At 71.6% G+C, this 115,343-nt stretch carries 93 protein-coding genes, 3 tRNA genes and 5 pseudogenes (2 of these 101 running past the window's edge); 53 read left to right on the top strand and 48 right to left on the bottom strand.

The window, feature by feature from the left end; genetic code table 11:
* Both ACZ7EC_RS19865 and ACZ7EC_RS19860 read left to right on the top strand, forming a co-directional pair.
* Nucleotides 1-640, top strand: the 3' portion of a protein-coding gene (locus tag ACZ7EC_RS19865; protein ID WP_471064171.1) for a hypothetical protein. Its footprint begins 23 nt before the window's first position; the window shows 640 of its 663 coding nt (coding positions 24-663); the start codon falls outside the window, past its left edge; it ends in the stop codon at nt 638-640.
* Between the two features lie 200 nt (nt 641-840).
* Complete coding sequence (locus ACZ7EC_RS19860) at nt 841-1,125, top strand: hypothetical protein (RefSeq protein ID WP_471064169.1); 285 nt, start codon at nt 841-843, stop codon at nt 1,123-1,125.
* A gap of 8 nt (nt 1,126-1,133) precedes the next feature.
* On the opposite strand, the gene ACZ7EC_RS19855 is transcribed toward ACZ7EC_RS19860, so the two are convergent.
* The 4 genes and pseudogenes from ACZ7EC_RS19855 to ACZ7EC_RS19840 all read right to left on the bottom strand — a co-directional run bounded on the left by ACZ7EC_RS19855 (nt 1,134) and on the right by ACZ7EC_RS19840 (nt 4,933).
* Nucleotides 1,134-1,646, bottom strand: coding sequence for a YbaK/EbsC family protein (locus ACZ7EC_RS19855; protein WP_471064167.1), 513 nt, complete (start codon nt 1,644-1,646; stop codon nt 1,134-1,136).
* A gap of 161 nt (nt 1,647-1,807) precedes the next feature.
* A pseudogene (locus tag ACZ7EC_RS19850) lies at nt 1,808-1,900 on the bottom strand (transcriptional regulator); the annotation flags it as partial.
* Between the two features lie 112 nt (nt 1,901-2,012).
* Nucleotides 2,013-4,226, bottom strand: coding sequence for an MMPL family transporter (locus ACZ7EC_RS19845; protein WP_471064165.1), 2,214 nt, complete (start codon nt 4,224-4,226; stop codon nt 2,013-2,015).
* Between the two features lie 113 nt (nt 4,227-4,339).
* A complete protein-coding gene (locus ACZ7EC_RS19840) occupies nt 4,340-4,933 on the bottom strand; it encodes a TetR/AcrR family transcriptional regulator (RefSeq protein ID WP_471064163.1) in 594 nt (197 codons plus the stop codon).
* A 205-nt stretch (nt 4,934-5,138) separates the two neighbouring features.
* Between ACZ7EC_RS19840 and ACZ7EC_RS19835 the strand changes: the two genes are divergently transcribed.
* A complete protein-coding gene (locus ACZ7EC_RS19835) occupies nt 5,139-8,426 on the top strand; it encodes a S41 family peptidase (protein WP_471064161.1) in 3,288 nt (1,095 codons plus the stop codon).
* 82 nt (nt 8,427-8,508) lie between these two features.
* Here the strand turns inward: ACZ7EC_RS19835 and ACZ7EC_RS19830 are convergent, their stop codons facing one another.
* The 4 genes from ACZ7EC_RS19830 to ACZ7EC_RS19815 form a co-directional block, all read right to left on the bottom strand.
* Entirely contained in the window at nt 8,509-8,694 is a 186-nt protein-coding gene (locus ACZ7EC_RS19830) for a hypothetical protein (protein ID WP_397985516.1), read from the bottom strand.
* Nucleotides 8,695-8,787: 93 nt separating this feature from the next.
* Nucleotides 8,788-9,672, bottom strand: coding sequence for an SDR family oxidoreductase (locus ACZ7EC_RS19825; RefSeq protein ID WP_471064160.1), 885 nt, complete (start codon nt 9,670-9,672; stop codon nt 8,788-8,790).
* A complete protein-coding gene (locus ACZ7EC_RS19820) occupies nt 9,669-10,619 on the bottom strand; it encodes an alpha/beta fold hydrolase (protein ID WP_471064159.1) in 951 nt (316 codons plus the stop codon). Before ACZ7EC_RS19820 ends, ACZ7EC_RS19825 begins: the two co-directional genes overlap by 4 nt.
* Nucleotides 10,616-12,139, bottom strand: coding sequence for a flavin-containing monooxygenase (locus tag ACZ7EC_RS19815; protein WP_471064157.1), 1,524 nt, complete (start codon nt 12,137-12,139; stop codon nt 10,616-10,618). Before ACZ7EC_RS19815 ends, ACZ7EC_RS19820 begins: the two co-directional genes overlap by 4 nt.
* Nucleotides 12,140-12,285: 146 nt before the next feature.
* Between ACZ7EC_RS19815 and ACZ7EC_RS19810 the strand changes: the two genes are divergently transcribed.
* A complete protein-coding gene (locus ACZ7EC_RS19810) occupies nt 12,286-12,963 on the top strand; it encodes a MerR family transcriptional regulator (RefSeq protein WP_471064155.1) in 678 nt (225 codons plus the stop codon).
* 57 nt (nt 12,964-13,020) lie between these two features.
* Here the strand turns inward: ACZ7EC_RS19810 and ACZ7EC_RS19805 are convergent, their stop codons facing one another.
* Entirely contained in the window at nt 13,021-13,815 is a 795-nt protein-coding gene (locus ACZ7EC_RS19805; RefSeq protein WP_471064272.1) for an exodeoxyribonuclease III, read from the bottom strand.
* Between the two features lie 85 nt (nt 13,816-13,900).
* Here ACZ7EC_RS19805 and ACZ7EC_RS19800 point away from each other — a divergent pair, with 85 nt between their 5' ends.
* Nucleotides 13,901-14,377 (top strand): GNAT family N-acetyltransferase, encoded by a 477-nt coding sequence (locus ACZ7EC_RS19800; protein WP_471064153.1) that lies wholly within the window; start codon nt 13,901-13,903, stop codon nt 14,375-14,377.
* 157 nt (nt 14,378-14,534) lie between these two features.
* Here the strand turns inward: ACZ7EC_RS19800 and ACZ7EC_RS19795 are convergent.
* From ACZ7EC_RS19795 to galU, 7 genes are all read right to left on the bottom strand, one after another.
* Nucleotides 14,535-14,608 (bottom strand) — tRNA-Ala (locus tag ACZ7EC_RS19795).
* Between the two features lie 91 nt (nt 14,609-14,699).
* Nucleotides 14,700-15,860, bottom strand: coding sequence for a divisome protein SepX/GlpR (gene sepX / locus ACZ7EC_RS19790; protein ID WP_471064152.1), 1,161 nt, complete (start codon nt 15,858-15,860; stop codon nt 14,700-14,702).
* A 121-nt stretch (nt 15,861-15,981) separates the two neighbouring features.
* A complete protein-coding gene (locus ACZ7EC_RS19785; RefSeq protein ID WP_471064150.1) occupies nt 15,982-16,590 on the bottom strand; it encodes a GNAT family N-acetyltransferase in 609 nt (202 codons plus the stop codon).
* 20 nt (nt 16,591-16,610) lie between these two features.
* The gene (locus tag ACZ7EC_RS19780; protein WP_471064149.1) at nt 16,611-17,111 is read right to left on the bottom strand and encodes a MogA/MoaB family molybdenum cofactor biosynthesis protein; all 501 of its coding nucleotides are present in this window, start codon (nt 17,109-17,111) and stop codon (nt 16,611-16,613) included.
* Nucleotides 17,108-17,620 (bottom strand): cyclic pyranopterin monophosphate synthase MoaC, encoded by a 513-nt coding sequence (moaC, locus tag ACZ7EC_RS19775; RefSeq protein WP_471064147.1) that lies wholly within the window; start codon nt 17,618-17,620, stop codon nt 17,108-17,110. Before moaC ends, ACZ7EC_RS19780 begins: the two co-directional genes overlap by 4 nt.
* Before the next feature lie 104 nt (nt 17,621-17,724).
* A complete protein-coding gene (gene glp, locus ACZ7EC_RS19770) occupies nt 17,725-19,047 on the bottom strand; it encodes a molybdotransferase-like divisome protein Glp (protein WP_471064145.1) in 1,323 nt (440 codons plus the stop codon).
* On the bottom strand, nt 19,044-19,955 hold the full coding sequence (galU, locus tag ACZ7EC_RS19765; RefSeq protein ID WP_471064144.1) for a UTP--glucose-1-phosphate uridylyltransferase GalU: 912 nt from the start codon (nt 19,953-19,955) through the stop codon (nt 19,044-19,046). Before galU ends, glp begins: the two co-directional genes overlap by 4 nt.
* Before the next feature lie 121 nt (nt 19,956-20,076).
* On the opposite strand from galU, the gene ACZ7EC_RS19760 reads away from it, so the two are divergent.
* Nucleotides 20,077-20,691, top strand: coding sequence for a 5-formyltetrahydrofolate cyclo-ligase (locus ACZ7EC_RS19760; RefSeq protein ID WP_471064143.1), 615 nt, complete (start codon nt 20,077-20,079; stop codon nt 20,689-20,691).
* A gap of 94 nt (nt 20,692-20,785) precedes the next feature.
* Here the strand turns inward: ACZ7EC_RS19760 and ACZ7EC_RS19755 are convergent, their stop codons facing one another.
* The gene (locus ACZ7EC_RS19755) at nt 20,786-23,692 is read right to left on the bottom strand and encodes a penicillin acylase family protein (protein WP_471064142.1); all 2,907 of its coding nucleotides are present in this window, start codon (nt 23,690-23,692) and stop codon (nt 20,786-20,788) included.
* A 215-nt stretch (nt 23,693-23,907) separates the two neighbouring features.
* Here ACZ7EC_RS19755 and ACZ7EC_RS19750 point away from each other — a divergent pair, with 215 nt between their 5' ends.
* From ACZ7EC_RS19750 to mscL, 6 genes are all read left to right on the top strand, one after another.
* Entirely contained in the window at nt 23,908-25,530 is a 1,623-nt protein-coding gene (locus ACZ7EC_RS19750; RefSeq protein ID WP_471064140.1) for a potassium/proton antiporter, read from the top strand.
* 345 nt (nt 25,531-25,875) lie between these two features.
* Complete coding sequence (locus ACZ7EC_RS19745; RefSeq protein ID WP_471064138.1) at nt 25,876-27,171, top strand: MFS transporter; 1,296 nt, start codon at nt 25,876-25,878, stop codon at nt 27,169-27,171.
* Between the two features lie 67 nt (nt 27,172-27,238).
* Nucleotides 27,239-27,550 carry an FmdB family zinc ribbon protein gene (locus tag ACZ7EC_RS19740; RefSeq protein ID WP_471064136.1) on the top strand — a complete coding sequence of 104 codons (312 nt, stop codon included), beginning with the start codon at nt 27,239-27,241 and terminating at the stop codon, nt 27,548-27,550.
* A gap of 113 nt (nt 27,551-27,663) precedes the next feature.
* Entirely contained in the window at nt 27,664-28,497 is an 834-nt protein-coding gene (locus ACZ7EC_RS19735; RefSeq protein ID WP_471064135.1) for an S-methyl-5'-thioadenosine phosphorylase, read from the top strand.
* Between the two features lie 234 nt (nt 28,498-28,731).
* A complete protein-coding gene (locus ACZ7EC_RS19730) occupies nt 28,732-29,376 on the top strand; it encodes a hypothetical protein (protein WP_471064133.1) in 645 nt (214 codons plus the stop codon).
* Between the two features lie 138 nt (nt 29,377-29,514).
* Nucleotides 29,515-29,973 (top strand): large conductance mechanosensitive channel protein MscL, encoded by a 459-nt coding sequence (gene mscL / locus ACZ7EC_RS19725; protein ID WP_471064132.1) that lies wholly within the window; start codon nt 29,515-29,517, stop codon nt 29,971-29,973.
* 4 nt (nt 29,974-29,977) lie between these two features.
* On the opposite strand, the gene ACZ7EC_RS19720 is transcribed toward mscL, so the two are convergent.
* A complete protein-coding gene (locus ACZ7EC_RS19720; RefSeq protein ID WP_471064130.1) occupies nt 29,978-30,154 on the bottom strand; it encodes a hypothetical protein in 177 nt (58 codons plus the stop codon).
* Between the two features lie 94 nt (nt 30,155-30,248).
* Between ACZ7EC_RS19720 and ACZ7EC_RS19715 the strand changes: the two genes are divergently transcribed.
* From ACZ7EC_RS19715 to ACZ7EC_RS19700, 4 genes are all read left to right on the top strand, one after another.
* Complete coding sequence (locus ACZ7EC_RS19715; RefSeq protein ID WP_471064129.1) at nt 30,249-31,487, top strand: low temperature requirement protein A; 1,239 nt, start codon at nt 30,249-30,251, stop codon at nt 31,485-31,487.
* Between the two features lie 119 nt (nt 31,488-31,606).
* The gene (locus ACZ7EC_RS19710) at nt 31,607-32,632 is read left to right on the top strand and encodes a P1 family peptidase (protein ID WP_471064127.1); all 1,026 of its coding nucleotides are present in this window, start codon (nt 31,607-31,609) and stop codon (nt 32,630-32,632) included.
* Nucleotides 32,633-32,783: 151 nt separating this feature from the next.
* A complete protein-coding gene (locus tag ACZ7EC_RS19705) occupies nt 32,784-33,998 on the top strand; it encodes a L,D-transpeptidase (RefSeq protein ID WP_471064126.1) in 1,215 nt (404 codons plus the stop codon).
* Nucleotides 33,999-34,155: 157 nt separating this feature from the next.
* Nucleotides 34,156-34,902, top strand: coding sequence for a DUF6227 family protein (locus ACZ7EC_RS19700; protein WP_471064124.1), 747 nt, complete (start codon nt 34,156-34,158; stop codon nt 34,900-34,902).
* A gap of 41 nt (nt 34,903-34,943) precedes the next feature.
* Here the strand turns inward: ACZ7EC_RS19700 and ACZ7EC_RS19695 are convergent, their stop codons facing one another.
* Entirely contained in the window at nt 34,944-35,192 is a 249-nt protein-coding gene (locus tag ACZ7EC_RS19695) for a hypothetical protein (protein WP_471064122.1), read from the bottom strand.
* A 178-nt stretch (nt 35,193-35,370) separates the two neighbouring features.
* On the opposite strand from ACZ7EC_RS19695, the gene ACZ7EC_RS19690 reads away from it, so the two are divergent.
* Nucleotides 35,371-36,369, top strand: a complete 999-nt coding sequence (locus ACZ7EC_RS19690; protein ID WP_471064120.1) for a helix-turn-helix transcriptional regulator — start codon at nt 35,371-35,373, stop codon at nt 36,367-36,369.
* 563 nt (nt 36,370-36,932) lie between these two features.
* Here the strand turns inward: ACZ7EC_RS19690 and ACZ7EC_RS19685 are convergent.
* Both ACZ7EC_RS19685 and ACZ7EC_RS19680 read right to left on the bottom strand, forming a co-directional pair.
* Nucleotides 36,933-37,331, bottom strand: a pseudogene (locus tag ACZ7EC_RS19685) (TetR/AcrR family transcriptional regulator); the annotation flags it as partial.
* Nucleotides 37,332-38,147: 816 nt separating this feature from the next.
* Nucleotides 38,148-39,146, bottom strand: a complete 999-nt coding sequence (locus ACZ7EC_RS19680) for a sigma-70 family RNA polymerase sigma factor (RefSeq protein ID WP_471064119.1) — start codon at nt 39,144-39,146, stop codon at nt 38,148-38,150.
* Between the two features lie 194 nt (nt 39,147-39,340).
* Between ACZ7EC_RS19680 and ACZ7EC_RS19675 the strand changes: the two genes are divergently transcribed.
* Nucleotides 39,341-39,871 (top strand): GNAT family N-acetyltransferase, encoded by a 531-nt coding sequence (locus ACZ7EC_RS19675; protein WP_471064270.1) that lies wholly within the window; start codon nt 39,341-39,343, stop codon nt 39,869-39,871.
* Between the two features lie 24 nt (nt 39,872-39,895).
* Here ACZ7EC_RS19675 and ACZ7EC_RS19670 read toward each other — a convergent pair whose 3' ends face one another.
* A complete protein-coding gene (locus tag ACZ7EC_RS19670) occupies nt 39,896-40,663 on the bottom strand; it encodes a dioxygenase family protein (RefSeq protein WP_471064268.1) in 768 nt (255 codons plus the stop codon).
* A 154-nt stretch (nt 40,664-40,817) separates the two neighbouring features.
* Here ACZ7EC_RS19670 and ACZ7EC_RS19665 point away from each other — a divergent pair, with 154 nt between their 5' ends.
* Complete coding sequence (locus tag ACZ7EC_RS19665; protein ID WP_471064117.1) at nt 40,818-41,327, top strand: MarR family winged helix-turn-helix transcriptional regulator; 510 nt, start codon at nt 40,818-40,820, stop codon at nt 41,325-41,327.
* Between the two features lie 19 nt (nt 41,328-41,346).
* Here the strand turns inward: ACZ7EC_RS19665 and ACZ7EC_RS19660 are convergent, their stop codons facing one another.
* On the bottom strand, nt 41,347-42,882 hold the full coding sequence (locus ACZ7EC_RS19660) for an MFS transporter (RefSeq protein WP_471064115.1): 1,536 nt from the start codon (nt 42,880-42,882) through the stop codon (nt 41,347-41,349).
* Between the two features lie 212 nt (nt 42,883-43,094).
* Nucleotides 43,095-43,754 carry a TetR/AcrR family transcriptional regulator gene (locus ACZ7EC_RS19655; protein ID WP_471064113.1) on the bottom strand — a complete coding sequence of 220 codons (660 nt, stop codon included), beginning with the start codon at nt 43,752-43,754 and terminating at the stop codon, nt 43,095-43,097.
* Nucleotides 43,755-44,076: 322 nt separating this feature from the next.
* On the opposite strand from ACZ7EC_RS19655, the gene ACZ7EC_RS19650 reads away from it, so the two are divergent.
* Nucleotides 44,077-45,396 (top strand): M6 family metalloprotease domain-containing protein, encoded by a 1,320-nt coding sequence (locus ACZ7EC_RS19650; protein ID WP_471064111.1) that lies wholly within the window; start codon nt 44,077-44,079, stop codon nt 45,394-45,396.
* 137 nt (nt 45,397-45,533) lie between these two features.
* Nucleotides 45,534-46,694, top strand: coding sequence for an alpha-hydroxy-acid oxidizing protein (locus ACZ7EC_RS19645; RefSeq protein ID WP_471064109.1), 1,161 nt, complete (start codon nt 45,534-45,536; stop codon nt 46,692-46,694).
* 76 nt (nt 46,695-46,770) lie between these two features.
* Here ACZ7EC_RS19645 and ACZ7EC_RS19640 read toward each other — a convergent pair whose 3' ends face one another.
* From ACZ7EC_RS19640 to ACZ7EC_RS19615, 6 genes are all read right to left on the bottom strand, one after another.
* Complete coding sequence (locus ACZ7EC_RS19640) at nt 46,771-48,033, bottom strand: MFS transporter (RefSeq protein ID WP_471064107.1); 1,263 nt, start codon at nt 48,031-48,033, stop codon at nt 46,771-46,773.
* Between the two features lie 108 nt (nt 48,034-48,141).
* Nucleotides 48,142-50,307 (bottom strand): AMP-binding protein, encoded by a 2,166-nt coding sequence (locus ACZ7EC_RS19635; protein ID WP_471064106.1) that lies wholly within the window; start codon nt 50,305-50,307, stop codon nt 48,142-48,144.
* Entirely contained in the window at nt 50,304-53,642 is a 3,339-nt protein-coding gene (locus ACZ7EC_RS19630; RefSeq protein WP_471064104.1) for an FAD/NAD(P)-binding protein, read from the bottom strand. The genes ACZ7EC_RS19635 and ACZ7EC_RS19630 overlap by 4 nt, the downstream gene beginning before the upstream one ends.
* Nucleotides 53,639-54,100, bottom strand: coding sequence for a cobalamin B12-binding domain-containing protein (locus tag ACZ7EC_RS19625; RefSeq protein WP_471064102.1), 462 nt, complete (start codon nt 54,098-54,100; stop codon nt 53,639-53,641). Before ACZ7EC_RS19625 ends, ACZ7EC_RS19630 begins: the two co-directional genes overlap by 4 nt.
* A 161-nt stretch (nt 54,101-54,261) precedes the next feature.
* On the bottom strand, nt 54,262-55,170 hold the full coding sequence (locus tag ACZ7EC_RS19620) for an EamA family transporter (protein ID WP_471064100.1): 909 nt from the start codon (nt 55,168-55,170) through the stop codon (nt 54,262-54,264).
* 44 nt (nt 55,171-55,214) lie between these two features.
* Nucleotides 55,215-56,300 carry a LysR family transcriptional regulator gene (locus ACZ7EC_RS19615; RefSeq protein ID WP_471064098.1) on the bottom strand — a complete coding sequence of 362 codons (1,086 nt, stop codon included), beginning with the start codon at nt 56,298-56,300 and terminating at the stop codon, nt 55,215-55,217.
* 132 nt (nt 56,301-56,432) lie between these two features.
* Here ACZ7EC_RS19615 and ACZ7EC_RS19610 point away from each other — a divergent pair, with 132 nt between their 5' ends.
* The 3 genes from ACZ7EC_RS19610 (at nt 56,433) to ACZ7EC_RS19600 (ending at nt 57,972) form a co-directional block, all read left to right on the top strand.
* Complete coding sequence (locus ACZ7EC_RS19610) at nt 56,433-57,062, top strand: TetR/AcrR family transcriptional regulator (protein ID WP_471064096.1); 630 nt, start codon at nt 56,433-56,435, stop codon at nt 57,060-57,062.
* 379 nt (nt 57,063-57,441) lie between these two features.
* A tRNA-Arg gene (locus tag ACZ7EC_RS19605) sits at nt 57,442-57,514 on the top strand.
* Between the two features lie 113 nt (nt 57,515-57,627).
* On the top strand, nt 57,628-57,972 hold the full coding sequence (locus tag ACZ7EC_RS19600; RefSeq protein WP_471064094.1) for a hypothetical protein: 345 nt from the start codon (nt 57,628-57,630) through the stop codon (nt 57,970-57,972).
* 96 nt (nt 57,973-58,068) lie between these two features.
* On the opposite strand, the gene ACZ7EC_RS19595 is transcribed toward ACZ7EC_RS19600, so the two are convergent.
* Together ACZ7EC_RS19595 and ACZ7EC_RS19590 are read right to left on the bottom strand one after the other, a co-directional pair.
* Nucleotides 58,069-59,307, bottom strand: a complete 1,239-nt coding sequence (locus ACZ7EC_RS19595) for a tyrosine-type recombinase/integrase (protein ID WP_266598972.1) — start codon at nt 59,305-59,307, stop codon at nt 58,069-58,071.
* Nucleotides 59,308-59,589 (bottom strand): annotated as a pseudogene (locus ACZ7EC_RS19590) (helix-turn-helix domain-containing protein).
* 466 nt (nt 59,590-60,055) lie between these two features.
* On the opposite strand from ACZ7EC_RS19590, the gene ACZ7EC_RS19585 reads away from it, so the two are divergent.
* The 5 genes and pseudogenes from ACZ7EC_RS19585 (at nt 60,056) to ACZ7EC_RS19565 (ending at nt 65,236) form a co-directional block, all read left to right on the top strand.
* Nucleotides 60,056-60,292 (top strand): helix-turn-helix transcriptional regulator, encoded by a 237-nt coding sequence (locus tag ACZ7EC_RS19585; protein ID WP_359377164.1) that lies wholly within the window; start codon nt 60,056-60,058, stop codon nt 60,290-60,292.
* Between the two features lie 136 nt (nt 60,293-60,428).
* Nucleotides 60,429-61,682, top strand: a complete 1,254-nt coding sequence (locus tag ACZ7EC_RS19580; RefSeq protein WP_359377167.1) for a DUF3631 domain-containing protein — start codon at nt 60,429-60,431, stop codon at nt 61,680-61,682.
* A 220-nt stretch (nt 61,683-61,902) separates the two neighbouring features.
* The gene (locus ACZ7EC_RS19575) at nt 61,903-62,760 is read left to right on the top strand and encodes a DUF2637 domain-containing protein (RefSeq protein WP_471064091.1); all 858 of its coding nucleotides are present in this window, start codon (nt 61,903-61,905) and stop codon (nt 62,758-62,760) included.
* 120 nt (nt 62,761-62,880) lie between these two features.
* Nucleotides 62,881-63,530 (top strand): annotated as a pseudogene (locus ACZ7EC_RS19570) (MobC family plasmid mobilization relaxosome protein).
* On the top strand, nt 63,527-65,236 hold the full coding sequence (locus ACZ7EC_RS19565) for a relaxase/mobilization nuclease domain-containing protein (protein WP_471064090.1): 1,710 nt from the start codon (nt 63,527-63,529) through the stop codon (nt 65,234-65,236). The pseudogene ACZ7EC_RS19570 and the gene ACZ7EC_RS19565 overlap by 4 nt, the downstream one beginning before the upstream one ends.
* Before the next feature lie 67 nt (nt 65,237-65,303).
* Here ACZ7EC_RS19565 and ACZ7EC_RS19560 read toward each other — a convergent pair whose 3' ends face one another.
* Both ACZ7EC_RS19560 and ACZ7EC_RS19555 read right to left on the bottom strand, forming a co-directional pair.
* Entirely contained in the window at nt 65,304-65,858 is a 555-nt protein-coding gene (locus ACZ7EC_RS19560; protein ID WP_471064088.1) for a flavoprotein, read from the bottom strand.
* A complete protein-coding gene (locus ACZ7EC_RS19555; RefSeq protein ID WP_471064087.1) occupies nt 65,855-67,126 on the bottom strand; it encodes a helix-turn-helix domain-containing protein in 1,272 nt (423 codons plus the stop codon). Before ACZ7EC_RS19555 ends, ACZ7EC_RS19560 begins: the two co-directional genes overlap by 4 nt.
* Nucleotides 67,127-67,301: 175 nt before the next feature.
* On the opposite strand from ACZ7EC_RS19555, the gene ACZ7EC_RS19550 reads away from it, so the two are divergent.
* The 7 genes from ACZ7EC_RS19550 to ACZ7EC_RS19520 all read left to right on the top strand — a co-directional run bounded on the left by ACZ7EC_RS19550 (nt 67,302) and on the right by ACZ7EC_RS19520 (nt 73,615).
* On the top strand, nt 67,302-67,739 hold the full coding sequence (locus tag ACZ7EC_RS19550) for an ATP-binding protein (RefSeq protein ID WP_471064085.1): 438 nt from the start codon (nt 67,302-67,304) through the stop codon (nt 67,737-67,739).
* A 2-nt stretch (nt 67,740-67,741) separates the two neighbouring features.
* A complete protein-coding gene (locus tag ACZ7EC_RS19545) occupies nt 67,742-69,061 on the top strand; it encodes a UDP-N-acetylglucosamine 1-carboxyvinyltransferase (RefSeq protein ID WP_471064084.1) in 1,320 nt (439 codons plus the stop codon).
* Nucleotides 69,058-70,293: a bifunctional UDP-sugar hydrolase/5'-nucleotidase gene (locus tag ACZ7EC_RS19540; RefSeq protein WP_471064082.1), complete on the top strand. Its 1,236-nt coding sequence runs from the start codon at nt 69,058-69,060 to the stop codon at nt 70,291-70,293. Before ACZ7EC_RS19545 ends, ACZ7EC_RS19540 begins: the two co-directional genes overlap by 4 nt.
* On the top strand, nt 70,293-70,832 hold the full coding sequence (gene dcd, locus ACZ7EC_RS19535) for a dCTP deaminase (RefSeq protein WP_471064080.1): 540 nt from the start codon (nt 70,293-70,295) through the stop codon (nt 70,830-70,832). The genes ACZ7EC_RS19540 and dcd overlap by 1 nt, the downstream gene beginning before the upstream one ends.
* On the top strand, nt 70,829-71,365 hold the full coding sequence (locus ACZ7EC_RS19530; RefSeq protein ID WP_471064078.1) for a dCTP deaminase: 537 nt from the start codon (nt 70,829-70,831) through the stop codon (nt 71,363-71,365). Before dcd ends, ACZ7EC_RS19530 begins: the two co-directional genes overlap by 4 nt.
* Before the next feature lie 23 nt (nt 71,366-71,388).
* Nucleotides 71,389-72,477 (top strand): glycosyltransferase family 4 protein, encoded by a 1,089-nt coding sequence (locus ACZ7EC_RS19525; protein ID WP_471064266.1) that lies wholly within the window; start codon nt 71,389-71,391, stop codon nt 72,475-72,477.
* Nucleotides 72,478-72,571: 94 nt separating this feature from the next.
* Entirely contained in the window at nt 72,572-73,615 is a 1,044-nt protein-coding gene (locus ACZ7EC_RS19520; protein WP_471064076.1) for a serine hydrolase domain-containing protein, read from the top strand.
* 520 nt (nt 73,616-74,135) lie between these two features.
* On the opposite strand, the gene ACZ7EC_RS19515 is transcribed toward ACZ7EC_RS19520, so the two are convergent.
* Entirely contained in the window at nt 74,136-76,010 is a 1,875-nt protein-coding gene (locus ACZ7EC_RS19515; protein WP_471064074.1) for an ATP-dependent nuclease, read from the bottom strand.
* A gap of 597 nt (nt 76,011-76,607) precedes the next feature.
* On the opposite strand from ACZ7EC_RS19515, the gene ACZ7EC_RS19510 reads away from it, so the two are divergent.
* From ACZ7EC_RS19510 to ACZ7EC_RS19495, 4 genes are all read left to right on the top strand, one after another.
* Nucleotides 76,608-81,173 (top strand): AAA domain-containing protein, encoded by a 4,566-nt coding sequence (locus tag ACZ7EC_RS19510; protein WP_471064072.1) that lies wholly within the window; start codon nt 76,608-76,610, stop codon nt 81,171-81,173.
* The gene (locus tag ACZ7EC_RS19505) at nt 81,170-82,012 is read left to right on the top strand and encodes a hypothetical protein (RefSeq protein ID WP_471064071.1); all 843 of its coding nucleotides are present in this window, start codon (nt 81,170-81,172) and stop codon (nt 82,010-82,012) included. Before ACZ7EC_RS19510 ends, ACZ7EC_RS19505 begins: the two co-directional genes overlap by 4 nt.
* 81 nt (nt 82,013-82,093) lie before the next feature.
* Nucleotides 82,094-83,437, top strand: a complete 1,344-nt coding sequence (locus ACZ7EC_RS19500; protein WP_471064069.1) for a hypothetical protein — start codon at nt 82,094-82,096, stop codon at nt 83,435-83,437.
* Nucleotides 83,438-83,678: 241 nt separating this feature from the next.
* Nucleotides 83,679-83,769 (top strand) — tRNA-OTHER (locus ACZ7EC_RS19495).
* Between the two features lie 233 nt (nt 83,770-84,002).
* Here ACZ7EC_RS19495 and ACZ7EC_RS19490 read toward each other — a convergent pair.
* Together ACZ7EC_RS19490 and ACZ7EC_RS19485 are read right to left on the bottom strand one after the other, a co-directional pair.
* Nucleotides 84,003-84,344 (bottom strand): hypothetical protein, encoded by a 342-nt coding sequence (locus ACZ7EC_RS19490; RefSeq protein WP_471064067.1) that lies wholly within the window; start codon nt 84,342-84,344, stop codon nt 84,003-84,005.
* A 65-nt stretch (nt 84,345-84,409) separates the two neighbouring features.
* Nucleotides 84,410-84,697: pseudogene (locus ACZ7EC_RS19485) on the bottom strand (IS5/IS1182 family transposase); the annotation flags it as partial.
* A gap of 130 nt (nt 84,698-84,827) precedes the next feature.
* Here ACZ7EC_RS19485 and ACZ7EC_RS19480 point away from each other — a divergent pair.
* On the top strand, nt 84,828-85,091 hold the full coding sequence (locus ACZ7EC_RS19480; protein WP_471064065.1) for a hypothetical protein: 264 nt from the start codon (nt 84,828-84,830) through the stop codon (nt 85,089-85,091).
* Between the two features lie 9 nt (nt 85,092-85,100).
* Here ACZ7EC_RS19480 and ACZ7EC_RS19475 read toward each other — a convergent pair whose 3' ends face one another.
* Complete coding sequence (locus ACZ7EC_RS19475) at nt 85,101-85,673, bottom strand: GNAT family N-acetyltransferase (protein ID WP_471064063.1); 573 nt, start codon at nt 85,671-85,673, stop codon at nt 85,101-85,103.
* 32 nt (nt 85,674-85,705) lie between these two features.
* A complete protein-coding gene (locus tag ACZ7EC_RS19470; protein WP_471064061.1) occupies nt 85,706-86,335 on the bottom strand; it encodes a hypothetical protein in 630 nt (209 codons plus the stop codon).
* Nucleotides 86,336-86,591: 256 nt separating this feature from the next.
* Here ACZ7EC_RS19470 and ACZ7EC_RS19465 point away from each other — a divergent pair, with 256 nt between their 5' ends.
* The gene (locus ACZ7EC_RS19465) at nt 86,592-89,132 is read left to right on the top strand and encodes an amino acid permease (protein ID WP_471064059.1); all 2,541 of its coding nucleotides are present in this window, start codon (nt 86,592-86,594) and stop codon (nt 89,130-89,132) included.
* On the opposite strand, the gene ACZ7EC_RS19460 is transcribed toward ACZ7EC_RS19465, so the two are convergent.
* Nucleotides 89,086-90,300, bottom strand: a complete 1,215-nt coding sequence (locus ACZ7EC_RS19460; protein ID WP_471064057.1) for an MFS transporter — start codon at nt 90,298-90,300, stop codon at nt 89,086-89,088. The genes ACZ7EC_RS19465 and ACZ7EC_RS19460 overlap by 47 nt on opposite strands.
* A 91-nt stretch (nt 90,301-90,391) precedes the next feature.
* Between ACZ7EC_RS19460 and ACZ7EC_RS19455 the strand changes: the two genes are divergently transcribed.
* The 3 genes from ACZ7EC_RS19455 to ACZ7EC_RS19445 all read left to right on the top strand — a co-directional run bounded on the left by ACZ7EC_RS19455 (nt 90,392) and on the right by ACZ7EC_RS19445 (nt 92,905).
* Nucleotides 90,392-91,441, top strand: a complete 1,050-nt coding sequence (locus tag ACZ7EC_RS19455) for an ArsR/SmtB family transcription factor (RefSeq protein WP_471064055.1) — start codon at nt 90,392-90,394, stop codon at nt 91,439-91,441.
* 34 nt (nt 91,442-91,475) lie between these two features.
* Complete coding sequence (locus ACZ7EC_RS19450; protein ID WP_471064053.1) at nt 91,476-91,964, top strand: glutathione peroxidase; 489 nt, start codon at nt 91,476-91,478, stop codon at nt 91,962-91,964.
* A 77-nt stretch (nt 91,965-92,041) separates the two neighbouring features.
* Entirely contained in the window at nt 92,042-92,905 is an 864-nt protein-coding gene (locus tag ACZ7EC_RS19445; RefSeq protein WP_471064051.1) for a MerR family transcriptional regulator, read from the top strand.
* A gap of 204 nt (nt 92,906-93,109) precedes the next feature.
* On the opposite strand, the gene ACZ7EC_RS19440 is transcribed toward ACZ7EC_RS19445, so the two are convergent.
* From ACZ7EC_RS19440 to ACZ7EC_RS19430, 3 genes are all read right to left on the bottom strand, one after another.
* The gene (locus ACZ7EC_RS19440; protein ID WP_471064048.1) at nt 93,110-93,301 is read right to left on the bottom strand and encodes a DUF397 domain-containing protein; all 192 of its coding nucleotides are present in this window, start codon (nt 93,299-93,301) and stop codon (nt 93,110-93,112) included.
* Between the two features lie 187 nt (nt 93,302-93,488).
* A complete protein-coding gene (locus ACZ7EC_RS19435) occupies nt 93,489-94,346 on the bottom strand; it encodes a helix-turn-helix domain-containing protein (RefSeq protein WP_471064046.1) in 858 nt (285 codons plus the stop codon).
* A 275-nt stretch (nt 94,347-94,621) separates the two neighbouring features.
* The gene (locus ACZ7EC_RS19430) at nt 94,622-95,377 is read right to left on the bottom strand and encodes a GOLPH3/VPS74 family protein (protein ID WP_471064044.1); all 756 of its coding nucleotides are present in this window, start codon (nt 95,375-95,377) and stop codon (nt 94,622-94,624) included.
* A 384-nt stretch (nt 95,378-95,761) separates the two neighbouring features.
* On the opposite strand from ACZ7EC_RS19430, the gene ACZ7EC_RS19425 reads away from it, so the two are divergent.
* Together ACZ7EC_RS19425 and ACZ7EC_RS19420 are read left to right on the top strand one after the other, a co-directional pair.
* Nucleotides 95,762-98,365 carry a D-alanyl-D-alanine carboxypeptidase gene (locus ACZ7EC_RS19425; RefSeq protein WP_471064042.1) on the top strand — a complete coding sequence of 868 codons (2,604 nt, stop codon included), beginning with the start codon at nt 95,762-95,764 and terminating at the stop codon, nt 98,363-98,365.
* 197 nt (nt 98,366-98,562) lie between these two features.
* A complete protein-coding gene (locus ACZ7EC_RS19420) occupies nt 98,563-100,521 on the top strand; it encodes an MFS transporter (RefSeq protein ID WP_471064041.1) in 1,959 nt (652 codons plus the stop codon).
* Between the two features lie 20 nt (nt 100,522-100,541).
* Here ACZ7EC_RS19420 and ACZ7EC_RS19415 read toward each other — a convergent pair whose 3' ends face one another.
* Nucleotides 100,542-101,654, bottom strand: a complete 1,113-nt coding sequence (locus tag ACZ7EC_RS19415) for an ADP-ribosylglycohydrolase family protein (protein WP_471064039.1) — start codon at nt 101,652-101,654, stop codon at nt 100,542-100,544.
* A gap of 233 nt (nt 101,655-101,887) precedes the next feature.
* Here ACZ7EC_RS19415 and ACZ7EC_RS19410 point away from each other — a divergent pair, with 233 nt between their 5' ends.
* Nucleotides 101,888-102,076 carry a DUF397 domain-containing protein gene (locus ACZ7EC_RS19410; RefSeq protein ID WP_471064037.1) on the top strand — a complete coding sequence of 63 codons (189 nt, stop codon included), beginning with the start codon at nt 101,888-101,890 and terminating at the stop codon, nt 102,074-102,076.
* On the opposite strand, the gene ACZ7EC_RS19405 is transcribed toward ACZ7EC_RS19410, so the two are convergent.
* On the bottom strand, nt 102,064-105,381 hold the full coding sequence (locus ACZ7EC_RS19405; RefSeq protein WP_471064035.1) for a tetratricopeptide repeat protein: 3,318 nt from the start codon (nt 105,379-105,381) through the stop codon (nt 102,064-102,066). The genes ACZ7EC_RS19410 and ACZ7EC_RS19405 overlap by 13 nt on opposite strands.
* A gap of 91 nt (nt 105,382-105,472) precedes the next feature.
* Here ACZ7EC_RS19405 and ACZ7EC_RS19400 point away from each other — a divergent pair, with 91 nt between their 5' ends.
* Nucleotides 105,473-106,003 (top strand): DUF2165 domain-containing protein, encoded by a 531-nt coding sequence (locus ACZ7EC_RS19400; RefSeq protein ID WP_471064033.1) that lies wholly within the window; start codon nt 105,473-105,475, stop codon nt 106,001-106,003.
* Here ACZ7EC_RS19400 and ACZ7EC_RS19395 read toward each other — a convergent pair.
* Both ACZ7EC_RS19395 and ACZ7EC_RS19390 read right to left on the bottom strand, forming a co-directional pair.
* Nucleotides 105,996-106,559: a L,D-transpeptidase gene (locus ACZ7EC_RS19395; protein ID WP_471064031.1), complete on the bottom strand. Its 564-nt coding sequence runs from the start codon at nt 106,557-106,559 to the stop codon at nt 105,996-105,998. The genes ACZ7EC_RS19400 and ACZ7EC_RS19395 overlap by 8 nt on opposite strands.
* 89 nt (nt 106,560-106,648) lie before the next feature.
* The gene (locus ACZ7EC_RS19390) at nt 106,649-109,237 is read right to left on the bottom strand and encodes a bifunctional FO biosynthesis protein CofGH (RefSeq protein WP_471064030.1); all 2,589 of its coding nucleotides are present in this window, start codon (nt 109,235-109,237) and stop codon (nt 106,649-106,651) included.
* A gap of 142 nt (nt 109,238-109,379) precedes the next feature.
* On the opposite strand from ACZ7EC_RS19390, the gene ACZ7EC_RS19385 reads away from it, so the two are divergent.
* The 4 genes from ACZ7EC_RS19385 to ACZ7EC_RS19370 all read left to right on the top strand — a co-directional run bounded on the left by ACZ7EC_RS19385 (nt 109,380) and on the right by ACZ7EC_RS19370 (nt 115,000).
* Complete coding sequence (locus ACZ7EC_RS19385) at nt 109,380-110,897, top strand: CehA/McbA family metallohydrolase (RefSeq protein WP_471064028.1); 1,518 nt, start codon at nt 109,380-109,382, stop codon at nt 110,895-110,897.
* A 93-nt stretch (nt 110,898-110,990) separates the two neighbouring features.
* A complete protein-coding gene (locus ACZ7EC_RS19380) occupies nt 110,991-111,392 on the top strand; it encodes a nitroreductase/quinone reductase family protein (RefSeq protein ID WP_471064026.1) in 402 nt (133 codons plus the stop codon).
* A gap of 233 nt (nt 111,393-111,625) precedes the next feature.
* Nucleotides 111,626-114,589 (top strand): SARP-family global regulator AfsR, encoded by a 2,964-nt coding sequence (gene afsR / locus ACZ7EC_RS19375; RefSeq protein ID WP_471064024.1) that lies wholly within the window; start codon nt 111,626-111,628, stop codon nt 114,587-114,589.
* A gap of 204 nt (nt 114,590-114,793) precedes the next feature.
* Complete coding sequence (locus tag ACZ7EC_RS19370; protein WP_471064022.1) at nt 114,794-115,000, top strand: hypothetical protein; 207 nt, start codon at nt 114,794-114,796, stop codon at nt 114,998-115,000.
* A gap of 335 nt (nt 115,001-115,335) precedes the next feature.
* Here ACZ7EC_RS19370 and afsK read toward each other — a convergent pair whose 3' ends face one another.
* Nucleotides 115,336-115,343, bottom strand: the end of a protein-coding gene (gene afsK / locus ACZ7EC_RS19365; protein WP_471064020.1) for a protein serine/threonine kinase AfsK. The gene runs 2,365 nt beyond the window's last position; the window shows 8 of its 2,373 coding nt (coding positions 2,366-2,373); its start codon lies beyond the right edge, outside the window; its stop codon occupies nt 115,336-115,338.

Raw genomic sequence — 115,343 nt, 5'->3', positions numbered from 1 at the left:
CGCCATCACGTCCAGCACGGCATTGCTGCTTTGTTTCGCAGCAGTCGGGACAGCAACCGCGGATCAGGAACCGCCGATTCCGAGTGCCGGCGACACCGAGCAGGCAGCGGCTACAGACTCCATTTCTGCGGACGCCACCACCGATATCAATGACCGCACCGGTTGGGACGACGAGGAAGTCACAGCTGTAGTGCAGCCGCAATACTGCGCCGGTCCGCAGACATGGATCGACATTACGTCAAAGACGAATTACCACATCGCATCCTGGTGGAATGGCACCAAATACAAAGACGGCCCAGGTGGATCCATGACTGTCAGCGTAACCAAGTCCGGAACCATCTCGGCCGAAGTTTCGGGTAGTACGGAAGTATCCGCGAGTTCGGTCGTCGTGGCGGCCAAGGCTTCCGTCAGCGCCAAGATCGGCGGCAGCGTCAGCGTCACCACCGGACATACCTATGCGCACAACATCGCCAAGAACAAGTACGGACATCTACAGTACGGATCTTGGGGCTACAAGGTGTCCTGGGCGGAGTACCGGCGCAAGGGGGACGGATGCCACGGTGCGACTCTGGTCGACAGCGGTACGGCGACACTGCCTACATCGGAGACCGGCTGGAAGTACTGGGAGACCGCGTCATGAGGCCCCGGCCCCTGTGGCTCCTCGGCTGCGCCCTGGCTCCGGCACTCGTTCTCACCGCCTGCACCTCGCACAACGGCCCCGCTCCGAGCCGGAGCCCTTCGTCCCCGGCCGCCCACCGGAGTGGCGGAGCGCCGGCCGAGGAAAAGCTCACGGCGCAGGCGCAGTCCGCGCTCGACGCGGCGAGTGACAAGGGTGGTTCCATGATCGAGTCAGGCGTCGAGCGCGTCTCGGACGGGGTGCACACGCGGCCCGGCCTGACCCACGGCGCGGCCTACAAGCTGACCGTGGTGTGCGCTGGGAAGGGGGTCGCGGAGCTCGTCGTGACGCCGTCCGGCGCGGGCGGGAAGAAGGCGGTTCCCTGTGACGGGACCGTGGTCTTCGAGCGTTTGACGGCCGAAGGCCCGGTCAAGGTCGACGTCCAGGGGAAACCCGGCGCGGCGGGCATGGTCGCCTGGCGGATCAACAAGGTCGGTTCGCAGCCCTGACCGGGGCGTCATGCAGTCTGCTCACGCACGTCCACGAGCGTGGCTTGTGCGTGAGCGACGAGTTCCTCCGGTTCGATCGGGAAGACGGCGTACGGCGTCCCGGCGGCGGCCCACACCACGTCGTGCGCGAGCAGCGACCGGTCGGCGAGCACCCGTGTCCGGGTACGGTGCCCGAAGGGCGGCACGCCCCCGATGGCGTAGCCGGTGACCTCCCGCACCGCCTGCGCGTCGGCCCGCCCGACCTTTCCCGCCCCGAGCACCGCGCGGACCCGCTCCACGTCCACCCGCGACGCCCCGCCCATGAGCACGAGCACGGGCACCCCGTCGGCGGCGAACACCAGCGACTTGCAGATCTGGCCGAGTTCACAGCCGACGGCCGCGGCGGCCTCCACGGCGGTCCGGGTCCCCTCGGGAAACCTCCGGGCCCGCCCGAGCACCTCCTCCAGGCCAAGCTCCCTCAGCGCTTGCGCGAAACGCGGGTGCGCTCCTGATCCGTCGGCGTCGGTGGCGGTCTTCGTCATACGGGGCACGCCGCGATCGCTCATAGTCTCCCCAGCGCTTGCTCGATGAGGCCCGTGACTCCCTCGGCGGGAGCGCCTGCGTCCGCATCATCCCATGGCGCAGCTCAAGGATCCGGAGGTCTCGGGGGCTTTCGACCGGTCGTCCGTTGTAGGCGCCGTCGAACATGGTCGGCCTTGTCCAGGAACTCCGGGCGTGGAATGCGCTGGCCCCGCTCGATCTTCCGGATCAGGTCCTCGCCGTAGCCGTACAACGCACGCGACAGCCAGGACCGCACGGGACACCCCCCGGACAAGCAAAAGCCGGTGAGGGTGCAGCCCCGTCCCCACGGGCACCCTCACCGGCCGTTCACAGGCGGAAGCCGTACGTCAGACGCGTACCAGCTCCCGCTCGTCCTCCGTGCCCCGCGCGGCGGACGGCGTGCGCAGGCCCTCGCCCTCGACGTCCACATTGGGCAGGATCCGGTCCAGCCACTTCGGGATCCACCAGGCGCGCTTGCCCAGCAGGGCCAGGACGGCCGGGACGATCGCCATGCGGACGATGAACGCGTCGAAGAAGACGGCGATGGCAAGACCGAAGCCGATCATCTTGACCATGGACTCGCTGGAGCCGATGAAGCCGGAGAAGACGGCGATCATGATGACGGCGGCGGCGGTGACCACGCGGGCGCCGTGCTTGAAGCCCGTCACCACGGCCTGGGTCGGCTTCTCGCCGTGGACGTACGCCTCGCGCATCCGGGTGACGAGGAAGACCTCGTAGTCCATCGCGAGACCGAACACCACGCCCACCATGAAGATCGGCATCATCGACATGACCGGGCCGGTCTGCTGGACGTTCATCAGGCCGGACAGCCAGCCCCACTGGAAGACCGCGACGACCGCGCCGAGTGCCGCGAGCACGCTGAGCAGGAAGCCGAGGGCCGCCTTCAGCGGGACGAGGACCGAGCGGAAGACCACGATCAGGAGCAGGAAGGCCAGGCCCACGACCAGGGCGAGGTAGGGCAGCAGCGCGTCGTTCAGGCGCTGGGAGACGTCGATGTTCATCGCCGTCGAGCCGGTCACCAGAAGCTTGGCGTCCGTCTTCGCGGTGATGTCCGCGCCCTTGCCGCGGATCGTGTGCACCAGATCCTCGGTGGACTTCGAGGAGGGCTTGGACTTGGGCACGACGGTGATGATCGCCGTGTCGCCCGCCTTGTTGGGCGTGGCCGGGGTGACCGCGACGACGTCCTTCAGGCCCTTGATCTCGTTGCCGACCTCGGTGAAGGCCGTCTTGGGGCGGACGCTGTCCTTGGCGTCGACGACGACCATCAGCGGGCCGTTGAAGCCGGCGCCGAAGCCCTCGGACAGCAGGTCGTAGGCGCGGCGCTGGGTGGTGGAGGTGGGCTGCGAGCCGTCGTCGGGCAGGCCCAGTTCCAGGGAGGAGACCGGGACCGCGGCGGCGCCGAGGCCGATCACACCGAGCAGGAGGACCGCGACGGGGCGTCGTACGACGAAACTGGCCCAGCGGGTGCCCATGTTGGGGCGGCCCGGCTTCCCGGCCGGACGGCCGCCGCCGAGCAGCTTGCTTTTCTCACCGGCCGGCTTGACCTTGCGGCCGGCGTAGCCGAGCAGCGCGGGGATCATCGTGAGCGCGATCAGTACGGCGATGGCGACCGTGCCCGCCGCCGCGACGCCCATCTTGGTCAGCATCGGGATGTTGACGACGGAGAGGCCGACCAGCGCGATGACGACGGTCAGGCCCGCGAAGACCACCGCGGAGCCCGCCGTGCCGACGGCGCGGCCCGCCGCCTCCTCGCGCTCGCGGCCCTCGGCGAGTTCGGCGCGGTAGCGGGAGACGATGAACAGGGCGTAGTCGATGCCGACCGCGAGGCCGATCATCATCGCCAGGGTGGAGGTGGTGGAGCCCAGGTCGAGGGCGGTGGCGAGCGCGGTGATGGAGGAGACGCCGATGCCCACGCCGATGAGCGCGGTCAGCAGCGGCAGCCCGGCCGCGAGCAGGGAGCCGAAGGTGATGACGAGGACGACGGCGGCGATGCCGATGCCGATCAGCTCACCGGCGCCCTCCTCGGGCATGGCGGTGAGCGCGTCGCCGCCGACCTCGACGGTCAGCCCGGCGTCCCGCGCCTGCTGCGCGGCCTCCTTCAGCGCGTCGCGCGAGGAGTCCTTCAGCTCCATGCCGGAGACCTTGTACTTCACCGAGGCGTAGGCGATGGAGCCGTCCCGGCTGACCGTGTGCCCGGTGTAGGGGTCGGCGACGGAGGCGACCTCGGAGCCGTGGCCCAACTCGCGCACGGTCTTGTCGACGGCGGCCTTGTTGGCCTGGTCGGTCATCTTCTCGCCGGCCGGCGCCTTGAAGACGACTCGTGCGGTGGCGCCGTCGGCGCTCATGCCGGGGAAGCGCTGCTCCAGCAGGTCGAAGGCCTTCTGCGCCTCGGTGCCGGGGATCGAGAAGGAGGAGTTGCCGGCGGGCGGCGCGGAGGCGGCGCCCACTCCGGCGAGGGTGAGCAGCGCCACCCATATCAGGGCGACGAAGTGCCGTCGCCGGAAGGCGAGCCGGCCGATGCGGTACAGGAATGTGGCCACGGAGGCGTACTCCCGGTCAGGTCGTGGGGTTCATCAGGGCAGGGGTGATCAGCCCGACGACGTGAGCGGTGACGTCAGATGGTGGGCTTGATAGGGAGGTTGTACGAGGAGGGTCAGACGCCGAGGGCGGGGAGGACCACGGCGTCGATGTACGAGGTGAGGAATTCCTGGGTGGGCGGCTGGTCCTCCAGGAGCGTCCTGGTGGCGAAGCCGCCGACCATCATGTGCACCATGAAGTCGATCGCCGGGCAGTCCGGGCGGACCTCGCCCCGGTCGATGGCCCGCTGGAGCATCTGCCGGCCGTTGACGATCTCCGCCTCGACGATCTGCGCGCGGAACGCCTCGCGCAGGTCCTCGTTGTGGTGCATCGCCATGGCGATGCCCCGCATCAGGGCGGAGTTCTGCTCCATGGTGCAGTCGTCCTCCATCGCCACGAGGGCGTGCAGGTCGCCGCGGAGCGAACCGGTGTCGATGTCCGCGATGTGGCCGCGCTTGTTGTGCCGCAGCGCCTTGACCACCAGCTCGGCCTTGCCGCCCCACTGGCGGTAGAGCGTGGCCTTGCTGGACCGGGTGCGGGCGGCGACGGCGTCCATGGTCAGGGCGTCGTAGCCGACCTCCCGGAGCAGGTCGAGCACGGCCTCGTACAGCTCGGCCTCGCGCTCGGGGGTGATCCGACTGCGACGCGCAGCCGCGACGGCCTCGGTCATGTCGCCCACCCTTCCGCTGGGGAAACTTCTCTGTGTACGTCGTTCTCCGTACGTCACTGAAGATACCCCCTCCCCAGAGCGAAACGAAACCGTTTCGTACGTGGGGTCCGTCACGGATGTCTGGAACGCATAAAGCACGGACGCGCGGGACGGACGAAAGCCGCACAAGTTGCCCGCCCCCAGCGCGCGGAAAAGCATGGGGAGGGTGAGCTATCTGCGCTTCCCCCACCTCAGCGGCGACCTGCTGTGCTTCGTGGCCGAGGACGACCTGTGGCTGGCCCCTCTCGACGCCCCCGGCCGCGCCTGGCGGCTCACGGCGGACCGCACCAAGACCGGGCATCCCCGCTTCTCCCCCGACGGCACCCGGATCGCCTACACGAACTGGCGCAGCCTGGTCCCGGAGATCCATCTCGTGGACGTCACCGGCGGCCCCGCGCGGCAGCTGACGTACTGGGGCAGTACCGACACCCAGGTGTGCGGCTGGTCCCCGGACGGCGACATCCTGGCGGTGGCCTCGCACCAGCAGCCGTTCTCCTACTTCACCTGGGCCTACAAGGTGACCACCGACGGCGATCCGGGCGGCCGGCTGCCCTGGGGCCCGGTCACCGAGATCCAGGTCGCCGACCTCGGGGGCGAGCGCAAGACGCTGCTGCTCACCGGCACCCCACCGCACGAACCGGCCTCCTGGAAGCGCTACCGGGGCGGCGCCATGGGCCGCCTGTGGCTGCACGGCGAGCGCCTGCTGCCCGACCTCGGCGGCCATCTGGCCAGCCCCGTGTACGTCGCCGGGCGGATCGCCTTCCTCTCCGACCACGAGGGCGTCGGCAACCTCTACTCCTGCGCCTACGACGGCACCGACCTGCGCCGCCACACCGACCACGACGCCTTCTACGCCCGGCACGCGTCCAGCGACGGCACGCGGGTGGTCTACCAGTGCGCGGGCGACCTGTGGATCGTGGACGACTTCTCCCCGCACGGCATCCCGCGCAAGCTGGACGTCCGCCTCGCCGGGCCCGCCGCGGGCCGGCGCCGCTACCAGGTGCCGGCCGCGCAGAACGTGGACGGCATCTCCGTGGACGAGACCGGCCGGGCCAGCGCGGTCGTGGTGCGCGGCAGCCTGTACTGGCTCACCCACCGCGACGGCCCCGCCCGCACCATCGCGGACACCCCCGGCGTCCGGGTCCGGCTGCCGGAGATGCTGGGCTCCATGGGACAGGTCGCCTATGTGACCGACGCCGAGGGCGAGGACGCGGTGGAGATCGCCCAGCTGCCCCGCGCCACCGGGGACCGCCCGCCCCGCCGGCTCGCCCAGGGCGCCCTCGGCCGGGTCCTGGAGATGGTCTCGGACCCGGACGGCGAGCGCCTGGCCGTCGCCTCCCACGACGGCCGCCTGCTCCTGATCGACGTCCCCGAGGAGCCCGGCGCCGGGGTCCCGGACGCGCCCGGCACCGGGGTCGGCGCCGAGGCCGAGGAGGGCGCGGTCACCGAGCTGATCCGCTCCGCCAACGGGCCCGTGCGCGACCTCGCCTTCTCCCCCGACGGCAGCTGGCTCACCTGGTCCCACCCCGGCATCGGCCGCTCCCTGCGCCAGATCAAGCTGGCCCGGATCAAGGACCGGCTGATCGTGGACGTCACCGACGGCCGCTTCGAGGACGAGACCCCCGTCTTCACCCGCGACGGCCGCTACCTCGCCTTCCTGTCCTGGCGCGGCTTCGACCCGGTGTACGACGTGCACACCGGCGACCTGTCCTTCCCGCTCGGCAGCCGCCCGTACCTGGTGCCGCTGTCCTCGGCGACCCCCTCGCCGTTCGCCCTGAACCCCGAGGGGCGCCCGGCGGCCGGCGGGCTCGACCCGCTGGAGGACGAGGAGGGCGGCGAGGCGGGCGCGGTGACGGTCGAGGTGGAGGGTCTGGCCAGCCGGGTCACCCCGTTCCCGGTGATCGCCTCCAAGTACTCGTCGCTGTACCCGGTCGCGGGCGGCGGCCTGGTCTGGCTGCGCTGGCCGATCTCCGGCGCGCTCGGCGAGACCTTCGTCAACCCGGCCGACACCAGCGGCCGGCCCACGCTGGAGTACTTCAACATCGCCAGGGGGAAGAAGTCCGAACTCGTCGGCCATCTCGACTGGTTCGCGGTGAGCGGGGACGGCACCCGGCTCGTCGTGGTGGACGAGGGCGAGCTGCGCGCGGTGCCCTCCACCGAGATCGGCGACGCCGACAGCACCGTCTGGATCGATCTGCGCCGCATCCTGCACGAGGTGGACCCGCCCGCCGAGTGGCGCCAGGCGTACGACGAGGCGGGCCGGCTCATCCGCGCCTACTTCTGGGATCCGGGCATGAGCGGCATCGACTGGGACGCGGTGCTCGACCAGTACCGCCCGCTGGTCGAACGGGTCGCCTCCCCGGACGAGTTCGCGGATCTGCTGCGCGAGGTCCTCGGCGAACTCGGCACCTCGCACGCCTACGTCACCGCCTCCCGCCGCAACGAGGGCCCGCCGCACTACCAGCGCTGGCAGGGCCTGCTCGGCGCCAACCTGGTGCGCCGGGAGGCCGGCTGGACGGTCCGGCGGATCCTGCCCGGCGACTCCTCGGACTCCAAGGCCCGCTCACCGCTGGCCGGCACCGGCATCCGCGAGGGCGCGGTCCTCACCCATGTCGACGGCCGCCCGGTCGACCCCGTCACGGGCCCCTACCCGCTTCTTGCCGGCTCGGGCGGTACGACGGTGGAGCTGACCTTCGCCCCCGCCGAGGGCACGGGCGGGCCCCGCCGGGTCGCCGTCGTCCCGCTGATCGACGACCGGCCGCTGCGCTACCAGGACTGGGTGGCCAAACGCCGGGACGTGGTGCGGGAGTTGAGCGGCGGCCGATGCGGATACCTGCACATCCCCGACATGGGGGGCTCCGGCTGGGCCCAGTTCAACCGCGATCTGCGCATGGAGGTCTCGCGGCCCGCGCTCCTCGTGGACGTGCGCGGCAACGCGGGCGGCCACATCAGCGAGCTGGTCATCGAGAAGCTGACCCGCACGATCCTGGGCTGGGACCTGACGCGCAACGCCCAGCCGGTGTCGTACACCTCGAACGCGCCCCGCGGACCGGTGGTGGCGCTGGCCGACGAGGCGACCTCCTCCGACGGCGACATGATCACGGCCGCGTTCAAACTCCTGGAGCTGGGCCCGGTGGTGGGGCAGCGGACCTGGGGCGGAGTCGTCGGCATGACCGGCCGGCACCGCCTCGGCGACGGCACCGTCATCACCGTGCCCATGAACGCCGCCTGGTTCGACGCCTACGGCTGGTCCATCGAGAACCACGGCGTCGCCCCGGACCTGGAGATCCTGCGCACCCCCCTGGACTGGGCCGAGGGCCGCCACGCCCAGATGGACGACGCGATCCGACTGGCCCTGGAACTCCTCGAAACCCACCCCGCCGCCGTACCCCCGGACTACTCCGACACCCCCGACCGCTCCCGCCCGAAACTGCCGCCGAGGGCGACGTCGTGAACGGCGGCTCCCGGAAGCGAGCGCGGGGCGCCCTCCGCAGCGGAGGGCGCCCCACCTGCCCGGCCGAAACCGAGCGCCGCGGCTACGCGTCGTAGTCGTGGTCCATCCGGTCCTGCATCTCCGTGTCGTCGATGTTCTGACGACCCCGGTCGGGCTGCTGGCCCTGCTGACCGCGCTGGCCGGCACGCTCACGCGCCTGGCCCGGCTTGTCCTTGCCCATCGGGCGGCCCTGGTTCTGGCCCTGGCGCTGCTGGTCCTTCATACCCATGTGGGTTCACTCCTGTAATGAGTGGGAGCGGGGATCGGCCCCTCGGCGGGGCCAGGACCAGATTCACACGACCCACCACCCTGCGCATGTGGATCAGTTACGGTGGGTGACCCGCGCCGCCTCGTCCGCCGCGCCGCCCGCGCCGACCAGCCCGGACCGCATCCCTTCCAGCCGCGGCCCGAACCGCTTCATCTCCCGTTGCCCCACCGACCCGATGAGCCCCGGCAGATACCCGCGCACGCTCTGCATGCCCCGCAGCCACCACTGCGCGTACACATGCGAGGAGCGCCGCTCGATCCCCGCGACGATCCGGTCCACCGCCGGCCCGAGCGGATACGTCTTGTTGGACGGCCACGGCAGCCGCTGCCGCAACTCCCGCATGACGTCGTCCTGATCGGCCCCGCGCACCATGTCGGTGTCGGTCCACGACAGGTACCCGACGCCGACCCGCACCCCCTGGTAGCCGACCTCGGCCCGCAGGCTGTGCGCGTAGGCCTCCACACCGGACTTGGAGGCGCAGTACGCGGTCATCATAGGCGCCGGGGTGATCGCCGCCAGGGAGGCGATCTGGAGCAGATAGCCCCGGCTCTCCACCAGCACCGGCAGGAACGCGCGGGCGGTCACCGCCGAGCCGATGAGGTTGACCTCGATCACCCGCCGCCAGGCGTCCGGATCGGAGTCGATGAACGGACCGCCCGTCGCCACACCGGCGTTGGCGACCACGATGTCCACCTTGCCGAAGCGTGCCTTCACCTCCCGCGCCACCCGGCTCATCGCCTCGTGGTCGGTGACGTCGGCGTACCAGTGGCCGCTCTCGCCGTGCAGCCGCCCGGAGACCTCCTTCAGGGCCTCCTCCTCCAGGCCGACCAGCGCCACCTTCGCGCCGCGCGCGGAGAGCTTGCGGGCGAGCAACTCGCCGACGCCGCGCGCCGCTCCGGTGACGACCGCGACCTGTCCTTCGAGCCCGACCCTGCTCATGCGCCCTCCTTGATCCGCTGGGGCGCGGGTTCACCGGCCCCCGTGACATACGTGCTGACGAGGTCCCGGATGCGGCCCGTGACCCGCTCGGGCTCCTCGACCGGGGTCATGTGGCCGGCGCCCGGCAGTTCGGTGAGCCCGGCGCACCGCGGGAGTTCGGCGACCAGGGCGTGGGCGTGCACCGGGGGCACGAGGCGGTCGGCCGTGCCGTGTAGGACCGCGGTGGGCATGTCGAGCCGCCGTACGCCGCCGACGAGATCGAGCGCCGCGAGCACACGGGACCAGGCGTGCCGGGCGCCGGTCGGGCAGCCGTGCACGATCCGCGCGCACGCCTCCACCATCTCCGGCGTCGAACGGGCGCCCATCGTGCCGTACTTGAGGATGCGCTTGGCGAGCGGTGTGACCGGTCCGAGCGGGGCGCGCGAGCCGAGGATGCCCGCGCTGAGCCGGGTGCGCAGCGGCCCCTCGCGCAGCGGCAGCACCCGTGCCTCGGCGACCAGCCGCGACCCGCCGGTGCTGGCCAGCAGGACGGCGGCCGCGTGGGCGCGGAACCGGGGCCGTCCGGCCGCCGCCATGACCGCCATGCCGCCCATGGAGTGCCCGGCGACCAGGGCCTGTTCGCCGTCGGCGAGGGTCGCGGCGAGCACCGCCTCCAGGTCGTCCGCGAGCGCGCGGGTGGTGCAGACGGGGCTCGCGGGGCTGCGCCCGTGCCCCCGCTGGTCGTAGACGATCACCCGGTGGTCCCCGGCCAGGTCCCGGATCTGCGCGGCCCAGAAGGCGGTCGAGCAGGTCCAGCCGTGGGAGAGGACGACGGCGGGCGCGCCCTCGGGTCCGTGCACCTCGACGTGCAGCCGGGCGTCGTCGGTGGAGGGGACGGCGAGTACGCGGTCGGGGACGGGCGGGGCGTAGGCACCGGAGGTCATGTGGGTTGCGCGGGGACGGCTCATGCGGCGACCTCGTCGGCCTGCGCGACCGTCGCGTCGGTACGGGACCCGGCCACCGCCCGGATCACCTCGTACTCCCCGAGGTCCACCCGCCGGGTCGCGCGCCGGAACTCGGTGGTCGTACCGGGCCACACGGTGGTGTTGCGCCCGGCTGCGTCGAGGTACCAACTGGTGCAGCCGCCGGTGTTCCACACGGTCCGCTTCATGCGCTCCTGGACCTTGTGGTTCCAGGCCGCGACGGCGCCGGGGCGGGCGTCGAGCGCGGTGCGGCCGCCGAGGACATCGAGCTGGCGCAGGTAGTCGGCCATGTAGTTCAGCTGGGACTCGATCATCAGGATCATGGAGGAGTTGCCGAGGCCGGTGTTGGGCCCGATGACCGTCATGAAGTTCGGGAACCCGGCGGCGGTGGCGCCGCGCAGCGCCTGCATGCCGTCCTTCCACGCCTCGGCGAGGGTGATGCCCTGCGCGCCGACCACGCGCTCGGCGATCGGCATGTCCGTGACGTGGAAGCCCGTACCGAAGACGATCGCGTCGACCTCGGCCTCGGTGCCGTCGGCGGCCACCAGGGTCGAGCCCCGCACCTCACTGAGCCCGCTCGCGACGACGTCCACGTTGGGCCTGGTCAGCGCCGGATAGTAGGTGTTGGACAGCAGGATCCGCTTGCAGCCGATGCGGTAGTCGGGGGTGAGCTTGGCGCGCAGGGCCGGGTCCTTGACCGCGCGGGCCATGTTGCGCCTGGCGAGCTGCTCGACCAGGCCGAGTTCGTCGGGGCGCTTGGTGAACGCCTGCACCTGGAGCTCCCGGATGCCCCACAGCAGGCCGCGCCGCAACTGGGTGGTGAGCGGCAGGGAGCGGTGCAGCCAGCGTTCGGCGGGGCTGATCGCGCGGTCCACGCGGGGCATCACCCAGGGCGGGGTGCGCTGGAAGAGGGTGAGCCGGCCGACCTGCGACTGGATGGCGGGCACGATCTGGATGGCGGAGGCGCCGGTGCCGACCATGGCCACGCGCTTGCCGCGCAGATCGTAGTCGTGGTCCCAGCGGGCGGAGTGGAACACCTTGCCGGGGAAGGAGTCCAGGCCCGGAATGTCGGGCACCTTGGGGTCGGACAGCGGTCCGGTGGCGGAGACGACGACATCGGCGGTCAGCGCTCCGCGCGTGGTCTCGATGCGCCAGCGCAGGTTCTCCGGGTCCCAGCCGAGCAGCTTGACCTCGGCGCCGAAGCGGATCTGCGGGCGCAGTCCGAAGACGTCGGTGACGTGCTCCAGGTAGGCGCGGATGTGCCGCTGCCCGGAGAAGGTGCGCGGCCACTCGGGGTTGGGCGCGAAGGAGAAGGAGTACAGGTGCGAGGGCACGTCGCAGGCGCAGCCCGGATAACTGTTGTCCCGCCAGGTGCCGCCGACGTCCTCGGCGCGCTCCAGGACGACGAAATCGGTGATCCCCTCGCGGCGCAGCCGCACGGCGGCGCCGAGCCCGCCGAAGCCGGACCCGATCACCGCCACCCTCACATGCTCGTGCTCGGCCATCCCGGAGCCTCCACGCATCGTCTTGAAATGCCGTCCGTCAATGCTGCCAGTGAACACTGGCACGATTGGACTGTAGAGCAGCTCCGTACCGAGCGGTAGGGGGCGCGGGAAGGAAAGTTACCGGCGGTACACCATAGGCTTCGGGCGTGGCAGCAGACACCGAACACCCGGAGGCACCCCGTGGGGGCCCGCGCGAGTACCGCACCCAGGAACTGGCGCGCCTGGCCGGCATCACCGTGCGCACCCTGCGCTTCTACCGCGAACGCAAACTGCTGCCGCCGCCCCGCCGCGAGGGCCGTATCGCCTGGTACGACGACCACCACCTGGCCCGGCTGCGCACCATCGGCGCCCTGCTGGAGCGCGGCCACACGCTGACCGGGATCGCGGAGCTGGCCGAGGCCCTGGACCAGGGCCGGGACGTCGCCGACCTGCTCGGCGTCGGCACCCCGACCGAGGAGGAGCCGATCCGCCTCACCCCGGAGGAACTGGCCGCCCGCTTCGAGGGCGAGGTCACCCCGGAGAACCTGGCCGCCGCCATGGAGCTGGGCTACCTGGGCACCGACGGCGACACGATCGTGCACATCAGCCGGCGCCTGCTGGACGTCTCCTCCGCCCTCGTCCGCGAGGGCATCCCGCTCGCCGAGGTCCTCACGGCCGGCGCCCGCGTCCGCGAACACGCCGAGGCCCTGGCCACCCTCTTCTCCGACCTGATCCTGCGCCACGCCCCGGAAGAGGACCTCCACCGCCTGCGCCCCCTCGCCCGCAGCGTGGTGGAGGCGGAGCTGTCCCTGGCCATGGACCGGCAGCTGACCAAGGGGACCTGACCGGCCGGCGCGGGCCTGGTACCGCGCCCTGGTCCGACCTGATCCGAACGGAAGACCCTAGGCGCCGTAGACCACGGTCACCGGCGCGTGGTCGGACCAGCGCTCGGCGTGCGAAGCCGCCCGCTCCACGCGCGCCTTGAGCGCCCGCGCGGCGAGGCCCGGCGTGGCCATCTGGTAGTCGATGCGCCATCCCGAGTCGTTGTCGAACGCCCGCCCCCGGTACGACCACCACGTGTAGGGGCCGTCGACGTCCGGGTGCAGGGCCCGTACGACGTCGACGTAGCCGCCCTCCCCGGCGGCGAGGACCCGGTCGAGCCAGGCGCGCTCCTCGGGCAGGAACCCGGAGTTCCTGGTGTTGCCGCGCCAGTTCTTGAGGTCGGCCTCGCGGTGGGCGATGTTCCAGTCGCCGCACACGACCACCTCGCGCCCCTCGGCGGCGGCGCGTTCACGCAGCGCCCCGAGGTGGTCGAGGAACTCCGCCATGAACCGGACCTTCTCGTCCTGCCGCTCGGTGCCGACCTCGCCGGAGGGGAGGTAGAGGGAGGCGACGGTCACACCGGGCAGGTCGGCCTCGGCATAGCGCCCGCTGCCGTCGAACTCCGCGGACCCGAAGCCGATCCGGACCCGGTCGGGCTCGCGCCGGGTGTACAGGGAGACACCCGCGCGCCCCTTGGCGGCCGCCGGGGCGTGCACGACATGCCAGCCGTCGGGCTCGCGCACCTCCTCCGGCAGCTGGTGCGGCTCGGCGCGCACCTCCTGGAGGCACACGACATCCGCCTCCGTGGCGGCCAGCCACGGCACGAAGCCCTTCTTGGCGGCGGCCCGCAGCCCGTTCACGTTCACCGAGGTCACAGTCAGCACCGAAGCACGATACCGGCACACTGGACGGAGCCCTCACCAGCGAGGGGTACCTCCCGCATGGAAGCGCGATGCCCAGATGAACATTCGCCGCATACGTTTCGACCACCCCGACGCCGTCAAGCTCAACGACGCGGTGCAGGCCGAATACGCCCTCCGTTACGGCGACGACGGCGACGAAACCTTCCTCACCGCCGAGGACTTCCTCCCGCCTCGGGGCGTCTACCTGGTCGCGTACGACGAGTCCGACCGCCCGGTGGCCACCGGCGGCTGGCGCAGCCAGGAGCACAACGAGGAGGGCTACTCGGACGGCGACGCCGAGCTGAAGCGCATGTACGTGATCGAGGAGATGCGCGGCCGGGGCCTGGCCCGCCGGATGCTGGCCGCCCTGGAGGAGGACGCCCGCGCGGCCGGGCGGCGGCGGATGGTCCTGGAGACGGGCACCAAGCAGCCGGAGGCCATCGCCCTGTACACCTCCAGCGGCTACACGCTCTGCCCCAAGTTCGGTTTCTACCGCTTCCACCAGGAGAGCCGCTGCTTCGCGAAGGACCTGTGACCGGGACCGGAGCCATGGGCGCGCGGGGGCCGGAGCGACGGACGCGAAGGCCCCCGCCTCGGCCGCCGGACAGGGCCGGGCGAACCCACCGCGCACCATGCCGTCCTGACACATGTCAAAGCCCCGGTCGGTTTCCCGACCGGGGCTTTGAGCTGCGTGGACCTGAGGGGATTTGAACCCCTGGCCCCCTCGATGCGAACGAGGTGCGCTACCGGACTGCGCCACAGGCCCTTGCAACGAGTGAAACTCTAGCACCCTGATCGGGGTGCTTGGAAATCCGCTCCCGGACTGGTCAGCGGCGGCTTCCCGGATGTGGCGGCCGTCACTCGTTGGCGGCGCGCGGACGGTCCCCGTCCTCGTACTGGTCGAACAGCGGGGTGCGGCCGCGCTCGCGGGAGCGGCGGGCGGAGGCGGCACGCCGCGCGCCGCCGCGGCCGTCGGCCGGCCGGTCCGCCGACGGCGCCGGCTCGCCCTCCCCGGCCGCGGGCGCCTGGCCCGTCTCCTGCTCCGGGACGACCGGGCTGGACCGCGCCGAGCTCCAGGTGTCCGGCCCGCCGAGGTCGACGCCGGAGGTGGCCCGCGGCGCGACCGGCGCGGTCACGTACGTGGGCAGGGGCACCGGAACCGGGTCCCAGCTGTCCCCGTGTCCGGGCCGCCGCTGCCGCTCGCGCTGCTGGTCGACCCACTCGGCGTGGTCGGTCTGCTCCACGAGGGCGCGCCGGTCGGCGGCGAGCGCCAGGAGGCCGGGGTCCGTGTCGGTCCCTGTGGCCCCCTCCGGTTCGTCGGCGGCGCGGGCGGCCTCCGGGGCCGGGCGCCGGCGCGGCTGGCGCTCACGCAGCCGCTGGGCGGCGGCCTCGGCGCGGCGGCGGTCCATCTGGTAGGCGAAGCGGCGGCGTTCCTGGGTGCGCAGATAGGCGATGTACGCGCTGAGGAGCACGGCGGGCCCGGCGGGCGCCCACAGGAAGGCGAGGCCCCCGACGGCGGCGACGATCGCGCCGACGGTGAAGGCGAGGAACAGCAGTACGGTGGTGCGCCGACGGCGCGCGAGCACCTTCGTGCGCCGGGCACGCGCTGCGGCCGCCTGCGCCGAGGGTGACCGGCGGGCCGCCGGTGCGTGCTGCTGCGCCGGGATCGCGGGGGCGTGGCCCCGGTCGGCTTCCGGGCCGCGGGACGCCTCGGGCTCGCTCTCCACCGTGACCTGACGGCGGGTCGGAGGCACGGCGAAGGCCCGGACGTCCACCGAATCGGTGACGGCGTCCGGATCGACGGCGTCCGGCTCCCCCTCCTCGGCGGAGCGCGCCCGCAGGTCCTTGGCGTATCGGCGCTCCATCCCCGCCCGTCCGGAAAGCAGCCGGATGGCGGTGCTGAAGCGTTCCGTCGGACGGGCCTCGTTCAGCTCGTCCTGCCTACGGAGCCACATCGGCACCAAGTAGGCGGCCCAGGCCCCGACAATGACTGCGTAGATGAGGCCGCTGCTGCTCACGACTCACACGGTAGAGGGGTTTGACCGAAGGGATCGGCCAATTGAGCCGGTGTGTCGCACGATCTGGCTGATATTTCCAGCATTTTTTGCGGCCGATACGATCAGAATTTCGAACGCATATTCAATTTCTCGGTCCTTGTGCCGCCGACCGCGCCCGCCGCCACCGTCCCAGCAGCCCGTCCGGCACCTCCTCGGCGGTCAGCGCGAAGACCAGATGGTCGCGCCAGGCGCCGTCGATGTGCAGATAGCGCGGCCGCAGCCCCTCCTCGCGGAAGCCGAGCTTCTCCACCACCCGCCGGCTGGGCCGGTTCTCGGGGCGGATGCACACCTCGATGCGGTGCAGCCCGACCGCGCGGAAACAGTGGTCCACCACCAGCGCGACGGCCGTGGGCATCACCCCGCGGCCGGCCACCGACTCGTCCACCCAGTAACCGATGTGCCCGGAGCACATCGAACCCCAGGTGATCCCGGCGACCGTCAACTGCCCGACCAGGCGCCCCTGGTACTCGATGACGAACGGCAGCATCCGGCCCGCGTGCGCCTCCCGGCGCAGATGCCGGACCATCTGCCGGTACGTCGGCCGGTGCGTGACCGGTCCGCTCGGGGTGGGCGGCGGGATCGTGGCCTCCCAGGGGCGCAGCCAGTCCCGGTTGCGCCGGTTCACCTCGCGCCACTCCCGCTGGTCGCGCAGCTTTATCGGCCGCAGGACGACATCGCCGTCCACCAGCACGACCGGCCAGGTCGATCCGTTCAGCTCGCACCCCCCGCACTGGGTCTGGCGTGGTCGCCGCCGCGGAGCTGGTCGACGGCGTGCGCCAGCAGCGGCTCCAGGACGGCCAGTCCGTCTTTCACCCCGCCCGTGGACCCCGGCAGGTTGACGATCAGGGTCCGGCCGGCGACCCCGGCGAGGCCGCGGGACAGCGCGGCGGTCGGCACCTTGCGCATGCCGAAGGCCCGGATGGCCTCGGCGATGCCCGGCACCTCGTGGTCGATGACGGCGCGGGTCGCCTCGGGGGTGCGGTCGGCCGGGGTGAGGCCGGTGCCGCCGGTGGTGACGATCGCGTCGTACCCGGCGGCGGCGCCCGCGCGCAGGGCGGCCTCGACCGGCTCCCCGTCGGGCACGACCTGCGGGCCGTCCACGGTGAAGCCGAGGCGCGTGAGGCCGTCGGCGATCAGCGGTCCGCCCCGGTCCTCGTAGACACCCGCGGCGGCCCGGTTGGAGGCGGTGATCACCAGGGCGCGATAGCTCATGCCCGGCTCCAGTCGCCCGACTTGCCGCCCGTCTTCTCCAGCACCCGTACGTCCGTGATGACCGCTCCCTTGTCGACCGCCTTGACCATGTCGATCACGGTGAGCGCGGCGACCGCCACCGCGGTGAGGGCCTCCATCTCGACGCCCGTGCGGTCCGTGGTCTTCACGGTGGCCGTGATCTCCACGGCGTCGTCCGCGACCGACAGATCCAGTTTCACACCCGACACCGACAACGGGTGGCAGAGCGGGATCAGGTCCGGGGTGCGCTTGGCGCCCATGATGCCCGCGATCCGCGCGGTGGCCAGCGCGTCTCCCTTGGGCACCCCCTCGCCGCGGAGCAGGTCGACCACGCGGGGCGAGACCAGGACGCGGCCGGCGGCGCGTGCGGTGCGCGCGGTGACGTCCTTGCCGGAGACGTCGACCATGCGGGCCGCGCCGGCCGCGTCGAGGTGCGTGAGGTGGTCCTGGGCAGGGGCTGCGGGGGTCTGCCCCGAAGACGGTTCGGTCATGCTGTGCGGCGCTCCCGGTCCGGGCCCGCGCCGTGCGGTGCGCGGGCCTGCTGTGCGCGACACGGTACCGCCAAGCACTGCCGCACAGCCGCCCAGGAGGTGCCTCAGCCGAGCGGTACGACCTCCACCTCGGAGCCGGGCTCGACGGACTCCATGTCCTCGGGCACCACGATCAGCGCGTCCGCCTGCGCCAGCGCCGCCACCAGGTGCGAGCCGGCGCCGCCCACCGGGGTGACCTCGCCGTCCGCGTACCGGCCCCGCAGGAACTGCCGGCGGCCCTTCGGGGAGCGCAGCGCCTTGTCCGCGGTGAGCGTGGCCCGCACCACCGGCCGGTGCAGATCGGTGAGGCCCATCAGGGCGCGGATCGCGGGGCGGACGAACAGCTCGAAGGAGACGTACGACGACACGGGGTTGCCCGGCAGCGCGAGCAGCGGTGTGTGATCGGGCCCGATGGAGCCGAAGCCCTGGGGCTTGCCCGGCTGCATGGCCAGCTTGCGGAACTCGATGCCGCTGCCCGGCACGTCCTCGTCACCGATGTCCGCCAGCGCCTCCTTGACCACGTCGTACGCCCCGACGCTCACCCCGCCCGTGGTGACCAGCAGATCGGCGCGGATCAGCTGGTCCTCGATGGTCGAGCGCAGGGTCTCGGCGTCGTCGGCGACGGCGCCCACCCGGTAGGCGATGGCGCCCGCGTCCCGCGCGGCGGCGGTGAGGGCGAAGCTGTTGGAGTCGTAGATCCGGCCGCGGCCCAGCTGCTCGCCGGGCTGGACGAGTTCGCTGCCGGTGGAGACGACGACCACGCGCGGGCGCGGGCGCACCTTCACCGTGCCCCGGCCGATCGCGGCGAGCAGCGCGATCTGCGGCGGGCCGAGGATCGTACCGGCCTCCAGCGCGCGATCGCCCGCCTTCACGTCGCTGCCCTCGGCCCGGACGTGCGCGCGCGCCTCGACGGGCCGGTGCACGCGCACCTGGCCCTCGGCGTCCTCGGGGGCGAGGCTGCGGGCCCGCATGCCGCCGGCCGGCCCCTCGCCGAGCCCGCCGTCGGTCCACTCCACCGGGACGACCGCCTCGGCGCCGGGCGGCAGCGGGGCGCCGGTCATGATCCGGGCGGCCTGGCCCGGACCGACCCGCACCGGCTCGGCCGCGCCGGCCGCGACGTCCCCGACGACTTCCAGGGCGGCCGGGAACTCCTCGCTGGCGCCCTCGACATCGGCGACCCGCACCGCGTACCCGTCCATCGAGCTGTTGTCGAAGGGCGGCAGCGACACCGGAACCGTGACGTCCTCGACCAGGACGCAGCCCTGGGCGTCGAGCAGTTGGAGTTCGATGGGCTCCAGGGGCTGGACCGTGGCGAGGATGTCCTCCAGGTGCTGGTCCACCGACCACAGGTCGTCTTCGCCGGTCGGGCGGGGCGCGGCGCTGCTCAACTCTGCTGCATCTCCTCGGCTACGTAACTGCGGAGCCAGGTCCGGAACTCCGGGCCCAGGTCTTCACGTTCGCATGCGAGCCGCACGATGGCACGCAGGTAGTCGCCGCGGTCGCCGGTGTCGTAGCGGCGCCCGCGGAAGACGACGCCGTGCACGGGGCCGCCGAGCTTCTCGTCGGCGGCGAGCTGCTGGAGCGCGTCGGTCAGCTGGATCTCGCCGCCGCGGCCCGGCTCCGTCTTGCGCAGGACGTCGAAGATCTCCGGCGCGAGCACGTAGCGGCCGATGATCGCGTAGTTCGACGGTGCCTCGGCCGGGTCGGGCTTCTCGACCAGGCCGGTGATCCCGACGACGTCGCCCTCGGCGGTGGCGTCCACGGCGGCGCAGCCGTAGAGGTGGATCTGCTCGGGAGCGACCTCCATGAGGGCGATCACGCTGCCGCCGTGCCGCTCCTGGACCTCGATCATGCGCTGGAGCAGGGGGTCGCGGGGGTCGATCAGGTCGTCGCCGAGCAGGACGGCGAAGGGCTCGTGGCCGACGTGCGGGGCGGCGCACAGCACGGCGTGGCCGAGGCCCCTGGGGTCGCCCTGGCGGACGTAGTGCATGGTCGCCAGGTCGCTGGACTCCTGCACCCTGGCCAGGCGGCCCGCGTCGCCCTTCTTCTGGAGGGCGGATTCCAGCTCGTAGTTGCGGTCGAAGTGGTCCTCCAGGGGACGCTTGTTCCGACCGGTGACCATGAGGACGTCGTCGAGCCCCGCGGACACGGCCTCCTCGACCACGTACTGGATCGCGGGCTTGTCGACGACCGGAAGCATCTCCTTGGGAGTCGCCTTGGTCGCCGGCAGGAACCGGGTACCAAGGCCCGCCGCCGGAATGACAGCCTTGCTGATCCTGGGGTGCGCCTGTGTCATGTCCGACACCTTAACCGGCGTCCCTTGGTGTGAACCGGGGCTGCGCTTGGCCGGCCCTTTGACGGCGACCCGGACGGCATCGACGCCGTGAACGGCAGACGGAGAGGGTGCGGTGGGACCCGTGGAACAGGACGGACGCGTGGACGAGCCGGACAAGAGGACGTTGCGGCGGGGCCTCCTCGCGGCGAGGAACGGGCTGCCGGACGACGACGTCCTGGCGGCGGGCCGGGCGCTCGCCGCGCGCGCCCTGGAGCTGCCCGAGCTGGCGGCGGCGCGCACGGTGGCGGCCTATGTCTCCGTCGGTACCGAACCCGGCACCGGCGCGCTCCTGGACGCCCTGTGCGCGCGGGGCACCCGTGTCCTGCTCCCCGCGCTGTTGCCCGACAACGACCTGGACTGGGGAGAGTACGCCGGGCCCGGCTCCCTGACGGAGGTCCGGCACGGCTCCAGGATGGCCCTCCTCGAACCCTCCGGCGCCCGGCTCGGCCCGGACGCCGTGACGGGCGCGGACGTGGTCCTGCTGCCCGGTCTCGCGGTGGACGCGCGCGGGATGCGGCTGGGACGCGGCGGCGGCTCGTACGACCGTGTGCTGGCCCGCCTGGAGCGCGCGGGCGTCCGGCCCCGTCTGGTGGTGCTGCTCTACGACACGGAGGTCGTCGCGCGGGTCCCCGTGGAGGAGCACGACCGGCCGGTGCACGCGGTGGTGACGCCGTCCGGGGTGCGCCGCTTCGCCTAGACGTGCGGATACGCGCGCGTGCCTGGGCGGGCGGATACGCGGAACGGCCCGACACGCGCGCGTGTCGGGCCGTTCTCTTCGGCGGGTGCGGCGGCTACGGCTTGAGGACGAGCGTGTCGCTCGTGCTCGTGTCGACCGCCTTGGACGAATACGCCCAGGGCAGCAGCTCGCCCTTGGCCCACTTGTCCGTCTGGTCCGTGTAGTGCGCGCTGAACGCGTGCCCGGAGGCGCCGGTCAGGTTGATCCACTTGGACTTGTCGAGGTCGGCGAGGTTGACGACCATCCGCATCGACGGCACCCACACCACGTTGTAGCCGCCCGCCGCGTTCCAGCCGGTCGCGTCCACGGCGGCCTCACCGCCGTTGAGCTTCCAGGGGCCGCGGTTGAGCAGGTACTGGAGCGCCTTGGGGCCGTCGGTGCCGAGCGTCTGGTTCTTCAGGAACAGACGGTGCAGCCGGCCCCAGCTCCAGGTGTCGATGTCCTTGCCGAGCTTGGCGGTCAGCTCCCAGCGGGCGTCGATCATGGCGCGCGCGAACAGCTGGTCCATGTTGTTCGCCGCCGGGCGGGTGCCCTGCTTGGGCGTCTTCCACCAGTCGCTGTCCGGCTTGTTCATCAGATTGCGCACGACCTCGAACCAGCGGTCGCCGCCGTCCGGTTGTGCCTGGTCGGCGGCGCGCATGCCGCACTCGCGCACCTTGGTGTCGTCGTCCACCGGCCCGGTGCTGTCGATCTTGTCGACCCACAGGCACTGGCCCTTGACGCGCAGCTCCTTGGGGAGCTTGTTGCCGAAGGCGAGCTTGAGGACGTTGCGCCAGACGGCGTTGAAGTACGCGGCGGCCGCCGAGTCGGAGTCCTGGGTGTAGTCCCAGCCCTCCAGCAGCTTCTGCGCGTCGCGCACGTTCTTGTCGGACAGGTTGATCTTCAGCAGCTTCGGCACCATGAGCTTGGCGATCTCGCTGCTGTCGTCCAGCTGCATCTGCCGCATGTCGTCGGTGGAGATCTTGCCGCCGCCCTTGATCTTGGACTCGATCAGGTCGGTGATGCGCTGGCTGCGGGTGCCGTAACCCCAGTCGGTGGTCAGGGTGTACGGGTACTTGTCCTTGTCGACCACGGCCTGGTTGGCGGTGACGATGTAGCCGCGCTTGGGGTTGTACTCGTACGGCAGCTCGTCCTGCTGGATGTAGCCGGTCCAGCGGTACGCGGGGTCCCAGCCGGGCGCCGGGATGGAGCCGTCGTCCGCGGCCGAGCGCGTCGGGATCTTGCCCGGCAGGGTGTAGCCGATGTTGCCACGGGTGTCGGCGTAGATCAGGTTCTGCGAGGGCACGTCGAACTTGGCGGCCGCGGCGCGGAAGTTTTTCCAGCCGGCCGCCTTGTCGAGCGCGAAGACGGCGTCCATGGAGGTGCCCGGATCGAGCGCGGTCCACTTGAGGGCGATGCCGTAGCCGTCGCCGCGGTCCGGGGCGGCGGCGTTGACCGTGGCCTTCTTGCCGACCTCGACCAGTTCGTCGTCGCGGTCGGACAGGAGCGGCATCCCGTCCTGGGTCTCGCGCACGACGATCGTCTTGGCGGCGCCGCCGGCGACCTTGATGGTCTCCTGGCGGGTCTTGAAGGGCCGCACCTTGCCGCCGTACAGATAGCCGCCGGCGGTGACCTTCTCCAGGTAGAGGTCGCTGACGTCGACCCCGGAGTTGGTCATGCCCCAGGCGATGTCGGCGTTGTGGCCGATGATCACACCGGGCATCCCGGCAAAGGTGTAACCCGTGACGTCGTACTGGCACTTGGCCGAGACGGTCCGGCAGTGCAGGCCCATCTGGTACCAGACGCCCGGCAGGGACGCCTCCAGGTGCGGGTCGTTGGCGAGCAGCGGCTTGCCGGTGATGGTGTGCTGGCCGCCGACCACCCAGGAGTTGGAGCCGATGCCCTGGCCGTTCACGCCGACGGCGGTCGGGAGGTCGTCCAGGGAGCTGTAGAGGCCGCCCAGTTGGCTCGTGAGGCCCGAACCGGAGGTGCCCGAGGTCCCGGAGCCGGTGGCGCCCGTCCCACCCGCAGACGAGCCCGTGGCGCCGCCGGTGGAGCCCGTCGTGCCGGTCGTGCCCGTGCCGCCCGTGGTGCCGGTGCCGCCCGCGGTCCCCGTCGTGCCGGTGCCCGTGCCCGTACCGGTCGCGCCCGTGCCCACGGGCGTGCCCGCGGCGGCGCTCTGCTCGAAGCTCTTGGTCAGCGCGTCGTACTGACCCTCCTGCACGATCGGCTTGTTACGGCTGTACGGGTACTCCGGGTACAGGTCCCTGATCTGCTGCGGGCCGAGCCGGCTCGTCATCAGGGCGCGGTCGATCTCGTCCTGCATGTTGCCGCGCAGGTCCCAGGCCATCGCCTTCAGCCAGGAGACCGAGTCGACCGGGGTCCACTGCTGGGGCTTGTAGTCGTTGGTCAGGTTGAGGGCGGCGTACTCCAGGGAGATGTCCTTGCCGCTCTTGCCCTTCAGGTAGGCGTTGACGCCCTTGGAGTAGGCGTCCAGGTAGCGCTTGGCGGCGGCCGACAGTTTGGTGTCGTACTCCTGCTTGGCGACCCGGTCCCAGCCGAGGGTGCGCAGGAACTCGTCGTTCTTGACCTGGCTCTTGCCGAACATCTCCGACAGGCGCCCCGCCGTCATGTGCCGGCGCACGTCCATCTCGTAGAACCGGTCCTGCGCCTGGACGTAGCCCTGCGCCATGAACAGGTCCTCGTCGGAGGACGCGTAGATCTGCGGGATGCCGTTGCCGTCCCGCTTGACGTCGACCGGCCCCGACAGTCCGTCGAGCGTGATCGACCCCGTGGTCTGCGGGAGGGAGGCGCGCACGGCGCTGACCGACCAGTACCCGCCGTAGGCGATGCCCGCGATGACGGCCAGGACCAGCAGCAGCACGAGCAGTCGGGCTTTGCGCCCCTTCTTCCTGCCTGACTTGGCGGGCGCGGCACCGGTGGTGGCGGTGTCACCCGTTGTGGCGGTGGTGTTCGGGGGCATCGCTGTCCTTGCTGTCCTAACGCGAGCGGCAGGTCGGGCCATGACTTTGAATGAGCGCTGGAGCAACCATAGGCGCAGGACCCTGTGCGCCTTGACGCGGAGTCGGGAACCAGCACGCACGAGCGTTCGATCTTCTCCCTCTAACGTCAAGAAAGCGTCAAGAATTAGGTAAGGTAACGAAGTACTGGATGCGGTGCGCCGCAGCCTCGGATCTTGTGTTCGCGCGTCCGCGCGCCCCGCGCACGGGCCAAGGAAGGGAACCGCCGCTGACTGTTCACCACCTCAACCAGCTTCTGCTCGTCTGCTCCCTCGTCCTGCTGGTCGCCGTGGCGGCCGTGCGGATCTCCTCGCGCAGCGGGCTCCCCAGCCTGCTCGTCTACCTGGGCATCGGCGTCGTCATGGGCCAGGACGGCCTGGGGCACATCCACTTCGACAGCGCCGCCGTGACGCAGGTCATGGGCTACGCGGCCCTGGTCGTGATCCTCGCCGAGGGCGGTCTCGGCACCAAGTGGAAAGAGGTCCGGCCGGTCCTGTCCTCCGCCGCCGTCCTCGCCACCGCGGGCGTCGCGGTCAGCGTCGGGGTCACCGCGGCGGGCGCGCACTACCTGGTCGGGCTGGAGTGGCGGCAGGCGCTCATCATCGGCGCGGTGGTGTCCTCGACGGACGCGGCGGCGGTCTTCTCCGTGCTGCGCAGGATCCCCCTGCCCGCGCGGGTGACGGGCACCCTGGAGGCGGAATCGGGGTTCAACGACGCTCCGGTCGTCATCCTGGTCGTCGCCTTCTCCACGGCGGGACCGGTCGAGCACTGGTACATATTGCTCGGCGAGATAGCCCTGGAGCTGGCGATCGGCGCGGCCGTGGGCCTCGCGGTGGGCCTCGTCGGCTCCTGGGGACTCAAGCACGTCGCGCTGCCCGCCTCCGGCCTCTACCCGATCGCCGTCCTCGCCATCGCCATCTCGTCGTACGCGGCCGGCGCCCTGGGCCACGGCAGCGGATTCCTCGCCGTCTATCTGGCCTCCATGGTGCTCGGCAACGCCAAGCTCCCGCACTGGCCGGCCACCCGCGGCTTCGCCGAGGGGCTCGGCTGGATCGCCCAGATCGGCATGTTCGTGCTGCTCGGCCTCCTGGTGACCCCGCACGAACTGGGCGACGACATCGTGCCCGCCCTGGTCATCGGCCTGGTGCTGACCATGGTGGCCCGTCCGCTCAGCGTGGTGTGCAGCCTGACGCCGTTCCGGGTGCCCTGGCAGGAGCAGACCCTGATGTCCTGGGCGGGGCTGCGCGGCGCCGTCCCCATCATCCTGGCGACGATCCCCATGGTGAACGGCGTCGACGCCAGCCGGCGGATCTTCAACATCGTCTTCGTCCTGGTCGTCGTCTACACCCTCCTCCAGGGGCCGACGCTGCCCTGGCTGGCGCGCACGCTGCGCCTGGGCGAGAAGGGCGAGGCGGCCGACCTCGGCATCGAATCGGCGCCCCTGGAGCGGCTGCGCGGGCACCTGCTCTCCCTGACCATCCCGGAGGAGTCGCGGATGCACGGCGTCGAGATCGCCGAGCTGCGGCTGCCGTCCGGGTCCGCCGTGACGCTCGTCGTGCGCGAGGGCAAGTCGTTCGTGCCGATGCCCAGCACGGTGCTGCGGCGCGGCGACGAACTCCTGGTGGTCGCCACCGACCCGGTCCGCGACGCGGCGGAGGCGCGGCTGCGCGCGGTCGCCCACGGCGGCAAGCTGGCGAGCTGGCTGGGCACGGACGGCACGGAGGGCGGCGCGAAATCCGGTGGCGCGCGGTCCGGGGGTGCGCGGTCCGACGGCGGCGCGCGCTCAGGGAGCTCGCGTTAGGGAGGCCCGGCGTCGAGGAGCCCGGCGCCAGGGGGGCTCGCGCCGGGAGCGGGTCCCCGCGGTTCGTGCGGTTCACACCGGGCGCATGCGCCGCGGAATCCCAGGCGACCGGTCCGGTGGTGCTCGCTTTCACAGCCCGCGCGGGGGTGGCCCCTGTACGATGAAGGGGCACCCTGATCGAACCAACTCTGCCTGACGCAGAGCTGGCGCGACCGTATGGCGGCCGTGACGCCCCCCACCTTGCCGTGGGCGCCGGTATCTACCGCAGTCCGCGCAAGAGGACAGCTCTCGGCGCCCGGACCCCACAGGGGACGCGCGCTACCAGGCGGCAGAAAGGCACGGGCCGTGGGATCCACGGTCAGCGACGAATCGGCGAAGACCTCGACGGCGTCCTCCCGCCAGGGATACGGACCATTGCTGCGCACCCGCGGCGCCTGGACGTTCCTGCTCCCCGGCTTCGCGGCACGGCAGCCGTTCGCGATGCTCACCCTGTCCATCGTGCTGCTGGTGCAGCACACCACCGGCTCGTACGGCGCCGCCGGCGCCGCCGCGGCCGTCACCGGCGTCTCCATGGCGCTGTTCGCGCCCTACAGCGGGCGGCTGGCCGACCGCTACGGCCAGCGCGCGGTACTGCTGCCCGGCGTCCTGGTGCACACCCTGTCCGGTCTGTCCCTGACGGCGCTCGCGCTGGCGCACGCCCCGCTGTGGGCGCTGTTCGTGGCGGCCGTGCCGACCGGTGCCTCGGTGCCGCAGGTCGGTCCCATGGTGCGGGCGCGCTGGGGCGTCAAGCTCCAGGGCACGCCGCTGATGGGCACCGCGGCCGCGTTCGAGTCGGTCACGGACGAGCTGACCTTCGTCTTCGGCCCGCTGCTCGCGACCGCCCTGTGCACCGCCGTCACCCCGGCGGCCGGTCTGCTCACGGAGGCGGGGCTCACCCTCGTGGGTGGTTTGCTGTTCGCCGCGCAGAAAAGCACGCAGCCGCCGGTGACGGCCGGCGGCGGGTCCGCGCGCGCGGAGCACGGCTCCGCGCTCCGGGTCCCCGGTGTGCGGGTGCTGATCGTGACCTTCCTCGGCATCGGCTCGGTCTTCGGCGGCATGCAGGTCTCCCTGGCCGCGTTCACCCAGTCCATCGGCGAACCCGGCCTGAACGGCGTCCTGTACGGCGTTTTCGCCGCCGGCAACATGCTGTCCGGGATCGTCTGCGGCGCGATCGTCTGGAAGACGGCGCCCCAGCGGCGCCTGCTCGTCGGCTATACGGCGCTCGCGCTGGCCGCCTCCGCGCTCTGGACGGCGCACTCGGTGCTGCTGCTCGCCGCGCTCGGCCTGCTGGTCGGCATGTGCATCGCGCCCTCCCTGATCACCGGCTACACGCTGGTCGAGGCCCTGGTCCCGGCCCATGCCCGCACCGAGGCGTTCACCTGGCTGACCGGCGCGGTCGCGCTCGGCCAGGCGGCCGCGGTCACCATCGCCGGACAGCTGGAGGACCGGCTGTGGGACGGCTCCGGATTCCTGGTGCCGATGGGCGGCACGGTGCTCGCCCTGCTGACTCTGGTGGCGCTGCGATCCGCGCTGGTCGCGCGCCGGGAGACGCAGACCGTGGCACGTGGCGTCGGTCACCGCGAGCCGGTGACGGTGGACTGATTCCCCGGAATACGTCACTATGGATCGTCGTTAGCACTCAATGAGTGAGAGTGCCAGGAGGAAGACAGTGCCGACCTACCAGTACCAGTGCACCGAGTGCGGCGAGGGCCTCGAGGCGGTGCAGAAGTTCACCGACGATGCCCTGACCGAGTGCCCCAGCTGCAACGGGCGCCTGAAGAAGGTGTTCTCCGCGGTCGGCATCGTCTTCAAGGGCTCCGGCTTCTACCGCAACGATTCCCGCGGCTCCACGTCGAGCAGCAGCCCGGCGACGAAGTCGTCCGGCTCCTCGACGTCCGACGCGAAGCCGTCCTCGGCCTCGTCCGACTCGAAGCCGTCCTCGGCGTCCACGTCGAGCTCGGCCGGCACGTCCGCCGCCTGAGGCCGTACGCCCCGCTTTTTTGACGCCCGCCCTGCCGTCCTGCGACGGCGGGGCCTCGGGCGTTCTCCGGCAAGGTCTCCTGCGCGGCGTCACGGGCCGCTAATGTCTTGGCCATGGCGAACGCAGAGATCGGCGTAATCGGCGGCTCGGGCTTCTACTCGTTCCTCGACGATGTGACCGAGGTACAAGTGGACACCCCCTACGGGCCGCCCAGCGACTCCCTGTTCCTCGGCGAGATCGCCGGCCGGCGAGTCGCCTTCCTGCCCCGGCACGGCCGCGGCCACCATCTGCCGCCGCACCGCATCAACTACCGCGCCAATCTGTGGGCGCTGCGTTCCGTCGGCGTCCGGCAGGTCCTCGGCCCCTCCGCGGTGGGCGGCCTGCGCACCGAGTACGGCCCCGGCACGCTGCTGGTACCGGACCAGTTCGTGGACCGTACGAAGTCCCGCGCCCAGTCGTACTTCGACGGGCTGCCGCTGCCCGACGGCACCGTGCCGAACGTCGTGCACGTCTCTCTGGCCGACCCCTACTGCCCCACCGGACGGGCGGTCGCGCTGAAGGCAGCCCGCGGCCGGGACTGGGAGCCGGTGGACGGCGGCACGCTGGTCGTGGTCGAGGGGCCGCGCTTCTCCACGCGCGCCGAGTCGCTGTGGCACCAGGCGCAGGGCTGGTCGGTCGTGGGCATGACCGGCCACCCCGAAGCGGCGCTCGCCCGCGAACTGGAGCTCTGCTACACCTCCCTGACCCTGGTCACCGACCTCGACGCGGGCGCCGAGACCGGCGAGGGCGTCTCCCACGAGGAGGTCCTCCAGGTGTTCGCGGCCAATGTGGAACGGCTGCGCGGGGTCCTCTTCGACGCGGTGGCCACGCTGCCGGCCACCGCGGAGCGGGACTGCCTGTGCGTGAACGCGCTCGGCGGAATGGATCCGGGGTTCGAACTGCCGTAGCGGACGGCCGGAAGGCGTGCGGCAGACGGGGTAGCACGAGGCCGACGGGACGGCGGAGGCCGACGGAGCGGCGGGAGGCTGTGGACAAGTCGCCGTGACCGGAGCGGAATTACCCGTTCGGGTGGGCGAGTTGTCCACAACCGGGCGGTGGTCCACCGGTTCCGGCGGGATCCGGCGCGAGGCGTCATCGTGGGCAGCGCAAGCCGACGGCCCTCGTCACAGGCGGTGACCCCGATGCCTCTCCCCCTCCCCTCTTTCCCCTCCCACCCCTCCCGCCCCTCTCCCTCCGCGTCCGCCCCTCGCCCCGCTTTCCCCCCTCCGCTGCGCCTGCCCCTCCCCCCGGGCACGGACGCGCCCGCGACCTGCGAGGTGCCGCCGTTCCCTCCGGTGCGGGTGCGCGGCGGGCGGTACCGGCTGCAGCGGCTCCTACGGCACCGGGGGCGCGCGGTGGCGGCCGGCCTCGCGGTGACCGCGGCCGCGCTGGTGGCGGCGGGTCCGGGGACCTCGGCGCCCGCACACCGCACCGAGGCGGCCCCGCTCCCCGCCCGGTCCGCGCGGGGACACCCGCCGGCGGCTGTCCCACGCCCGCCCCGCCCGGCGGGCGCGGACCTGGTCGCGGCACCGGTGCGGATCGCCGACGCGGCCACGGTCCGGCTGCTGCGCCCCGGCGACCGGGTCGACGTGGTCGCCGCGCAGGACCCGTCGGCCGGGGGCGGCGTCCGGGTGCTCGCGCGCGGAGTGCGGGTGACACGGGTGCCCGAGCCGGCCGACGGCGGGACCGAGAGCGGCGCGCTGGTCGTGCTGGCGGTGCCGCGCGCCCTGGCAGCGGGACTCGTCGGCGCGAGCGCCACGGCGCGGCTGGCGGTGACGCTGTGCTGAACCGTGCCGGACTTTTTACCGGCGGCGCGCTGTCAAGTCCCTCCTTCGGGGGACGTGATGGGACACTATGGCCGCACGGTGCCGTAGGTTGCGGAGCGTTTTGTTCCACGACTTGTGCATACGAGGAGCGTCCCCGAGGTGAGCGCGAAGAAGGAACCGAGCGTCCTGCAAGGCTTCAAGGCCTTCCTGATGCGCGGCAACGTCATCGACCTGGCAGTGGCGGTCGTCATCGGCGCCGCCTTCACGAACATCGTCAACGCGCTGGTGAAGGGGATCATCAATCCGCTGGTCGGCGCGATCGGTACGCAGAACCTCGACAACTACAGCACCTGCCTGAGCTCCCGGTGCCACGGGACGCACGGCATCCAGCTGATGTGGGGTTCCGTCCTCGGCGCCGCGCTGTCCTTCCTGATCACCGCCACGGTGGTGTACTTCCTGATGGTCCTGCCGATGTCCAGGTACCTGGCCCGGCAGGCGGCCCGCAAGGCGGCGCGGGAGGGCACGAAGGAGGTCGTCGAGGTGTCCGAGCTGGAGGTGCTCAAGGAGATCCGCGACGCCCTGGTCGCCCAGCGCGGCACCGGACACGACGACCACTAGCGCGTCAGAGGTGGTGGGGCGGCTTCTCGTCGAGGAAGCGCTTCAGGTCGGCGGCGCTGTCGCCGTCCGGCCGCTCGCCCCAGCCGCGGTCGGTGTCGTCCGAGGTCTGCTGGTCCAGCGGATCGTCGAAGACCAGGCGGGGCTTCGGGTCGCGCGGCTCGGGTGCGGGGGCGTCGCTCATGCGTCCAGGGTACGGCCCCCATCCTGGTGGAACCCCGGCCGCCGGTGAGCCCCCGCCGGAGCCTCCCGCCCGGTTGTCTGCTGTGCTGAGAGGCATGACGCCCAGTTCCGTCCCGGCGCCCGCTGCTCCGGGCGCACCCCATCCCTCCCGCCCCGTGCGACGCCTCACCGCGCGCGGGCGCGGCGAGGCCCACCGGGTCTCCTCCCCGCTGGAGCTCCTTTTCGACCTGTGTTTCGTCGTGGCGGTCTCCCAGGCGGGCGTGCAACTGGTGCACGCCGTCTCCGCGGGCCACCCCGGCACCGGGGTCCTCAACTACGCGATGGTGTTCTTCGCCATCTGGTGGGCCTGGATGAACTTCTCCTGGTTCGCCTCGGCGTACGACAACGACGACGTGCTCTACCGGGTCGTCACCCTGGTGCAGATCGCCGGTGTCCTGGTGCTGGCCGCCGGTGTCTCCCGCGCCTTCGAGCAGCACGACTTCCTGCTGGTCTGGCTCGGCTATGTGATCATGCGCGTCGCCATGGCCACCCAGTGGCTGAGAGCCGCGCGCACCGCCGAGGGCTCGGAACGCAGAGCCGCGCTGCGCTACGCGGGCGGGGTGCTGCTGTGCCAGGTCGGCTGGGCCGGTCTCGTGGCGCTGCCGCAGGCGGCGCGGCCCTGGGTGTTCCTGGTGATGGCGATCGCGGAGATGTGCGTGCCGCTGTTCGCCGAGCGGGACTACGAGACCTCGTGGCATCCGCACCACATCGCCGAGCGGTACGGACTGTTCACGATCATCGTGCTCGGCGAGACGATCGCCTCGGCCACGGTCGCCGTGAAGTCGGCCGTGGACGAGCACTCCGCACTGGGCGAGCTGCTGCCCATCGCGGCGGGCGGCCTCCTGATCGTCTTCTCCGCCTGGTGGATCTACTTCGTGGTGCCCATCCACGGCCATCTGCGTTCCAACGGACAGGCGTTCCAGTGGGGGTACGGCCACTATCTGATCTTCTCCTCGGCGGCGGCGATCGGCGCGGGTCTGGAGGTGGCCGTGGAGGAGGCGGTCGGCTCGGCGCACATCTCCACGGCGGCCGCCTCGGCGGCGGTGACCCTGCCGACGGCGCTGTATCTGCTGTCCGTCTGGGTCCTGCACGCACGGCACTTCAAGGTCGGCATCGCCCAGCAGCTGGTGCTGCCGCTCGCCGCCCTGCTGGTGCTGTGCTGCACCTTCCTGGGCGGCTGGTCGGTGCTCGCGGCGGGCCTGGTGTGCGCGGCGGCGGTGGCGACCGGGGTGGCCCTGACGGCCCGCATGGTCCGCAGGGAGCGCACGGCGAGCGCCGCGGCACCGGCCGACTGAGCTTCCGGCGGCTCGCTCGGCTTCCGGCGGGTCGGCTGAGCCCTCCGGCGCCCGGCTGGACCTCCGACGGGTCGGCTGATCCCTCCGGCGGCGGAAGGGGCTCCGGCAGACTGGCGGCCATGACAGTTGACGCGCTGACAGATGTCGCCGGGATCCGGGTCGGACACGCCACCCTGACCGGGGAGGGCCGGCTCACCGGGACCACCGTCGTGCTGGCACCCGAGGGCGGGGCCGTGGCCGCGGTGGACGTGCGCGGGGGCGGGCCCGGCACCAAGGAGACCGACGCGCTCGATCCCCGCAATGTGGTCCAGCGGGTCGACGCGATCGTGCTCACCGGGGGCAGCGCCTACGGGCTCGACGCGGCGTCCGGGGTGATGGCCTGGCTGGAGGAGCGGGGGCGGGGTGTGCGGGTGGGGCCCGACCCGGCGCATGTCGTGCCGGTGGTGCCCGCGGCGTGCGTCTTCGACCTGGGCCGCGGCGGCGACTTCCGGGCCCGCCCGGACGCCGCGACGGGCCGCGCCGCGGTGGAGGCGGCGGCCGCGACCGCCGGGGGCGCCCCGGTGCCGCAGGGCTGCGTGGGTGCCGGCACCGGCGCGGCGACCGGCCGGCTCAAAGGCGGCGTGGGCTCCGCGAGCACGGTCCTCGCCTCGGGGATCACGGTGGCCGCCCTGGTCGTCGCGAACGCGGCGGGTTCGGTGCTGGATCCGCGGACGGGGGTGCTGTACGGGGAGTTGTACGACGGCCCGGTGGACCAGCCGGACAGGCGGGTGCACGAGGCCGCGCTGCGCCGCCTGGAGGAGACCGACGCGGGCCGTACACCGCCGCCGCTGAACACGACGCTGGCGGTCGTCGCCACCGACGCCGGCCTGACCAAGGCCCAGGCGCAGAAGCTGGCCGGCACCGCGCACGACGGCATCGCCCGCGCCGTCCGCCCGGTCCATCTGCTGCACGACGGCGACACGGTCTTCAGCCTGGCCACCGGCGCCCGTCCGCTCGCCGCCGGCCCGCTCGCCCTCAACGAGCTGCTGGCGGCGGGCGCGGACATGGTGATGCGGGCGATCGTCCGGGCGGTACGCGCGGCCGAGCCGGTCGACGGACCGGGCGGATCCTGGCCGTCGTACGGGGAGTTGTACGGGCGGCCGTGAGGGGAGCGGCGTCCGGGCCGGGTGCCGATTGTCGCGGTTCTGTCACGTCATGGCCTTACCAGGGCTTGGGGGGAACCTGGGGGACTGTTTGCGCACTCTTTCTCGGCGCAGCGGAACGGACCGCGCACCTCACACGAACCTGGAGCAGCCCGTGACAAGGCCGGACATTGCAGCGCGGCGCACACTGGTGGCCTGTGCCGCCCTGATGGTCGGCGCCCTCACCCTGACCGCCTGCGGCGGCGACGCCAACGCCTCGAACAAGGGCGGCGGCAAGGACACCACGAAGACCTCGACGGCGAAGATAGCGATCTCGGCGAAGGACGGCGCGACGGACGCGTCCGTCAACGCGACCGGGGTGAAGGTCAGCGACGGCACGCTGACCGAGGTGAAGATGACCGTGTCGGGTTCGGGGCAGTCCGTGCCGGGCGCGATATCCGCGGACGGTCACAGCTGGAAGCCCGAGCAGCGGCTCGAACTCGGCACGAAGTACCAGATAGCCGCGCGGGCGAAGGACTCCGCGGGCCGCCCGGCGGCGGCCAACGCCATCTTCAGCACGGTCGGTTCGGCCAACAGCTTCATCGGCACCTACACCCCGGACAACGGCAGCACGGTCGGTGTGGGCATGCCGGTGTCGTTCACCTTCAACAAGTCGATCAGCGACAAGAAGGCCGTGCAGTCGCACATCACGGTCGACTCCAGCAGTGGCCAGCAGGTGGTCGGGCACTGGTTCGGCGACCGCCGCCTGGACTTCCGGCCGAAGGACTACTGGAAGGCCGGCTCCAAGGTCACGATGAAGATCGACCTGGACCACGTGCAGGGCGCCCAGGGCCTGTACGGCGTGCAGAAGAAGACCGTCACCTTCAGCGTCGGCCGCTCGCAGGTCTCCACGGTCGACGCCGGCGCGCAGACGATGACCGTGGTGCGCGACGGCCGGACGCTCAAGACGGTGCCGATCTCCGCGGGCAGCGCGCAGCACACCACGTACAACGGGCAGATGGTGATCTCCGAGAAGTTCACCCAGACCCGGATGAACGGCTCGACGGTCGGCTTCGGCGGGGAATACGACATCCCGGACGTGCCGCACGCGATGCGCCTGACGTCCTCGGGCACCTTCATCCACGGCAACTACTGGTACAGCCGCGGCAACCCGCCCTTCGGCCGGCAGGGCACCAGCCACGGCTGTGTGGGTCTCGCCGATGTGCAGGGCGCGCAGGGCGACACCCCGGCGAAGTGGTTCTTCGACAACTCCCTCGTCGGCGACGTGGTGATCGTGAAGAACTCCCCCGACTCCACCGTGGCCCCGGACAACGGCCTCAATGGCTGGAACCTGTCCTGGAGTGCGTGGACCGCCGGAAGTGCCGTCTGAGCGACGAGTTTTGACGGGTTCTGTGGCCGCGCGGGAACATCTCGCGCGGCCCGCGCGTTTTTCCGGTGTTCGTTTTCCCCATTCCCGGACACGACGTCCGATCGAGGGGCTACGGTATGCACCCACAAGGTGACATGCAGCAACGCCGGGAGATGCCTTGAGCGTTCCGTACGAGACGGCAGCGCCCGAACCAGCCGAGTCGCCCGAGTCGCCCGAGGACCACCTCGCGCGACTCCTCGGCCGCGCCCTGAACTCCTTCGAGCTGCCCGACGAGGTGATCCGGCTGCTCGACTGCGCGCTGGCGTACGACAGTTCGCTGCACTCCGCGCACCACAGCGCCGGGCTGCACCGGGAGACGTACCGGCACACCTGGCTGCTCGACGACGGCTCGGCGGTCACGCTGTGGGAGCTGGCGTACAACACCATTCCGGGCGGCGCCCCGGAACACGAGGTGTACACGGACGAGGAGGAGCTGCGCACGGCCACCTCCCGGCTCGGCTTACCCCCGGACACGCCCGAGCTGGAGCTGACCCCGCCGACCCGGCTGTGGGCGGTGCCCACCCCCCGGCATGTGTTCGCCTGCGGCGACTCCGCCGACCACGCCCGCCGGCTGCTGCGCCGCGCGGAGAACGCGGACCGTCCCGACGGCCGCACGGCCGCACTGCTGGCCACGGCGACGGCGCACGAGATCACCCAGGCCTTCGGCCGTCCGGGCCGGGCGGGCCGCTCGGGGCTGAGCTATGCGCTGTACGAGCACGCGTTCCTGCTGCCGGACGACAGCGAGGTCTCCCTGTGGGAGGTCGAGCACACGGCGACGCCGGACGGCCGCCATATGTGCGAGGTGTACCTGTCGGAGGACGCGGCCCGTTCCGCGATGGAGCGGCGCGCGACGCGACAGGGCTGACGGCGGGACCACCGCCAACCCGGCACGCCCGACCGGGTCGGTCAGCGGTGGCCGAGCTGTCTCATCAGCCCGGCGAAGGCGTCCTGTTCGGCCGGTGTCAGTTCCACCGACTCCCGCGGCGGGCCGGTCCGCTGGGCCGGGAGGAACGGCAGGCGGGTGGCGGCGAGTTCGCGGAGCGCCTGTGCGCGGAACCGGCGCAGCAGTCGCAGCACACCGATCGCCCAGACCACGCCGGCCAGGGTGAGGAAGACCGCGGCGACCAGCTGGAGAGTCGACAGATGCTCGGGCATATTCACCAGTACACACCACGGCGGGGCGCTTCGGACCCGGACCGTGACGTATCTCGCAGGTGCCGTGAACAACACACACCGCACCAACCGGACCAATGGGACGAACGGCGGTGGCGCGGTGAACACCCCCGCCCCAGTAGGTCAGATGTTGGCCTAGTGCTGCGGCATCCTCGAACGCATGACGACCGCCACCCCGGCACGGCTGCTCCAGTTGCTCTCCCTCCTCCAGACGCCCCGCGAGTGGCCCGGCGGTGAGCTGGCCGAGCGGCTCGGAGTGTCCCGCCGTACGGTGCGGCGGGACATCGACCGGCTGCGCGAGCTGGGGTATCCGGTGGAGGCGACGCGGGGCGCGGACGGCGGGTACCGGCTGGTCGCGGGCAAGGCGATGCCGCCGCTGGTGCTGGACGACGAGGAGGCCGTCGCCATCGCGGTCGGGCTGCGGGCCGGCGCGGGGCACGGGGTGGCGGGGGTGGACGAGGCATCGGTACGGGCCCTCGCCAAGCTGGAGCAGGTCCTGCCGACCCGGCTGCGGCACCGGGTGTCCACCCTCCAGGCCGCGACCAGCCCGCTGCCCGTGGGAGACGGCGCGAGCATCCCGGCACGGACGCTGACCCTGCTGGCCGCCGCGGTGGCGGGGCGGGAGCGGCTGCGGTTCGCCTACCGCGACAAGGAGGGCGGCGCCTCCCGCCGGCTGACCGAGCCGCACCGGCTGGTGTCGACGGGGCGGCGCTGGTACCTGGTCGCGTACGACCTCGACCGCGCGGACTGGCGCACGTTCCGGGTGGACCGGGTGAGCGAGCCGTTCGCCACCGGAGTCCGTTTCGAACAGCGGGAGTTGCCGGCGGGCGGCGCGGCGGAGTATCTGCGGCAGTCGATCCGGCAGTGGCAGGAGGCCTACGCGTTCGAGGTGCGGTTCGCCGCGCCGGCGGCTCGGGTCGCCGAGCGGCTCCCGGCGGCGCTCGGCGCGCTCGCGGACGACGGCGAGGGCGGCTGCGTCCTGACGGGCAGCACCGGCGATCCGGTGGAGTGGCTGACGGTCCGGCTGGCGCTGGCGGGGTACGAGTTCACCGTCCGGGGGCCGGATGAACTGGTCGCCTGCGTAAGGGAATTGGGTGGACGGCTCAGCCGGGCCGGGGGCGCGGAGGCCGCTCGACGGGAGGGGGCTCAGCCGCGGTGAGGGGCCTCGGTACGCGCCGTCCAGTCGAAGCCGCCCAGCGCCCTGAGGTTGCGCAGGGCGAGGGCCGCGGGACCGTCCGGGCCCGCGGGCGGGGAGGTGGTGGCGGCCCAGGACTGTACGGCGACGCGTACGGCAGTGCCGGCGACGGCGGCGGCGAAGCGCAGGTCGGGGGTGATCACGGGAACGCCGGGCGGGGTGAGCGGATCGGGGGCGGCTTCCCCTGCGAGGGGGTCGCGGGCGGCGCCTACGGCTGCTCCCCGTATCCCGGCGAGCGGATCACCGGCACCTCCAGTCCCCCCGGCATCCGAGGCACGGGCGACCCCCGGCCCCCCGGCGCGGGCGGTATCGGGGGCGTCGGGCCGCGATGTTCCGGCCGCAGTCGCCGCATCGGCCCCGGCGGTCCCCGGCTCCCCCGCGGACGGATCACCCGGAAGCGCCACGGCCGCTCCCTCCGGGCCCTCACCCGTCCCCTCCAGGGCCTGCCCCGCCCCCTCCGGGGCCTCGCCCGTCCCCTGCGCCACTCCGCTCGCTCCCTCCGCGCACGCCACTCCCCATCCGGGCGTCGCCAGCCGGCTCGCCAGGATCTCCGCCAGCGCCTCCTCCGAGGTCTGGCCCACCTCGGCCCAGACCTTGCGCAGGGCGGGACTGGTGTCGGTCAGGCGGATCAGGGTGCGGACCCATTCCCAGGAGGCCGCCGAGACCCCGGCGCCCGGGGTGAGGGTGTGCTCGACGGCGTGTTCCAGGGCCTGCGGGACGGTGAACCGGGCCGGGGCGGTGCGCACGGCCTCCGCCCAGCGCTGGGCACCGGCGGCGTAGAGGGGCGCGACCGCCTCCTCCTTGGTGGCGAAGTAGCGGTAGAAGGTGCGCGGGGCGATGCCCGCCCGCTGGGCGATGTCCTCGGCGCGGGTGGCCCGCAGTCCCTGGCGGACGAACAGGGCCGCCGCGGCGCGGGCGATCTCCATCCGCGTCTCGGCCTTGCGGCGCTCGGTGAGAGAGGGCGCCGGCGCGGCGCCGGGCGGTGACTGCGGGGTGGCGCCGGGGGTGGAACGGGGGGTGGGACCGGGGGTGGTGCTCATCTCGGCAGGCTATGCCGGTGTGGCAGAATCTGCCATCCGGCGGCTCACCCCGTGGTTCAGGTACGGGGTGGGCCGTCTCTCGTCTTCCACGCCTCCGCCGTGCCGCTTCCAGCATCGCACCGCGGCGGCAGCGGCGCGGCCGGGAAACGGGCGAACGGCGGGCCTTCGCCGTCACACCCCTGCGCCAGTCGGACACCACCTCCTGCCGGATGGCGCGGAAATGCCGTTGCGAACCGGTGGGCGAGGTACCCGCGGGGGACGACGCGGCGGATGACGCGGCGGATGACAGGGAGTGGCCGACCGGCCGGTGGTGGCAGAAAAGGAGCCGGGCTCCGGCGCCCGGGGGGGGTGGGCGCCGAAGCCCGGCTCGGGGAAGTCCCGGCGCCGGGGGGATGTGCGCGGGGACCTGGCTCGCGTGGATCGGCCGCGTGTGCGTGGGGTCGGCCGGGTGCGGGTCGGTGTGTGTCCGGTGTGGCGAGGTGGTTCGGCTGGTCCTGCGGGTGACGCGGGATGGGGAGTGCGGCGTTCGCGGGGCCCCGCCGGCGGGCCCGGAGAGGTTGTTCCCTCGGGCCCGGCGGTTGAAGCGGCCATAGGGCGCCGTGTTTGCGCCGTCTTTCGCCACCCGGCGTACGCGGACCCCGCCCCCGTGTTCCGCCGACGCCGAGCCCTCGCACCCCCGTCCGCCCCCGGTCCGCGCGGGGCTTACGCCGCCGCGTCGAACCCGGTGTCCCGCGCCAGCTTCTTCAGCTCCAGCAGGGCGTGCTTCTCGATCTGCCGGATGCGCTCGCGGGTCAGACCGTGCTCCTTGCCGACCTCGGTCAGGGTGCGCTCGCGGCCGTCCTCGATGCCGTACCGCATCTTGATGATGGAGGCCGTGCGCTGGTCCAGGCGGCCGATCAGGTCGTCCAGTTCCTCGCTGCGCAGCAGGGTCATCACGGACTGCTCGGGGCTGACCGCGGAGGTGTCCTCCAGCAGGTCGCCGAACTGGGTCTCGCCCTGGTCGTCCACCGACATGTTCAGCGAGACCGGGTCGCGGGCCCAGTCGAGGACGTCGGTGACGCGCTCCGGCGTGGAGCCCAGCTCCGCCGCGATCTCCGCGGGCTCCGGCTCGCGGCCGTGCTCCCGGTTGAACTCGCGCTGCACCCGGCGGATGCGGCCCAGCTCCTCCACCAGGTGGACGGGGAGCCGGATGGTGCGCGACTGGTCGGCGATGGAGCGGGTGATGGCCTGGCGGATCCACCACGTGGCGTACGTGGAGAACTTGAAGCCCTTGCGGTAGTCGAACTTCTCGACGGCGCGCACCAGGCCCGCGTTGCCCTCCTGGATCAGGTCGAGCAGGGGCAGGCCGCTGCGCGGATAGCGCCGGGCCACCGCGACGACCAGGCGGAGGTTGGAGCGGATGAAGACGTCCTTGGCCCGCTCACCCGCGGCGAACAGGGCCTCCAGCTCCTCACGGGTGGCGTCCGAGGCGGTCTCCTCGAACCCGTCGAGAACCTGTCGCGCGAACACACCCGCCTCGATGGTCTGGGACAGCTCGACCTCCTTCGCGGCGTCGAGCAGCGGCGTGCGCGCTATCTCGTCGAGGTACATGCCGACCAGGTCGCGGTCCGCGATCTCGCCGCCATGTGCGCGAACACTGGCCGCCGAGCCGTCCGACTCCCCGGAGGCGGACTTACGACGGGCGACGGCACGGGTTGCCATGCGTGCTCCCTTGCGTTGGTGGGCTGGCGGGTGGTCCTGCTGAACGCTCGGTACTCCGGAGGGTGGTCCTGGGGACCCTCCTCTGAGTGCCCTGCATCCGAAGGAAACAACGACTGGAATCAGGACAGAATTCCCAACCCACCCCTCAAATTTTCTGATCATGCAGTACCCTGTTCCGCCGCATGGGAGGCGAGATGGTGCCCGAACCCGCAGAGGTGCAGGTCAGACCAGGAGTCGAGGGGGATCTCGATGCACTCACGGAGATCTACAACCACTATGTGCGCGGGACGGCCATCACGTTCGACACCGTCCCTCTCACCCCGCGTGAGCGTCTGCCCTGGCTGCTCTCCCACCCGGAAGACGGCCCGCACCGCCTGATGGTTGCCGCGCGGACCGATCCGGACACCGGCGCCGAGCGGGTCCTCGGGTACGCCACCTCCGGCCCGCACCGGCCGAAGCCCGCGTACGCGACCTCCGTGGAGACCTCGGTGTACGTCGCCCACGACGCCGGCCGGCGCGGCCTCGGCACGCTGCTCTACGACGCCCTCTTCCGGGCCCTGTCCGGCGAGGACCTGCACCGCGCCTACGCCGGGATCACCCAGCCGAACGAGGCGTCGGTACGCCTGCACACGCGCTTCGGCTTCCGGCACCTGGGCACGTTCGGCGAGGTGGGCCGCAAGTTCGGCCGCTACTGGGACGTGGCCTGGTACGCGAAGGAGCTCTAGCCCCTGGGAACCGGCCCCTCGGGGCTACCCGAACTGCACCGACCGCTTCGCCAGTCCCATCCAGAACCCGTCGATCACCGACTTGTGCTCGTCCAGCCCGCCGCCCGCCTCCGCCGCGCCCATGGTGACGAACAGCGGGGCGAAGTGCTCGGTGCGCGGGTGGGCGTAGCGGCCGGCCGGGGCCTTGTCCTGGAAGTCGAGGAGGGCGTCCCAGTCGCGGCCCGCCAGGGCACGCCGGCCCCAGTCGTCGAACTCGGCGGACCAGCTCGGCACGCCCCCGCCGGGGTGCCGCAGGGCGGCGAGGTTGTGGGTGAAGAAGCCGGAGCCGATGATCAGCACGCCCTCGTCGCGCAGCGGGGCGAGCCTGCGGCCGATTTCCATCAGCCGCACCGGGTCGAGGGTGGGCAGGGAGACCTGGAGGACGGGGATGCCGGCGTCCGGGTACATCTCGACGAGCGGGACGTAGGCGCCGTGGTCGAGCCCCCGGTCCGGGATGTCCTGGACGGGGGTGCCGGGGGCGCGCAGCAGCTTGCGGACCGAGGCGGCCAGCTCCGGCGCGCCGGGGGCGTCGTACCGGACCCGGTAGTAGTGCTCGGGGAAGCCCCAGAAGTCGTGGACCAGCGGGACGGTCTCGGTCGCGGCGAGGGCGAGCGGGGCCTCCTCCCAGTGGGCGGAGACCATGAGGACGGCCTTCGGGCGGGGCAGCGCCGAGGCCCAGGCGGCGAGCTGGCCGGGCCATACCGGGTCGTCGGCTAGCGGTGGGGCGCCGTGGCTGAGGTAGAGGGCGGGCATGCGCTTCCCGGCGGTGTGCTCCGCGGCGGCGACGGACATGACGGCGGCTCCCTCTCGTCCTGGCGAGACCAGATGCTTTAACTCTCAAGCTTTATGGAAACACCGTACGCCTAACTAGTTCAAGTTTCAAAAAGACCTTTCGTAAAGTGGGTACATGAACACGGCACCGGACTCCGCCGCACCGCCCCGCTGGCTCACCCCCGAGGAACAGCGCGTCTGGCGCGCCTACCTGCACGCCACCACCCTGCTGGAGGATCACCTCGACCGGCAGCTGCAGCGCGACGCGGGCATGCCGCACATCTACTACGGCCTGCTCGTCACCCTCGCCGAGGCCCCGAAGCGGCGGCTGCGGATGACCGAGCTGGCGATGAAGGCGAAGATCACCCGCTCCCGCCTCTCGCACGCCATCGCCCGGCTGGAGAAGAACGGCTGGGTGCGCCGGGAGAACTGCCCCTCGGACAAGCGCGGCCAGTTCGCGGTGCTCACCGACGAGGGCGCGGCCGTGCTGGGCCGTACCGCGCCGGGCCATGTGACCGCCGTACGCCAGGCCCTGTTCGACCGGCTCAGCCCGGAACAGCAGAAGGCCCTCGGCGAGATCATGCAGATCGTCGCCGAGGGCCTGCAACCGGACGAGGAAGGCGCGGACCTCCCCTGGCTCCGCTAACTCACCGGGTCACCGCGCCTCAGTGGGCCACCACCGGCACCGGCACCTCGTCCTCGGCGCCCGTGCCGGAGGCCACCGGGACGGAGCCCGGACGGCCGGCGTTGACGAAGGTGAAGGCGATCAGCGCGGCGGCGGCCAGGATGCCGACGGCGAAGGCGATCGCGGTGCTGTAGCCGTGCACCATGCTCTGGAGCGCCACCAGCTGCTGCTGCGGCCTGGTGGTGGCTCCGGCGATGTGGTCCTTGAGGTACGACGTCTTCGCGGACGCGGCGATGGTGTTCAGCAGCGCCGTGCCGATCGCGCCGCCCACCTGCTGCGAGGTGTTGACCATCGCGGAGGCGACACCGGCGTCCCGCGGCTCGACGCCCTGGGTGGCCAGGGACATGGCCGGCATGAACGCCGTACCCATGCCGAGGCCCAGCAGCAGCATCGCGGGCAGCAGCAGGGTGGTGTACGACGAACCGATCTCCAGCCGGGTCAGCAGCAGCATGCCCAGACCCGCGACCAGGAAGCCGGGGCCCATCAGCAGACGGGCGCGGACCCGCGTCATCAGCCGGGCGCCGATCTGGGTGGAGCCGGTGATCATGCCCGCGACCATCGGCAGGAACGCGAAGCCGGTCTTGACCGGGGAGTACCCCTGCACGATCTGGAGGTAGTAGGTCAGGAAGAGGAACAGGCCGAACATGCCGATGATGGCGAGGCCGAGGGAGAGGTAGATGCCGCCCCGGTTGCGGTCGCGGACCACGCGCAGCGGCAGCAGCGGGGCCTTGACCCGCGACTCGACCAGCACGAACGCCAGCAGCAGCACCGCGGACGCCACGAACATCGAGACGGTCACGGCGTCGCCCCAGCCGTCGGACTCGGCGCGCGTGAAGCCGTAGACCAGCGCGACCAGGCCGAGGGTGGAGAGCAGCACGCCGGGGATGTCGAGCGGGGCGCGGTTGCGGCCGCCCTCCGGCTCGCGGATGACCAGGGTGGCGCCGAGCGCGGCGACGACGGCGAACGGCACGTTCACGAAGAACGTCCAGCGCCAGTCCAGGTACTCGGTGAGGAAGCCGCCGAGGATCAGGCCGACCGCGCCGCCGCCGCCCGCGATGGCGCCGTAGATGCCGAACGCCTTGGCGCGCTCCCTGGCGTCCGTGAACATCACGGCCAGCAGGGACAGCGCGGCGGGCGCGAGCAGCGCGCCGAAGACGCCCTGGAGGGCGCGGGCGCCGAACATCATCGGGCCCGAGACGGCGAGACCGCCGAGCGCGGAGGCCAGCGCGAAGCCGGTCAGACCGGTGAGGAAGGCGCGCCGGCGGCCCCACTTGTCGGCGATCCGGCCGCCGAACAGCAGCAGGCCGCCGAAGGCGAGGGCGTAGGCCGTGACGACCCACTGCCGGTTGCCGTCGGATATGCCGAGGTCCTTCTGGGCCGAGGGCAGGGCGATGTTCACGATCGTCGAGTCGAGGACGACCATCAGCTGGGCGAGCGCGATGAAGACGAGCGCTTTCCAGCGGTTGGCGTCGCCGGATGGCGCGGCGACGCGGGGAGCCTTGAGGGCTTCGGACATGGAGGTACCCACTTCGGGACTTCGGGAGTTCACGAGTGCGGAGCTTCGTGACCAGGTGACGGAAAAATGACGAGAAATCGACGGTGAACGCAACGCGTCGGGAAAAAGGCGACGCGTCAGGAAATCGGACGACAAGAACGACAGGAACGAGAAGAACGAGAACGACGAGGAACGACGGAGGCGGCTGGCGGGGCGGGCGGGAGCGGTGCGGACTATGCGGCCGTACCGCACTGACGGAGGTCCCCGACAGTGACGGCGGTGCCCGGCAGCACGGAGCGCGCGGGGGCCCGCAGGCCGTCGAGGAGAAGCTGGAGGTGGCGGTGGACGAACCGGTCGCCCTGCGGACAGCCGGTGCCGGCCGGGGGCCGGCTCAACTGGGCAACGGCGATCATCAGGTCGCCGACCCCGACGTCGGAGCGCAGCTGACCGGCCGTCACGGCCCGGCCCATGACCTCGGCCACGAGGCTCTCGACGCGCTCGCGGGCGGCCTCCAGGTCGGGGTGGTGGCGGTCGAAGGTGCTGGTGACCATCGGGCACAGCGCGCTGATCCGCTCGTCGGCGCAGGCGTGCACGAAGTGTTCCAGCGCGGCGAAGGCGTCTCCGGTCTCCGCGAGGGCCCCTTCGGCCGCCTCGGCCGTCCGGTCCATCACGGAGCAGACGACCTCGCGGACGAGGGCCTCGCGGTCGGGGAAGTTGCGGTACAGCGTGGCATTGCCGACGCCGGCCCGGCGGGCGATCTCGTCCAGCGGCACATCCGGTCCGTGCTCGGTGAACATCTCGCGGGCGGCGGTGACGATCCGCTCCCGGTTGCGCAGGGCGTCGGCGCGGGGCCGGGTCACCTTGCGCGGTGCGGGGTGGGTCGCGGTCGTCACGGTGTGCCTTTCGGTCGGTGTGGTGCGTGCTCTGCGGGTGCGCTCTGACGATCCGGGGAGTCGGTCCCCGTTTCAGGCGAACACTCCTCCAAACGGGGAAAGGGTCCCCACTTATTTCCCGTGCGGGGAAAGAGCCGCTGTGAGCTGAGCCACATCCGCCGGGGGGCCGGATTCACCCTCCCGCGCGCGCACTTCCCACGATCGGTACCGCCCTTCCCACGATCGGTCTCACCCAGCGCGCGCCCGCCGGGGCCCCGGCACAGGGTGAGCGCAAGGGCGCAGCCGGAGACCGGGCGGCTGCCGTGGAGCGAAGGGTCCGTGCATGCAGCCGCAGCCGCAGTCGCCCCGCCGCATATCCCCCGACCAGGACCCCAGCGGCATACCCGGCCGCCGCATACCCTCGCGCCGGCTGGCCGCTCTCGCCGCGGTGACCGCGCTGACCCTCGCGATCAGCACCTCCGCCGGGACCGCCCGCCTCACGGCGCCCTCCACCGCCGGGCCGGCCGGCCTGGCCCGCTCCGCCGCCCTCTCCCCCTGCATGATCCACGGTGGGCCCGACGTCCAGATGACCGAGGGCGTGCCCACCCCGCACGGCTACGCCCGCTCCACCGGCACCGTGCACGCCCTGACCCTGATGGTCGACTTCTCCGACGCGCCCGGACAGGGCAGCGCGATGGACCGCTTCCACGAGTTCTTCCCGCGCACGCAGGACTGGTTCCGCACCTCCTCGTACGGCCGCCTGGACTACCGGGCCGAGACACCGGTGACCGACTGGCTGCGGATGCCCAAGCCGTTCAAGGCGTACGGCGTGGAGCGCGGCGCGCCCTTCGACCCCGGCTACCGGCAACTGGTCCAGGACATCGTGGCCGCGGCCGACCCGAAGGTCGACTTCCGCACGTACGACCTGCTGAACATCCTGGTCACCCCGAACGCCGGCCCCTCCGCGCTGGACACGGTGCTGTCGGTGACCTTCGCGGGGAACGCGGACGCGCCGGTGGCCGACGGGGTGCCGGTCGCCAACGCCTCGTTCATCTACTCCCGCCAGGACGACGGCTCCGGCTCCTTCCCGCGCACCGGCTACCGCGTCCTGCCACACGAGAACGGCCACACCTTCGGCCTGCCCGACCTGTACACCCAGGACGGCGGGGGCGCGGTCGGGCACTGGGACATCATGAGCGAGGACTGGGGCGCCAACAACGACATGCTCGCCTGGGACAAGTGGAAGCTGGGCTGGCTGGACGGCTCCCAGGTGGGCTGCGCGGCGCGGCCGGGCAGCGTGGAGTACTCCCTGACGCCGCTGTACGAGTCCGGCGGCGGCAAACTGGTGATCGTCCCGGTCGACGGCCACACGGCCTACGCCCTGGAGGTCCGCGCGCAGGGCGGCAACGACGAGGCGGTCTGCTGCCCCGGCGTCCTCGTCTACAAGGTGGACGCGGGCGTGGACACCGGCCGGGGCCCCATCACCGTCTACGACGCCCACCGCGGCAGCGGCGGCTGCACCCGCAGCCCCAACGTCCAGGCGGAACTCTCCGACGCCCCCTTCACTCCGGGCCAGACCTTCAAGGACCCGCGGCACGGGATCGTGGTGCGGGTGACGGGCGAGGACGACGGCACGTACCGGGTGCGGGTGACGCGGGCCTGACCCTGTCGCCGGGGCCAGGGCGCGGCAGGCACGGGCGTGAGCCGTGCGCCGGGGCCGGGTGCGCGTGGTTCCCCGGAGCCGCTTTGGCGCTGTAGGGTCCAGCGGCTCGCACGCGGCGGGCCGGAGCAGGAGGATCCATGGCGTTCGCCGACTACCAGAACGAGATCTACTTCGACGGCCTGCGCGGAGTGATACCGCGGCTGCCGATGACCTTCGCCGAGCTGGAACCGCCGGCCCTGGCCGCGCTGCCGCCCTCGGTGCGGTCGTACGTCGCGGGCGGCGCCGGCGACGAGCACACCCAGCGGGCCAACGTCGCCGCGTTCGAGGAGTGGGGCCTGATCCCGCGCATGCTGGTCGGGGCGAAGGACCGCGACCTGTCGGTGGAGCTGTTCGGCATGCGCCTGCCCTCCCCGCTGTTCATGGCCCCGGTCGGGGTGATCGGCCTGTGCGCCCAGGACGGGCACGGCGATCTGGCCACCGCCCGCGCCGCCGCCCGTACCGGCGTGCCGATGGTCGCCTCCACCCTGTCCGTGGACCCGATGGAGGAGGTGGCCGCGGAGTTCGGCGACACCCCCGGCTTCTTCCAGCTCTACACCCCCACCGACCGGGAGCTGGCGGAGAGTCTGGTGCACCGCGCCGAGGCGGCCGGGTTCCAGGGCATCGTGGTCACCCTGGACACCTGGATCACCGGCTGGCGCCCCCGCGACCTGGCCGCGAGCAACTTCCCCCAGCTGCGCGGGCACTGCCTGGCCAACTACACCGGCGACCCGGTGTTCCGCTCCCGGCTCGCCACCTCCCCGGAACAGGACCCCTCGGCCGCGGTCCTGCACTGGGCGCTGACCTTCGGCAACCCCCTCACCTGGGCCGATCTGCCGTGGCTGCGGTCGCTCACCGATCTGCCGCTGATCCTCAAGGGCATCTGCCACCCGGACGACGCCCGCCGCGCCAGGGACGCGGGGGTGGACGGCATCTACTGCTCCAACCACGGCGGCCGCCAGGCCAACGGCGGCCTGCCCGCGCTGCACTGCCTGCCCGGTGTGGTCGAGGCCGCCGGTGACCTGCCCGTCCTCTTCGACTCCGGCGTCCGCTCCGGCTCCGACATCGTCAAGGCCCTCGCCCTGGGCGCGCGGGCCGTAGGCGTCGGCCGCCCCTACGCCTACGGCCTCGCCCTGGACGGCACCGACGGCATCGTGCACGTGCTGCGGGCCCTGCTCGCCGAGGCCGACCTCCTCATGGCCGTCGACGGCTACCCGACCCTGGCCGACCTCACCCCCGACGCCCTGCGCCGGCTGCGCTGAACCCGCACTCCACCCGCGCCACCGCCCCGCCGCGGTGTGCGCGGCGGGGCGGTGGCTCAGTGGGCCGGGCTGCCCGCTACTTCCCTTCGCGGGGCATGACCACCGCGGAGAGCACGGCGGGCACCGCCCCGATCAGCAGCATGACCACGGGCCAGTTGGTGGCCGCGAGGATGCCGGGGATGACCAGCGGGGTGAGGAAGGCGCCCGCGAACACCATCGTGTTCTCCAGCCCGAGGGCGGTCCCGGAGCGCTCCTTGCCCGCCATGATGGCGATCTCGGCGTAGTGCACCCCGTGCCACCCGCAGGACAGCAGGCCCGCCACCACCATCAGCGCGGCGGCGATCCAGGCGGGCCCGGACTGGCACAGCGCGAGCCCGACGAAGCAGGCGGCGATGATCCAGCTGTAGGCGATCACGAGGCTGCGGCGGTGCCGGCCGCCCCTGCTGTCCGTCCAGCGCCCGCTCCACACGCGGGAGACCGCGCCCAGCGCCTGGACGGCGAACAGCAGACCGGAGATGGCGGTGATGCCGACCCCGTGCACCTTGTGCAGGTAGATCGCGGCGAACGACAGGACGGTGAACTGCGGGAAGTCCAGCAGGAAGGCGCTGAGCGAGATCCGCCAGATCTTCCAGCGGCGCAGCGGGCTGACGGCGGTGCTCCGGTGCCCGGCGGCGGGCAGCGGCGGCTCGTCCAGCCAGCAGACGATGACGACGGTGGCGACGAGCGCGAAGGCGGTCAGGAAGCCGTAGACACCCCGGAAGCCGACGCTCATGGCGAGCGCGGGCAGCGCGAGCGCGCCGATGGCACCGCCGAGCGGGACGGCCGCCACCCGCAGACTGATGGCGAAGCCGTGGTTGCCGGGCGGGAACCAGCCCAGCACCGCCCGGCCCGAGGCGCTGTTGACGCAGCCGCCGAGCGCGCCGGCCAGCAGCAGGACGGCGGACAGCAGCCAGGAGGGCGGGGTGTAGCCGCCGTTGGGCACGAGGAAGGCGGTGGCCGCCGCGAGGCACGCGGTGGTGCCGGCCAGCCCGGTGATCAGCACCATCCGCTCGCCGAAGCGGTCGGTGAGCAGCCCCCACAGGATCTCGGTGACGGCCGCGCCGCAGGTCAGCGCGGCCAGCACGAGGCCGAGTTGGCCGGTGGAGTAGTGGTAGTCGCTCTGCAGGACCGCGCTGGCCATGGGGATGCCCTGGAAGGCCGCGCTGAAGGCCGCCTGCGCGAGGATGCCGATGCCGAGGATTCCCCATTTGTAGCGGGGCGAGTGGGTCCTGCCCGACCTGCCGACCGGGAGGGGCGTCGCCGCGGAGGCGGCGGGTGAGGCGGTGAGCTGCTGGGACATGGTCTTGTGTGGCTTTCTGCTCGGGGGGTGGCGGGGGCAGCGGGTTCGGGGAGCGGGGCGCTCAGGTGGGCGGGGCCCGGTGTGCTCAGGTGGCGGGGACCGGTGTGCTCAGGTGGCGGGGACCGGTGCGCCGTCCAGGGCGAGGCCGGTGTCCGGGAGTTCGCCGGGCAGCAGGGCCTCGGTGCGCTTCTCCCGGATCACCAGGAGGGTGCAGCCGCCGGGGCTGCTGACCCGGTGCACGCTGCCGGGCTTCTCCAGCACCAGGCAGCCGGGGCCGTAGACGTCGCCGTTGTCGTTGTGCAGTTCGCCGTCCACCACCACGATCAGCTCGAAGCCGAGGTGGCGGTGGAGGTCTCCGTGCGCGCCGGCCCCGAAGCGGGCGAGGTAGGCCTCCGCGCCGTCGGGCCCGGTCTCCTCGGCGGTGTAGAGCCAGTGCACGTCGACCGCCTCGCGTCCGGGCTGGACGTAGGCCTGCCAGGTCAGCCGGTCGAGGTGTGCGGAGTCGAGGAGTTCGCGGATGACGAGGACGTCGCGGCGCCGCGGCGCGTGGCTGGTCACGGACATGGGGTTGCCTTTCGGGTCGGCGGGGCCGGGGCCGTGCGCGGGGTCGGTGGCGGTGCCGGTGGCCCGCAGGCGGGCGGCCACCTCGGAGCGGCGGATCTTGCCGGACGTCGTACGGGGCAGCGCGTCGGTGAAGGAGGCGCTGTGGACGCGCAGGGCGCGGGTGACGTGCAGGTCGACGTGGGCGAGGAGTTCGGTCTCGGTGGCGTGGGCGGCGGCTTCGAGTTCGATCACGGCGTGCGCGGCGAGCGTCAGCGTGGGGTGGGGCACCGGCACCACGGCGGCCGCGCGGACGGCGGGGTGGGTGCGCAGGATCGCCTCCAGTTCGTACGGGGAGACGCGGTGCCCGCCCGACTTGAAGACGTCGTCGCGGCGGCCCAGCAGCCGTACGTACCCGTCGGCGGCGAGGACCGCGGAGTCGCCGGTCGCGTACCGCTCGGCGGTGAGGACCTGCCCGGTGCGCTCGGGGTCGCCGTCGTAGCCGGTCATCATGCCCACCGGGGCGTCGGCGAGTTCCACGTACAGCTGCTCGTCGCGGACGGTCAGCTGCCAGCCGGGCAGCGGCTTGCCCAGCCAGCCGGGCTTGCGGGGCAGTCCGGGCGTGGTGCCGACCAGGGCGGTCGTCTCGGTCTGGCCGTAGCCCTCCCGGATGGTCACGCCCCATTCGGCCTCGATGGCCTCCGCCACGTGCAGGGCGAGCGGCTCGCCGGCGGTGGTGGCCTCGCGCAGCCGCGGCCGGGCGGTCCAGGCGTGGGCGGCGAGCCGGGTCCACTGGGCGGGCGGGGCGCACAGGCTGGTGATGCCGCGCTCCTCCAGCAGCAGCGGCAGCTGCCCGGACTCGACGTCCTCGGCGGGCGGGACGACGAGGGTCGCCTCCGCGGTGAAGGGGACGAAGAAGCTGGACCAGGAGTGCTTGGCCCAGCCGGGCTCGGAGATGTTGACGTGCCGGTCGCCGGGCAGCAGGCCGTTGAAGTACAGGGAGGACAGGTGCCCCACCGGGTAGGAGGCGTGGGTGTGCACGACGAGCTTCGGCGCCGAGGTGGTGCCGGAGGTGAAGTAGGCGAAGGCGGTGTCCGAGGCCGGGGTCGGGCCGGCCGGCAGATAGCGGGTGGCGGCCTGGTACGAGTCGTCGTACGACCGCCAGCCCCGGACCGGGGCGCCGACCGCGATGCGCGTCGTGGCGGCGCCCGGCTCCGGGTCCACCCCCTCGAACAGCGGGGCGAGTTCGCTGCGGCAGATCACATGGCGGACCCGGCCGCGCCGGACCCGGTCGGCGGCCTCCTTGCGGGTCAGGGAGGTGTAGGTGGGGATGGCCACCGCCCCGGTCTTCAGGCAGGCGAGCAGGGTCTCCCACAGCTCCACCTGCGTGCCGAGGACGATGAGCACCCGGTCGCCCCGCCGGATCCCGGTGTGGCCGAGCCAGTTGGCGAGCTGGTCGGAGCGGGTGGCGAGGTCCTGGTAGGAGATCCGCTGGTCCCGGCCGTCGGGGCCGATCAGTTCGAGGGCCGTGCGCCGGTTGTCGCGGGCGATGACGTCGAACCACTCCAGCGCCCAGTTGAAGTGGGTGAGGCGGGGCCAGCGGAAGGCCCGGTGGGCGGCCTCGTGGTCGGCGCGCAGCTCCAGGAGCAGATCGCGGGCGCGCTTGAACGCGGCGTGGGCGGGCGTGTGGCGCAGCGTGGAGTGGGCCGCGGCGCGGTCGTCTCGGGCGGTCATCCTCGGGTTCCTTCCAGCGTGCGGTGGGCGGCCGGCCGCGTCAGCGCCGCGAGCGCGTCCTGTGCGATGGCGTCGGCGTCCCGCGTGAAGTCGGTCCAGGGACCGGGCCGCGCGGAGCCGACCTGCATGAACCAGCGCTGTCCCTCGGAGGGGATGCCGAGGACGTACACGCCCTCCGCCGCCGCGCCGGTCGCGGTCACGGGCCGGTACGGGCCGGCCGTCGTCGCCACTCCCCCGGTGACCCGGCCGCCGTCGCCCCGCTCGTTGGCCCAGGGCGTCCACAGGCCGCTGTCGAGCAGCTGCCGGGTGAGCGGTGCGGTGTCCCGGCAGAGGTCCGGGGCCGGGATGCGGGCGTCCACGAGCACCTCGCAGTGCTCCAGCGATCCCCCGACCTGCGGGGAGCGGACGGTGAAGCGCCCGCTCGCCTCGTCCGCGGCGAACTCGACCGAGGGCCCGGCCACCCGCAGGACGCCCGCTTCGAGCAGCGCCCTGGTCTGCCGCAGCCGCTGCGCCGGCGGGCCCGCGGCCAGGAAGGAGCTGAGCGGGGCGAGCCGGCCCAGGAAGTCGTCGCGGTGCGAGGCGGCGGTCAGGCCGTCGAAGTCGACCGCGCCGCGGATGGTTCCGCGTACGTCGCGCAGGACGTCCAGGGCCGCCTTGCGGGGGCCTTCCAGGTTGCCCTGTCCGGCGTGCGCGAGGTCCTCGTCGATCAGCGCCGTGAGGGCGGCGGAGAACGCGGCGGGGCTCTCGAAGGTCCGGCCGGCGAAGGGGCGCGCCAGGGCGTCGATGTCCAGGGGTGCCAGGCCGTCGATGCCGAGTTCGGCGGCGGCGGTGCGGATGATCTTCTCCGCTCCGTCGGCTCCGGCCTCCTCGACAAGGGCGGCCGTGCGTATCAGGAACTCCCTCTCCCGGCCGTCCCCATGTCTGGCACGTACCGCGGTGGCGTAGTAGACGAGCTGCATCTCCGCGTGCAGCCAGGGCCAGACCTGGAGCCGGAAGTCGAGGGGGGCGCCGCTCGCGCGCAGGGCGGCGATCCGCTCGGGGGTGAACAGCCGGGCCGTGTACCGCCACAGCGGGCCCTTCTGGTTGAGCCCGCGGGCCGGCAGCGGCACCCCGGACCGCGAGCCCGCCACCAGGACCGGTTCCAGGCCGGAGGGCAGATACCGCAGCACCCGGTCCGGGCCCTCGCTGAACTGGCCGCCCCGGCTGGTGGTCAGCGCCGCGACGATGTCGTAGAACGTCAGGCCCATCCCGAGGACCGCGACGCGGGCCCCCGGCGCGATGTGCTCCAGCGGCATGTCGGCCGCGCTGTCGCCGCGGATGTACGTCAGTTCCGGGCGGGCGGCGGCGAAGTCGGCGAAGCGGCCCTGCTCGGCGGTGAGTTCGGTCAGGGGGTGACCGGTGGCGAGGACCACCCGGTCGGCGGCGAGCAGTTCGCCGTCCGCGCAGCGCAAGTGCCATACCCTGTCCGCCCGTTGCATCGCCACGACGTGCCCGGTGTGGCGGCGCAGGGTCGCGCGGGCCGGGAGGGAGTCCTCCACCGCCTGGAGGAAGAACCTCAGGTACTGGCCGTACAGCGCGCGCGGCGCGTAGGCGTTGGGGCCGGGGTAGACGAGGTCCTCGGCGCCGGCCCACCACTGGCCCAGCGAGGGTCCCGCGCCCGCTCGGGCGGGGCCGCCGTCGGAGGGGCCGGAGAACATGGTCACCTCGCCGCAGGCGGTGTTCATCAGGAAGGCCGGGTTCTGGTCGGTGCGCCAGATGCGGCCCGCGCCGACCTGGTCCTTGTCGATCAGCACGATCTCCACGGCCCGCTCCGGCGTCCGTTCGCGCAGCCGGGCCACGAGGCGTTCGACGACGGCGAGTCCGCGCGGACCGGAGCCGACGACCGCGATGCGGTGGACGGCGGCTTCCCCGGCGGCCCCCTCGCGGTGGCCCGCTGCGGCCTCCTCGCGGCGGATTGCTCCGGCTTCCGCACGGCGGACCGCTCCGGCTTCCTCGCGGCGGGCGGTGATGGTCTCCTCGCGGCGGGCGGTGATGGCCTCCTCTCGCTTGCGGGTCAGGGCGGCCGCCGCCCGGTCGTGGGCGTCCGCGGTGTAGCGCAGCATGCCCAGGAGCCGGCTCGATGTGACGGCGTGCCGGGTACCGCCGGTGACCGGCAGCGGCATGGCGCCCGTACCGGCCCAGACCAGCCGGCCGTCGTCGCCGATCGCTCCACGGGCCACGCCCGCGTTGTCCCGGTGCAGGCAGAACGGCACATCGAGGACGCCGGCCGCGAAGGCGGCGCGCAGGCCCGCGCCGATGTCGGTGCCGTGGTCGAGGACCGCGGTGATCAGCCGTAGCGCCTCGGTGTAGACCGTCTCGTAGTCCACCTGGCGGGCCCACGGCAGCGGGCAGTCGTCCTGGAGGGCCTGCCGGGACACGCGGGCCGCCCGTTCCAGGGCCGCGATGTTCTCGGGCACGGTGGGGATCCGGTGCGCCTCCGCGACGGTCTTGACGATCAGCCGCTGGGCGCCGCCGCGCACGGCGATCTGCGCGGACGAATCCAGCAGCAGCTCGGCACCGGCTTCGGTGGCGGGGTAGACGCCCATGTAGGTGTAGAGCACCACGTGCCGCGCGACGCTGGCGGGCAGGAAGAGTTCCGCGAGGTGGTGCAGGGCCGCCAGCGCCTCGATGTCCTGCACCGCGTTGGTCTGCTGGGCGTACGACAGCGACACCGAGGTCACCCCGTTGCGGGCGAAGAACATCGCCTCCAGGACGCTGATCGCCACGAGCAGCGACGGCGGGCACATCTGCCCGAGCATGCAGCCGCCGAACGTCTCCAGGTGGGCCCGCAGCCCCCGCTCGTCCGCCTGCTCGGCGAGCTGCTGGGTCGCGTCGGTCCAGGCGGGCACCGCCTCGGCCAGCGGGAGCCGGGAGTAGGGCAGGCAGTAGGAGACCGGGCCGCCCTCGGAGGCGGAGAGCCCCGCCCCGATCATCGCCTCGAAGATATGGGCGGGCCGTGCCGAGCCGTGCCGGACCTGGACGGGGATGCCGTCGGCGGCACGGGCGACCCGCGCGGTGACGCCCGGCCCGTGGTTGACGAGGGGGAAGCCGTTCAGCGCGCGGCCCGCGTCGAGGGCCGCCTGCGCGCCGGCCATGTCCTCGACGCGGGTGTAGGAGTCGATGGTGAGCGTGGCGAGGGTACGGGCGCGGGCCGCGGTGACGGCCGCCAGGCCCTCGGCCATGGCCTGCGGGTCCGACATTCCCATGCGGGGCTGTACGACCAACTGCCCGGCGCGCGCGGCGCGTTCCACGTAGCTCTGCATGTCAGGGCTGCCCTGGCGGCGGATCCCGCTCATACGGCCGCCCCCGCGATCTCGGAGCGGTGCCCCGTCATCCGCTGGAGCGCGCTGCCGAACTCGGCCGGGTCCGCGCCGTCCGTGAACACCGCGTCGAAGCCCTCGGCGACCAGTTCGTCGGCGAGGTGCGGCTGGTCGGCGCCCTGGATGCCGAGCTTTCCGCCGATCATGACGGGGACGGCGGACAGGGTCGCGTCACTGTCTTCCCGCAGCTTCCTGATCAGCCGGCGGCCGTCGATGTGGCCGTGGCCGTTCACCGAGGAGATGACCACGGCGTCGGGACGCTGTGCGCGGACCTCCTCGATGATCTCGGCGTCGGGCACGCACGGGCCGAGGTTGTGCACCTCGTAGCCCCGTTCCTCGAGCAGCAGCTGGAGGAAGACCAGGTTCCAGGTGTGGGAGTCGGAGGAGACCGTCGAGAGCAGTACGCGGGTGGCTCTGGACTGGATGGGTGACACGGGAGAGACCTCCTGTCGATGTGCCGCGGCTGCCGCGACACATCGAAGATCCCGGTTTCCGGGTTCCCGGCCCAGGCCGATTCGGAGGTCCTGAACCGCTGTTCACGGATGCCGCACGGTGCGGAGCTCTGGCGCGAGGAGCAACTACTGTGTGAGTACGTTCAGTTGGTACCGACGACCGGCGTCTCGTCCGGGGCTCGCCGCCCGGACTGCCGCATTTCCTCCGGGGCTTGACGTCCGCAGACGACCACCCCGGCGACCACCAGCAGTCCGCCGAAGCACTGGAGGAGGGTCAGCGCCTGACCGAGCCACACATAGGCGATGACACTGGTGGCGACGATCTCGAAGGTGCCCAGCATGCTCACCCGCGTCGGCCCGAGGGAACGTACGGCGGCGAGCACCAGCGCGAACGGAGCGGCCATCCCGAGGACCCCGATCAGCACGAGCGGCACGAGCGCGCGCGGCTCCCACGCGCCGCTCCCGATGCGCCACGGCGGCTGCACACAGGCCCACGCGACGGCCGCGACCAGCGATCCGTACATGGTGGAGGTGGCACTGTGCACGGCACCCCCGATGCCCCGGCCGCACACGAGATACAGGATGTACGCGGCGGCGGTGGCCAGCCCGAAGACGAGCCCGACGGGGTCGAGACGGCCCAGGCGGGCACCGCCGATGCCGACCATCAGGACGACACCGCCGAGCGTGAGCGGCAGCGCCACCAGGACGCTCACGGCCGGGCGCCGGCGCCGCCGGGCCGCGTCGGCGGCGGTCAGCCAGGCGGCGGCGCTGTACTGGAGCACCAGCGCGACGGCCAGCGGCAGCCGGGCTATCGCCATCGAGTAGCAGTAGATGAGCGCCGCGAGCGCCAGCCCGAAGAGAACCACCCGCGGCAGCCACCGCCACGGCAGCCGCAGCAGCTCACGCCGGGTGAGGGCCAGGATCCCGAACAGGCTCAGGAACCCTGCCGCCATGCGGAACTGAGTGACCGTCAGCGCGCTGGTCCCGTGATCGATGAGCACGCGCGAGGCCGTACCGCTCAGCCCGAACAGCGCGCAGGCGCCGACGACCATGAGGCAGCCGGACGCCCCCGCACCCCGCCGTTGCGGTGGCGGGCTCAACTCGCTATGCCGCTCGTGACGCACGACGCGCCGGACCGGGCGGGCTGGGGATTGCCCGGCGGGCGCAGGAGCTGGAAGTGCGGGACGACATGGGCGGGGGTGACCCCGGCGTTCCAGATGAGTTCGGACATCACCGGGGACAGCCCCGAGGGCTGCATCTCCACCAACTGCCCCGATTCCAGCTGGGGTCCGACCGCGATGGCCGGCACCACGCCCACGCCCATGCCGCCCAGCACGGAGGACTTCACGCCGTCCACGCTGCCCACCTGCTGGACCGGTACCTGCCCGAGGCGGGGCAGCACCTCCCGCTCGGCGATGTCCCGGTAGACGCAGCCCGGCGCGGTGACCAGGAGCCGCTGAGGGCGCGCCGCCGACTCGGGCGCACCCACCAGGACGGCCCGGTCGGTCCACAGGTGCCGGCGGTCGTCGCCCCCGGCCTGCCGGAGAGCCGCCGCGGACACGGTGGACGAGTTGACGAGCGCGGCGGCCAGCTCGCCGCGGCCGACCTGGTCGCGCAGCTGGGCGACCGAGCCGACGAAGATCTGGGTCTCCAGGTTCGGCATGAGCCGGCGGAGCGTGCGCAAGAAGCCCGGCAGCCGGTAGGTGCACAGGGAGGCCGTCGCGCCGATGCTGAGGGTGCTCGGCCGGTCCTCCGCGGCGGCGGCCACCGCGGCCTGCGCCTGGGCCAGTTTGTCGAGGATATCCGTCGCGTATTCGAGGAAGCGGGTCCCGGCCCTGGTGAGCCGGTTCACCGACGCCCCACGCTCCAACAGGGAGGCCCCCAGAGCGCGTTCGAGCGCCTGGAGGTGGCTGGTGACCGTCGAGCGCGCGTATCCGAGCCGCTCCGCGGCCTCGGCGAGGGTGTTGCTCTGCGCCACGGCCACGAATGTCTCGAGCCTTTGAACATCCACCTTGCAGTCTCCTTCCGGCCCGGCTTTCGCAGGGCGTGCTGCCTGCCATCCGACTCGGCACGAGGACGACCTTGAGTCAACTTTGGACCACGATACATCTCTGCTCCGTGGTCCATCTACAACCCATCCCCGAACTCGCCCCGCACGCCCGCCACTTCGGCGGCTCGCCATGCATCGACTGTGAACCAAGCATGTACTGTGGTATAAGAACGGGTGGGGGGCGGGGCGCCCGAGCGGGCGTCGCACTCGGCTGCGGCGCATGTCTCTGTCCTGTTACCGACATCGCGCGTACGGGAGGAAGAGATGAACACGTCCCCACCCGAGAGCGAGGCCCCGCCCCTGGGGCGTCGCGGGCGGAACAAGATCAAGATAAAGGAGCGCCTGTACACGGCGGCGCTGGAACTCTTCGCCGAGCAGGGCTACGACCAGACGTCCGTCGACGAGATCGCCGAACGCGCCGACGTCGCCCGCGGGACGTTCTTCAACCACTTCCCGCGCAAGGAAGACCTCATCGGCACCTGGGGCGAACGCCGCCGGGAACGCCTGGTCGGCATCATGCAGGACGCCTTCCCCGACCAGACCGGCGCCGCGGACCGGCTGCGCCGCTGCATGGCCGTCCTGGGCCGCATCAACGAGGAGGAACACGACCGCACGGCCGCGATGCTGGTCGCCTGGGTCAAGGCCGGCCGCCCCCTCCGGGAGGAGCCCTACGTCGCCGAACTCTTCGCCGAGATCGTCGAGGACGGCCGGAAGTCCGGCGAACTCCGCGAGGACGTCATCCCCCAGCAGGTGGGCAACGTCCTGCGGGACATCTACCTGGGCACCCTGTACCGCTGGTTCCGCGAAACGGAAAACGAGCCGGCCGGCCACCTGGAACAAGAACTGACCCAGGCCTCCGAACTCCTGCTGAACGGAATCGTGACACGCCCCTGACGGCAGACGGTCCCACGACCAGGCGGCCACGAGCGTGCGGGCCTTCGAGGCGGGGGGCGCGATGCCGTGGGGGCCGGGTCTGCGGGACGGTCCCGAGGGGACGCGGGGCTGGACGGCTGGACGACACGACCCGGAGGGGGGCGCGCCTCCGGGACCGGGTGGTGACACGACCCTGAGGGGGACGCGCGCTTCCGGGCCAGGTGGTGGGGCGACCCCGAGGAACGCAGGCCCCCGAGACCGAGTGACGCGGTCAAAACCGGTGCACCCTTTGAGCCACCGGACTCGCCGCGGCGGGACGGCTTCCTCGCGCCGCTACCTCCCACCGCCCCATCCCGACATCCGCCCGACCATCGATCCGGTACCCTGTGGGTCGAGCCCCGCCTTCGTAGCTCAGGGGATAGAGCACCGCTCTCCTAAAGCGGGTGTCGCAGGTTCGAATCCTGCCGGGGGCACAGAGAAACACCAGGTCAGGAGCCCTTCCGTCCAGCGGACGGGAGGGCTCCTGCGCTTGCAGCACACATATGGCACACATGCCGTGCGCGCGGATGGCGGGGAGCTGTGCAGGATGCCCGACAAGGACGAGCTGGCCCGGCGCCGGTACGAGAAGCTGATCGACCGGCTTGAATCGAGGATGCGAGCCGCGCTCAAGCCCGAATACCAGGGTTACTACGGGCAGCTGATCCTGAGCGGCGACGATCTTGCCGAGCTGGGCGACCTCAAGGACGTCCGGCATGCCGCTCGGGAAGCGGGTCGTCGTCTCGACTGGAAGACCACCACCCGTCTCGTGGGTGACCGGCTCTTCGTGCTCGATGAGCGGGCGGTGCCCGAGGAGATCGAGCGACTAGCCGGCGATGCGGCCACTGCTGCGATCGACCGGGCCCGGCAGCAGAGCCTCCGACCGCGCGGCTGACCCGATCCGAGGCAGACGCAAGGGGCCGCCGCGCCGCGCTGGTGCGGCGCGGCGGCCTCCCTCGGTTACGGCTTCCCGGCACTGATCAGGCACATATCACGCGGCATCGCCCTCCAGGGCGGCCACCTCCTCGGCGGCCTTGCGGGCCCTCCTCTCCGCCTTCTCCAGCTTGGCCTTCGCCTTGGCCAGTTGCTTGGCGCGGCGCTTGTGCATCTTCTTCGACACCTCGTCGAGGCGGTCAGGGAAAAGGTGCCCGTACGTGTCGAGCGTCAGGGTCGCGGACTTGTGGCCGAGCATCGTCTGCACGACGTTGACGTCCGCGCCGCTGGCGATTGCGAGCGAGGCCGCCGTGTGCCGCAACTTGTGCGGGGTGACCTTGAGGTGGCCCAGCCCGGCCTTCACGACCGCCGGTGCGAAGAACCGCTGACGGAAGTTCCGCGCCCTCAGCGGTCCGCCCTGAGGGGCGGTGAAGAGCAATTCCTCATCTCCCCGCCCCTGGACGTGCGGCTTCAACTCCTCTGCCAGGAACCGCGGGATCGGTACGGACCGACGCTCATGGTTCTTTGGAGTGTCGAGGTAGAGCTTGCCGTTGTCCTCGGCGTACGCCTCGACGATGTGGGCTCGGCAGGAGGCCAGGTCCACGCGGCCCACCTTCAGCGCGGACGCCTCACCCCAGCGCAGGCCGGTGTAGGCCAGCAGCAGGATGAACACCCGGTATGCGCCCGACGCGTTGGCCAGCGCGTCGACCTGCATGTCGTCCAGGTACACGTGGTCAGCCGGCGCAGCCTTCGGCAGCGGCACGCCGACAGCCGGGTTGACCGCCAGCCGACGGGCCTTGACCGCATAGCCGAGAACGCGGCTGAGGACGACGTACGCCTTGCGGACCGACCGGGGGCTGAGCTTCCTGCCGCCGGTCGCCTCGCCGGACAGTAGGTCCGCGAGCCACTCGGCGATGTCCTCGAACTGGATACGGTCCAGCGGAGTGGTGCCCCACCTGGGGATCACATGGACGTCGAGAACGCCGCGATAGCGGCCCCGGGTCGAACGCTTGAGATGGATCTGGGCGGCCAGCCAGGACTCCGCAACCTCCGCGAACTTCACCCGGGCGGCGGCCGGATCACGGTAGGAGCCGTCGTTGAGACGGGACTCCATCCTCGTCCGCTCCGCCTCGGCGTCGACCTTGCGGACGAAGGTCTTCATCTTCGGCTTGCCGTCAGGGTCGTACCAGCGGACTCGGTAGCGCCCGGGTGGCGTACGGCCCGCCCGCTTGGCATCTGCTGCGGCACGCGCGTACGTCGCGTGCCCTATGCGGTCCTCGATCCAGACCCGCGCCAACTAGCACCCCTCCCAGTCTCCGCTGGGCACCGGCGGGAGCGGCAGGAGCAGCGTCGCGGCGGGGATGCCCAGCGCAGTGGCGATCACGACGAGGTCGTCGATGTCGCAGCGGCGGCGCGCGCGCTAGGTTCGGCTGAGAGCGGTGTTGGTCATCGGGCGGCCCAGCGCGGTGCAGCGCGCGGCGAGCTGGTACTGGGTCAGGCCACGCACGAGGCGTAGGTGCTCGATGGCGCGGGCGGTGTGGAGGCCGGCGGGGCCTATTTCGACAGGTCGGGTTGCCATGACAGTTAGCTGTAACTTGCGGCCGGACGTTATGGCAAGAGTTGGTTCTTAAACTCTACAGAAGTCACCCCAGGGCTGAGTGGCGTTCCTCTCATCGAATTCCGGCACATCACGATCCGTTCCCTCGGGAATGCCGTGCTACCTTCCCTTCGCGCTCCGAGGATGGGCGATTCGAGCAGGTATAAGCCGAACAGTCCACCGGGTTCACCGGATGGCACCCGCCCACGTCCGGGACATCCTCGAACTGGGGGTATCGGATTCCGGCACCTCTACAGAAGGCTTCACCCCAAAAAAATTTCGAGTTCCTCGGGAGCGATTTCGGCAACCGCGCATCCCCCCTTACTGTTTCCATCTCCCCGGCCACGCAGAGAGAAGTAGTACAGAGTTTCAGAACCAACTCTGGACTTCTCTCCGTGAGGTGTGGCTGTGTTGTCCAGGCCATTGTCCAAGACCGAAAAGGAGCCTCGTGCCTAACCCTTCTCCCCGTAGCACCAACGCCCCCGCCACCGCTGCAGCCCGTGGCCCGCTTGCCACCCCTGCGGAGGTCGCCTCGTATCTCGGGGTGCCGGTGAAGACCCTCTACCAGTGGAAGTACCGGGGCATCGGCCCCAACGTGCACAAGGTCGGCCGCCACCTGCGCTACCGCTGGACCGAGGTGGACGCCTGGGTGAACGCCCAGACCGCGTACGACCTCACGGCCTGAGCCGCCCCGCCAGGAGAGCGCAACGGCTCTCGGCGAGCCACCGCCGAGAGCCGCAGGGTCCCTGCCGTCATCGCCCTTGAACGATCGAATCGGTGGGCCGGACCTTGCCCGTCCGGCCCACCGGGAAGGAACGCCTATGGACGAAACTACGTCCCCCGCCTCCTCCTCCGCATCCTCGATACCCACCTGGCCGCCCGTCGCCGTCCCCGGCCAGGACCCCGCCTCGGGTTCCTCCACCGTCGAGGACGACGAGCCCCCGCAAGTCGGCGAGGGCGCACAGTTGCTGGACGAACTGCGGCAAGCGATCGCGCGGTACGTGATCCTGCCCAGCAGTGACGCACTGACTGCCGTCACGCTGTGGGTGGCGGCCACGCACATCCAGCCCGCGCTGCAGCACGCACCGCGTCTGGCGGTGGTCGGCCCGGCGAAGCGGTGCGGCAAGTCCCGCCTGCTGGACGTGATCACGGAGACCGTGCGCGAACCGCTGATCACGGTCAACACCAGTCCGGCGGTCGTCTTCCGCGCCATCGGTGACGACCCGCCCACCCTGTTGGTGGACGAGGCCGACACCATCTTCGGCAGCATCAAGGCCGCCGAGAAGAACGAGGAGCTGCGCGGCCTGCTCAACGCCGGCCACCAGCGCAACCGACCCGCCCTGCGCATCTCAGGCCCCGAGCACAAGCCGCAGGCGTTCCCCACCTTCGCCATGGCCGCGCTCGCCGGCATCGGGGACCTGCCGGACACGGTCATGGACCGGGCGGTGGTGATCCGCATGCAGCGGCGCAAGCCAGGTGAGCGGGTGGAGCAGTTCCGCTCCCGCCGCGACATCCCCACGCTGCACGCCCTGCGTGACCGGCTGACCGCCTGGCTGCGCCCGCTGATGGACACCGCAGCCGACCTGGTGCCGCCCATGCCGGTACAGGACCGGGCTGCGGACACCTGGGAGCCGCTGGTGGTCGTCGCCGAACTGGCAGGCGGCACCTGGCCGGAGAGAGCGCGGGCAGCCTGCGCAGCGATGTGCGCGGCCGAGGTCGGCCAGGACGACGAGTCCAACGTCAAGACGCGCCTGCTGAAGGACATCCGCCGCGTCTTCACGTCCTACGGCGATCCCGACACCGTGCGCACGCGGGACCTGCTGGAGGAACTACTCAAGGACCAGGAGGCTCCGTGGGCGGAGTACCGCAACGCCGGCCTGACCCCGCGCTACCTGGGGATCCTGCTGAAGGACTTCGGTATCCAGGCGGCCGTCCTCCGCTTCGAGGGCGGACGGCAGGCCCGGGGATTTGCCCGCACGCAGTTCACCGACGCCTGGGCCCGCTACTGCCCCGAGGAGCAGCCACCCGGCGGCAGCAGTAGAACGACAGGCCACGGGTCGCCCGTCCACCCGTAAACACCCGTCGCACACGTCGCATTGCAGGTCAGCTCCGTGACGGGTCCGATGCCTGTGACGGGTCCTCCTGTATCACGCCAGACTCCCGTACCTGCCCTGACCAGGCATGCGACGGGTGTGACGAGTCCACCCCCTCCCCACCGGCAGCCCTGCCCTGTGGCTATGGCAGCCGTCTCTCCCTGGAGAACCACGCTTGCCTTCACGCACCACCCAAACTCCCGTGTCGGCGCTGACTGCCGCGATCCGCCTCGGGGTCGCCCTGGTCGGCACGATCGGCTTCGCCCTCTCCTACGACGCCCTGCGGCAGATGGCCGTCGCCATCCACGTGCGTGGAGCCCTCAGCTACGCCTTCCCCCTCGTGATCGACGGGTTCATCGCGATCGGTGTCGCCGCCCTGCTCATCCTGCGCACCTCACCCTGGCGGTCACGCCTGTACGTCTGGGCATTGGTCGGCCTCGCCACGGTCACCAGCATCTGGGCGAACGCTCTGCACGCCGTCCGCCTCAACCAGCAGGCCCACACGACCGGGTTCCACCTGGACGACGTCACCGTCGGCGCCCTGTCCGCCATAGCTCCTCTCGCCCTGGCCGGCGCCGTCCACCTGGACCTGGTCATCCGCCGCCACGCCACGAGCCTGCGCCAAGAAGCCGCCGCCACACCGGGCCACAACACCTCCGGCCACAGCCACAACGGCACGCACAGCGGCAAGCCGCCTGCCCCTTCGCAAGACGACGGCTTCCTGCCGAAGCAGGCACCGAGCGCGCCCGACGTGGCCCAGCCCCCAGGCGCGGTGGAGGCAGCCGCCAACATGCCGCAGGCCCCGAAACCTCCCGCCAAAGAAGAAGGACACGCGCGGGACGCCACGTTCGACGAACTCCTCGCCATCGCCCACGCCGCACCGCTGGGACGCGGAGACCGTGCCTCACGCCGCAACATCGAGGCGGCCATCCGAGCCGCTGGGCATCGCATCGGCAAGGACCGCCTGACCCAGATCAAGGACCAGGTGCAGGCCGAACTCGACCAAGCCACACCTCAGCGGCAGGCCGAGTCCGACAAGGAACCCGCCGGCGCCCACTGAGCCCGCCGCCGACCATCGTCCTTCGCGCTTGATTCCTCCCGCTCGTCCCTCGCATGGGGCCGAGCGGCCCACGTTGGAGTCAACGCGACCTCTTTCCCAACACCGCATGGAGAACCGCCAATGCACAACCCACATCACCAACTGCCCATCGATCGGGAGCAGACGACCACCACCGCCACCAGCGCAGCAAGGTATGACGTTGGACCGTCCAAGGGCCGGTCCAACGCGGACACGTCCGCCCCGGAGGTGGCGGAGGACCTCGGGCACCAGGGGGTGCCCGAGGAGGAGACACCCGTCGGCGCAGCCGAGCAGTCCCCGCCGCGTCTGCCGACGAAGTCACCCTGCGTCGTATAGCCCGCCGTCGTACCCGCGAGAGCGTCCAGCGCAAAGAGCGTGTCGACGTCCGCTACAGCATCGACGAGAAGACCCGGATCCTCACCCGCGCCCGCAAGCTGGGCATCGCCGCCGCCCACCTCGTCGGCGCCGTGATCATGGCCTACCTCGACGGTGACCTCACCGTGGGCCTGGCCGGGCAGCGCACCCAGCTCGACGACTGCCTCGACAAGCTCGACGCCCTGCGAGCCCAGGTCGCCCGCATCGGCAACAACGTCAACCAGATCGCCCACCGCCTCAACGCTGGAGGTGATCCACACACTGGGGACACCGCTGTCCTCGCCCAGACCGAGCGCACCCTGGACGCCGTCCGCGCCGCTATCAGCGATATCGCGCAGACCATGAACCACGCTGTCACGGCGAAGGCGGCCCGGTGATTGCCAAGATCGGCAACGGCAAGAGCACCGCCGGCCTGGTCCGGTACCTGTTCGACACGAAGAAGGCCAAGGACCACACCGACCCACACTTGGTCGCCTCCTGGGATGGCTTCGCTCCCGACCCAGGCCGCGCCGACGACTTCGACGCCACAAAGAAGCGCCTCGTGGCCGACCTCGACCTGCGGGTCAAGCAAGCCCGCCGCCTGGGCCGCGCACCCGAGCGGCACGTGTGGCACTGCTCGATACGTGCCGCCCCCGGCGACCGGCACCTCACCGACGCCGAGTGGGCGGACATCGCACGCCGCATTGTGGCGGCCACCGGCATCGCGCCCGAAGGCGACCCGGACGGGTGCCGCTGGGTCGCCGTGCGCCACGCCGACGACCACATCCACATCGCCGCCACCAAGGTCCGAGGCGACCTGCGCACCGCCCGCCACTGGAACGACTACCTGACCGCGGACAAGGAACTCGCGGCCATCGAGAAGGAATACGGCCTGAAGCGGGTGGTGCGCGGCGACCGCACCGCCGCCCAGCGCCCAACCCGCACCGAAGCGGAAAAGGCCCGCCGCGCCGGCACGACCCAGACCTCCCGCGAACGCCTGCGCACCACCGTCCGCCAGTTGGTGTCCCTCGCCACCAGCCCAGAGGAGTTCCTCCACCTGCTCGACGGCGTTGAGGGTGTCCTTGTCGACGTCCAGCACTTTCCCTCCGGTGACGTGCGCGGGTACAAGGTCGCCATCGAAGGCGACACCAACGCCGCCGGCGAGCCGATCTGGTTCTCGGGCGCCAAACTCGCCCCCGATCTGTCCTTCCCCAAAATCCGCGAACGCCTTACCGCCATCGATGCCCCGCCTGCAGCGGAGCCGGGCCGCCGACGCAGGCCCAACCCGTGGCACCAGGCCACGGCAGCAGCCGAGCGCATCCCCCACCACCTCGACCACGGCGACGACGAAGCCGCCCAGGCCCACGTCGCGGCCCTCGGCGAAGCCATCGACGTCCTGCCGCTGCTCGCCCCCAGCCACCTGCGGCCACATCTGCAGCAGGCCGCCATCGCCTTCGAGCGCGCCACCCGCTCCCGCATCCGCGCCCAGCAGGACCAGGCCCGCGCCCTGCGGGGTGCCGTCCGAGCCCTGCGCACCGCGCCGGTCACCGGCGACGGCACCGGGCTGGCGATGTTCCTCGACATCGCCGTCCTCATCGTCATGGCCACAGCCCGCTGGCACCAAGCCCGCCGGCACGACCAGCAGGTCGCCGCCGCCCACCAGACCCTGGCCCATCTCCAGACTGCCTACCGACAGGCTGCTGCCGGGCCGCTGGCCGCTCTGGCTCAGCACCAACCACCGGCACGCGCCATGGAACGGCACGCCCAGCGGATCCTCGAAATCCTGCCCGACCACGCCCAACAGGTCCTCGACGACCCTGCCTGGCCCGCACTGGCCGCGGTCCTCACCGAAGCCGAGAACGCCGGCCACGACCTCGAGCAACTCCTCCAGCACGCCGCACGCCAGCGCACCCTCGACGACGCCCGCTCCACCGCCAGGACCCTCACCTGGCGCGTCCAACGCCTCGTCGCCCGGCAGGCTCCCAGCACCCGAGCACGGGCTGCCCAAGCCCGCACCAGCGTTGCAGCCCGACCGGCGCAGCCTGGCCAGACACCATCGAGCCCGTCACAGCCTGGCCTGGCGGCACCTGCTCGACACCGGTGATGCCGTCAGCGGGCGCGGAGGTACCTGTCGCGTCCACCCTCAGCTTTCCCACACCGAGGGAACAGCGTCACCGCACCGTATTGACCAAAGGCTCCAGCAGCTCCAGCGCCTCCTGCCAGCGGAAGCGGTCCGCCGCGCCGCCGGCCCTCGGCCGGTGCGGTTCGCAGGATCCGATCAGGACACCCATCCCCCTCAGCCGGTCCAGACTCTGCTGGTAGGCGGGGTGGGCGGCCTGGGCGGAGTTCAGGTAGGGCAGTGCCACGGTCGGGATGCCCATGCCGTACGCCTCGCACAGGATGCCCAGGGCGAGGGTGTCGGAGATCCCGGCGGCCCACTTGTTGATCGTGTTGAAGGTGGCGGGAGCCACGGCGATCGCGTCCGCCGGGGGCAGTGGGCGCGGGTCTCCCGGTGAACGCCAGGCGGAGCGGATCGGGTAGCCGGTCTGTGCCTCGATCGCCGTAGCGTCGATGAAGCCAAATCCCTGCGGTGTGGCGATGACGCCGACATCCCAGTTCGCCTCCTGGGCGGCCGTGATCAGCTTGCCGACGTCACGGGCCACGCCTGCCGCGCACACGACGACGTACAGGAAGGGGTTCTTGTCCGGGGCAGTCGGTTCGGTCACGCGGGGACTCCAAGTTGGCGGCTGAAGTGGTGCAGTTCCGGCAGGGTACGTCGGCGGTCGCGGGCGGCCATATCGGCGACCAGGTTGCGGACGTCGGGGCGGCGGATGTCCTGGGCGGCGCAGGTCTCGGCGATCCTCAGGGCTTGGTAGCCGTCGGCCAGGCGGCCCTGCTGGCTGTAGGCGCGGGCCGCTTCGACCCATAGTGCGGCCCGGCGTTCGGGGACCGGGATGTGCCGGCGCATGAGGGGCCTGGCCGCCTGAAGGGCGAGGCCGGCGTCGCCGAAGGCCACCAGGGCGCTCAGCTCGTGCAGGGCGACATTGGTCGGGCTAAAGGTGGCCCAGGCGTCGGGCCGGTCGAGAGTGACATAACGCGAGACTTCTTTCGCCTCGGTTAGGAATTCCTTCGTGGCCGCACGATCACCACGACTGCTGGCCGCGGTCACACCTCGCAGGAGCAGCAGTCCCACGGCGGCAAGGTACTTCGGTGAACGCCGGTCGTAGGAGCCGGTGAGCTGGTCAGCGGTGTGCCGGACCAGCGTGACTGCCTCCGTGGCGTGCTTCTCACGGACCAGAACGTGGGCCTGGACACGGACGCTGGAGGCGAGGACCACCGGATCGCCCGAGCATTCGGCCTCGGCCATCGCCCGGCCGACGGCGAGCCATGCGTTGCCTTGGTCGTGCTGCTTGAGCAGCAGGCTCGTCGTCGTCTGGTACGCCGTGGCCAGGAGCCGGGACACCGTGTCCCCGTCCGTCGCATCACCGGCCGCCAGTCGCAGGTCGGCAATCAGGCTCGGGAGGGTGCGCTCCAACTCCGTGTATTGGCAGGTGTGGAAGAGCCTCAGTGCTGATCCGACGCGTTCGTACAGGACTGCCGTGTCCTGTGGGCCACCGGTGCCCGCGGGACCGGGCCCGGGCAGGAGTGCCTGGACGAGGGCGGTGTGCGAGGCCGAAGAGCCGGCCGGGGCCGCGAGCGCTGCGATGCTTGCGGTGAGGAAGGTGCGGCGATGCATGTCGTCAGCTTCTTGATCGGCGGCGGAGACGTCCTGAGATGGGGAAAGGCCCACCTCATGAGGTGGAATGTTCAGTTCCTGCGCAATGGCACGTAGTACGCGGATGTCCTCCGTGCCGCGACCGCTCTCCAGACGGCTCACCTTGGACTGGTGATACCCGAGCGCTGCGGCCACGTCGTGCTGTGAACGCCGCTGTAACACCCGTGCCCGACGGATCCGTTCTGCGATCCGTCTCGCTTCCCCATATGCATCGGCCATCTGCCACGGCTCCCTCCGCCGTCGCTGATCCTGCCTGATCAATCGAGCATAGATCAGACCTAGTTGACGGTGATGCAGCTCCTGCATAAGTCATGCAGCGCCCGCGTCAGGGTTCCCCACTCACGGCGACGGACTGGTTGCTTGTTGTGGCCCTACCTACACCGGGAGGCCGCTCATGGAAGCGCACCAGCTCGCTCTCTCCCTACCCGCGACGCCCGCCGCAGCAAGAGAGGCCCGACACCAGGCCGTGGACGCGATAGCGGGCTGGGGCTCGGGGCTGGGCGCTGAGGTGGTGCACGCAGCCGAACTGCTGGTCAGCGAGCTCGTCACCAACGCGGTCCAGTACGCCGGCACCGGATCCGTCTCGCTCGTGGTCTGTCTCGACGAGGCCGTCCTGCGGATCGAGGTCTGCGACACGAGCCCGGTGCTACCCCACCCGGCTCTGCCCGACGCGGAGCGCGAGGGCGGCCGGGGCCTGTTCCTCGTCGCCGCTCTCGCCGACCGGTACCACGCCGAACCGACCGAGAAGGGCAAGCGCTGCTGGGCCGAGATCGACCTGCCCAGCAAACCCAGCCAGGAAGTCGCCTGCTTCCTTCCCCTCCAGAGGAGTTGATGATGACGACCACCCACGCCCCCAGCGTTGCCGCCGAGGTGATCGCCGTACGCCCTGGCCCGCCGCTTGCCGGCACCGTGAGCGTCGACGGCTCCAAGAACGCCGCTCTGCCGCTTCTGGCCGCTGCGGCGGCCTTCGGTCGCCCGGTCCGATTGAGCAACGTGCCGGACAGCACGGACGTCCAAATCATGCTTGTTCTGCTGCAACAGGCGGGCTGGCATGTCGCGCAGCCCGTCGGAGAACCGACCACGTATGTGGTGCTGCCGACGGAGGCATCTGGGGGGTTGCCCGTTCTGGCGCAGGCAGCCCAGATCCGAGCCTCGTACTACCTCGTCCCTGCTCTGCTGGCGCGTTACGGCCAGGCACAGCTGCCCTGGCCGGGTGGCTGCCGGATCGGTGCGCGCGGGATGGAGCTGCACTTCAAGGTGTACGAGGCATTCGGCGACCGGAGTCGGCAGAACAGCTCCGGTTACGGCATCGAGGCACTAACCTCTCACACCGGCACCATCTCCATCGCACTGCCGTTCCGCTCTCGCGGTGCGACCGTGGCCGCGACACTGCGCGCCCTCACAACCGGCCGCCCCTTACGGCTGGGCCAGCCCAACCTCTCGCCCGAAGTCCTGAGCGTGCTCGACGCCCTGAGTTCGGTGGGCTGGGAGACGCGCGCCGGCGAACATGTACTCACCGTCTCACCGCCCTCCTCGTCGCCGACTGCTCCCGCTGCCTGGACGGTGCCCGGAGACAAGATCGAGGCAGCCACGCTGGCCTGCGCGATCGCCGCGACACGCGGTACTGCCCGTATCAATGGCGTGCAGGGCAAGGACGTAGGCGCGTTCGTGGCTGCCCTTCATCAGCTCGGCATCCCCGTGGACGCGGAGCCGGATGGCCTTACCGTCCGCGCCCAGGAGGCAGCCCCCATTGGCCGTCCCCTGCGGGCCATCGCATCCCTGAGCCCGGCCGGCTTGGACGCCGACTTTGAACCACCGCTCATGCCACTGGCCCTCGGACTGCCCGGTACACATCTGTTCGCCGACGCCATCAATCCCGGCCGCCACGGCAACCTGTTGCCGCAGCTGACCCGCCTGGGCGCCGAGATCGAGGAGATCTCCCCCACCGAATGCCGCCTGACCGGACCCCAGCAGCTGACGGGCGCGGGCGTCGAAGCCTCCGACATCCGCACCGGGTCCGCCCTCATGGTCGCCGGCCTCACGGCCCGAGGCGTCACCACCATCGGCGGCCTCGACCAGTTGCGCCGCGGCCACGCAGACCTGTCCGGCAAGCTGCGCACCCTGGGCGCCGACATCTGCGAGGTCACCCCATGACCACCGACAGCCGGAACCTGCGCCAGATCGTCGCCACGACGGACGTCCACTCCTCCTTCCACAACGCCACGCCGTTCTTGACCCACCTCCACGCGCTGCGCCCGACCTCGCTCATCGTGGACTGCGGCGACTTCTTCGAAGGCAGCGGGTATTACCGCCTCGCTGGCGGCACGATCGAGCGGGAGATCCTGCTCGGGCTGTACGACGTGCTGGCCCCTGGCAACCACGGCTGGCCCCACCACTTCGAACCCGACCTTCACCGGCGCACTGTCTGCGCCAACGCCGTCGACGCCGACACCGGCGACGCTCTGTTCCGCCGCCTGTACATCGCCGACATCGATGGACGGTGCGTCGGCGTAACCGCTGTGATCGGTCGGCAAGCCTTCCACGCGATCCCGGCCGCCCAGCGAGCTGGCCACTGCGTCACCGATCCCCTCCAAGCCCTGCGCGAGGTCATTCTCGCCCACCACCACGAGGTGGACAGCTGGGTCCTGCTCAGCCACTCCGGCTTCGACGAAGACCGGGAAGTCGCGGCGGCCTGCCCCTTTCTCGACGTGGTCTTCGCAGGGCACTGCCACAGCAATCAGTACGGGCCGGTCCGAGTCGACGGCGCCCTGGTCGTCAAGGGCCGGGAACTCGCAGGCGGCTATGCCATCGCCATGCCCGTGGGTACGGGGTGGGGTGCGGGCACCACATCCTTCCCGGATCGGGCCCCGAGCGTCGTTCCGACGGAACTTGCGAAGCTGCGCTCACGCATCGAAGACGTCAAGCAACAGCTGGCCGACGTCCTCGGCCCGATCAGTCCCGCCTACCGTCACCAGGCCCTCGATCAGCGCAGCCTGCTCCTGGACCTCACTGCCCGCCTGCGTACGGGGCTCGGCGCAGACGCGGTCATCCTCAACGAGACGGCGCTACGCGCCGTACCCCTCGGCGGCAACCTCACCCAGGGCGACATGCTCTCCATCGAGCCGTTCGGTAACCAGCTGGTGCACGCCCACGTGCCGGATCCAGCACGAAGCGACCTCCCCAGCTGGCTGTCACATCTGACCACCCAGACCGGACCGCTCGTCACCGCCCCCGACCCCTTGCCGGACGCCATCACCACCGTGCTGACCACCGACTACCTCGCCGACACCTACCTCGGCGAGCGCACGCACGAGGCCGGCCTGCGCCTGGACCAGGCCGTCCAGCACGTCCTCACCGCTCCCGACACCGCGGAAGGCGACAGGTAATGATCCTCACCGGCCCGGAGATCACCGCTGCCGCTCACGACGGCCGCCTCCGTATCACCCCGTTCGCCACCGACCAGGTCAACCCCAACAGCTACAACGTGCGTCTGGGCCCCACCCTGATCACCTACACGGGCCCAGTCTTGGATGCCCACTGGCCCAACCCCACCCGCGAAACCACCATCGGCCCGGACGGGCACATCCTCCAGCCGGGCGAGCTCTACCTCGGCCACACCCTCGAAGAGGTCGGCTCCGACACCTTCGTGCCGCTGCTGTTCGGCCGCTCCTCCGTCGGACGTCTCGGCCTGTTCGTCGAGATCACCGCCCCCATCGGCGACATCGGCTTCCACGGCCAGTGGACGCTCATGCTCACCCCGATCCGACCGCTGCGCGTGTACGCCGGCATGAAGATCGGACAGATCATGTTCTTCGTCTCCACCGGCGCCGTGGACCCCTACCGCGGCAAATACCAGGCCGCGACAGGACCGCAGCCCTCCGCCTACTGGCGAGACCTCGCCCGGCTCCAGGTGGTGACATCGTGATCCTCACCGGCCCCGCCATCGCCGCCGCCGTCCAGGCCGGCGAGATCACCATCGAGCCGTACGAGCCCAGCCGCGTCTCCCCCAACGCCTACGACTGGCGCCTCGGCAACACCATCCGCGTCTGCGACGGCGACCTCGACGCCGCGATGCCCACCACCTTCACCGAGCAGTCCATCCCCGACGCCGGCCTAGTGCTGCGCCCTGGCCTGCTGTACCTGGGCATCACGCTGGAGCGGACCGGTTCGGAGACATACGCGCAGTTGCTGAACGGCGACCGCACCACCGGATCCCTGGGCATCTGGGTCCACGTGTCGGCTCCGCTCGGACACCAGGGCCATGCGATCCGGTGGACGCTGGAGATCCGCGCCGCCCGACCGGTGCGCGTGTATCCGGGCATGACCTTCGGCAAGCTTGTCTTCCTCACCACCTTCGGCGCACCGGCCAGCTACCAGCAGCAGCCCGCAAAGTACGCGACCACGGAAGGCATCGATATCTCGCGCCTTTACGAGGAGATCGACGGAGGAGTGCGGTGAACGCTCGCTCGGCCACCGGCCCGATGGCCGCCACCTTCCTGGACCTCCCCGTCGGAAGCCCCGGCGGCAGCGTCGAGCTCTTCCTCGACCTCTACACCGGCCAGCAGCCTCTCATCCCGGCCCGCGCCTTCATGCTCGCGCCACCTGGTCACGGTCCCCGACCGCCCGTCGGCCTCAACCTGCTCCCCGTGGCAGGCAAATGCCTGGAAGGAACGGCCTTCAGCCGCTACGTCTCCACCCTGCGTAGAGCACTTACAGCCACGCTCGATCCCACACGGATCGACGTACTCCACTTGCAGCACCTCGCGTTCGGCGCCACCCCAGCCCTCATCCGCGCCCTACCCGCACACCCCCGGATCGCCCTCGTCCACGGCACGGACCTGCTCTTCGCCGAGACCCACCGAGACCAGCTCCAAGTGCTGCGCGAGACAGCCAGGACCGCCGACGCCATCGTGGTCCCCACCAACGCAATGGCCGACCGCCTCCTCAAGCTCGCCCCCCAGATCGAACGGCGCAAGATCACCCACATCGCCTGGGGCATCCCCGACCACCTGCTCACCGACCCGCCCGCCCGGCCGGCAGGCACCTCCACCAGCCACCTGCGGCTCCTGTGCGCAGGGCGCCTGACCGCCGAAAAGGGCGCGGAAATCCTGATCAAGAGCCTGGCTCCGGTGCCCGGTGTCGAGCTGAGCATCGCCGCGCCCAGAGCCCAGTTCCATGCCCTGGCCCCGCTGCTGCAGCGGGCAGGCGTACGAGTGCGCTACCTCGGCTGGCTCCGCCGCCCACAGCTGTGGAAAGCCTTCACCGAACACGATGTACTGGTCATGCCGTCCACCACCCTGGAGGCCATGGGGCTGGTCGCGTTGGAAGCCCAGACATGCGGACTACCCGTCCTCTACCAGCCCGTCCCTGGCCTCAGCGAAGCGCTCGCCGCTTCCGCCATGGCCACCGACTTCACCCACTCCGCCACACTCGCGCGGGACCTCGATCGGCTAAGAAAGACACGTGGGCTACTGAGCGCCCTGCGAGAGACGGGCTATGCAAACGCGGCACGCTATCCCCTCTCGGCGACCGCACGATTGCTGACCGACCTCGGCCAGCAGCTCACTTGAACCGACCGCCAGACGACCCGACACGTCACCACCTGAACCGCTCCGCGAACGTCACTACGCTGGCCGACGGGACACCCCGGTGAAGAGGGAGACCATGACGTACGACCGCGACCGCATCGAAGCCCTGCTCGACCAGGGAGTCCGCGACAAGGTGTACCCGGGCGCCGTGTGGGCCCTCGGCGACGCCACCGGCATCCTCGCCCAGGGCACCACCGGCGTCCTCGACCCCAACGAGCCGGAGGTGCCGATGCGCACCGACACCGTCTTCGACGCCGCCAGCCTCACCAAGATCCTGGCCGTCTGGTCCTCCATCGGCGCCTTGTGGGAGGACGGAACCCTCGACCTCGACCAGCCGCTCGGCACCTTCTGGCCCGAAGTCGCCGGCCACCCACTCGGCACCGTCACCACCCAACAGTTGCTGACGCACACCGCCGGTGTCCCGCTGCGAGCCCAACTCAAAAACCTCTACGGCACCGACCCCCAGGAGGTCCGCCGAGGCGTCCTCCACGAACAACTCCATCGGGCACCCGCAGAGGCCGTCGAGTACACCGACCGGGCCGCCCTCATCCTGGGGTACCTCGCCGAACACCTCTCCGGACAGCCCCTGCACCAACTGGTCACCACCCGCACTTGGATTCCACTGGGCATGGCCTCCACCCGCTTCGGCCCCCTGCCTGCCGACCTCGCCGCCCGCTGCGCGCCCACCGAACTCGAACAGGCCACCGACACTCATCTCAAGGGAGTCGCACACGACTTCTCTGCCCGCCTCCTTGGAGGCGTCTGCGGCATCGCGGGCGTCTTCACCGTCCTCGACGACCTTGCGACCTTCCTTCGGTACATGCTCGCCCCTGCCGCTTCCCAGTTCCACGCTGGCTTCGGGACCGAGTGGATCACCCGCTCCCTGACGATTCAGACGGGACAGCTGCAGCCTGCTCGTGGCCTGTTCTGGCACCCCGCCCCCGGCACCACCACCGACGAGGACACCTGGGTCCACTACGGCTTCACCGGCACAGGCATGTGGATCTCCCCCACCGGGGGCCGCTGGGCAGTGCTCCTGACCAACAAGCTTTACTACACAAGGGATCGTGGGCCATTGACCGAGGTTCGCAACACCTTCCGTGAACTCGCCTTCAATTGATGTGTCAAGAAGGACCCCAGGCCCCATCCAACGTCCACCACCCGGTGTTGAGCGCAACGCTGCCCACCCACCCGCTAGACGGCTGGCCTTATTCGGACAGCGATCACCGCCGGTATACGAAGGTAAGCGGACACACAGTGCGATGCAGCTGAGGCCGACGAGCGCTGCCAATGCGACAGAGATGCCAGAATCGACTCGGGTAGCTTACGCATTTCGTCCGGTTTAGCGTGAAATGTACCTCTCTTCAGGTAGGGGTGATGTCAGTGCCATAGGGAAGACTCTGGATGTGGGGGAGGGAGACTCATGACTGACCAGCAAAATGGCTCTGACCAGCGCATACCCGCTCCGAATGGTTGCCGATGGTGTGGGCTTGAGGCGCGGGAGCATGCGCAGCGCTGGAAGCCTCCGGTGGGCTGGCACAAGTGGGAACCGCCGACATTGGCACAGCGCAAGGAACGCATGCTCGCACGGCGGCGGCGCCGCAGCGGTACGAGTGAGACCAGGTCAGCGCTACGCGTTCTTACCCTGCGGCCAGCTTTCTGATCTCGCCGAAGATCTCCCGCAGCTGTGCGGGTACCTGATCAGGGCTGGTGAGCGTGCTCACCAGCCCGAACATCATGTCGGGTTTGCCGCTGGGCCCGTTCGGGCTGTCATTGCGGAGCATGTTCAGCACTTCCTTACTGAACTTCTTGCCGCGCTGAGCGGTGAAATCGTCCGTGGTCCACGGTTCGCCGCCCTTCGGCCAGAGTTCGTTGGCGGTCGCGGCCCACAGATCGTCCGGGAACAGTTCCTCCAGCTCATTGAAGGCGTCCGGCTCGCCCACGAAACGGACAACGTCGCTGAAAGCACTGCCGAAGAACTGCTGAAGTCGGCCTTCCTTGAAGAGCCCCTTGGGCAAGGTGCGGCTATCGGCGTCCACCATGAGCATCACGGAGCGACCATGCGCGACCAGATAGTGAGCAAGGTGCAGGGCCCCCTCATTGTTGAAGCACGCCCACAAGGCGATGCCGGCCGACTGGAGAGACTGGCCCTCCGACAGCCGGAACAGCATGGGGATCACCCGCTGTTCGGTGTCGCCCTCGACGGCCAGAAAACAACGCTCATGCAGTAGAACGGAGTTTCGAAGACCGACCGCCGCGGCTATGCGCCCCAGGTGTATGTCGATGCCGTCGTGGGTGTCTGCCCCCAGCCGCTCGATCACCGTCCGTCCGCGTTCCAGTCGCAGATGCACGACGTCGGCGATGTCGACACCGTCGATGAGGTTCATGGAGTGGGTGGCGACGATTACGTTCACATGGGGCAGCGCGCTCTGGTCACGGATGAGCTGCATGATCTTGCGCTGGTGCCCGTAGTCAAGGTGCGTGTCCGGCTCGTCGTAGATCACGATCGTCTGTACCGGAGGCGGGACATCTTCGGCGGCCTCAGGGGCACCTGAGGAGTCGACGTCGGCGAACTCCTCGCGCGTGAGCAGCTGGCTGTTCCACTCCCAGATCGCCAGGGAGATACGTCGTGCACTACCTAGGCCGGAACGATCCAGGCCAACGGTCTCACCCTTCGTACGGGCGATTCGCAGCGGCGCACCCCGGAAACCGTGAGTGAACGAGACTACAGGCTCGACATCAACGTCTGTGAGGTCGTCACAACGACTCTGAATGTGCTCGCACAGAGACCGGGCATCGTCCTGAAGTCGCTCTTTGATCCCGGCTTCGATCGACTGCAACTGGCCCTCAAGCGTGGGGTCCGCCATATGGGCCTGGTAGCGGCCCATCAGCGCGGTCTTCACCGCAGCGTCGGGATCGGCCGACTTCCCGTCGAACGGCATCAGCCGGGGCATGCGGCGCTCCATCTCCTTCGGAGCAGGAACCCAACCCGACGTTGAGGCGTGAGCCATGCCGTACCTGCAGAGGGCTGGCTCGATGTCGCCGCGTTTTATGGATGACAGCTCAGGGAGCAACTGCTTGGCGAGGGCTCTCACCTCGTTGAGGGACAGTTTGGAAGGGTCACGCAGTTGTTCGTCGTCCGCGAGCGGCGCCCAGCACTCAAGGACGGGGTCCTCACCGTTGACGGCGCGCCGCCGTACGCGCAACTCCCCGTTCGGGAAGCCGAACGTTTCCAACTCCCAAGAGTCGAGGGTGAACTGCCCCTCCACCCATGTGGTCGAACACCGCAGGAGAGGCGCCGAGTCATCGACGTCCACGCCATTCGAAGCGCCGAGCTCGTACGTACGATCGTCCTCGGTCAACTGCTCATTGCCCACAAGGAACGCCAGCGCGGCAAGCACCGCGCTCTTACCGCCGTCGTTCTGGCCCGCGAGGATGGTAGGTGTACTGACCGGAATGTCACGGACGTCCTTGAGGGATCGGAATCCGCACACGGTGAAGCTGTGCAGGTGCACCGTTCTCAGCCGCTCCGTTCCCTAGCGCCTCGGGGCAGACGCAAGCCACCAGGGGCGCCTCGCCCCAGACATTGACCTGGGCAACAGCCAACCCAGGCGCATCATCTTATGTCTTGTGGAGATTGCCTGCTGGTGCCGTGAACGGATCTGACCGATTCAGACCGACACCAAGCGAAGCCTGCCCACCTCGGGCTCAACGTCACGGGTGACGGGACCTCTGCTGCGCCCCGGACCCTCACCGCGTCCTCACCCTGTTCCACACCTCCATAGTCAGGATGGACGTCCGGTTTGCGCTATAACCGGCCATCGTCCGCTGTGAGCTGCCGTCCCCTTCGCCTGCCCTGGCACTTCACAGACGAGTAAGTGCCGGTATCCCCGACCAGTCCGTCCTCATCCCTTCCAACCTGTGCAAAGGCTCCTGGCGGAGCGCCGCAGAGCGTACTGCCGCCAAACCGTTCGACACCTCAGCAACCAGCCCTTTCGGTCGTGCATGGCGCCGGAGCGTGAAACAGATCCGGTCATATTGCCCGGAGCTCGTTGTTGCGCCCCTGGTCGACCCTCATCCTGGAACGTTCGTCAGCGGCCGAGAGGAGAACGGTGAAGGACCCGCGACGCCACGCGAGTGACCCCGACGTCATCGGGCAAACAGCAGGGTTGATCAGCTTCCTGCGCGACATGGTCCACAGCAGCCATCAGCGACAGCGTGACGACCGCAGCCGTGAGCACCTATGGCTTGCCAAGCTGCCGGATCCTGTCCGCAGGCCGGCACCGCGCCCTGACGGCGTACTGCTGACGCTCGACCACGTGCCACAAAGTGCGCCGCCCGATCTGCCCGACTCGCTCGACGGCTGGGTGGAGCCGACCCACTGCCTGGATCCCGACGGAGGTGACCCGCCCCTTGCCGAGGAGGGGCCGGGGACCGAGCTGGTTCGTGTCGCAGACGCGAAGGAGCGGCCGGCTGAGGAAGGCACCGTGCGCCGTGAAGAGGCCGGTGACGTCCTGCGGGCCTACGGGGCCTGGCTGGATCGCTGGCGCCGCTGGGCGACACGGGAACGCAGCGAACGACCGCTTCGTGAGCTGTACGACCGGATGTATGCGTGGCACCAGAAACTAGCTCGGGAGGACGACCAGACGGAACTCGTCCTCGGCATTGGCCTCTTGACCTGGCTCGGCCCGGACGGGGACGTGGTGCACCGCCATCTGTTCACCCAGCGGGTGGAGACGTCGATCGACCGACGCACGGCGCGGCTGACGGTCAGGCTGTCGTCGGAGAGCGCCCTGCGTCTCGAGGATCAGGACTTCCTGGACAGCGACGACGGATGGGTACGCGAGCGCGGGGCTGCTCTCTCGGAAGAGAGCGCCGCACGGGGGATGGATCCGCTCGGGCCCGAGGCGCTGGAGCAGTTGGCGCAGTGGCAGGAACGGGCGACCACCCGCCCCATAGGCTTCAGCGCGGCGTGGGAGCCGCCCCGCGCGCCCGAACCGGGGGCACGTCTCACCTACGCGCCTGCCCTGGTCATGCGCCCACGCAACCTCAACTCCCTCCTGCGGTTCTATGACCAGATCGCGGAGACGGTGGCCTCGGAAGGCCGGGCACCGCTCGGCCTGGCCCAGATGGCCATGACGATCGAGACCGCCGACCGTTCCACCTGGGACGGGGACCAGAGGGTGCCGCTCTTCGGCGACGATCCGCTCTTCCCGGGCAAGACGAACGCTCAGCAGCGCAGTGTGCTGGGGCGCCTAGAGCAGGACACCGGTGTTGTAGTGCAGGGGCCACCGGGGACGGGCAAGACCCACACGATCGCCAACCTTGTCTCCGCGCTGCTCGCACAGGGTCAGCGGGTACTCGTCACCAGCGCCCGCGACCAGCCGCTCACCGTGTTGCGGGACAAACTTCCCTCATCCGTGCGTGACCTGTGCGTTCTGCTGCTCAGCTCCACTCGCCACAACGGCGAGGACGAACTGGAACGAACCATCAACGCGCTCACCGACCAGGTGGCCGCAAGTGATCCCGACGAACTGCGCGCCGAGATCCGCCGTCTCACCGGCGAACGGGACGAGGTGCGAGGTCGCATCGAGACGCTCACGGAGCAGGTGATCTCGCTGCGGGAGGCCGAGTACCGGCATCGGAGCGTGGCACCGGGATACGCGGGAACGCTCGCTGAGATCGTGGAGCGGGTCCAGGCCGGCGCCGAAGAGTTCAGCTGGATCGGCCGTCTCCCGGACACCGCCGAGGAGGCCCCTCCGCTGACCTCCGAACAGGCCCACGAACTGCTCGTCCTGCTGCGTGACGGCGCTGGTGAACCGCGTGCTAGCGGCGCCCTTCCTCTACCTGACGAGCTTCCTTCGGCCCGGCACATTGCGGACGTCTTCGCGGCCAGCCACCTCAGCGACGAGGGCCTATCCACAGAGGTTGTCGAGATCCGGAACGTACTCGCCCACCTCGACGCGTCCGTGACCTCCGAACTGGCGTCGCTACTCGATACCTGCGCGACTGCCCTTCATCACCTCGGGATGCCTGCCGACGCCACGCGCTGGAATCCCGGTTCCTGGATAACCCGGGCGCTGACAGACCGGCTCTCCCGCTCCGACCTCGGGCTATGGCAGCGTGTGTCAGCCGTCACCGACGACGTCCACAAGGTCGCGCAGGACGTCGATGCGCTGGGTCTGCGCCTGGTCACCGTGCCGGGGGACCTGACCGCCCAGGATGCGGCCCGACTGACAACCGCCGGCACGGCGCTCCGGGACCACCTGGCCGCGGGCAAGGCCCTTCGGTCCCGGTTCCCGGGCAAGGCGCAGAAGAACGCCCGGGACCTGCTGAGCTCCTGCACCGTCGATGGCCGTTCGCCGCGGACGGCCGAGGATCTGGACGCCGTGCTGACGCACCTCCGGGCGTATTCCGCGCTCGCCGGTGCGGCCACGCGCTGGCAACAGGTGAGCGCCGATCTCCCGCAGGGAGACGTGGAGGTTCGGCTGGCCGAACTGACGGAACGGGCAGCGTGCCTTGAGCACATACAGGCATTCGGCTCAGCTCGGGACAGCGCCGACGCGCTTCTCGTACGTCACGGCGTGCGGCTGACGATCGCCTCCTGCCAGGCATGGCAGGATTTCAACGCCGGGACCGCCGCGCTCCGTGGCCGACGGGCCGCTGACGAGGCGATGACCCAGCTGTCTGCCTTGGACGAATTCCTGCGTACGCCCGTCAACGGCATGCAACCGGCTGCGGAGTCCATGGCCCTGGTGCAGGCTCTCCGTGATCAGGACGTGGAGGCTTATGCCGAGTCTCTGGAGGCATTGGCCGCCGCGCACCACCGGGAGCACCGCATACATCGGTGCACCGAGTTGCTGGGTGCCCTGCGCGCTGGCCACTCCCTGCTCGCAGCCCGCCTCGTCGACAGCGCCGACGATCCCCTGTGGGAGAAGCGGCTGGGCTCCCTGGAACGGGCGTGGGCGTGGGCGAAGGCGTCTCGCTTCCTGGAGAGGCAGCGCACGCCCGGTTTGGAGCGCAAGCTCGAAGGTGACCTGAGCGAGCACGAAGACCGGCTGGAGCAGGTAACTGGTGAGCTGGCTGCGGCTTGGGGCCGGTTGCACTGCCTGGTGCGGATGACGCAGGAACAACGCTCGGCACTCCAGGCGTACCGGACGCACATGGCGTCCCTCGGCAAGGGGAAGGGCAAGAACACGGGCCTCTTCAGAGCCGCGGCACGCGATGCGATGTCTGTGGCCCAGGACGCGGTGCCTGCCTGGGTTATGCCCATCCCCCAGGTCGCCGAGATGGTGCAGGCCAGGCGGGACGCCTTCGACGTCGTCATCGTGGACGAGGCCAGCCAGGCGGGCATGGACGCGCTGTTCCTCCTGTGGCTGGCTCCCCGCGTGATCGTCGTCGGCGACGACAAACAGTGCGCGCCCGCCCTCACGCGCAACGGCCGCCACCAGGCCATCCAGGACAAGCTGGCCGCCCATCTGCCGGACATGCCCAGCAGGCTGCGCCAGCTCTACACGCCGCACACCAACCTGTACCAGCTGCTGTCCACCTTCTTCCCGCAGGTGATCCGCCTCGAAGAGCACTTCCGCTGTGTGCCCGAAATCATCAACTGGTCTTCCAGCACCTTCTACAACAACAAACTCCTGCCCCTGCGGCAGTACGGCGCCGAACGGCTGGACCCGTTGCGCACCCATTTCGTGGAGGGCGCCGTGGTCGTGGGCCGCGACACCCGTGTGCGCAACCCCAAGGAGGCCGAGGCGATCGTCGACTGCCTGGCCCGCCTGACCGAGGACCCCGCCTACCAGGACAAGACCATGGGCGTGATCGTCCTCCAGAGCTTCGGACAGATCAAGCTTCTGGAGGCCCTCATCGAGCAGCGGCTGCCTGCCACCGTGCGCGAGCAGCACCGGATTCGCGTAGGCAACGCCGCCTCGTTCCAGGGAGACGAACGCCACGTCATCCTGCTGTCCATGGTCGTGACCGACCCGCCCCGGGCAGCAGGCGGGAACAAGAGCGAACAGCAGGCTTATAACGTCGCCGCCAGCCGGGCCCAGGATCAGATGTGGCTCTTCTACTCGGTTCCGCCGGACCGTCTCAAGCCGCACGACCTGCGGCTCAACCTTCTGACGTACATGGAGAACCCGCCCGCGGCACTGGAGGCCGCCGACGACATCGGACCGGTGCTACCGGACGTCCGCAGGGCCCCCTTCGACTCGCTCTTCGAACAGCAGGTGTATCTGAAGATCAAGGAGCGGGACTACCACGTGATCCCGCAGTTCCCAGCCGGGAGCAAGCGCATCGACCTGGTGGTCGTCGGGGCTCGCGGCCGTCTCGCCGTCGAATGCGACGGTGACGCCTTCCACCACGCCACTCGACGGCAGATCGAGAATGACCAGCGGCGGGACCGCGAACTGAAGCGCGTGGGCTGGGAGTTCTGGCGGGTGAAGGAGAGCGAATTCCGCTTCGACCCCGATGCGGCGCTCGATGGCCTGTGGCAGGAACTGGACCGCCAGGGGATCCGGCCCGCCAACTACACACAGCCCACTACAGCCAGCCGGCCGACCGGCTCCCACTCCGAGTGGAAGCCGCTCGACCTCTCCTCGGACGACGAAGTCACCGATGACGAGGACACCGGGGACGAACAGACCGACGACGACACCACGGAGTACGCCGCATGACGCACGAGACCGTTCTGGGCCCGCTCGACGGCAACACCTTGAAGGAACTGGCCCGCGTCATCTGCGGCGACGACCACCTCTACTACCGCAGAGGGTTCGAGATCGCCCACTTCCTGGAGAACGCCGGATGGCACAAGGTGCCGGAGTACGACGGCGAGTACCGAGGCGAGTGGACACTTCAACTGCTGATGGAACGTCGTGAGAACCCCGCCGAACTGGAGAAGGTGCTTCTGAGACTCGCGGATGCTCGCGAGTACCTCGGAGAACCCGAGGTGCTGCCTGCCGTCATCAACGCGGTCAACAGCTTCCTGGTCCACGAAGGCTTCCGTCTGGAAAACCCTGGCGGCCGGCCCAGGGTCGTCGTCTGCGACCCAGCCATGGCGCATCCGGGCCATCAGGCCCCGATAGAGCTCAAGGCCACCATGGCCGAGATCATCCGTGAACCGCAGATGGCCGCGCTGCTTCAACGTCGCCTGGACGAAGCCCGCACCTGTTTTTCCAACGGCGCTCACGTGGCGGCCATCATCATGTTGGGCAGCTTCCTCGAAGGTGTCCTGCTCACGGTGATCGAGGAGCGCGACATCTCCCTGCTCAACAACAAGGATCCGAATTTTATCGGCCTTAAGGCCCTCATCCACATCTGCCACAGGGCGGGTTGGATCGACGTCGACATGGAACGCTTCAGCCAGACGCTTCGCGAGTACCGCAATTTTGTCCATCCACGGCGTGAGTTCCGTGAGGCGCACACTCCCGACCGCGACACCCTCACCGTGTCCTGGTACGTCGTGAACGGTGCCCTCAACGACCTCTCGGCCAGCCAGCCCAAAGCCGGCGATTAGAGCCAGCACGTACGGCAGCCGCAGGCGTGCCTGCCGGGCCACGGTGCTCAGACCAGACACGCCTGAACACAAGGGGAACAGATGAAGATCGCGGCAGAAGTACTGCGAGACCTTGCAGAGCCGTCGAACGTCTCAGTCCACTCGAACCAGGAGCTGGCCGGTGACGTGAGCGCCGCAGCGGCGGACGACGACAAGCAAAGAGAGGAGAAGGAACTCGATCGGCTGCGCCGGAAGCCTGGACTCCGCCCCATACCGGCCAGCGATCTCGGCCGGCTCGTGCAGCTGACGCCTTGGGATGTGCTGCACTCCTTTGGACGGGCCATCACCCTGGCACGGCGCGGAGCCGGACGTGGCCTCGCCGAGCACTGGGGTTCCCTGAAGTACAACCAGGCTCTGACCGGGGACTCGGACTCCTTCATGGCTCTGTCCACCGAGGGCAAGGAGACCGCGGACTACTACAAGGCGCTTCAATCTGGAGAACTCGGTACCGGTTTCGCGCTGGCTCTCGCTACACGACTCCTGAGCAGGCGCTATCCCAACCACTTTGTCTCGATCGTGCCAGCTGACACAGCTCTGCGCGCAGGGTGGGCCCTGACCAGCAGGGACTCCGGCCCGAAGTCGGGGTACCGATACCGCCCGCAGTTCTTTGCCGAGGTATGGAGGCCCGGCGAGCCCTCGCGCGTCTTCCCGATTGCATGCAAGGGGAACCACAGCGGGCTCTCCGCCTCTCACACCCAGCTCGCCTCGGCCTCCGCCCACGTCGAGGCAGTGCACGTCGGAGCGTGGGACGAGACACCGTGCCTGGTATTCAGTACAGAACTCCCACTCGACGGCCCTCTGAGGGTCCACGTCCTGGAGGCGGACGGAGAAGGAGGTTGGCTGGACACCCCGTCTTGCGTCCTTGACCACGCATTGGAGGATGAGAACGTCTATCCCGGCATCCAGCCGCCTGCGCAAGGCGACAAGCGCGCTGAGCCGGAACCCGGTTTTCACGTGAGTCCCGACCTCTACGGGTGGTTCCAACACACACTCGCGCGTACGGCCGCAGCCGGTCTTACCGCCTTCGCCGGGGACGCAAGGGCCACCGCCCCGTACCTGACGAAACGACAAGGACAGCGGCACTTCGCTGGCATTACGCACGCAGCGACAGACAGCGTCCAGGACGCACGGCACCGTTTCTTCGGCATCGACTTCGTCGGCACAGACCACGTATTTCGGCTTAATAGGAAGCGTGTCGAGGCGTTCTCCGGTGTAGCGGAGGACCTCTTCCGCCATCTTGAGGAGGGCAGGGTGGAGCAGTACCGGCGGGACATCTACGCGCGCCGGTCCAGCTGGCCACGCGACACCTGGGCTCTGCGCTGGAACGGTCCCATCTCCATACATCCCGACGGTTCCGTGCTGGCTATGCGCCTACTGCGCGAGTGATCCGCGTTATGCGTATGAGAGCAGGCGACTCTCGAGAGAAAGCCGACCGCAGGAAGAGTGCAGCATTCCGAACACTGTGCCCGCCCCTTCACGGCCACAGAGTGGGTCTGCATCGCGCTCACCAAACCGAGGCTCAACCTCCATGCCGCCAGATTGGTGCCTGAGGAACACATCTAGCACACATGGGGCCGGGGAACACCGTGAACACGTGAGAACTACGGAGCAGCGATTTCCCAGGTCGGCACCCTGTGGTCATCATTTCCGCAGGTCACAGCCCCGCCCAGGGAAAACTCCTAAAGCGGGTGTCGCAGGTTCGAATCCTGCCGGGGGCACAAGGGAAAAGAGCACCTACGGATCTCCGTGGGTGCTCTTTGGCATCCAGGTCCGACATCGACGCGAGCTGTCACTGAGGACCGGGAGCTGAGCGCGGATGCGATCCTTCATACAGCCGACGGACGGGAGTACGGCAGCTTCCACTGGCGGTGTCGGCCGCGGCCCCGGAGGGCGAGCCCCAGCAGCAGGACGCCGAGCGCGGGCCTGCCCTCAGCCGTAGCGCTGGGCGGAGTCAAAAACCAGGCTGCGGAGGAATGTCTGATCGCACGAGCCGGACTCGCGCGGCTGGTATACGGCTGGGCAGGTAGACGAACCCGTTGCCGTTGTCGAGGAGCGATCCCTCGTCGATGCCGTCCACGGACCAGAGATCGACCAGGCCACCGGTGTTGTTGATCCGAAGGAGGAACTCTGCTTCCTCCTCACCTCGGCAAACGAAGACCCCCTCCACCTCAGGGCGGCAGCTGCCGGCGATTCCCGGTGCGGCGCCCATCCGGGTCCAGTCCAGACCATGCTGCGCGATCGACTGCCGATTGAGCACGGACGAAACGTGGAGGAGGTTCGACGTATCAAACACGCCAGGAGTCTAGGAGGCAGCGCGGCTTCCTCCTCAGGCTGAGGTGGTCAGCTCCAGGGTGAGGGCAGGCACCAGGACTTGGGGGTGGCCATGGGCTGTTCGCCGAGTGCGCGGATCTTCGCGTAGGCGCGGTCGAGGCCTTCTTCCCGGCGCAGAGCTTGTTCCAGCAGCTGTGGAAGCGGGCTGCCCCGATGTCGCGGACCACGCCCGCCGAGGCCGGCGAAGCCCAGATGAGCTTCTCGAAACGGGTTGGTGAGAACTTGGCCGTTCATGCCGTGCATGCGGTGCTTGCCGAGGGGACGGTCGACCGCGATGCGGTCGATGGGCAGCAGGGTTCCGTCGAGGATCGCGAACCCACTCCGCCGCGTTCAGGAGCTACCTCGACCGGCCGAGAAGGACAGCCGGTTGGGAACGGCGTGAACAGAGCCGCCTCACATGAGGTCCGCCGCGCTCGCGGAGAGGCAGGAGGGCTATACATAGGACATGGACACCTTTGCCGGACCGGGCATTCTGCTGTTGGTCGCCGCGGTGGTTCTCATGGTGAAGTACCGGCGGCGCATGGCCGGTCGGGTGTTTCTGGTTGTGGGCGGGCGGGGTGCCGTGGTCGGGGGCTTCGTGGTCGGCTGTGCGGGGGCCCGGGTGCAGGGGTCCTCGTTCATCGGCATGGCCGTTCCCGGTCTGGGGCTCGCCCTGCTCACCGGGGCCGGCGCCGGACTGGTGGGCCGCGGGGGCGCACGGCGCGGGTGACCGGCCGGCTCAGGGGCCGGGGATCGGGGCCGGACGGGTGGGGGCGGCGACGACGCCGTAAGCGCGGTTGGCCAGGGTGAAGTCGCCCAGGGGGGTCATGCCGAAAGCGTGCACGTGGACGCGCCAGGAAGTCTGGTTGGACAGTTCGATGAAGGCGACCAGCAATTCCGCTTGCCCTGACGCCATGTGCAGGGCCGTCGTGAACAGGGCTCGGGCGACTCCCCTTCCCCGGTAGGCGGGGGCGACCACCACCGGGCCGTAGAGGAGGAAGGGGACGGCGCGCAGGGGGCGGCCTTGCCAGGACAGGGAGTCCTGGGCGGCGAGCAGGGCCTGGACCGGTGGGGGCGGGCTGGGGAGGTTGGCCGGGGAGGCCAGGCCGAGCAGGCCGGCCAGGCGACCGTCGTCGTCCGCGACGAGCAGGCCACCGTCCTCGGCCATCGAGCGCAGCGCGTCCGTGTCGAACGCGCCTTGGACGAAGCCCTGTTCCGCGCGTTGCCGCTCCGTGAGCGCGTCGTAGTGGTTGGCCGCGAAGAGTTCGGCCATGGCGGGGGCGTCGGCCGCGACGGCACGTCGGTAGTCCATGGTGCTGATCCTGCCCCCTGCGGAGGAGCCTCTCAGTACCGCTCCGCCTTCGCCACCTCCGGCTTCAGGATCGGCTGCGGGGGCTGGTGGCTGATGGCGTAGGGGTGGACCGTCTGGCCGGGGCGGACGTTCTGCGCGCCGACGTAGCGGGTCTCGACGACCTTGCCGTCCGGGTCGCGGAAGTCGACCTGGACCGCGAAGTCGGCCGTCTTGTCCGAGGAGTTGTGGATGTTGACGTGGGCGGCCTGGAGGTCGTTGACCTGGGCGCGGGGGATGCCGCTGAGGGAGACGTCGGAGGCGGCGTTGCCCCGGCCCCGCACGTTCGCCAGCCGCTTGTGGGCCTCCTGGTTCGCCTGTTCGGCCGACGCCGCGACCGAGGCCTCGAACTCGTCGGCCCGTGCCGATGCGGAGGCGGACGCGGCGGAGGCGGAGGCGCGGGCCGAGGCGATGGCGGAGGAGGCGGCCGAGGAGAGAGGGGAGGGCGGGGTGCCCGTGAAGGACTCCGTGGCGGGGGGTGTGGGGCGCGGGCTGACGGTCGTACCGCCGCCGTTGCCGCCGCCGCAGGCCGCGAGGGTCAGGGTGCCGGCGGTGGCCAGCACCGCGGCCACGCTCGCGCTCCGGTACCGCAGCCGTCGTCCGCCCCTGGACACACCGCTAGCCATGGCATCCGTTCCCTTCCGGCCGACCCGTCGATGTCCGGTTGATCCTTGATCGCCCGGTTACGGGCTCATGCTGCCCCACAGGGGACGCGCCCGCGACCGGGGGGCACGACCCGGACGCCGGTCCTGTATTTGCACGGCGGCCACCCCCGCGTTGGAATCGAATGTGACGCTTTTCGGGAGCGGGGGTGTGTCCGCGGGGCGGCCCGCTCCGGGGTCCGGGGTGGGGCGGAAGGGGCTTCGCGGGGACGCACTGGGGTTGTTCTCCTCGGTCGTCGTGGCGCTGGCGTCGACCGGTCCGGCCTACAGCCTGGCCGCCACGCTGGGCATCATCGTGGCGGGCGTCGGGCTCCAGGCGCCGATCGTGACCATGCTGGCGTTCGTGCCGATGCTGCTGATCGCGTACGCCTTCCGGGAGCTGAACGCGAGCGACGCGGACTGCGGGACGACCTTCACCTGGGCGACGCGGGCGTTCGGGCCGCGGACCGGGTGGATGGGCGGCTGGGGGCTGATCGTCGCCAACATCATCGTCATGGCGAACCTCGCCACCATCGCCGGCAGCTACGGGTTCCGGCTGGTCGGTCTGGACGGGCTCGGCGAGAGCCGGTTCTGGGTGACCGTCGCCGGGATCGTCTGGATCGGGCTGCTCACCACGGTCTGCTACGTCGGCATCACGGTCTCCGCGGCCGTACAGCGCTGGCTGCTGTGCCTGGAGGTCACCGTCCTGCTGCTGTTCGCCGCCGCCGCGCTGGTCCGCGTCTACACCGACCCGCCCCCGACCGCGATCCACGTCTCCGCGTCCTGGTTCAACCCCTTCGAGGTGTCCTCCGTACGGGCCCTGACCTCGGGCCTTCTCGCGGGCGTCTTCATCTACTGGGGCTGGGACACCGCGGTGTCCGTCAACGAGGAGACGGTGGACAGCGCCCGCACCCCCGGCCGGGCCGCCGTGCTCTCCCCCGTGCTGCTGCTGGTCATGTACGGGCTGGTCGCCACCGCGGCGCAGTCCTTCGCGGGCGTCGGCACCAGCGGCATCGGGCTCGGCAACACCGCGCACCACGACGACGTGTTCTCCGCCCTCGGGGAAGCGGTGTTCGGCAGCGGCGGCACCGGGCTGCTCCTGTCCCGGCTGCTGATCCTGATGGTGCTGACCTCGGCGCTGGCCTCCGCCCAGACCACCATCCTGCCGCTGGCCAGGACCGTCTTCTCGATGGCGGTGCACAAGGCGGTGCCCGCCCGGTTCGCACGGGTGCACCGCAGGTTCCTCACCCCGACCTGGGCCACGCTCGGCATGGGCGCGGCCTCCGTCGCGCTGCTGGTCCTGCTGTCGTCGTTCAGCCGCAACGTGCTGGCCGACTCGGTGGACTCCGTCGGCCTCGCGATCGCCTTCCAGTACGGCGTGACCGGCTTCGCCTGCCTCTGGTACCACCGCAAGGTCCTCACCCGCAGCCCCCGCGACCTGATCTGCAAGGGGGTGATGCCGGGGCTCGGCGGCCTGCTGATGGCACTGCTGTTCGGGTACGCCGCCTTCGTCGTCTACGCCGAACCGGGGTACGGCGCCAGTACCGTCGACCTCCCGGTGGTGGGGCGGGTCGGCGGGGTGGCCGTGCTGGGGCTCGGCGCGCTCGCGATCGGCTTCCTGCTGCTGCCGGTCGTCACCCGCGGGCACAGCACGGCGCTCAAGCTCCAGCGCAGCCTGCTGCCGGGCCGGCTGCCCCCGCAGACCGCGTGCGAGACGGCGTGCCGCTATCTGCCGGCCGACAACGGATCCGGGGTGGGCGGCGACTGGTACGACGTGATCCCGCTGTCCGGCACGCGGGTGGGCCTGGTCGTCGGGGACGTGCTGGGGCACGGGCTGCCCGCCGCCGCGACCATGGGCCGGCTGCGCACCGGGCTGCGGGTCCTCGCCCGGCTCGACCTCGCCCCGGACGAGGTCCTCACCCGGCTCGACGACCTCGCCGAGCAGACCGCCGAGGAGCGCGCCCCCGCACCGGGCGGTGCGCCGTCCCCCGCCGACGAGGCGATGGTGACCTGCCTGTACGCGGTGTACGACCCCGTCACCGGGTGGTGCAGCATGGCGCGCGCGGGCGGGCCGCCACCGGTGCTGGTGGCCGGGGACACGGGCACCGCCCGGAGCCTCGACGTGCCGCCGGGGCCGCCGCTCGGGGTCGGCGGCCTGCCGTACCAGACCACCGAGCTGCGGCTCGCGCCGGGCAGCGTCCTCGCCCTGTTCACCGCCGGTCTGCTCCAGGCGGCCGAGCGGCCGGACGCGGGGCTGCGCCGGCTCGCCGACTCCCTCACCGGGCATCGCGGCTCGCTGAACGGGCTGTGCGAGCGGACGGTGACCGCGATGCTGTCCGGGGCGGTGGACGAGGACGCGACGCTGCTGCTGGCCCGCACCCGGCTGCTCGACCGGAGCCGGCTCGCCCAGTGGGAGCCCGCCGCCGATCCGGCCGCGGTCGCCGCCCTGCGCAGCGACGTCGGCAAGCAGCTGGACGCCTGGGGCCTGGACGAGCTGGCCTTCACCACCGAGGTGATCGTCAGCGAACTCGTCACCAACGCGATCCGCTACGTCGGCGGCCCCATCCAGGTGCGTCTGATCCGCGACCGCACCCTGACCTGCGAGGTCTCCGACACCGGACACACCACCCCGAATCTGCGGCACGCGGCGAGCGACGACGAGGGCGGCCGGGGGCTGTACATCATCGCCCAGATGACCCACCGCTGGGGCACCCGCTACACCCCCACCGGCAAGGTCATCTGGGCCGAGCAGCTCCTTCCGCCGCCATCGGGTCAGGGGTGACCAGCGGGTGGGGGGTACGGCGGCCCGCGGCGGCCAGGACGAGGGTCACGGCGATCGAGCCGGCCGCCATCAGGGCCATCCCGGTCGCCGGCGTGGTCAGTTGGGCGACCGCGCCCGCGGCCACCGCGCTCACGCCCTGCATGGTCAGCATGCCGGAGGAGTGCAACCCGAGGGCCTGGCCCGCGAGTTCGCCGGGAGTGAGGTCCATCAGCCGCTCCTGCTGGACGAGGCTCGCGCCGAAGCCGGTGGAGGCGAGCGTGACGCAGAGCGCGGCGAGCGGCAGCGGCGGGTGCGCGGCGAACACCAGGTAGGGCGTGGCGAGCAGGAGCAGCAGGGAGGTCGCCAGCCTCCGGCGCACTCCGGGCGGCAGCAGCCGGCCCACCGTGACGTCCCCGGCGAACATGCCGAGCGCCCCGCAGGCGAAGAGGGTGCCGGCCGCGTGCGGGGCGTACGACACGTACAGGGACTCGCAGCCGACGACCATGCCGTTGGGCAGCCACAGGCCGAGATAGGTGAGGCGGCGCGAACGGTGCGACCACAGCTCGGCGTTGGTGCGCCAGGTGGCCGTGGCGGAGGGGCGGCCCGCACTGCGGGGCGGACGGGCGGTGAGGCCCAGGCGCAGCGCGAGGGCGGCCGCCAGGTACAGGACCGCCGCCAGGAGCAGGCAGAAGCGGGGCGGCAGCGCGGCCAGCAGGGCGCCGCCGGTGGCGAAACCGGCGATCTGGGTCAGCCCGCTCATCATGTTGAACACCGAACGCCCCGGCAGGTAGCCGCCCTTGGCGAGGATCTCGTTCAGCAGGCCCCAGCGGACGCCGCCGCCGAGCGAGGTCACCAGGCCCATCGCGAGGAGCGCGCCGAGGATCGCGCCGACCGGCAGTCCGGGCAGCGCCTGGAACGCCGTACCGGCCGCGAGGGCGAGGGCGATCACCGTCAGGGCGGTACGGGGCGGCAGCCGGTCGGCTCCGGACAACAGCACGGTGGCGCCCAGGACTTGGGCGAGGGAGGTGCCGAACATGCTGACCGCCGACAGCAGCGGGGAGCCGGTGGCCCGGAAGACGAGGGTGCCGAGGGCGAGGGCGCCGAGGGTGCCGGCCGCCGTCTGCGCGGCGGAGCCGAGGAAGAGGGGGGTGAACTCGGGGGTGCGGAACAGGGATCGGTAGCTGGTCACACCGGGGAGTCTCGGCCGGGGCACGCCGGGGCGTTATCGTTTCGCGGCAGCGCGAAAGGTCGTACGGCACAAGCCGGTTCGGGGGGTGGCGGTGGGCTGGTGGGAGCTCAACGCGGACACGCTCGCGCGCAGCCGGTTCGTGATCTCACCGCTCGCGGAGACCTTCGCGCGGCTGAAGCTGCTGCACGCGGGCGAGGCGGCGCATCCCGGTGAGCGGGCGTGGCTGCGCGACCATCTGCCCGCCTACCAGGCGCTGCTGGCCGCCGACCCGGTGACGGAGCGGCTGGTGCGCGCGGGCCTCGGGCGGGAGTGGATCGCGGACTTCCTCACCCCGACGCCCCGCGACGGGGAGGAGTTCGCCGCGGAGGTCGAGCGGGTCCGCCGCGTCGCGCCGGGCCTCGCCCGCGCGCATCTGCGCACCGCCCTCGCCGGGCCGCTGCCCGCCGTGCTGGACCGCGCCGACCTGCCCGAGCGGGCGGCCGTGCTCCTGGAGTGGGTGTGGCGGGAGGCCGTACGGCCGTACTGGGGGCGGCAGCGGCGGGTGCTGGAGGCGGATGTGGTGGCCCGGACCGCGCAGGCCGGGCGGGGCGGCTGGGTGAGCGTGCTGGACTCGCTGCGGCCCGGCCGCACCCGGTGGCTCGGGCAGAACCGGCTCCAGGTCAACCTCCACGCGTACCCGCCGCGCGAGATCTCCGGCGCCGAGATGATCTTCGTGCCGGTCACCCCGCAGCGGCACGGCTGGGTGTCCTGGGACGACGGGGAGCGGTACGCCCTGGTCTACCCCTGCGCGGGTGTCCTCGCCGACGCGGGGGCCCGCCCGGCCCCTGCCGCCCTCGGGGCCCTGCTCGGGCCGGCCCGCGCGGGCGTCCTGACCCTCCTCGGCGCCCCCATGACCACGAGCCAGCTGACGGCGGTCACGGGGCAGGGCCTGGGCTCGGTCGGCCGGCATCTGAAGGTGCTGCGGGAGGCGGGGCTGGTGGCGGGGCGCAGGACCGGGCGGTCGGTGCTGTACGAGCGGACGGCGGCCGGGGACGCGGTGGTGGAGGCGGCCGCGGCGGCGCCGCGGAGGGAGGCGGGGAGCCGTGCGGCCGGCCCGCGGCGGTGCGCGCCCGGCGACGGCGCCCGGCGGCCCGGTGCCTGACACCGGCCCCGGCCCGCCGCATACCATCGCGCCCATGACCACTGTGCTGAACACCGAGATCGGCGCCCTCACCGGCGGCGCCGCGAACCTGCCGCAGTACGCCGGCAAGGCCGTCCTCATCGTGAACGTGGCCTCCAAGTGCGGCCTCACCCCGCAGTACGCGGGCCTGGAGAAGCTCCAGGAGCGCTACGCCGAGCGCGGCTTCACCGTGCTGGGCGTGCCCTGCAACCAGTTCCTCGGCCAGGAGCCGGGCAGCGCCGAGGAGATCGCCGAGTTCTGCTCGGCGACGTACGGCGTGACCTTCCCGCTGACCGAGAAGGTGGAGGTGAACGGCGCGGACCGGCACCCCCTGTACGAGCGCCTGGTGGACTTCGCGGACGCGGAGGGCCACAGCGGCGACATCCGCTGGAACTTCGAGAAGTTCCTGATCGGCCGGGACGGCAGCGTCGTCGCCCGGTTCTCGCCGAAGACCGAGCCGGAGTCCGCGGAGGTCGTCGCGGCGATCGAGGCGCAGCTCGGCTGACCCCGCTTGACCTTGCCCCTGGGGCAGGGCGGAGCGTCCTTGTCGCCGGGCGGGAAGGAACCGCCCGGCGACGGAGGATGACATCGGTGCACGAGGACCTGCTCACCATCGGGGCGTTCGCCGCGCGGGCCCGGCTGTCCGCCAAGGCCCTGCGGCTGTACGACCGCCTCGGCCTGCTCGCCCCGGCGTACGTCGACGAGTCGAGCGGCTACCGCTACTACCGGGCCGCTCAGGTGGAACGCGCCCGTCTGGTGGCCCTGCTGCGGCAGCTGGACATGCCGCTGGCCCGGATCGCCGAGGTGGTCGGGTCCGGGGACGGGGAGGCGGCCCGGCTGCTGGGCGCCTACTGGGCGGACGTCGAGGCCCGGATCGCCGGGCAGCGGACCCTCGCCGAGTACCTCCGTGGACGGCTGTCCGGGAGGAGTGACGAGATGTACGGGAAGTACGCGGTCGAGACGGTGGACGTGCCGGAGCGGGTGGTGATCACCGAGTCGCGGCACACCCTGGCGGACGAACTGCCGGCCTGGATCGGCGCCTCGCTGGGCCGGCTGGAGGCGGCGGCGCAGGAGTGCGGGGGTGTGGCGGCGGCGCCGTTCGTCGTCTACCACGCCGAGGTGTCGATGGAGAGCGACGGGCCCGCGGAGGCGTGTGTGCCGGTGGCCGACGAGGCGGCGGCGCGGGCGTGGGCCGGGCGGCAGGGGCGGGGCCGGGCGACCGGGGTGCGGGTGGAGCCCGCGGCCCGGCTGGCGTACGTCCGGATCACCAGGGCGCAGGTGGCGCATCCGCAGATCCTCGCCGCGTTCGAGGCGGTGGAGCAATGGCTGGGCCGGGAGGGTCTGGAGCCGGCCGGGCCCTGCCGGGAGATCTACTTCGCCGACTGGGCGGCGGCGGGGCCCGAGGACCCGGTGTGCGATGTGGCGTTCCCGGTGCGGGACCGCTGAGGGGCGGCGCCCGCCGGAGCCGGTGGTGCGGGGCCGGTGAGGCGGTGCGGCCGTGTCGGAGGGACGCGGCCGCACCGCCGGGGCCGCCGGGCACGACCGAGCCCCCTCGGCAAGGACGGCGACTGGTCGAGAGGGCTCTTGGGTGGTGCGTGTGCGGTTGTGTACGTCGGGAGGAGGGCCGGGACGCCCCCCTTACGTCTGCCCTTAGGCCTTGACCGAGTCCACGAAGGCGTTCCACGCGTCGGCGGGGAAGGCCAGGATCGGGCCCTCGGCGACCTTGGAGTCACGGACGGCCAGTTCGGCGGTGGCGGGCGACTTGACCTCCACGCAGGCGCCGTTGCCCGCGGAGTAGGAGGACTTCAGCCACGTCTCCGAAGCGCCCTGAATCAGTGCCATGTCCACTCCTGTGTGCGAGTTGCGGTAGTGCGGATCACGCCAACCCGATGACCGATTGGCGTGATCGACGCTACCGGGCAACTGCCGCCGCCGGAGCGGGCGTTCACTCGACCGGATGGCATATTCCAATGTGACTTCCACGGGAGCGCGCCCACCCTGTAGGATCACGCGCTCGCAGCGCCCGGTCCTACTTCGTGTACCTTTTCGCCGTCTCGTCGATCAGCTGCCTGGACGCGTCCACGCTGAGCGACTGGGCCCGCAGGTGCTCGTACATCACGGCGTACTTCTGCACGTCCTGGGCCTTCTCCAGGTACAGGTCGCTGGTGACGCCCTCCAGGTAGACCACGCTGGAGTCGGCCGCGTCCGCGAACTCCAGGATCGCGTACTGGCCGTTGAGCCCCGGATGCGCGCCCACCTCGAACGGCATGACCTGCACGGTGACATGGGGCAGCTCGGACAGCTTGAGCAGATGCTCCAGCTGCTCGCGCATCACGCTTTCACTGCCGACGACCCGGTGCAGCGCGGCCTCGTCCAGGACGACCCAGAGCCGCAGCGGGTCCTTCTCGTTGGTGATCCGGTCCTGGCGGCGCATGCGCACGCCCACACGCTTCTCGATCTCCGCGGCCGAGGTCTCGGGCAGCGCGCCCCGCACCAGCGCCTCCGCGTACGCCGGGGTCTGGAGCAGGCCGGTGACGATCTGGGGTTCGTAGACCCGCAGCGACTGGGCGTCGGTCTCCAGGCCGATGTACACGCTGTAGGGGATGTCCCCGAAGGTGTGCCACCACCCCTGCTGCCGGGAGTCGCGGGCCATCTCCATCAGCGAGTCCACGACCCGCTGGTCCTCGACCTCGTAGACGCCGCACAGATCGCGCACATCGCGCTGGCTGATGCTGCGGCGGCCGTTCTCCAGACGGCTGATCTTCGACTGGGACACGAGCAGGCGCTCGGCGACCTCTTCGGCCGTCATGTTCCGCTGCTCGCGGAGTTTTCGAAGCTCCTGGCCCAGCCGGCGCCGCCTTACGGTGGGATTGACATTGGACGCCACGGGACGCGCACCTCCGGCTGCTGCCTGTACTGACACTTTCCGTATCTGCTGCTGAGCAGATTGCCACCAAGGCACTTGCCAGCGCTGGGAAACGCTCGATATGCGGCACGCACAGGTGGCTGTGCGGACGCCGGTTCACGCGGGCCGCGCCGGGGCGGGGCGCGAACGCGGAGACGGCCGAGCGGGGTGGCGGGACCCGGAGGTCTCGCCACCCCGCTCGGCCTGCGGCTCCCGAACCGGGCCTGTGGGGACGGTCGTCGCGGCGCGGTGGTGGTTCAGTGGGCCACGGCGCGGGCCATGGACCCGTGGCGCGGCTGCATCGGCACCCCGTGCGCGGGCTCGGCCACGGGCCGGGGCCCCGGCGCCGCGGCGCGGCCCGTGGCGGCCGGACCGCGGCGCGGCTGTGCTGCCGCGCCGTTCTGCACGTCCATCACGGCGTGCGCGACGAGCCCGCCCATCGGATCGTGCCGGATCAGGTCCCGCAGCCGGGAGCGGGACGATCTGCCCTCGTTGCCCGGATACAGGTGCTTGCCGAGCCCGACGGCGTGCGCCAGGGCGGCGAGCGCCGCGGTCCGCGGGTCCGGCGGGACGCCGGTGCGGATCGCGGAGTCCAGCCGGCCGCGGATCTCCCGGCTGATGGCCGTCTCCGTCGCCTGGTAGCGCGTCGTCGGCAGCACTCCGCACATCTGGCCCGGCACCGCGGCGACCATGCCGCACCGCTCCAGATGCGAGAGGTAGGTCTGGCGCAGCCCCAGCCGGGGCCCGCCGATCCAGTGGACGGCGCGAACCGGAGCGCCACGCCTTCGCAGCAACTCCAACGCGCAGTCCAGAGTCGGATCTCCTGTCGGCCGTGGCACCACCACGGCGATACGATCCCCGTCTGGGGCTATCCGTCCGGCCAGCGCCAGCTCCACTAGCTGTGCACCGGCCAGACCGAGGTCGAGCGACTGCGGCTGCGCAGTGGTACCCGTGGCCGGGTCCAGTGCCAGCAGCAGAAGCTCCTCCGGAAGTGTTCTGCGGCTCCTGCCCATCCATGCCTCCCCGCGTGGATGAATGACAGGGTGACCCCTCTCACATTGGTCTGTCGAGGGCGCGTGACCGGTTCGTGAGGGAACCGGCAGGTATGTCGTTCTCGTCTACCGCAGGGGCCAAGCCCTCACACAGGACACTGGTACATGGTTCGGACAGGGCGCGCGCACAGGCGTGCGGGGTATGAGGAGGCATCGGTGGCGGGCGAGTCCCCCGACAGGTCGAAGCAGCGCGAGTCGTCGGCAGGAGCGACGTCGGGGAACGCGGATTCGGTTCCCGAGGCCCCCGATCCCCGCGTGGCGGTGAGCCGGGGGACGGGGTCCGGCGCCGGTGATGATGCCGGGCGTAAGGATTCCTCGAACGGCGGCACGGACACCGCGACGAAGGTGTTCCGGACCCCCGCGGTCGAGGAGGACACCGACCTGCGCAACGCGGTCTCGGCGTGGGTACGAGACGCGGACGCCCCGGAGGCGTCAACGGACGCGCCCGCGAAGGACGCTGAGGGTTCGGGGGCTACGGCGGAGACGGGCGCCGGGGCCGGTACGGACGCCGGGGACGACGCGGACGCGGCGGGTGCGGCGATAGGCGACGGTGCGGACGCGGAGGCGACCGCCGACGGCAACGGCGCGCAGGCGGGCGCGGGTTCGGGCGCGGAGGGCGGTTCGGGGCCGAAGGTCGACAGCGCCGAGGCGGAGGCGGCGGACGCCGGCGACAGCGGCTCCGTGTCCGGTGCCGGAGCGAAGGACTCGGCGGGCGACACGGAGACCGGGGGCGAGCGCAAGTCCCCGGCGGCCGGCAGCGCGCCCGCGAAGACTCCGGCGGGAGCCAAGACGACGGCGGACGCGGCCGGGGGCTCTGAGCCGGACGCCGCCGCGGACGACGGCACCGACGGGAAGGCCGACACCGGGAAGACCGGTGCGCAGGCGAAGGCCGGTGCCCGGGCGGAGGCTTCGAAGGCCGACGCCGAGGCGGCCGGGGCGAAGACCGGGGCCGGGGCGAAGACCGGGGCCGGGGTGAAGACCGGTGCGCAGGCGGAGGCCTCGAAGGCCGACGCGGACACCGACGCCGACGAGAAGGACCCGGCGGACGACACCGCCGCCGCGGCCGCCCGCGCCAAGGCCGATGCCGAGGCCGCCGGGGCGAAGACCGGTGCCCAGGCGAAGGCCGGTGCCCAGACGGAGGCCTCGAAGGCCGACGCGGACACCGACGCCGACGAGAAGGACCCGGCGGACGACACCGCCGCCGCGGCCGCCCGCGCCAAGGCCGACGCCGAGACCGCCGGGGCGGAGGCGGAGGCCCTGGCGGACGACGCGGCGGCGAAGGCGGGCGCGGGCACGAAGGCAGACGCTCAGCCGAAGACCCCGGCCGGCACCGCGGCCGTCGCAGACGCGAAGACCGGCGCCAAGCCGAAGACCGAGTCCGAAACCGGGAAGACCGAGGCGGGGAAGACCGAGGCCGGGAAGGACGCCGACGGCGTCGACCAGCCGACCACCGTCTTCAAGGCCGTACGCTCCGAGGACCCTAAGGTCGACCAGCCCACCACCATGCTCAAGGTCGGCAAGGGCAAGCAGGACGAGACCGACGCCGAGCGCACCAGCAAGTTCGTCGCGCTCAAGGACGACGTCCGGTCCAAGCCCAAGCCGGCGCCCGCCGAGGAGACCACCGCCGTCCCCCAGGTCGGCCCCGAGCGCACCACCCAGCAGCCGCTGCCCCCGAAGCCCCCGCTCGACCTCCTCGCCGAGCTGACCAACACCCCTCCGCCCCCGGAGACCCCGGTCCGCACGGCCCTGCGGCGGGTCAAGATCTGGACCCCGCTGGTCCTCCTGCTGGTGATCATCTTCGCGGTCGTACAGACCCTGCGCCCCCTCCCGTCCCCCACCCTCGCGCTGACCGCGAAGGACAGCTACACCTTCGGCGGCGGTCCGGTGAGCCTGCCGTGGCCGGGTGAGGGCCAGGGCTGGATGGACGGCGACGGCATCGGCACGATGGGGAACTTCGGCAAGCAGACCCCCGTCGCCATCGGCTCGGTCGCCAAGACGATGACCGCGTACATCATCCTGCGCGACCACCCGCTGAAGCCGGGCCAGGAGGGCCAGAAGATCAAGGTGGACGCCACGGCGGAGAAGGAGGGCGGCTACAACAAGAGCGGCGAGTCCACCCTCAACACCGTCCACGCCGGCGACACCCTCACGGAGAAGCAGGCCCTGTCGGCCGTCATGATCCCCTCCGCCAACAACATCGCCCGGCTGCTGGCCCGCTGGGACGCGGGCTCGGAGGCGGCGTTCGTGAAGAAGATGAACGCCACCGCCAAGCAGCTGGGGATGACCGGTACGACGTACACCGACCCCTCGGGCCTGAAGGAGACCACCGTCTCCACCGCGCACGACCAGGTGAGGCTCGGCCGCGCGGTGGTGAAGATCCCCGCTCTGGTCGCCATCACCAGCGCCGCCAGCTGGACCGACCCCACCGGCCAGAACTGGCCGAACTACAACTCGCTCCCCTACTGGATCGGCGCGATCGGCATCAAGACCGGCACCACCACCGCGGCCGGCGGCAACCTCCTGTTCGCCGCCCGCAAGAAGGTCGGCGGGCAGACGGTGACCGTCGTCGGCGCGATCCTCGGCCAGCACAAGCCGTCGATCCTGGACACGGTCAACCAGGTCAGCAAGACCGCGCTGCTCGGCGCCGAGCACGCGCTGACCTCGGCGAAGATCCTGAAGAAGGGCGATGTCGTCGGTTACGTGGACGACCAGCTCGGCGGCAAGACCCCGATCGTGGTCACCCAGGACGTCACCGCGGTCGGCTGGTCGGGCCTGAAGGTCAAGCTGTCCTTCGCCTCCGACGCCGTCCCGCACACCGCGAAGGCCGGCACCCGTGTCGGCACCCTCACGGTCGGCGACGGCACCACGGCCGGGGTCAAGGTCCCGGTGGCCCTCCAGCAGGATCTGGCCAAGCCCGGCTTCGGCGCGAAGCTCACCCGCATCGGCTGACGCCCGTCCCGCACGCCCGCGCGCACCCCGTCACGGCGCCCCACCCGAGGGCCCCGTGGCGGGGTGCGTGCTAGCGTCACGAATCGGGGCAGGTCGCCGGTTCCCAGGGGACACGGCCACGAACTGGACGGAAAGCGGCCGGGAACACCGAAGGAAACGGCCGGGAGCAGAAGACGGGACACGGGGAGTGCCTTCAGGTGGCCACTGCGGAGCCGACACGCGCCGACGACGCCGGACCGGGCCCGGAAAACGGCCCGCGAATACGCCTGTCCGCGCCTGAGGCGGACACCGGCGTGGCGGGTCGTACGCGCCGTCCGAGCGGTCGTACGGACGACGGTCGTACGGACGACGGTCGCACGGACGACGGTCGCACGGACGAAGCCGAGGATGCGCCGGGTGCGGGCACCCGCGCCCCCGAGGACGGCGGCCGCCTCGCCCGCCTCCTCGCGCCCTTCGATCCGCTCCGCGTCCGCATGCTGCGCCACCCCGTCCTGTGGGTCACCGCGCTGGCCGGTGTGCTGCACATCGTCTGGTTCTTCACGTTCGCGAACAGCGGCGGCGATCTCGCGGCGCAGGACGCCTGGGCGGAGTTCGTCGGCCGGCACCCGGACTCGGCCTACAACCTCGCCTGGTACGGGGGCATGCACCCGGTGTCGTACAGCGTGGTGTCGCCGTATCTGATGGCCGTCCTCGGCGTCCGTACGACGATGATGATCGCCGGGACCGTCTCGGCGGGCCTGCTGACGCTGATCCTGATCCGCAGCCGGGCCGTGAAGAACCCCCTGTGGGCCTCGATGGCCGGGGTCTTCGCGCTGCTGTGCAACGCGCTGTCGGGCCGGGTGACCTTCGGGCTCGGCACGATGATCGCGCTCGGCGCGGTGGCGGCGGTGTTCTGCTGGCCGTACCGCTGGCGGCACAAACGCTGGGCGAAGGCGGCGGTGGCCGCCCCGCTGGCCGGGCTCTCCACCATGGCCTCGCCGGTCTCCGGGCTGTTCGTGGGCCTGGTCGCGGTCGCGCTGTTCCTCCAGAAGCGCCGGCCGGGCGCGTGGGCGCTCGGGCTGGCACCGGCGGCGGTGGTGGCCGCGTCGTACTTCCTCTTCCCCTTCTCCGGCACCCAGCCGATGACGCTCGGCTCGGTGAGCCTGCCGCTGCTGTACGGGCTGCTCTGCCTGTTCCTGGTGCCGAAGCGGTGGATCACGGTCCGGCTGACGGCGGCCGTCTACAGCGTCATGGTCGTGGCGGTGTGGGTGGTCAGCTCGCAGATCGGCTCGAACATCTCGCGACTGCCGATGCTGTTCGCGGGCGCGACGCTGATCGCGGCGCTGCCGTTCACGGTCCCGAAGTCGCGCAAGTGGTACGCGACCGTGGTGGCGTTCCTGGGGTTCGTCGGGTGGATCGGCTACAAGTCGGTGGACGACATCGTGCACACCACCCCGGCCGCGTCCTGGGCGCACGAGCTGGCGCCGCTGGTCAACCAGTTGCAGAAGGTCGGCGCGGAGCGGGGGCGCGTGGAGGTCGTACCGGCGCGTTCGCACCGGGAGGCGTCCGCGCTCGCGCCGTACGTCAACCTGGCGCGCGGCTGGAACCGTCAGGCCGACATGGAACGCAACCCGCTGTTCTACGACGACACGCTCAACTCGGCGAACTACCACGAGTGGCTCCAGCGCTGGGCCGTGCACTTCGTGGTGCTGCCCAAGGACAACCCGGACGGGGACGGCGGCGAGCGCGAGCGGCAGCTGCTGCGGCGCGGGATGCCGTACCTGACGCAGATCTGGGGCGACGCCAACTGGCAGTTGTTCCGGGTGACCGACCCGACCCCGCTGGCCGAGCCGAACGCGCGGGTGGACCGTGCCGAGCAGGGCGAGATGACCCTGGACGTGCGCAAGGCCGGCCGCATCCTGATCCGGATCCCCTACTCCCCCTGGCTCAGCGTGGTCGACGCCCACGGCAAGAGCCTGAAGGCGCCGCAGCCGCTCCCCTCGGCGCCGGGCACGGAGCAGAAGTACCGCAACGTCAACGGGTGCCTGATGGAGACCCCGCAGGACGCGAACGGCGACCGGTGGACGATGCTGATCGCCCCCCGCGCGGGCACGTACCGCCTGGCAGCGCCCTACCAACTCCCACGGGGCACACCGTGCCCCGACGCCCTGAAGTAGGGGCCTGCCTCGGGCGCCGGCTACCTCGGATACCGCGCCAGCCAGCCCGGTGCCGAGCCGGTCGGGCCGTGCAGTGCGGGGCCCTGGGTCATCTCCATGGCGAAGTCGTCGGCCAGTTCGAGGATGGTGGGGCGGCCCTCCAGTTCGGCGATCCAGGCCGGGGGGAGGGCGGTCTCGCCGTGCAGGGCGCCCAGCAGGGCGCCGGTGAGGGCGCCGGCGGCGGCGGAGGGGCCGCTCTGGTTGACGGCGAGGCACAGGCCGTGCCGTACGTCCTCGCCGACCAGGGCGCAGTAGACGGCCGCCGCGAGCAGCCCGTCGGCCGTGCCGTCGCCGGTCAGTTCCTCCACCCGCGCGGGGTTCGGCATGCCCTGCCGTACGGCGCCGAGCGCGTGCTGGAGGGCGTCGGAGACCGGCTGGTGGCCGGGGCGGACGGCGAGCAGGGCGAGGGCCTGCTGTACGGCGCCGTCCAGGCTCTCGCCGCGGGCGAGTCCGTGCACGATCACGGCGTACGCGCCCGCCGAGAGGTATCCGACCGGGTGGCCGTGGGTCTGCGCCGCGCACTCCACCGCGAGCTGGACGACGAGCTGCGGCTCCCAGCCGACCAGCAGCCCGAAGGGCGCCGAGCGGGCGACCGCCTCCGGCCCCCGTTCGGCCGGGTTCTTGGGCTTGTCCAGCGTGCCCATGTGCGCGTCGCCGAAGCCGATGAGCAGCGCCCGGCTCGGCGCGCGGCGCGCGTACAGCCACTCCTGGCGGGCGAGCCAGCCGTCCTCCGCGCGCCGTTCGTCCGGCCCCCAGTCCCGCTGGGTGGCGGCCCAGCGCAGATACGCCCGGTGCAGGTCGGTCGGCGGATGCCAGGCGCCGGTGTCGCGGCGCACCTGCGCGCGGATCAGCCCGTCCACGCTGAACAGGGTGAGCTGGGTGTGGTGGGTGATGGCGCCGCGCCGCCCGTGCCCGGCGGCGAGGTCGAGCAGCCCCTCGGGGCCGTGGGCCGCGCGGATCTCCTCCAGCGTGAGGGTGTCGGCGGGCCCGCCGAGCGCGTCGCCCAGGGCGCCGCCCAGCAGGGTGCCGCGCACCCTGCTGCGAAAGTCCTGCTGCTCGGCACGGCCCCAGACGGCACCGGTCGTCGTCGCCACCCAGACCCTCCTCAGGCACCGTCCGCCCGCACGACGGTCCGCACTCTAATCGACCGTGCGAGCGGCCCCCGGTGGACGAGGGCGACCCTCACGGCTCGTTCACGCCCACCGCTGACCGTTTCGACACCGTCCAGGATGAGTTCCCGAAGGTGATTTCCTCCGATCCGGCCATCCGGCATGCGGTCTCTCCCCAGCCTGAAACTCCGGGATGGAAAAGTGCTGGGAGAAGAGACGTGACCATCCGCGCGTTGATCTGGTTCAAGAGCAGCTACAGCAGCAACGAAGGCCCCGACTGCGTCGAGGTGGCCGTCGCCCCCGCCACCGTCCACGTCCGTGACTCCAAGGACAAGGACCGCGCCCGGCTCACCGTCCGCGAGTCCAGCTGGACGGAGTTCGTGGCGTTCGCGGCTCACTCCGCGTAGCGCGACTGGATCGCGTCCCGAGCCGACTCGACTGCCGCGAGGCGGGGTACCAGACGGAGGCGGTCGGCTCCGGGGGTGGGCAGGAGTTCGGCGAGGAGCGTGGCCGGCCAGGAGAGGGCGTCCCAGCCCGCGTCGGCGCTCAGGACGCGGGCCAGTGCCGCGTCGGCGGTGGGCCAGTCGCCGAGGGCGCAGGCCGCCACGCAGCGGGCGAAGTCGCCGGTCAGGCCGTGCGATTCGGTCTCCGGCAGCAGGCGCAGTAGCTCCTGCCACCAGGGGCGGGCCGCTTCGTGGCCGTCGGAGCCGCCGACGGCCAGGGCGAGGTAGAGCACGCCCGCGAACGGATTGCGCGGGCGGATGCGCTCGGCCTCCGCTCTGGCCACCGCCCACTGACGCGTGTGCCGGTACACGTTCGCGCGCAGCGCCCCCAACCCGGAGATGCCCGAGTACTCGGCCTCGGCGAGCCGTTCGCACGCCTCCCGCCAGCGGTCGCAGCGCATCAGCAGCTCGATGGCCTGGATGCGGGCCCAGTCGGCCGACGCGTCCAGCGCGAGGCATCGGTCCAGGTCGGCCAGGGCTTGCCCGGTGCGGCCGACCGCCAGGGCGGCGCGGGCGCGCTCGCTCAGCGCCCAGCCGTATTCGGGGTCGGCGGCGATCGCCCGGTCCAGGTGCTCGAAGGCTTGCGGGTACTCCTGCCGGGCGCTGTGGATGGCTCCGAGGAGCGCCAGCGCCGAAGGGTCGCCGGGACACGGCTCCAGCGCCCGGCGCAGATGCGGCGCGGCCTCGTCGTACCGCCCGGTCAGCCAGCAGGCCGAGCCCAGCGCCACCCGGATCGACGGCTCTTCCGGTTCCGCCTCCACGGCGAGCCGCAGTCCTGGCAGCGCCTCCTCCGCGCGCCCGAGTTCGAGCAAGCACCGGGCCCGGTGCATCAGCGGCCAGACGTCGTCGGGTGCCAGCTCCACGGCGCGGTCGAGATCGACGAGTGCCTCCTCGTACCGGCCCAGTCGGTGGTAGGCCACACCACGGCTCACCAGGGGCCAGGCGTAGTCCGGACTCAGCTCCACCGCACGGCTCAGCTCGCGGACGGCGTCCTCGTACCGGCCCGCCCGCCGGTAGACGTCGCCGCGCTCCGCCGCCGGCCACGCGTCCCGTGGCGCGCGGGACGCGATCCGGTCCAGGTCCGTGAGCGCCTGGTCCCACTCCTCCCGGTCGGCGTGTATCCGTGCCCGCTGCGACAGGGCCCAGGCGCTGTCCTCTTGACGGGCGAGGACGTATTCGATGTCGACGAGTGCCTCGTCCGCACGCCCCAGCTCGTACCGGCAGACCGCTCTCGACGCGCGGGCGAGGATGTCGCCGGGGTTCAGGGCGACGGCGCGGTCCAGGTCGGCGAGGGCCTCCTGTGGCCGGCCGGCCATCCGGCGGATCTCCCCGCGCGCCTGGAGAGTCGACGCGTCGTCGGGGGACAGGGCGTCCGCCCGGTCCAGGTCCGCGAGCGCGGCCGGGTAGTCCGCCAGCAGCCGGTGGACGCGGGCACGGGCGACGTACAGACCGGACCAGGCCGGAGCGGGCGCGGACAGGTGTTCGGCGAGGGCCATGCACTGGTCGTGCTCGGCCAGCGCCCGCCGGTACTCGCCGTCGACCGTCAGCTGGGTCGCGCGCACCCCGTGCGCCACGGCGCGGCCGAGGGTGTCCAGACCGGGGCGGGCCAGCAGCAGGTCGACGGCGGCCCGCGTGCCCCGCTCGTCGTCCGCGAGGGCCTGCCGCAGCCGCCGCCCCCACTCCCGCAGCTCCGTGTCGTCCGCCGCCGTCCCCGCCTCCTCCAGCATGCGGGCCCAGTGGCGGCTCTCCGCCTCCTCCGCCAGACAGGTCTCCGCCACGTGCCTGAGCGCGTCGGCAAGTCCCGCGTGCGGCCGGGCGCACAGGAGGTGGTACGTCTGCTCCAGCCGCAGCTCGCGCCAGCGTTTCCGGGTCCACACCTCCCTGGGGTGGAGGCCCTCGATCGCCGTCTCGCACCAGTCGCCGTACACCGCCGCCAGTGCCTCGTGGCGCCGGCGCCACTCCTGCGGGGAGCGCCCGCGCAGCAGGCGCAGCATCGTCTCCCGCACCAGGTCGTGGTAGCGCAGCCGGCCGCGGCGGTCGTCCACGAAGGGCAGGCGGCTCAGCCAGCCGAAGAGGTCCGCCGCCGCCGGGTCGTCCACGGCCGCCCGGAACACGTCCAGGTCCAGGCTCCTCGGCAGCGCGCACGCCAGTGCCACCGCCCGGCGCGCCGGGTCCTGCTCCCACTTCAGGAACCGCTCGACGGCCGTCGCGCTCGGATCCCCGATGTCCTCCAGGTGGGCGGGCCGCTGTTCCGCCAACGTCGAGACCAGCAGCGGGAGTCCGCCGGTCAGCCGCAGCACCTCCGCCACCACCGGCTCGGCCACCACGCCGCGGTCCGCCAGCAGCCCCCGTGTCTCCGCCTCGGTGAAGGGACCCAGCGGGATGTCCGTCATGAAGTCCGCGAAGCCGCCCCAGCGGGCCCGGTCGAACGGCTGCTGGCCCGCCGTGACCACGATGACGTTGGCGGGCAGACAGCCGTACCGGTCGGTGGTCATCAGGTCGTGCAGCCAGTTGCCGAGGAAGGGGCCCGTCCGTTCGTACGTGTCGAAGAACAGCACGATCCAGGGGACCGCGGACGCGGCGGACTCCAGGTCCTCCAGCAGCTTGGGCGTCAGGGCCTGCTCCGGGGACAGCACCAGCTGGACGTCGTCCTGACTGCCGAACCGCGCGCTCAGGCCCTGCCTCAACCGATCGACCGCCTGGGCCACTTGGGTCGAGTCGACCGCCCCCACGAAGGGCCCCGCGCCCGGTATCAGGCCCAGGCCCACGAGCCCCGCCCGCACCACCGTGGCCGTCACCGGGGAGGGGCCGTCGGGGGTCGCCGAGTCCAGCGCGGCGGCCACCGCCTGCGCCTCGTGGCGGCGTTCGCGGTACGACGTCAGCGCGCGGTCGAGCCGCTTGAACTCCACGTCCTGGCGGGCGAATTCGCGGCTCAGTGCGGACAGGGCTTCGGGGACGCTGCCCACGGCCTCGTCCACGCAGGCGGTCAGCGCGCCGCGTTCCCGCGCGGTCTGCTCCAACTCCCTGACCAGGAAAGTCTTTCCGACGCCCGCGTTGCCGTGGATGTGGAAGAGGAAGCGGTGGCGTTCGTCCTCGGGCGGCAGGTCGAGGTTCTCGCGGAACGCGGCCCGTTCGCTGCCGCGGCCGATGAAGCCCGCCCGTCTGCGCCGTCCGATCAGCTCCTGCATCGACGGCCGTGCCCGCACCATCCCCGCTGCCCGCCCTTCCCCCCGAAGTCCTTCTCCATGATGGCGCAATGGGCACGCGCCAACGGGTCTGACGGCAGGGGAGAATTCAGCCATGACCACCACCGACCCCAGGCGTCACTCCAGTCACAGACTGGCCGCCGGTGTGCTCACCGGGATACTCGCGCTGTACATCGCCCTCGTCGCGTTCGGCAACATCACGGACTTCGGCACGAACCAGCAGTTCGTGCGGCATGTACTGGCGATGGACAGCACCTTCAAGGACCACGATCTGATGTGGCGGGCGATCACCAGCACCGCCCTCCAGGACACCGCCTACGTCCTGATCATCGCGTGGGAGACGGTGGCCGCGCTGGTACTGATCTGGGGCACGTACCTGTGGGCGGCGCGGCGCGACGACGCGTTCGCGCGGCGCGTTTCCACCTACGGGCTGCTGATGCTCCTGCTGCTGTTCGGCGCCGGATTCATCGCGATCGGCGGCGAGTGGTTCGCGATGTGGCAGGCGAAGGCGTGGAACGGGGAGGACTCCGCGACCCGCGTCTTCCTGCTCGCCGGGGTGGCGCTGGTCGTCAACCACCTGCCCGGCAGCGCCGAGGAGACCCCGCGGTCCCCCACTACTACTTGACCACGACCACTCTCGTGCCCTGATCACCGAAGGCCCACAGGGCGGCGCCGTCCTGCTTGCGCATGCGGATGCCGCCCAGTTTCTTGCCCTGAGCCGGGGGCGGCGAGGCGCCGTCCAGGGCGTTGGAGAAGGCGATGTTCACGCCGTCGACCATGGCGACGTACATGATGTGCTCGATCGGAACGCCGTCCGAGCCGGTGATGGACTGGGTGCGCTTGATGATCGAGTAGCGGCCGGGCGGCAGGGTCACCGTGCCCGGCCACACCTCGAACGTCCTGATCTCCTTGCCGGTCGCGTCGACCAGCCACAGCCGCTTCGCCCCGAGCGAGTACACGATCCGGCGGCCGTCCCCCGAGTCCGCCGGCAGCGCGGGCGCCGCCGGCGGCTTCGGCTTGGCCGGGCCATGGGTGCCCGCCGACGCCGATATGCCCGGCTTCACGCTCGCGGCGGTGGGATGCGGCCCGTGGTCCGCCTGCACGGCGAGGGCGACGACGGCCACGGTCGCCCCCACCGTCAGGCCGGAGACCCAGGCCCAGGAGGGCAGTCGGGCAGCCACGGGTACGCATCTCCTCCGCTATGGGTCCCCCGCACGGTCCGGGGGTCGGATCATCGTACTCAGTCGCCCCCGCACCACGTACCGGGAGCTCAGTCGAGCACCGGGAGCAGTTCGGGGAGGTGGCCGTCGGAGGCGGCGGCCGCCTGCCGCCGCTCCTGCGGGACCTCTCCGTAGAGCGTCGTGCGGGGTTTCGCCGGGCGGCCGGCCGCCTCCGCGACGGCCACCAGGTCGCGGACGGACTTGTACGAGCCGTACGACGAGCCCGCCATCCGGGAGATCGTCTCCTCCATCAGCGTGCCGCCCAGGTCGTTCGCGCCGGAGCGGAGCATCTCCGCCGCGCCCTCCGTGCCGAGCTTGACCCAGCTCGTCTGGATGTTGGGGATCCAGGGGTGGAGGAGGAGCCGGGCCATGGCCGTCACCGCGCGGTTGTCGCGGGTGGTCGGGCCGGGGCGGGCGATGCCGGCGAGGTAGACCGGCGCGTTGGTGTGGATGAAGGGCAGGGTGACGAACTCGGTGAAGCCGCCGGTCTCCCGCTGGATCCCGGCCAGCGTGCGCAGATGGCCCAGCCAGTGGCGGGGCTGGTCGACATGGCCGTACATCATCGTGGAGGAGGAGCGGATGCCCAGCTCGTGGGCCGTCTTCACGACCTCGATCCAGGTGGCCGTGGGCAGCTTGCCCTTGGTGAGGATCCAGCGGACCTCGTCGTCCAGGATCTCCGCCGCCGTGCCGGGGATGGTGTCGAGGCCCGCCTCCTTCGCGGCCGTCAGCCATTCGCGGATGGACATGCCGGTGCGGGTGGCGCCGTTCACCACCTCCATCGGGGAGAAGGCGTGCACATGCATGCCGGGGACGCGCTCCTTGACCGCCTTCGCGATGTCGAAGTACGCCGTGCCGGGCAGGTCGGGGTGGATGCCGCCCTGCATGCACACCTCGACCGCGCCGACGTCCCACGCCTGCTGCGCGCGGTCGGCGACCTGGGCGAGGGAGAGGGTGTAGGCGTCGGCGTCGGTGCGGCGCTGGGCGAAGGCGCAGAAGCGGCAGCCGGTGTAGCAGACATTGGTGAAGTTGATGTTGCGGGTGACGATGTACGTCACGTCGTCGCCGACCACCGACGCGCGCACGTCGTCGGCGATCCGGCACAGCGCGTCCAGCGCCGGGCCGTCCGCGTGCAGGAGGGCCAGGGCCTCGGCGTCGGTCAGCCGGGTGGGGTCGTCGGCGGCCGTGCGCAGGGCCTCGCGCACGTCGGTGTCGATGCGCTGCGGCGCCATGCCGGGGGCGGCCGCCTCGCGCAGCGCGTCCCAGTCGCCGTACACCTCGTCGTAGTCGTCGCGGCGGTCGGCCGTACGGCCCTCGGTGTCGATGGTGCGGTGCAGATCGGTGCGGCCGGTGGGGGTGAAGGTGTCCTCGGGCTCCTGCCAGGGCAGGCCGGCGGGGAGCGCGCCGGGGCGGGCGAGGCCGGTCTCCGGGTCGGCGAGGGCGGCGACGTGCGGGCGCAACCGGGGATCCAGCCAGGGCTCGCCGCGGCGCACGAACTCCGGGTAGACGCAGAGGCGCTCGCGCAGTTCGAAGCCGGCGGTGCGGGAGCGCTCGGCCAGCTCCTCGATCTGCGGCCAGGGGCGTTCGGGGTTGACGTGGTCGATGGTCAGGGGCGACACCCCGCCCCAGTCGTCGATGCCGGCGCCGATCAGCCGCTCGTACTCGGCGTCCACCAGGTTCGGCGGGGCCTGGAGGCAGGCGGCGGGGCCCATGATGTGCCGGGCGACGGCGATGGTGGCGACCAGTTCGTCCAGTTCGGCGTCCGGCATGCCGCGCATCGCGGTGTCCGGCTTGGCCCGGAAGTTCTGGATGATCAGTTCCTGGATGCCGTGGTAGGCGCGGGAGACCTTGCGCAGCGCGAACAGCGACTCGGCGCGCTCCTCGTACGTCTCGCCGATGCCGATCAGCAGCCCGGAGGTGAAGGGGACGGAGGAGCGGCCGGCGTCCTCCAGGACCCGCAGCCGTACGGCCGGTTCCTTGTCCGGGGAGCCGTGGTGCGGGCCGCCGGGCTCGGACCACAGGCGGGTGGCGGTGGTCTCCAGCATCATGCCCATGCTCGGCGCGACCGGCTTCAGGCGCTGGAAGTCGGTCCAGCTCATGACGCCCGGATTGAGGTGGGGCAGCAGTCCGGTCTCCTCCAGGATGCGGATGGAGATGGCGCGGACGTAGGCGATGGTGTCGTCGTAGCCGTGCGCGTCGAGCCATTCGCGGGCCTCGGGCCAGCGGTCCTCGGGCTTGTCGCCGAGGGTGATCAGGGCTTCCTTGCAGCCGAGCGCGGCGCCCTTGCGGGCGATGTCGAGCACCTCGTCCGGGGACATGAACATGCCGTGGCCGGCCCGGCGGAGCTTGCCGGGGACGGTGACGAAGGTGCAGTAGTGGCACTTGTCCCGGCACAGCCGGGTCAGCGGGATGAAGACGCTCTTGGAGTAGGTGATGACGCCGGGGCGGCCCGCCTGTTCCAGGCCCGCGTCGCGCACACGGGCGGCGGAGGCGGCGAGGGCGGTCAGGTCCTCGCCGCGCGCCTGGAGCAGTACCGCGGCCTCGGCGACGTCGAGGGCGACGCCGTCACGGGCGCGTTTGAGGGCGCGACGCATGGAGTTCTCGGTGGGGCGGCCGGGTCCGGGGGTCGCGGGAGTCGTCATGGTTCCACGATACGTACGAGGTGATCAGGACGGGTGGGGGACGAGGGACGGCTGCGCGCGGGCGGGGGCCTCCCCCTGTTGCTCCGGCCCTGGTCTCCTTCTGGTCCGGGGGAGTTCACGTCCGGCCCGCACAATGGGGCCCATGTGTGACGACACGCACGATCACGCCCGGCGCATCGCCAGGCGCGCGCTGTTCGTGACGGGCGCCGCCGCCGCCCTTACCGTGGGAACCGTGAGCTTCGCCGCGGCGGACGGCCGTCGCCAGGAGACCCGGACGGTGCGCGGCACCCTGCCGCCCGGCGCCCCCGACTTCGTGTACGTCCCGGTCGACGTGCCGTCGGGGGTACGGGAGTTGAAGGTCTCCTACACCTACGACAGGCCCCCGGTCCCGGCCGGCACCCAGGGCAACGCGCTCGACATCGGCCTCTTCGACCAGCGGGGCACCGAATTGGGCGGCAGGGGTTTCCGGGGCTGGTCGGGCGGCGCCCGCACGGAGTTCTTCGTACGGGCCGACGACGCGACACCGGGCTATGTGCCGGGACCGGTGCGCGCGGGCACCTGGCACATCGCGCTGGGCCCCTACACGGTGGCGCCACAAGGACTGTCGTACGAGCTGACGATCACCCTGACCTATGGCGAACCCGGCGAGACCCCCCGCCCGGTGTACCCGCCCTCCCGTGCCAGGGGGCGCGGCCGGGCCTGGTACCGGGGCGACTGCCATCTGCACTCCTGGTACTCCGACGGCCGCCGCACCCCCGCCGAGATCGCGGCCCTCGCGCGGGCCGCGGGCCTGGACTTCATCAACTCCTCGGACCACAACACCCATGCGTCCCACCCGCACTGGGCGGACGTGGCCGGCGACGATCTGCTGATCATGCTCGGTGAGGAGATCACCACCCGCAACGGCCATGTGGTGGCGCTCGGCACCGAGCCCGGCACCTTCGTGGACTGGCGCTACCGGGCCCGTGACAACCGCTGGGCCCGCTTCGCCCGCGACATCCGCCGCGCCGGGGGGCTGGTCGTCCCCGCCCATCCGCACGCCACCTGCGTCGGCTGCGGCTGGAAGTTCGGCTTCGCCGAGGCGGACGCCGTGGAGGTGTGGAACGGCCCCTACACGCCCGACGACGAGGCGACCCTGGCCGAGTGGGACAACCTCCTGGTCGCCTCGGTGCGCCAGGGCCGCCGCTGGCTCCCGGCGATGGGCAGCAGCGACGCCCACCGCGACCCCGACGCGGTCGGCCTCCCGCAGACCGTCGTCCTCGCCGACGACCTGACCCGCGAGGCCGTCCAGGAGGGCATCCGGGCGGGCCGCTGCTACGTCGCCGAGTCCGGGAAGGTGACCGTCTCCCTCACGGCCACGGGCGGCCGGGGCCGGCAGGCCGGCATCGGTGAACGGCTGGCCGTCGGCGCCGACACCCCGGTGACCGTCCGCCTCGACGTGTCCGGCGCCCCGCGCTGCACCCTCCGCCTCGTCACCGACGAGGGCACCCTGGTCACCAGCGACCCGCTGCCGGTGTCGGGCTCGGGCACGGTCGAATGGCGTACGACGCCCTCGTACGCGGCGTACGTCCGCGCCGAGGTGCGGCACGAGACGGCGGCGGGCCCGGTGCCGGGGGCGCTGGCGGCGTTCACCAACCCCGTCTTCCTCGGGGAGGCCTGACCCGGCGGTTCCGGCGCCGGCGGGGCGGGCGGTTGCGGCATCCTGGGCCGGGCAGCCGCCGCCCCGCACGATTCCGCAGGAGGTTCAGGAGCCATGACCGGCCGAGCAGACCGCAAGCAGCGCAAGCACCGCGTCGTGACCGGATTGCAGCGCCGGCTCAATCCGCTGATCCGGCGGCTCCCGCTGCAGACCGTGCTGGAGACGACCGGGCGGGTGTCCGGGGTGCCGCGGCGGACGCCGGTGGGCGGGCGGCGGGTCGGCGGGGCGTTCTGGCTGGTGTCGGAGTTCGGGCACCGGTCGCAGTACGTGCGCAACATCGAGGCCGATCCGCGGGTCCGGGTGCGGATCGCGGGGCGGTGGCACCACGGCACCGCCCATCTGCTGCCGGACGACGATCCACGGGCCCGGCTGCGGGGACTGCCCCGCCTCAACAGCACGGCGGTACGGGCCCTGGGGACGGACCTGCTGACCATCCGGGTCGACCTGACGGACTGAGGAACCAGCCGGACGGGTCCCTTCACCCGGTGACCACGACCGCCCGCACCTCCCCGGCAGCGCACACTTGACGGGTGGTCAACTGCGGGGAGTGCCCGGCATATGCGAAGAGGGTGTGAGGGCTTTGTGGACCGCCGAGCGGCGGTCTGTGATCGGTGTCTCGCACGGCTGACGCAACCAGCCGGAACAAGGCAAACTGACAGGGATGTCAGTGATGCCTAGGGGGCGAACGCATGGACGGTCGGCCGCGAGTGCCTGAGCAGCGGCGTCCGGGCTCCGCGAGCAGCGCGGAGCCGGAGACGCTGCGGTTCGGCGTGCTCGGTCCGGTGCGGGCCTGGCGCGGCGAGGAGGCCCTGAACACGGGCTCCCCCCAGCAACGGGCCCTGCTGGCCGCCCTGCTGCTGCGCGAGGGCCGTACGGCCACGGCGGCGGAGCTGATCGACGCGCTGTGGGGGCCCGAGCCGCCGTCGCAGGCGCTGGCCGCGGTCCGCACGTACGCGTCCCGGCTGCGCAAGGTCCTGAACCCCGGTGTGCTGGTGAGCGAGTCCGGCGGGTACGCGGTGCGCGGGCTCGGCGAGGGCGCGCTGGACCTCGTACGGGCGCAGGACCTCGGCGCGGAGGCGGAGAAGGCGCGCGGCACCGGGGATCTGACCCGCGCCCGCGCGCTGCTCAACGAGGCGCTGGACCTGTGGGACGGCGAGCCCCTGGCCGGTGTGCCCGGACCGTACGCGGAGACGCAGCGGGTGCGCCTGGAGGAGTGGCGGCTCGGGCTGCTGGAGTCCCGCCTGGACATGGACCTGGAACAGGGCTGTCACGCGGAGGCGGTCTCCGAGCTGACCGCGCTCACCGCCGCGCACCCCCTGCGGGAGCGGCTGCGCGAGCTGCTGATGCTGGCGCTGTACCGCAGCGGGCGGCAGGCCGAGGCGCTGGCCGTGTACGCCGACACCCGCCGCCTGCTCGCCGAGGAACTGGGCGTCGACCCGCGCCCCGGACTGCGCGAGCTCCAGCAGCGCATCCTCCAGGCCGACCCGGCACTCGCGGAGCCCTCGGCGCCGGTCGCGGAGGCACCCGCCGCGCCGGTGCGCCCGGCCCAACTTCCCGCTTCCGTACCGGACTTCACGGGCCGCGCCGCCTTCGTGGACGAGCTCAGCGCGGTGCTGGCCTCGGCCGGCGAGACGGAGGGCAGCGTGATGGCGGTCTCCGCGATGGCGGGGATCGGGGGCGTCGGCAAGACGACGCTCGCGGTGCATGTGGCGCACCGGGCGCGCGCCTCCTTCCCGGACGGCCAGCTCTACGTCGACCTCCAGGGCGCGGGCCCCCGCCCCGCCGAACCGGAGACGGTCCTCGGCTCCTTCCTGCGCGCCCTCGGCACGGCCGACTCGGCGATCCCGGACTCCCTGGAGGAGCGGGCGGCGCTGTACCGCTCCGTCCTCGACGGCCGCCGGGTGCTCGTCCTGCTGGACAACGCGAAGGACGCGGCGCAGGTACGGCCGCTGCTGCCGGGCACCGAGGGGTGCGCGGCGCTGGTGACCTCCCGCGTGCGGATGGTGGGGCTGGCCGGGGCGCACCTGGTGGACCTGGACGTGATGTCCCCGGACGAGGCGCTGGCGCTGTTCACCCGGATCGTCGGCGCGGAGCGGGTGACCCCCGAGCGGGACGCCGCGCTCGACGTCGTCGCCGCGTGCGGCTTCCTGCCCCTGGCCATCCGCATCGCCGCGTCCCGCCTCGCGGCGCGGCGCACCTGGACGGTCTCGGTGCTCGCCGCGAAGCTCGCGGACGAGCGCCGCCGCCTGGACGAGCTCCAGGCGGGCGACCTCGCGGTCAAGGCCACCTTCGAACTCGGCTACGGCCAGCTCGACCGGGCCCAGGCCCGCGCGTTCCGCCTCCTCGGCCTCGCCGACGGCCCGGACATCTCCCTGGCCGCGGCCGCCGCGGTCCTGGACCTGCCGCCGGAGGCGACCGAAGACCTCCTGGAATCCCTGGTCGACACCTCCCTCCTGGAATCCGCCGCCCCCGGCCGCTACCGCTTCCACGACCTGGTCCGCCTCTACTCCCGCGCCTGCGCCGAACGCGACGAACAGCCGCCGAGCGAGAGGGCGGCGGCGATGTCGCGGCTGCTGGACTTCTATCTGGCGACGGCGGCGGGGGTGTACGCGATCGAACGGCCGGGGGACCGGCTGGTGGACCACCTGGAGCCGACGCGGCACCCCGGTCTGTCCTTCACCGATTCCAAGACCGCCATCGACTGGCTGCACGCCGAGGGGGACTGCCTGCTGGCCTGCGTCCGGCAGAGCGCCGTCCAGGGCATGCTCAGACGGGCCGTCGACCTGCTGTGGGTGGCCAAGGACCTGGCCGAGTCCGGCGCCAACGCCTACCAGTACGAGACGACCGCCGTCGCCGTGCGGGACATGGCGCGCGACACGGGCGACCAGCGGGCCGAGGGCCGGGCGCGGACCGCGCTGACCAACGCGCTGCTGGTGTCGGACCGGTTCCACCAGGCCGACGAGGAGGCCCGGCTGGCCATCCAGCTGGCCCAGGCGGCGAACGACCTCGCGCCGTGCTGCTGGGTTCCCAACGACCGCGGGATCATCGCCCTCTACCAGGGCCGCAACGACGACGGCGAGCGCCATCTGCGGGAGGCGATCGCCAACTACCGCGCCGACGGCAACCTGCCGGGCGAGGCCAGCGCCCTGTGCAACCTCTCCCGGATCCACGTCAAGCTCGGGCGGCTGGACAGCGCGGTCGAACTGGCGCGGCAGGGCCTGGCCGTCTACGACCAGCTCGGGATGACGCTGCGGGTGGCCAACGCACGGCTCGCCCTGGGTATCGCGCTGAACGCCGCGGACCGGGCCGGCGAGGCGCTGGACCAACTGCGCGAGGCACTGCGGCTGTTCCAGGAGAACCGGCAGCGCCTGTGGGAGGGCACGGCCAACTTCCGTATCGCGGAGGCGCACTTCGCCCGCGGCCAGTACGCCCTCGCGGCGCGCCACGCGGAGCAAGCTCTTGCGCTGCGCGTCATCGGAGGTGATTGGATGCGGGCCAACGTGCTGACGATGCTGGGGCAGACGCTCGACCACCTCGGTCAGCGGGACCGGGCGCGCGCCTGCTGGCAGGAGGCGCTGGCCGAGCACGAGCGGACCGGCGCGGCCGAGGCCGAGCAGGTGCGGGCCTTCCTGCGGCCCACCGCGGCGGCCTGACGAGCCGGCGGGTCCGGCGTTCATTGTTTGTTTATCGCCGGGCGCCATCCTCATGAGTGCCGGTTCGTCGCGGCGGGGGGCCAGACGAACCGGCGCCTGGTCTCACCGTTAGGGTGACGGCCTCCACATCCGTCCGGCGGCCCCCGGGGGAGTCGCCGGGCGGTTCCAACGCCCTTTCAGGACGCCGACAGGAAGTTGCCGACGATGAGCGAGACCGCGAAGAAGAAGATCAGCACCATGGAGAACCACGCCGGCAGCCCGGACTCCGGGGCCATCGTCAAGCCGCTGGAGAACCACGCCGGCGCCGTGGCGGGCACCGAGACCATCAAGCCCCTGGAGAACCACGCGGGCCTGGTGGCCGGGGACGCCGTGAAGCCGCTGGAGAACCACGCCGGTTCCGAGAAGGCGTAAGGACTTCCGTACGACGGGGGGCGGTCCGGGGGGACCGCACGGGGGGACCGCACGGGGGGAATGGTCCGGAGGACCGCGACGGGGGTACGGCTCGACGGGGGCCGTGACGGGGGGAGCGGTTCGCAGGACCACATCGGGGGATCGGCCGCGGCGGCGCGGAGGGGGAGCCGCCGCGGCCGCGGTGTGTCCGGGCAGGCACGCCTGATCATGGCCGCCGGCCGCGGGCCGCACCGCGTGGCGGGGGTCCGGCGCTCCGGGTAGCGTCGGCCCCTGGGACGGCCGCCGTCCGGAACCCCTTCCGTGAACCGGCACGACGGCCGTCGCACCACACCTGTTCAGGCCG

The organism is Streptomyces sp. NPDC037203 (assembly GCF_055605065.1).
The sequence above is the reverse complement of the archived record's forward strand: the minus strand, read 5'-3'. Positions and strand labels throughout refer to the sequence as shown.

Bases quoted from the DNA above. Each gene is read 5' to 3' on its own strand.
- ACZ7EC_RS19695 (WP_471064122.1), bottom strand. From the start codon at position 35,192: ATGCCCGAGCATCTGTCGACTCTCCAGCTGGTCGCCGCGGTCTTCCTC.
- ACZ7EC_RS19825 (WP_471064160.1), bottom strand. From the start codon at position 9,672: ATGAGCAGGGTCGGGCTCGAAGGACAGGTCGCGGTCGTCACCGGAGCG.
- ACZ7EC_RS19820 (WP_471064159.1), bottom strand. From the start codon at position 10,619: ATGAGCCGTCCCCGCGCAACCCACATGACCTCCGGTGCCTACGCCCCG.
- moaC (WP_471064147.1), bottom strand. From the start codon at position 17,620: ATGACCGAACCGTCTTCGGGGCAGACCCCCGCAGCCCCTGCCCAGGAC.
- ACZ7EC_RS19610 (WP_471064096.1), top strand. From the start codon at position 56,433: ATGAACACGTCCCCACCCGAGAGCGAGGCCCCGCCCCTGGGGCGTCGC.
- ACZ7EC_RS19840 (WP_471064163.1), bottom strand. From the start codon at position 4,933: ATGACCGAGGCCGTCGCGGCTGCGCGTCGCAGTCGGATCACCCCCGAG.
- ACZ7EC_RS19540 (WP_471064082.1), top strand. From the start codon at position 69,058: ATGACCACCGACAGCCGGAACCTGCGCCAGATCGTCGCCACGACGGAC.
- ACZ7EC_RS19660 (WP_471064115.1), bottom strand. From the start codon at position 42,882: ATGTCCGAAGCCCTCAAGGCTCCCCGCGTCGCCGCGCCATCCGGCGAC.
- ACZ7EC_RS19635 (WP_471064106.1), bottom strand. From the start codon at position 50,307: ATGACCGCCCGAGACGACCGCGCCGCGGCCCACTCCACGCTGCGCCAC.
- ACZ7EC_RS19675 (WP_471064270.1), top strand. From the start codon at position 39,341: ATGGTGCCCGAACCCGCAGAGGTGCAGGTCAGACCAGGAGTCGAGGGG.
- ACZ7EC_RS19670 (WP_471064268.1), bottom strand. From the start codon at position 40,663: ATGCCCGCCCTCTACCTCAGCCACGGCGCCCCACCGCTAGCCGACGAC.
- ACZ7EC_RS19385 (WP_471064028.1), top strand. From the start codon at position 109,380: ATGTGTGACGACACGCACGATCACGCCCGGCGCATCGCCAGGCGCGCG.
- ACZ7EC_RS19680 (WP_471064119.1), bottom strand. From the start codon at position 39,146: ATGGCAACCCGTGCCGTCGCCCGTCGTAAGTCCGCCTCCGGGGAGTCG.
- ACZ7EC_RS19470 (WP_471064061.1), bottom strand. From the start codon at position 86,335: ATGGCTAGCGGTGTGTCCAGGGGCGGACGACGGCTGCGGTACCGGAGC.
- ACZ7EC_RS19730 (WP_471064133.1), top strand. From the start codon at position 28,732: ATGCCTCTCCCCCTCCCCTCTTTCCCCTCCCACCCCTCCCGCCCCTCT.
- dcd (WP_471064080.1), top strand. From the start codon at position 70,293: ATGATCCTCACCGGCCCGGAGATCACCGCTGCCGCTCACGACGGCCGC.
- afsR (WP_471064024.1), top strand. From the start codon at position 111,626: ATGGACGGTCGGCCGCGAGTGCCTGAGCAGCGGCGTCCGGGCTCCGCG.
- ACZ7EC_RS19600 (WP_471064094.1), top strand. From the start codon at position 57,628: ATGCCCGACAAGGACGAGCTGGCCCGGCGCCGGTACGAGAAGCTGATC.
- ACZ7EC_RS19630 (WP_471064104.1), bottom strand. From the start codon at position 53,642: ATGAGCGGGATCCGCCGCCAGGGCAGCCCTGACATGCAGAGCTACGTG.
- ACZ7EC_RS19520 (WP_471064076.1), top strand. From the start codon at position 72,572: ATGACGTACGACCGCGACCGCATCGAAGCCCTGCTCGACCAGGGAGTC.
- ACZ7EC_RS19500 (WP_471064069.1), top strand. From the start codon at position 82,094: ATGAAGATCGCGGCAGAAGTACTGCGAGACCTTGCAGAGCCGTCGAAC.
- ACZ7EC_RS19855 (WP_471064167.1), bottom strand. From the start codon at position 1,646: ATGACGAAGACCGCCACCGACGCCGACGGATCAGGAGCGCACCCGCGT.
- ACZ7EC_RS19650 (WP_471064111.1), top strand. From the start codon at position 44,077: ATGCAGCCGCAGCCGCAGTCGCCCCGCCGCATATCCCCCGACCAGGAC.
- ACZ7EC_RS19830 (WP_397985516.1), bottom strand. From the start codon at position 8,694: ATGGGTATGAAGGACCAGCAGCGCCAGGGCCAGAACCAGGGCCGCCCG.
- ACZ7EC_RS19715 (WP_471064129.1), top strand. From the start codon at position 30,249: ATGACGCCCAGTTCCGTCCCGGCGCCCGCTGCTCCGGGCGCACCCCAT.
- ACZ7EC_RS19665 (WP_471064117.1), top strand. From the start codon at position 40,818: ATGAACACGGCACCGGACTCCGCCGCACCGCCCCGCTGGCTCACCCCC.
- ACZ7EC_RS19755 (WP_471064142.1), bottom strand. From the start codon at position 23,692: ATGCCCCCGAACACCACCGCCACAACGGGTGACACCGCCACCACCGGT.
- ACZ7EC_RS19480 (WP_471064065.1), top strand. From the start codon at position 84,828: ATGGACACCTTTGCCGGACCGGGCATTCTGCTGTTGGTCGCCGCGGTG.
- ACZ7EC_RS19450 (WP_471064053.1), top strand. From the start codon at position 91,476: ATGACCACTGTGCTGAACACCGAGATCGGCGCCCTCACCGGCGGCGCC.
- ACZ7EC_RS19735 (WP_471064135.1), top strand. From the start codon at position 27,664: ATGGCGAACGCAGAGATCGGCGTAATCGGCGGCTCGGGCTTCTACTCG.
- galU (WP_471064144.1), bottom strand. From the start codon at position 19,955: ATGACACAGGCGCACCCCAGGATCAGCAAGGCTGTCATTCCGGCGGCG.
- ACZ7EC_RS19815 (WP_471064157.1), bottom strand. From the start codon at position 12,139: ATGGCCGAGCACGAGCATGTGAGGGTGGCGGTGATCGGGTCCGGCTTC.
- ACZ7EC_RS19640 (WP_471064107.1), bottom strand. From the start codon at position 48,033: ATGTCCCAGCAGCTCACCGCCTCACCCGCCGCCTCCGCGGCGACGCCC.
- ACZ7EC_RS19405 (WP_471064035.1), bottom strand. From the start codon at position 105,381: ATGGTGCGGGCACGGCCGTCGATGCAGGAGCTGATCGGACGGCGCAGA.
- ACZ7EC_RS19380 (WP_471064026.1), top strand. From the start codon at position 110,991: ATGACCGGCCGAGCAGACCGCAAGCAGCGCAAGCACCGCGTCGTGACC.
- ACZ7EC_RS19690 (WP_471064120.1), top strand. From the start codon at position 35,371: ATGACGACCGCCACCCCGGCACGGCTGCTCCAGTTGCTCTCCCTCCTC.
- ACZ7EC_RS19545 (WP_471064084.1), top strand. From the start codon at position 67,742: ATGACGACCACCCACGCCCCCAGCGTTGCCGCCGAGGTGATCGCCGTA.
- ACZ7EC_RS19445 (WP_471064051.1), top strand. From the start codon at position 92,042: ATGACATCGGTGCACGAGGACCTGCTCACCATCGGGGCGTTCGCCGCG.
- ACZ7EC_RS19440 (WP_471064048.1), bottom strand. From the start codon at position 93,301: ATGGCACTGATTCAGGGCGCTTCGGAGACGTGGCTGAAGTCCTCCTAC.
- ACZ7EC_RS19555 (WP_471064087.1), bottom strand. From the start codon at position 67,126: ATGGCCGATGCATATGGGGAAGCGAGACGGATCGCAGAACGGATCCGT.
- ACZ7EC_RS19390 (WP_471064030.1), bottom strand. From the start codon at position 109,237: ATGACGACTCCCGCGACCCCCGGACCCGGCCGCCCCACCGAGAACTCC.
- ACZ7EC_RS19780 (WP_471064149.1), bottom strand. From the start codon at position 17,111: ATGAGCTATCGCGCCCTGGTGATCACCGCCTCCAACCGGGCCGCCGCG.
- ACZ7EC_RS19370 (WP_471064022.1), top strand. From the start codon at position 114,794: ATGAGCGAGACCGCGAAGAAGAAGATCAGCACCATGGAGAACCACGCC.
- ACZ7EC_RS19645 (WP_471064109.1), top strand. From the start codon at position 45,534: ATGGCGTTCGCCGACTACCAGAACGAGATCTACTTCGACGGCCTGCGC.
- ACZ7EC_RS19525 (WP_471064266.1), top strand. From the start codon at position 71,389: ATGGCCGCCACCTTCCTGGACCTCCCCGTCGGAAGCCCCGGCGGCAGC.
- ACZ7EC_RS19400 (WP_471064033.1), top strand. From the start codon at position 105,473: ATGACCACCACCGACCCCAGGCGTCACTCCAGTCACAGACTGGCCGCC.
- ACZ7EC_RS19720 (WP_471064130.1), bottom strand. From the start codon at position 30,154: ATGAGCGACGCCCCCGCACCCGAGCCGCGCGACCCGAAGCCCCGCCTG.
- ACZ7EC_RS19505 (WP_471064071.1), top strand. From the start codon at position 81,170: ATGACGCACGAGACCGTTCTGGGCCCGCTCGACGGCAACACCTTGAAG.
- ACZ7EC_RS19860 (WP_471064169.1), top strand. From the start codon at position 841: ATGATCGAGTCAGGCGTCGAGCGCGTCTCGGACGGGGTGCACACGCGG.
- ACZ7EC_RS19430 (WP_471064044.1), bottom strand. From the start codon at position 95,377: ATGGGCAGGAGCCGCAGAACACTTCCGGAGGAGCTTCTGCTGCTGGCA.
- ACZ7EC_RS19710 (WP_471064127.1), top strand. From the start codon at position 31,607: ATGACAGTTGACGCGCTGACAGATGTCGCCGGGATCCGGGTCGGACAC.
- ACZ7EC_RS19475 (WP_471064063.1), bottom strand. From the start codon at position 85,673: ATGGACTACCGACGTGCCGTCGCGGCCGACGCCCCCGCCATGGCCGAA.
- ACZ7EC_RS19800 (WP_471064153.1), top strand. From the start codon at position 13,901: ATGAACATTCGCCGCATACGTTTCGACCACCCCGACGCCGTCAAGCTC.
- ACZ7EC_RS19620 (WP_471064100.1), bottom strand. From the start codon at position 55,170: ATGGTCGTCGGCGCCTGCGCGCTGTTCGGGCTGAGCGGTACGGCCTCG.
- ACZ7EC_RS19615 (WP_471064098.1), bottom strand. From the start codon at position 56,300: ATGGCGAGCCGCCGAAGTGGCGGGCGTGCGGGGCGAGTTCGGGGATGG.
- ACZ7EC_RS19550 (WP_471064085.1), top strand. From the start codon at position 67,302: ATGGAAGCGCACCAGCTCGCTCTCTCCCTACCCGCGACGCCCGCCGCA.
- ACZ7EC_RS19580 (WP_359377167.1), top strand. From the start codon at position 60,429: ATGGACGAAACTACGTCCCCCGCCTCCTCCTCCGCATCCTCGATACCC.